Annotated in this window: 109 protein-coding genes, 4 tRNA genes and 1 pseudogene (2 of these 114 running past the window's edge); 58 read left to right on the forward strand and 56 right to left on the reverse strand. The window is 71.7% G+C overall.

Annotated elements, in window-relative coordinates:
* A protein-coding gene (locus ACFY1S_RS02995; RefSeq protein WP_387112226.1) for an NADPH-dependent FMN reductase crosses the window boundary here: on the reverse strand, nt 1–282 show its 5' portion. The gene continues 273 nt to the left of window position 1, outside the view; the window shows 282 of its 555 coding nt (coding positions 1–282); the start codon lies at nt 280–282; the stop codon falls past the left edge of the window.
* A gap of 129 nt (nt 283–411) precedes the next feature.
* Between ACFY1S_RS02995 and ACFY1S_RS03000 the strand changes: the two genes are divergently transcribed.
* Nucleotides 412–927, forward strand: coding sequence for a GNAT family N-acetyltransferase (locus tag ACFY1S_RS03000; protein ID WP_387112229.1), 516 nt, complete (start codon nt 412–414; stop codon nt 925–927).
* A 25-nt stretch (nt 928–952) separates the two neighbouring features.
* Here ACFY1S_RS03000 and ACFY1S_RS03005 read toward each other — a convergent pair whose 3' ends face one another.
* From ACFY1S_RS03005 to ACFY1S_RS03020, 4 genes are all read right to left on the reverse strand, one after another.
* Nucleotides 953–1,939, reverse strand: a complete 987-nt coding sequence (locus tag ACFY1S_RS03005; RefSeq protein ID WP_387112232.1) for an aldo/keto reductase — start codon at nt 1,937–1,939, stop codon at nt 953–955.
* Nucleotides 1,940–2,165: 226 nt separating this feature from the next.
* Nucleotides 2,166–2,318, reverse strand: a complete 153-nt coding sequence (locus ACFY1S_RS03010) for a hypothetical protein (protein ID WP_387112234.1) — start codon at nt 2,316–2,318, stop codon at nt 2,166–2,168.
* A 49-nt stretch (nt 2,319–2,367) separates the two neighbouring features.
* On the reverse strand, nt 2,368–3,219 hold the full coding sequence (locus ACFY1S_RS03015) for an aldo/keto reductase (protein ID WP_387112236.1): 852 nt from the start codon (nt 3,217–3,219) through the stop codon (nt 2,368–2,370).
* Nucleotides 3,220–3,317: 98 nt separating this feature from the next.
* The gene (locus tag ACFY1S_RS03020) at nt 3,318–4,277 is read right to left on the reverse strand and encodes a LysR family transcriptional regulator (protein ID WP_387112239.1); all 960 of its coding nucleotides are present in this window, start codon (nt 4,275–4,277) and stop codon (nt 3,318–3,320) included.
* A 51-nt stretch (nt 4,278–4,328) separates the two neighbouring features.
* On the opposite strand from ACFY1S_RS03020, the gene ACFY1S_RS03025 reads away from it, so the two are divergent.
* From ACFY1S_RS03025 to ACFY1S_RS03035, 3 genes are all read left to right on the forward strand, one after another.
* The gene (locus ACFY1S_RS03025; protein WP_387112242.1) at nt 4,329–5,213 is read left to right on the forward strand and encodes a serine hydrolase; all 885 of its coding nucleotides are present in this window, start codon (nt 4,329–4,331) and stop codon (nt 5,211–5,213) included.
* A 154-nt stretch (nt 5,214–5,367) separates the two neighbouring features.
* Entirely contained in the window at nt 5,368–5,949 is a 582-nt protein-coding gene (locus tag ACFY1S_RS03030; RefSeq protein ID WP_387112245.1) for an MBL fold metallo-hydrolase, read from the forward strand.
* On the forward strand, nt 5,946–6,344 hold the full coding sequence (locus tag ACFY1S_RS03035) for a hypothetical protein (protein WP_387112248.1): 399 nt from the start codon (nt 5,946–5,948) through the stop codon (nt 6,342–6,344). The genes ACFY1S_RS03030 and ACFY1S_RS03035 overlap by 4 nt, the downstream gene beginning before the upstream one ends.
* 36 nt (nt 6,345–6,380) lie before the next feature.
* On the opposite strand, the gene ACFY1S_RS03040 is transcribed toward ACFY1S_RS03035, so the two are convergent.
* The 5 genes from ACFY1S_RS03040 to ACFY1S_RS03060 are packed head-to-tail and all read right to left on the reverse strand — an operon-like array spanning nt 6,381 to nt 9,996.
* Entirely contained in the window at nt 6,381–6,920 is a 540-nt protein-coding gene (locus ACFY1S_RS03040) for a DUF1697 domain-containing protein (protein ID WP_387112251.1), read from the reverse strand.
* 52 nt (nt 6,921–6,972) lie between these two features.
* Entirely contained in the window at nt 6,973–7,536 is a 564-nt protein-coding gene (locus tag ACFY1S_RS03045) for an SOUL family heme-binding protein (RefSeq protein WP_387112253.1), read from the reverse strand.
* A 32-nt stretch (nt 7,537–7,568) separates the two neighbouring features.
* The gene (locus ACFY1S_RS03050) at nt 7,569–8,306 is read right to left on the reverse strand and encodes a hypothetical protein (RefSeq protein ID WP_387112256.1); all 738 of its coding nucleotides are present in this window, start codon (nt 8,304–8,306) and stop codon (nt 7,569–7,571) included.
* Nucleotides 8,307–8,308: 2 nt separating this feature from the next.
* Nucleotides 8,309–9,103 carry an ABC transporter permease gene (locus tag ACFY1S_RS03055; protein WP_387112259.1) on the reverse strand — a complete coding sequence of 265 codons (795 nt, stop codon included), beginning with the start codon at nt 9,101–9,103 and terminating at the stop codon, nt 8,309–8,311.
* Nucleotides 9,100–9,996: an ABC transporter ATP-binding protein gene (locus ACFY1S_RS03060; protein ID WP_387112261.1), complete on the reverse strand. Its 897-nt coding sequence runs from the start codon at nt 9,994–9,996 to the stop codon at nt 9,100–9,102. The genes ACFY1S_RS03055 and ACFY1S_RS03060 overlap by 4 nt, the downstream gene beginning before the upstream one ends.
* A 131-nt stretch (nt 9,997–10,127) precedes the next feature.
* Between ACFY1S_RS03060 and ACFY1S_RS03065 the strand changes: the two genes are divergently transcribed.
* The 4 genes from ACFY1S_RS03065 to ACFY1S_RS03080 all read left to right on the forward strand — a co-directional run bounded on the left by ACFY1S_RS03065 (nt 10,128) and on the right by ACFY1S_RS03080 (nt 14,061).
* On the forward strand, nt 10,128–11,375 hold the full coding sequence (locus tag ACFY1S_RS03065) for a sensor histidine kinase (protein ID WP_387112264.1): 1,248 nt from the start codon (nt 10,128–10,130) through the stop codon (nt 11,373–11,375).
* Nucleotides 11,363–12,061 (forward strand): response regulator, encoded by a 699-nt coding sequence (locus ACFY1S_RS03070; RefSeq protein ID WP_387112267.1) that lies wholly within the window; start codon nt 11,363–11,365, stop codon nt 12,059–12,061. The genes ACFY1S_RS03065 and ACFY1S_RS03070 overlap by 13 nt, the downstream gene beginning before the upstream one ends.
* Before the next feature lie 76 nt (nt 12,062–12,137).
* Nucleotides 12,138–13,562, forward strand: coding sequence for an ATP-binding protein (locus ACFY1S_RS03075; RefSeq protein WP_387112271.1), 1,425 nt, complete (start codon nt 12,138–12,140; stop codon nt 13,560–13,562).
* A gap of 88 nt (nt 13,563–13,650) precedes the next feature.
* Nucleotides 13,651–14,061, forward strand: coding sequence for a hypothetical protein (locus ACFY1S_RS03080; RefSeq protein ID WP_139586585.1), 411 nt, complete (start codon nt 13,651–13,653; stop codon nt 14,059–14,061).
* Nucleotides 14,062–14,160: 99 nt separating this feature from the next.
* Here the strand turns inward: ACFY1S_RS03080 and ACFY1S_RS03085 are convergent, their stop codons facing one another.
* The gene (locus ACFY1S_RS03085; protein ID WP_387112274.1) at nt 14,161–14,949 is read right to left on the reverse strand and encodes a D-Ala-D-Ala carboxypeptidase family metallohydrolase; all 789 of its coding nucleotides are present in this window, start codon (nt 14,947–14,949) and stop codon (nt 14,161–14,163) included.
* 303 nt (nt 14,950–15,252) lie between these two features.
* On the opposite strand from ACFY1S_RS03085, the gene ACFY1S_RS03090 reads away from it, so the two are divergent.
* The gene (locus ACFY1S_RS03090; protein ID WP_387112277.1) at nt 15,253–15,891 is read left to right on the forward strand and encodes a DUF6642 family protein; all 639 of its coding nucleotides are present in this window, start codon (nt 15,253–15,255) and stop codon (nt 15,889–15,891) included.
* A gap of 42 nt (nt 15,892–15,933) precedes the next feature.
* Entirely contained in the window at nt 15,934–16,398 is a 465-nt protein-coding gene (locus ACFY1S_RS03095) for a PPOX class F420-dependent oxidoreductase (RefSeq protein ID WP_139583222.1), read from the forward strand.
* Nucleotides 16,399–16,411: 13 nt separating this feature from the next.
* Here the strand turns inward: ACFY1S_RS03095 and ACFY1S_RS03100 are convergent, their stop codons facing one another.
* Together ACFY1S_RS03100 and ACFY1S_RS03105 are read right to left on the reverse strand one after the other, a co-directional pair.
* Entirely contained in the window at nt 16,412–17,053 is a 642-nt protein-coding gene (locus ACFY1S_RS03100) for an NAD(P)-dependent oxidoreductase (protein ID WP_387112281.1), read from the reverse strand.
* Nucleotides 17,054–17,106: 53 nt separating this feature from the next.
* Entirely contained in the window at nt 17,107–18,339 is a 1,233-nt protein-coding gene (locus ACFY1S_RS03105) for a serine hydrolase domain-containing protein (RefSeq protein ID WP_387112284.1), read from the reverse strand.
* Between the two features lie 80 nt (nt 18,340–18,419).
* Between ACFY1S_RS03105 and ACFY1S_RS03110 the strand changes: the two genes are divergently transcribed.
* From ACFY1S_RS03110 to ACFY1S_RS03120, 3 genes are all read left to right on the forward strand, one after another.
* Complete coding sequence (locus ACFY1S_RS03110) at nt 18,420–19,013, forward strand: pentapeptide repeat-containing protein (RefSeq protein ID WP_387112287.1); 594 nt, start codon at nt 18,420–18,422, stop codon at nt 19,011–19,013.
* A gap of 184 nt (nt 19,014–19,197) precedes the next feature.
* On the forward strand, nt 19,198–20,157 hold the full coding sequence (locus tag ACFY1S_RS03115; RefSeq protein WP_387112290.1) for a hypothetical protein: 960 nt from the start codon (nt 19,198–19,200) through the stop codon (nt 20,155–20,157).
* A 98-nt stretch (nt 20,158–20,255) separates the two neighbouring features.
* Nucleotides 20,256–20,585 carry a hypothetical protein gene (locus tag ACFY1S_RS03120; protein WP_387112293.1) on the forward strand — a complete coding sequence of 110 codons (330 nt, stop codon included), beginning with the start codon at nt 20,256–20,258 and terminating at the stop codon, nt 20,583–20,585.
* A 13-nt stretch (nt 20,586–20,598) separates the two neighbouring features.
* Here ACFY1S_RS03120 and dacB read toward each other — a convergent pair whose 3' ends face one another.
* Nucleotides 20,599–22,182: a D-alanyl-D-alanine carboxypeptidase/D-alanyl-D-alanine-endopeptidase gene (gene dacB / locus ACFY1S_RS03125; protein ID WP_387112295.1), complete on the reverse strand. Its 1,584-nt coding sequence runs from the start codon at nt 22,180–22,182 to the stop codon at nt 20,599–20,601.
* Nucleotides 22,183–22,248: 66 nt separating this feature from the next.
* Nucleotides 22,249–22,965, reverse strand: a complete 717-nt coding sequence (locus tag ACFY1S_RS03130) for an MIP/aquaporin family protein (RefSeq protein WP_387112298.1) — start codon at nt 22,963–22,965, stop codon at nt 22,249–22,251.
* A gap of 107 nt (nt 22,966–23,072) precedes the next feature.
* Between ACFY1S_RS03130 and ACFY1S_RS03135 the strand changes: the two genes are divergently transcribed.
* Both ACFY1S_RS03135 and ACFY1S_RS03140 read left to right on the forward strand, forming a co-directional pair.
* Nucleotides 23,073–24,146, forward strand: a complete 1,074-nt coding sequence (locus tag ACFY1S_RS03135; RefSeq protein WP_387112301.1) for an NAD(P)-binding domain-containing protein — start codon at nt 23,073–23,075, stop codon at nt 24,144–24,146.
* Nucleotides 24,147–24,340: 194 nt separating this feature from the next.
* Nucleotides 24,341–24,622 carry an adhesin gene (locus tag ACFY1S_RS03140; protein ID WP_364367425.1) on the forward strand — a complete coding sequence of 94 codons (282 nt, stop codon included), beginning with the start codon at nt 24,341–24,343 and terminating at the stop codon, nt 24,620–24,622.
* A gap of 5 nt (nt 24,623–24,627) precedes the next feature.
* Here the strand turns inward: ACFY1S_RS03140 and ACFY1S_RS03145 are convergent, their stop codons facing one another.
* Nucleotides 24,628–25,713 carry a hypothetical protein gene (locus tag ACFY1S_RS03145; RefSeq protein ID WP_387112305.1) on the reverse strand — a complete coding sequence of 362 codons (1,086 nt, stop codon included), beginning with the start codon at nt 25,711–25,713 and terminating at the stop codon, nt 24,628–24,630.
* A gap of 91 nt (nt 25,714–25,804) precedes the next feature.
* Here ACFY1S_RS03145 and ACFY1S_RS03150 point away from each other — a divergent pair, with 91 nt between their 5' ends.
* From ACFY1S_RS03150 to ACFY1S_RS03165, 4 genes are all read left to right on the forward strand, one after another.
* A complete protein-coding gene (locus tag ACFY1S_RS03150) occupies nt 25,805–26,692 on the forward strand; it encodes a sulfotransferase domain-containing protein (RefSeq protein WP_387112308.1) in 888 nt (295 codons plus the stop codon).
* A 248-nt stretch (nt 26,693–26,940) separates the two neighbouring features.
* A complete protein-coding gene (locus ACFY1S_RS03155; RefSeq protein ID WP_139583223.1) occupies nt 26,941–27,333 on the forward strand; it encodes a cupin domain-containing protein in 393 nt (130 codons plus the stop codon).
* A gap of 45 nt (nt 27,334–27,378) precedes the next feature.
* On the forward strand, nt 27,379–29,181 hold the full coding sequence (locus tag ACFY1S_RS03160) for a glycoside hydrolase family 15 protein (RefSeq protein WP_387112312.1): 1,803 nt from the start codon (nt 27,379–27,381) through the stop codon (nt 29,179–29,181).
* A 233-nt stretch (nt 29,182–29,414) separates the two neighbouring features.
* Nucleotides 29,415–30,788 carry a pectate lyase gene (locus ACFY1S_RS03165; protein WP_387112315.1) on the forward strand — a complete coding sequence of 458 codons (1,374 nt, stop codon included), beginning with the start codon at nt 29,415–29,417 and terminating at the stop codon, nt 30,786–30,788.
* Between the two features lie 42 nt (nt 30,789–30,830).
* Here the strand turns inward: ACFY1S_RS03165 and ACFY1S_RS03170 are convergent, their stop codons facing one another.
* Both ACFY1S_RS03170 and ACFY1S_RS03175 read right to left on the reverse strand, forming a co-directional pair.
* The gene (locus tag ACFY1S_RS03170) at nt 30,831–32,021 is read right to left on the reverse strand and encodes a threonine synthase (protein ID WP_387112318.1); all 1,191 of its coding nucleotides are present in this window, start codon (nt 32,019–32,021) and stop codon (nt 30,831–30,833) included.
* Nucleotides 32,022–32,035: 14 nt separating this feature from the next.
* Nucleotides 32,036–33,085, reverse strand: coding sequence for a DNA polymerase ligase N-terminal domain-containing protein (locus ACFY1S_RS03175; protein WP_387112321.1), 1,050 nt, complete (start codon nt 33,083–33,085; stop codon nt 32,036–32,038).
* Nucleotides 33,086–33,179: 94 nt separating this feature from the next.
* On the opposite strand from ACFY1S_RS03175, the gene ACFY1S_RS03180 reads away from it, so the two are divergent.
* The 3 genes from ACFY1S_RS03180 to ACFY1S_RS03190 all read left to right on the forward strand — a co-directional run bounded on the left by ACFY1S_RS03180 (nt 33,180) and on the right by ACFY1S_RS03190 (nt 35,215).
* Nucleotides 33,180–33,968: an aldo/keto reductase gene (locus ACFY1S_RS03180; RefSeq protein WP_387112325.1), complete on the forward strand. Its 789-nt coding sequence runs from the start codon at nt 33,180–33,182 to the stop codon at nt 33,966–33,968.
* Between the two features lie 126 nt (nt 33,969–34,094).
* The gene (locus ACFY1S_RS03185; RefSeq protein ID WP_387112328.1) at nt 34,095–34,247 is read left to right on the forward strand and encodes a hypothetical protein; all 153 of its coding nucleotides are present in this window, start codon (nt 34,095–34,097) and stop codon (nt 34,245–34,247) included.
* A complete protein-coding gene (locus ACFY1S_RS03190) occupies nt 34,247–35,215 on the forward strand; it encodes an N-acetylmuramoyl-L-alanine amidase (RefSeq protein WP_387112332.1) in 969 nt (322 codons plus the stop codon). Before ACFY1S_RS03185 ends, ACFY1S_RS03190 begins: the two co-directional genes overlap by 1 nt.
* A gap of 57 nt (nt 35,216–35,272) precedes the next feature.
* Here the strand turns inward: ACFY1S_RS03190 and ACFY1S_RS03195 are convergent, their stop codons facing one another.
* On the reverse strand, nt 35,273–36,397 hold the full coding sequence (locus ACFY1S_RS03195; RefSeq protein WP_387112335.1) for a cellulose binding domain-containing protein: 1,125 nt from the start codon (nt 36,395–36,397) through the stop codon (nt 35,273–35,275).
* Between the two features lie 304 nt (nt 36,398–36,701).
* Here ACFY1S_RS03195 and ACFY1S_RS03200 point away from each other — a divergent pair, with 304 nt between their 5' ends.
* Together ACFY1S_RS03200 and ctaD are read left to right on the forward strand one after the other, a co-directional pair.
* Nucleotides 36,702–37,808, forward strand: a complete 1,107-nt coding sequence (locus tag ACFY1S_RS03200; RefSeq protein WP_387112338.1) for an FAD-dependent monooxygenase — start codon at nt 36,702–36,704, stop codon at nt 37,806–37,808.
* A gap of 130 nt (nt 37,809–37,938) precedes the next feature.
* Nucleotides 37,939–39,696 carry a cytochrome c oxidase subunit I gene (gene ctaD / locus ACFY1S_RS03205; protein ID WP_357980462.1) on the forward strand — a complete coding sequence of 586 codons (1,758 nt, stop codon included), beginning with the start codon at nt 37,939–37,941 and terminating at the stop codon, nt 39,694–39,696.
* A gap of 147 nt (nt 39,697–39,843) precedes the next feature.
* Here ctaD and ACFY1S_RS03210 read toward each other — a convergent pair whose 3' ends face one another.
* The 4 genes from ACFY1S_RS03210 to ACFY1S_RS03225 are packed head-to-tail and all read right to left on the reverse strand — an operon-like array spanning nt 39,844 to nt 45,719.
* A complete protein-coding gene (locus tag ACFY1S_RS03210) occupies nt 39,844–41,094 on the reverse strand; it encodes an MFS transporter (protein WP_387112342.1) in 1,251 nt (416 codons plus the stop codon).
* A 40-nt stretch (nt 41,095–41,134) separates the two neighbouring features.
* Nucleotides 41,135–41,716 (reverse strand): isochorismatase family protein, encoded by a 582-nt coding sequence (locus ACFY1S_RS03215; protein WP_387112345.1) that lies wholly within the window; start codon nt 41,714–41,716, stop codon nt 41,135–41,137.
* Nucleotides 41,717–41,737: 21 nt separating this feature from the next.
* Nucleotides 41,738–43,024 carry a nicotinate phosphoribosyltransferase gene (locus ACFY1S_RS03220; RefSeq protein WP_387112348.1) on the reverse strand — a complete coding sequence of 429 codons (1,287 nt, stop codon included), beginning with the start codon at nt 43,022–43,024 and terminating at the stop codon, nt 41,738–41,740.
* Nucleotides 43,025–43,040: 16 nt separating this feature from the next.
* Complete coding sequence (locus tag ACFY1S_RS03225; RefSeq protein WP_387112351.1) at nt 43,041–45,719, reverse strand: LuxR C-terminal-related transcriptional regulator; 2,679 nt, start codon at nt 45,717–45,719, stop codon at nt 43,041–43,043.
* A 198-nt stretch (nt 45,720–45,917) separates the two neighbouring features.
* Between ACFY1S_RS03225 and ACFY1S_RS03230 the strand changes: the two genes are divergently transcribed.
* From ACFY1S_RS03230 to rdgB, 9 genes are all read left to right on the forward strand, one after another.
* A complete protein-coding gene (locus tag ACFY1S_RS03230) occupies nt 45,918–47,444 on the forward strand; it encodes a hypothetical protein (RefSeq protein WP_387112354.1) in 1,527 nt (508 codons plus the stop codon).
* 148 nt (nt 47,445–47,592) lie between these two features.
* Nucleotides 47,593–47,883: an ATP-dependent Clp protease adapter ClpS gene (clpS, locus tag ACFY1S_RS03235; protein WP_139583456.1), complete on the forward strand. Its 291-nt coding sequence runs from the start codon at nt 47,593–47,595 to the stop codon at nt 47,881–47,883.
* Between the two features lie 2 nt (nt 47,884–47,885).
* Entirely contained in the window at nt 47,886–48,380 is a 495-nt protein-coding gene (locus tag ACFY1S_RS03240) for a DUF2017 domain-containing protein (RefSeq protein ID WP_387114257.1), read from the forward strand.
* Nucleotides 48,381–48,432: 52 nt separating this feature from the next.
* Nucleotides 48,433–48,921: a Mov34/MPN/PAD-1 family protein gene (locus ACFY1S_RS03245; protein WP_387112358.1), complete on the forward strand. Its 489-nt coding sequence runs from the start codon at nt 48,433–48,435 to the stop codon at nt 48,919–48,921.
* Nucleotides 48,922–48,986: 65 nt separating this feature from the next.
* Nucleotides 48,987–49,316 (forward strand): MoaD/ThiS family protein, encoded by a 330-nt coding sequence (locus ACFY1S_RS03250; RefSeq protein ID WP_139583459.1) that lies wholly within the window; start codon nt 48,987–48,989, stop codon nt 49,314–49,316.
* Nucleotides 49,317–49,327: 11 nt separating this feature from the next.
* On the forward strand, nt 49,328–50,293 hold the full coding sequence (locus ACFY1S_RS03255; protein WP_364367363.1) for a pyridoxal-phosphate dependent enzyme: 966 nt from the start codon (nt 49,328–49,330) through the stop codon (nt 50,291–50,293).
* Nucleotides 50,294–50,517: 224 nt separating this feature from the next.
* Nucleotides 50,518–51,261, forward strand: a complete 744-nt coding sequence (locus ACFY1S_RS03260; RefSeq protein ID WP_387112363.1) for an MBL fold metallo-hydrolase — start codon at nt 50,518–50,520, stop codon at nt 51,259–51,261.
* Nucleotides 51,262–51,383: 122 nt separating this feature from the next.
* Entirely contained in the window at nt 51,384–52,109 is a 726-nt protein-coding gene (rph, locus tag ACFY1S_RS03265; protein WP_357980489.1) for a ribonuclease PH, read from the forward strand.
* A complete protein-coding gene (rdgB, locus tag ACFY1S_RS03270) occupies nt 52,106–52,723 on the forward strand; it encodes an RdgB/HAM1 family non-canonical purine NTP pyrophosphatase (RefSeq protein ID WP_364367356.1) in 618 nt (205 codons plus the stop codon). Before rph ends, rdgB begins: the two co-directional genes overlap by 4 nt.
* A gap of 92 nt (nt 52,724–52,815) precedes the next feature.
* Here the strand turns inward: rdgB and hutH are convergent, their stop codons facing one another.
* The 6 genes and pseudogenes from hutH to ACFY1S_RS03300 form a co-directional block, all read right to left on the reverse strand.
* Nucleotides 52,816–54,354, reverse strand: coding sequence for a histidine ammonia-lyase (hutH, locus tag ACFY1S_RS03275; RefSeq protein ID WP_387112368.1), 1,539 nt, complete (start codon nt 54,352–54,354; stop codon nt 52,816–52,818).
* Nucleotides 54,351–55,520, reverse strand: a complete 1,170-nt coding sequence (gene hutI, locus ACFY1S_RS03280) for an imidazolonepropionase (protein WP_387112371.1) — start codon at nt 55,518–55,520, stop codon at nt 54,351–54,353. Before hutI ends, hutH begins: the two co-directional genes overlap by 4 nt.
* Nucleotides 55,517–56,878 (reverse strand): annotated as a pseudogene (locus ACFY1S_RS03285) (formimidoylglutamate deiminase). Before ACFY1S_RS03285 ends, hutI begins: the two are co-directional and overlap by 4 nt.
* A 49-nt stretch (nt 56,879–56,927) precedes the next feature.
* On the reverse strand, nt 56,928–58,130 hold the full coding sequence (locus tag ACFY1S_RS03290) for an allantoate amidohydrolase (RefSeq protein WP_387112373.1): 1,203 nt from the start codon (nt 58,128–58,130) through the stop codon (nt 56,928–56,930).
* Nucleotides 58,127–59,785 (reverse strand): urocanate hydratase, encoded by a 1,659-nt coding sequence (gene hutU, locus ACFY1S_RS03295; RefSeq protein ID WP_387112375.1) that lies wholly within the window; start codon nt 59,783–59,785, stop codon nt 58,127–58,129. Before hutU ends, ACFY1S_RS03290 begins: the two co-directional genes overlap by 4 nt.
* 16 nt (nt 59,786–59,801) lie before the next feature.
* A complete protein-coding gene (locus tag ACFY1S_RS03300) occupies nt 59,802–60,641 on the reverse strand; it encodes a MurR/RpiR family transcriptional regulator (protein WP_364367337.1) in 840 nt (279 codons plus the stop codon).
* A 134-nt stretch (nt 60,642–60,775) separates the two neighbouring features.
* Here ACFY1S_RS03300 and ACFY1S_RS03305 point away from each other — a divergent pair, with 134 nt between their 5' ends.
* Entirely contained in the window at nt 60,776–62,098 is a 1,323-nt protein-coding gene (locus ACFY1S_RS03305; RefSeq protein WP_387112378.1) for a hypothetical protein, read from the forward strand.
* Between the two features lie 18 nt (nt 62,099–62,116).
* Here the strand turns inward: ACFY1S_RS03305 and ACFY1S_RS03310 are convergent, their stop codons facing one another.
* The 9 genes from ACFY1S_RS03310 to ACFY1S_RS03350 form a co-directional block, all read right to left on the reverse strand.
* Nucleotides 62,117–64,150: a hypothetical protein gene (locus tag ACFY1S_RS03310; protein WP_387112381.1), complete on the reverse strand. Its 2,034-nt coding sequence runs from the start codon at nt 64,148–64,150 to the stop codon at nt 62,117–62,119.
* Between the two features lie 38 nt (nt 64,151–64,188).
* Nucleotides 64,189–65,010 carry a glycosyltransferase family 2 protein gene (locus ACFY1S_RS03315; protein WP_387112384.1) on the reverse strand — a complete coding sequence of 274 codons (822 nt, stop codon included), beginning with the start codon at nt 65,008–65,010 and terminating at the stop codon, nt 64,189–64,191.
* The gene (locus tag ACFY1S_RS03320) at nt 65,010–65,921 is read right to left on the reverse strand and encodes a glycosyltransferase family 2 protein (protein ID WP_387112386.1); all 912 of its coding nucleotides are present in this window, start codon (nt 65,919–65,921) and stop codon (nt 65,010–65,012) included. The genes ACFY1S_RS03315 and ACFY1S_RS03320 overlap by 1 nt, the downstream gene beginning before the upstream one ends.
* Nucleotides 65,909–67,375, reverse strand: a complete 1,467-nt coding sequence (locus ACFY1S_RS03325) for a hypothetical protein (RefSeq protein ID WP_387112389.1) — start codon at nt 67,373–67,375, stop codon at nt 65,909–65,911. The genes ACFY1S_RS03320 and ACFY1S_RS03325 overlap by 13 nt, the downstream gene beginning before the upstream one ends.
* Complete coding sequence (locus ACFY1S_RS03330; RefSeq protein WP_387112392.1) at nt 67,375–68,460, reverse strand: glycosyltransferase family 4 protein; 1,086 nt, start codon at nt 68,458–68,460, stop codon at nt 67,375–67,377. Before ACFY1S_RS03330 ends, ACFY1S_RS03325 begins: the two co-directional genes overlap by 1 nt.
* Nucleotides 68,457–69,308: a glycosyltransferase gene (locus ACFY1S_RS03335; protein WP_387112394.1), complete on the reverse strand. Its 852-nt coding sequence runs from the start codon at nt 69,306–69,308 to the stop codon at nt 68,457–68,459. The genes ACFY1S_RS03330 and ACFY1S_RS03335 overlap by 4 nt, the downstream gene beginning before the upstream one ends.
* A 1-nt stretch (nt 69,309) precedes the next feature.
* Complete coding sequence (locus ACFY1S_RS03340; protein WP_387112397.1) at nt 69,310–70,581, reverse strand: hypothetical protein; 1,272 nt, start codon at nt 70,579–70,581, stop codon at nt 69,310–69,312.
* A gap of 138 nt (nt 70,582–70,719) precedes the next feature.
* Complete coding sequence (locus ACFY1S_RS03345; RefSeq protein ID WP_387114260.1) at nt 70,720–72,024, reverse strand: sugar transferase; 1,305 nt, start codon at nt 72,022–72,024, stop codon at nt 70,720–70,722.
* 245 nt (nt 72,025–72,269) lie between these two features.
* Nucleotides 72,270–73,337, reverse strand: a complete 1,068-nt coding sequence (locus ACFY1S_RS03350; protein ID WP_387112400.1) for an LCP family protein — start codon at nt 73,335–73,337, stop codon at nt 72,270–72,272.
* A 122-nt stretch (nt 73,338–73,459) separates the two neighbouring features.
* On the opposite strand from ACFY1S_RS03350, the gene ACFY1S_RS03355 reads away from it, so the two are divergent.
* From ACFY1S_RS03355 to ACFY1S_RS03365, 3 genes are all read left to right on the forward strand, one after another.
* Nucleotides 73,460–74,293 carry a class I SAM-dependent methyltransferase gene (locus ACFY1S_RS03355; protein ID WP_387112402.1) on the forward strand — a complete coding sequence of 278 codons (834 nt, stop codon included), beginning with the start codon at nt 73,460–73,462 and terminating at the stop codon, nt 74,291–74,293.
* Between the two features lie 4 nt (nt 74,294–74,297).
* Nucleotides 74,298–75,116 carry an MOSC domain-containing protein gene (locus tag ACFY1S_RS03360; RefSeq protein WP_387112404.1) on the forward strand — a complete coding sequence of 273 codons (819 nt, stop codon included), beginning with the start codon at nt 74,298–74,300 and terminating at the stop codon, nt 75,114–75,116.
* Nucleotides 75,117–75,225: 109 nt separating this feature from the next.
* The gene (locus ACFY1S_RS03365) at nt 75,226–76,215 is read left to right on the forward strand and encodes an expansin EXLX1 family cellulose-binding protein (protein WP_387112407.1); all 990 of its coding nucleotides are present in this window, start codon (nt 75,226–75,228) and stop codon (nt 76,213–76,215) included.
* 34 nt (nt 76,216–76,249) lie between these two features.
* Here ACFY1S_RS03365 and ACFY1S_RS03370 read toward each other — a convergent pair.
* Both ACFY1S_RS03370 and bcp read right to left on the reverse strand, forming a co-directional pair.
* Nucleotides 76,250–76,332 (reverse strand) — tRNA-Leu (locus tag ACFY1S_RS03370).
* A 66-nt stretch (nt 76,333–76,398) separates the two neighbouring features.
* Entirely contained in the window at nt 76,399–76,875 is a 477-nt protein-coding gene (bcp, locus tag ACFY1S_RS03375; protein WP_364367299.1) for a thioredoxin-dependent thiol peroxidase, read from the reverse strand.
* 190 nt (nt 76,876–77,065) lie between these two features.
* Between bcp and ACFY1S_RS03380 the strand changes: the two genes are divergently transcribed.
* The 4 genes from ACFY1S_RS03380 to ACFY1S_RS03395 are packed head-to-tail and all read left to right on the forward strand — an operon-like array spanning nt 77,066 to nt 79,730.
* On the forward strand, nt 77,066–77,782 hold the full coding sequence (locus ACFY1S_RS03380; protein ID WP_387112410.1) for an energy-coupling factor ABC transporter permease: 717 nt from the start codon (nt 77,066–77,068) through the stop codon (nt 77,780–77,782).
* Nucleotides 77,779–78,189: a PDGLE domain-containing protein gene (locus tag ACFY1S_RS03385; RefSeq protein ID WP_387112412.1), complete on the forward strand. Its 411-nt coding sequence runs from the start codon at nt 77,779–77,781 to the stop codon at nt 78,187–78,189. Before ACFY1S_RS03380 ends, ACFY1S_RS03385 begins: the two co-directional genes overlap by 4 nt.
* A 15-nt stretch (nt 78,190–78,204) precedes the next feature.
* Complete coding sequence (cbiQ, locus tag ACFY1S_RS03390) at nt 78,205–78,975, forward strand: cobalt ECF transporter T component CbiQ (protein WP_387112415.1); 771 nt, start codon at nt 78,205–78,207, stop codon at nt 78,973–78,975.
* Nucleotides 78,972–79,730, forward strand: a complete 759-nt coding sequence (locus ACFY1S_RS03395; RefSeq protein WP_387112417.1) for an energy-coupling factor ABC transporter ATP-binding protein — start codon at nt 78,972–78,974, stop codon at nt 79,728–79,730. The genes cbiQ and ACFY1S_RS03395 overlap by 4 nt, the downstream gene beginning before the upstream one ends.
* Here the strand turns inward: ACFY1S_RS03395 and ACFY1S_RS03400 are convergent.
* From ACFY1S_RS03400 to ACFY1S_RS03415, 4 genes are read right to left on the reverse strand one after another with little or no spacing between them, the layout of a single operon-like run.
* The gene (locus tag ACFY1S_RS03400; RefSeq protein ID WP_387112421.1) at nt 79,714–80,826 is read right to left on the reverse strand and encodes a hypothetical protein; all 1,113 of its coding nucleotides are present in this window, start codon (nt 80,824–80,826) and stop codon (nt 79,714–79,716) included. The two genes, ACFY1S_RS03395 and ACFY1S_RS03400, sit on opposite strands and share 17 nt — an antisense overlap.
* Nucleotides 80,823–81,539 (reverse strand): DsbA family protein, encoded by a 717-nt coding sequence (locus ACFY1S_RS03405; RefSeq protein WP_387112424.1) that lies wholly within the window; start codon nt 81,537–81,539, stop codon nt 80,823–80,825. Before ACFY1S_RS03405 ends, ACFY1S_RS03400 begins: the two co-directional genes overlap by 4 nt.
* A complete protein-coding gene (locus ACFY1S_RS03410; protein ID WP_387112427.1) occupies nt 81,532–82,056 on the reverse strand; it encodes a MauE/DoxX family redox-associated membrane protein in 525 nt (174 codons plus the stop codon). Before ACFY1S_RS03410 ends, ACFY1S_RS03405 begins: the two co-directional genes overlap by 8 nt.
* 32 nt (nt 82,057–82,088) lie before the next feature.
* Nucleotides 82,089–82,679: a sigma-70 family RNA polymerase sigma factor gene (locus tag ACFY1S_RS03415; RefSeq protein WP_387112430.1), complete on the reverse strand. Its 591-nt coding sequence runs from the start codon at nt 82,677–82,679 to the stop codon at nt 82,089–82,091.
* 202 nt (nt 82,680–82,881) lie between these two features.
* On the opposite strand from ACFY1S_RS03415, the gene ACFY1S_RS03420 reads away from it, so the two are divergent.
* From ACFY1S_RS03420 to ACFY1S_RS03430, 3 genes are all read left to right on the forward strand, one after another.
* The gene (locus ACFY1S_RS03420) at nt 82,882–84,552 is read left to right on the forward strand and encodes a copper resistance CopC/CopD family protein (protein ID WP_387112433.1); all 1,671 of its coding nucleotides are present in this window, start codon (nt 82,882–82,884) and stop codon (nt 84,550–84,552) included.
* A 17-nt stretch (nt 84,553–84,569) separates the two neighbouring features.
* Nucleotides 84,570–85,298, forward strand: coding sequence for a YcnI family protein (locus tag ACFY1S_RS03425; RefSeq protein ID WP_387112436.1), 729 nt, complete (start codon nt 84,570–84,572; stop codon nt 85,296–85,298).
* Nucleotides 85,299–85,462: 164 nt separating this feature from the next.
* Nucleotides 85,463–86,509 (forward strand): hypothetical protein, encoded by a 1,047-nt coding sequence (locus ACFY1S_RS03430; RefSeq protein WP_387114263.1) that lies wholly within the window; start codon nt 85,463–85,465, stop codon nt 86,507–86,509.
* Nucleotides 86,510–86,541: 32 nt separating this feature from the next.
* On the opposite strand, the gene ACFY1S_RS03435 is transcribed toward ACFY1S_RS03430, so the two are convergent.
* The gene (locus tag ACFY1S_RS03435) at nt 86,542–87,834 is read right to left on the reverse strand and encodes a glycosyltransferase 87 family protein (RefSeq protein WP_387112439.1); all 1,293 of its coding nucleotides are present in this window, start codon (nt 87,832–87,834) and stop codon (nt 86,542–86,544) included.
* A gap of 66 nt (nt 87,835–87,900) precedes the next feature.
* Between ACFY1S_RS03435 and orn the strand changes: the two genes are divergently transcribed.
* Together orn and ACFY1S_RS03445 are read left to right on the forward strand one after the other, a co-directional pair.
* Nucleotides 87,901–88,497 (forward strand): oligoribonuclease, encoded by a 597-nt coding sequence (gene orn, locus ACFY1S_RS03440; protein ID WP_364367263.1) that lies wholly within the window; start codon nt 87,901–87,903, stop codon nt 88,495–88,497.
* 105 nt (nt 88,498–88,602) lie between these two features.
* Nucleotides 88,603–88,678, forward strand: a tRNA-His gene (locus ACFY1S_RS03445).
* Between the two features lie 102 nt (nt 88,679–88,780).
* Here the strand turns inward: ACFY1S_RS03445 and ACFY1S_RS03450 are convergent.
* Together ACFY1S_RS03450 and ACFY1S_RS03455 are read right to left on the reverse strand one after the other, a co-directional pair.
* Nucleotides 88,781–90,067 (reverse strand): Ig-like domain-containing protein, encoded by a 1,287-nt coding sequence (locus ACFY1S_RS03450; protein ID WP_387114266.1) that lies wholly within the window; start codon nt 90,065–90,067, stop codon nt 88,781–88,783.
* A 253-nt stretch (nt 90,068–90,320) separates the two neighbouring features.
* On the reverse strand, nt 90,321–91,589 hold the full coding sequence (locus ACFY1S_RS03455) for an Ig-like domain-containing protein (protein ID WP_387112442.1): 1,269 nt from the start codon (nt 91,587–91,589) through the stop codon (nt 90,321–90,323).
* Nucleotides 91,590–91,777: 188 nt separating this feature from the next.
* Between ACFY1S_RS03455 and ACFY1S_RS03460 the strand changes: the two genes are divergently transcribed.
* Nucleotides 91,778–91,853, forward strand: a tRNA-Lys gene (locus ACFY1S_RS03460).
* A 109-nt stretch (nt 91,854–91,962) separates the two neighbouring features.
* Here ACFY1S_RS03460 and ACFY1S_RS03465 read toward each other — a convergent pair.
* Nucleotides 91,963–92,547, reverse strand: a complete 585-nt coding sequence (locus ACFY1S_RS03465; RefSeq protein WP_387112445.1) for an alpha/beta hydrolase — start codon at nt 92,545–92,547, stop codon at nt 91,963–91,965.
* 108 nt (nt 92,548–92,655) lie between these two features.
* Here ACFY1S_RS03465 and ACFY1S_RS03470 point away from each other — a divergent pair, with 108 nt between their 5' ends.
* The 8 genes from ACFY1S_RS03470 to ACFY1S_RS03505 all read left to right on the forward strand — a co-directional run bounded on the left by ACFY1S_RS03470 (nt 92,656) and on the right by ACFY1S_RS03505 (nt 100,612).
* On the forward strand, nt 92,656–93,138 hold the full coding sequence (locus tag ACFY1S_RS03470; RefSeq protein WP_387112448.1) for a CYTH domain-containing protein: 483 nt from the start codon (nt 92,656–92,658) through the stop codon (nt 93,136–93,138).
* 338 nt (nt 93,139–93,476) lie between these two features.
* Complete coding sequence (locus ACFY1S_RS03475) at nt 93,477–94,280, forward strand: hypothetical protein (protein WP_387112451.1); 804 nt, start codon at nt 93,477–93,479, stop codon at nt 94,278–94,280.
* Nucleotides 94,277–95,026: a hypothetical protein gene (locus ACFY1S_RS03480; RefSeq protein ID WP_387112453.1), complete on the forward strand. Its 750-nt coding sequence runs from the start codon at nt 94,277–94,279 to the stop codon at nt 95,024–95,026. Before ACFY1S_RS03475 ends, ACFY1S_RS03480 begins: the two co-directional genes overlap by 4 nt.
* Complete coding sequence (locus tag ACFY1S_RS03485) at nt 95,023–96,267, forward strand: MFS transporter (RefSeq protein ID WP_387112456.1); 1,245 nt, start codon at nt 95,023–95,025, stop codon at nt 96,265–96,267. Before ACFY1S_RS03480 ends, ACFY1S_RS03485 begins: the two co-directional genes overlap by 4 nt.
* Nucleotides 96,260–97,384 (forward strand): insulinase family protein, encoded by a 1,125-nt coding sequence (locus ACFY1S_RS03490; RefSeq protein ID WP_387112459.1) that lies wholly within the window; start codon nt 96,260–96,262, stop codon nt 97,382–97,384. The genes ACFY1S_RS03485 and ACFY1S_RS03490 overlap by 8 nt, the downstream gene beginning before the upstream one ends.
* Entirely contained in the window at nt 97,381–98,571 is a 1,191-nt protein-coding gene (locus ACFY1S_RS03495) for an insulinase family protein (RefSeq protein WP_387112462.1), read from the forward strand. The genes ACFY1S_RS03490 and ACFY1S_RS03495 overlap by 4 nt, the downstream gene beginning before the upstream one ends.
* Nucleotides 98,568–99,584, forward strand: a complete 1,017-nt coding sequence (locus tag ACFY1S_RS03500) for a hypothetical protein (protein ID WP_387112466.1) — start codon at nt 98,568–98,570, stop codon at nt 99,582–99,584. The genes ACFY1S_RS03495 and ACFY1S_RS03500 overlap by 4 nt, the downstream gene beginning before the upstream one ends.
* A 56-nt stretch (nt 99,585–99,640) precedes the next feature.
* On the forward strand, nt 99,641–100,612 hold the full coding sequence (locus ACFY1S_RS03505; RefSeq protein ID WP_387114269.1) for a hypothetical protein: 972 nt from the start codon (nt 99,641–99,643) through the stop codon (nt 100,610–100,612).
* Here ACFY1S_RS03505 and ACFY1S_RS03510 read toward each other — a convergent pair.
* The 4 genes from ACFY1S_RS03510 to ACFY1S_RS03525 all read right to left on the reverse strand — a co-directional run bounded on the left by ACFY1S_RS03510 (nt 100,494) and on the right by ACFY1S_RS03525 (nt 104,338).
* Nucleotides 100,494–101,291 carry a hypothetical protein gene (locus ACFY1S_RS03510; RefSeq protein WP_387112469.1) on the reverse strand — a complete coding sequence of 266 codons (798 nt, stop codon included), beginning with the start codon at nt 101,289–101,291 and terminating at the stop codon, nt 100,494–100,496. The two genes, ACFY1S_RS03505 and ACFY1S_RS03510, sit on opposite strands and share 119 nt — an antisense overlap.
* Nucleotides 101,288–102,601, reverse strand: coding sequence for a nucleotidyltransferase family protein (locus ACFY1S_RS03515; RefSeq protein ID WP_387112472.1), 1,314 nt, complete (start codon nt 102,599–102,601; stop codon nt 101,288–101,290). The genes ACFY1S_RS03510 and ACFY1S_RS03515 overlap by 4 nt, the downstream gene beginning before the upstream one ends.
* 344 nt (nt 102,602–102,945) lie before the next feature.
* A complete protein-coding gene (locus ACFY1S_RS03520; protein ID WP_387112475.1) occupies nt 102,946–103,887 on the reverse strand; it encodes a GlxA family transcriptional regulator in 942 nt (313 codons plus the stop codon).
* A 16-nt stretch (nt 103,888–103,903) separates the two neighbouring features.
* A complete protein-coding gene (locus tag ACFY1S_RS03525; protein ID WP_387112478.1) occupies nt 103,904–104,338 on the reverse strand; it encodes a DUF6010 family protein in 435 nt (144 codons plus the stop codon).
* Nucleotides 104,339–104,557: 219 nt separating this feature from the next.
* Here ACFY1S_RS03525 and ACFY1S_RS03530 point away from each other — a divergent pair.
* Nucleotides 104,558–104,633, forward strand: a tRNA-Lys gene (locus tag ACFY1S_RS03530).
* Nucleotides 104,634–104,831: 198 nt separating this feature from the next.
* On the opposite strand, the gene ACFY1S_RS03535 is transcribed toward ACFY1S_RS03530, so the two are convergent.
* Nucleotides 104,832–105,575 carry an SDR family NAD(P)-dependent oxidoreductase gene (locus ACFY1S_RS03535; RefSeq protein ID WP_387112481.1) on the reverse strand — a complete coding sequence of 248 codons (744 nt, stop codon included), beginning with the start codon at nt 105,573–105,575 and terminating at the stop codon, nt 104,832–104,834.
* A gap of 111 nt (nt 105,576–105,686) precedes the next feature.
* The gene (locus tag ACFY1S_RS03540; RefSeq protein WP_387112484.1) at nt 105,687–106,610 is read right to left on the reverse strand and encodes an AEC family transporter; all 924 of its coding nucleotides are present in this window, start codon (nt 106,608–106,610) and stop codon (nt 105,687–105,689) included.
* A 224-nt stretch (nt 106,611–106,834) separates the two neighbouring features.
* Between ACFY1S_RS03540 and ACFY1S_RS03545 the strand changes: the two genes are divergently transcribed.
* Nucleotides 106,835–107,392 carry a hypothetical protein gene (locus tag ACFY1S_RS03545; protein WP_387112487.1) on the forward strand — a complete coding sequence of 186 codons (558 nt, stop codon included), beginning with the start codon at nt 106,835–106,837 and terminating at the stop codon, nt 107,390–107,392.
* 41 nt (nt 107,393–107,433) lie between these two features.
* Here the strand turns inward: ACFY1S_RS03545 and ACFY1S_RS03550 are convergent, their stop codons facing one another.
* Nucleotides 107,434–108,978, reverse strand: a complete 1,545-nt coding sequence (locus tag ACFY1S_RS03550; protein ID WP_387112490.1) for a sigma-70 family RNA polymerase sigma factor — start codon at nt 108,976–108,978, stop codon at nt 107,434–107,436.
* Between the two features lie 76 nt (nt 108,979–109,054).
* Nucleotides 109,055–109,525 carry a TspO/MBR family protein gene (locus ACFY1S_RS03555; RefSeq protein ID WP_387112493.1) on the reverse strand — a complete coding sequence of 157 codons (471 nt, stop codon included), beginning with the start codon at nt 109,523–109,525 and terminating at the stop codon, nt 109,055–109,057.
* Nucleotides 109,526–109,798: 273 nt separating this feature from the next.
* Between ACFY1S_RS03555 and ACFY1S_RS03560 the strand changes: the two genes are divergently transcribed.
* Nucleotides 109,799–111,879 carry the 5' portion of a M14 family metallopeptidase gene (locus ACFY1S_RS03560; RefSeq protein ID WP_387112496.1) on the forward strand. The gene runs 403 nt beyond the window's last position, so 2,081 of the gene's 2,484 nt are visible here — the first part of the coding sequence; it begins with the start codon at nt 109,799–109,801; its stop codon lies beyond the right edge, outside the window.

Genomic DNA, 111,879 nt, shown 5'->3' on the forward strand with positions numbered 1-111,879 from the left:
ATAGTCGATCGCCTGTTTCAGGGGTGCCGGGAAGCTGTGGTTGTACTCGGGGGTGACCACGACGAACGCGTCCGCCCGGCCCACCTCACGAGCGAAGGCCTGGATGGACGCGGTAGACGCGGCCGGGTAGCTGGCCGGGAAGTCGTACTCGCTGAGGTCAACGACCGTCACCGTCAGGTCGTCGTGCCGCTTCGCCTGCTCGACGAACCACTCGGCGACCCGGTCGCCGGCCCGCCCCTCCCGGGTGCTGCCGACGATCACGGCGATCCGTAACTGTGTCATGGCCACCCCCTCCCATTCTCAGGGCGCGAGGTGACGACGGGCGCCCGCTAGATCGGATCTAGCGGGCGGTGTTCCGGGCAAAATGTCGGTGCGATCGGTTTGACTGGGGTCGACGAACGGGGGAGTCGGATGGCACGGGTACGCATCGAGCCGTGGAGCGAGGACGACCTCGACCTGCTGCGGCAGCTCAACTCACCTGACACGCGCAGGCACACAGGCGGTCCGGAGACCGACGAGCAGGTGCTGGCCCGGCACGACAGGTACGTGCACTTCGCCGACACCGGGCAGGGGTGCATGTTCACGGTGGCGCTGCCGGACGGCGCGCGGGTGGGCAGCGTCGGCTACTGGGGCCGCGAGTGGCGTGACCAGCCGGTGTACGAGCTGGGCTGGGCGGTGCTGCCCGCGTACCGGGGGCGGGGGCTGGCGAGCGCCGCGGTGCGCGCGGCGCTGGACGTGGTCCGCGCCCGACGGGACCGGCGCTATGCGCACGCGTATCCGTCGGTCGACAACCCCGCCTCGAACGCGGTCTGCCGCAAGGTGGGCTTCACGCTGCTGGGCGAGACAGGTTTCGAATATCCGCCGGGGCAGATGATGCGCGCCAACGACTGGCGGCTCGACCTGACCGCCCCGCCGACCGAGAGCTGAGGTCGGCGGGGCGGCCCGTGCCAGGTCACCAGGTGGTGTCGAGACGGTGCCGCTGCTCGGCGGTCAACTCCAGGTCCACCGCGGCGAGGCTCTCGTCCAGTTGGGCCACCGAGGAGGCGCCCACCAGCGGGATCGACGGCAGGTCACCGCCCAGCAACCAGGCGAGCACCACCTGGTTGACAGTCGCGCCGGTCTGCCCCGCGACCTCGCGCAGCGCGGCCAGCCGCCGTGGCGCGCTCGGCAGGTCGTACGCGGCGCTGAGCGGCTTGTCCGCCCGGGTGAACGCCCCCTTGAGCAGCGGCGAGTACGCCACCAGGGTCAGCGTGGGCTCGGCGCGCAGGTAGCTGAGCAGGTCGCCGCCGACACCGCCCGGCTCGCCGTCCGGGTCCAGCGAGCTGGCGAGGTCGGTGCGGTTGGGCAGGTAGCTGCGGTGGTACTGGAGCACCTCGTACCCCGGCAGGCCGGAGGCGGCGGCGAGCGCGCGGGCCCGCTCCACCCGCCACGCGCGGTGGTTGCTCGCCCCCAGCAGGCCCACCGTGCCCTCGGCGACCAGCTCCGCGAAGCCCTCCACGGTCTCCGCGAGCGGCACCGTGCGGTCCTCGATGTGCGCGTAGAGCAGGTCCAGCCGATCCACGCCGAGGCGGTCGCGGCTGCGCTGCGCCGACTCGCGGATCACCTTCGCCGACAGTCCCTCGGCGTTGTCCAGGTAGCTGGTGCCCGGGGCCAGCGGCCGGGCGCCCAGTTTCGTGGCGATGACGATCTCGGGACCGATGCCCCGGCTGCGCCGCCACCGCCCGAGCAGCTCCTCACTCTGCCCGCCCTGCGAGCCGTCGACCCAGAATGCGTAGTTGTTCGACGTGTCGATGAACGTGCCGCCCGCCTCGACGTACCTGTCCAGGATCGCGTACGAGGTGGCCTCGTCGGTGGCGCTGCCGAACAGCATGGCGCCGAGGCTGAGCACGCTCACCTCGCGCCGGGTCGCCGGGTCGGCGCCGATCGTGCGGTACCGCATGAGGGCTCTCCTTCCGTGCGCCCTACCGGTGGGCGCCCACCGGTCACCCTGCCGGTTGGAGCGCACTCCAGGTCAAGCGTCGTTCACCAGGGGAGTACGCCGTACCCTCCGCCGGCATCCATCTGGAAGCCCCAGAGCAGCCCGCTCGGCCCGTCGGCCGGCAGCGTCGCCAGGTGCACGCTCACCTCCGCGCCCTGCTCGGGCGTACGGAAGCCGTTGTTGCCGTTCAGTTCGTCTCGTACACCCGGCGCAACGTGGCCAGAGTGGTCTCGCTGGGCAACCCCGCCGCGCCGTCGGCGAGGACGATGCCGGCGTTGTTGACCAGAGGTTGATCGCCTACGTCCCCGAGCCCGACTCGGCGACCCGGGCGGTGTTCCACCGGATCGCCGAGCGGGTCGGTTCCTGAACCGGCACCGGGACGGGTTCGGTCAGCGGGGGACGTAGGCGAAGGTGTCCGGGTTCGGGCCCTGCCGCCCGGCCTCGCCCTTGTCCAGGGCGGTGATCCGCTCCATGGCCGTGTCGTCCAGCTCGAAGTCGAAGATCCGGGTGTTCTCCTCGATCCGCTTCGGGGTGGTCGACTTCGGGAAGATGATGTCGCCGCGCTGCACGTGCCAGCGCAGCACCACCTGGGCGGGGGTGCGGTTGAGCTGTTCGGCGATGTCCACCACAGTCGGGTCGTCGAGCACCTTGCCCTGCGCGATGGGCGACCACGCCTCGGTGAGGATGTTGTGCTCGCGGCCGTAGGCGCGCACCTCCTCGTTGCCGAAGTACGGGTGCGCCTCGATCTGGTTGACCGCCGGCACCACGCCCGCCTCGTCGGCCAGCCGGCGCAGGTGCGGCACCTGGAAGTTCGACACGCCGATCGAGCGGGCCCGACCGTCGCGCTGGAACTCCTCGAGCACCTTCCAGGTGGAGACGTAGTCGCCGTCGTAGAGGGTCGGCAGCGGCCAGTGGATCAGGAACAGGTCGATGTAGTCCATCTTCAGCGCCGCGAGCGTGGAGCCGAACGCCTTGCGGGCGTCGTCGGGGCGGTGGAAGCCGTTGTTCAGCTTGCTTGTCACGTAGACCGACTCCCGGTCGAGGCCGGACATGCGTACCGCCTCGCCGACCTCTGCCTCGTTGCCGTACATCTCGGCGGTGTCGATGTGCCGGTAGCCCACCTCGAGAGCGGTGCTCACCGCCGCGACGGTGTCCTTCGGCTCGATCTGGAACACCCCGAAGCCGAGCTGCGGAATGGTGGTGCCGTCGTTCAGGCTGATGTCGGGAATGGTGATTGCCACTGCGGCTCCTTCGCGTCTTCGTTTACCAGTCATCCATACCCGTGTGGGTGGCCGATTCACCGCTCAACACGTGGTGACGAGCGCAACCGCGGACCGGATCACCCTGTCGTGTCGAAGAGCACCGGCCACGGCCGTTCCGCCGGCGCCGGGGGCGGCGCGGCAGGGGTGGGTTCGGCGGCGGCGAGCACCTCGGCGGCGAGCTGCCCGACCATCGGCGCCGCCGGATGCGCCGACCGGTCCGGCCAGGCCGCCGACGTCCGCTTCACCAGCGGTGTGTCGACGATCGGCCGCCAGGCGATGCGGGGTTCCCGACGGGCGACGGTCGCCGGCTCCACGGCCGCCGCGCCGCCGGCCAGCACCAACCCGAACAGGAACTCCGGATTGCGGGCCGGCCGGACCCGCGCCGGCCGCCAACCCTGCCGGCGGCACACCGCGAGCAGGTGGTCGTGCCAGCCCGGTGTGGTGGCGCGGGGCGCTGCCACCAGGTCCAGGCCGGCCAGCGCGGCAAGCGGCACCTCCCGGTCGCGGGCCAGTGGCGAGGTGCGCGGCAGCAGCACCCCCAGCGGTACGTCGACAGGGGCACCGAAACGCAGCCCGTCCGCCGTCACCGGGTGGTGCACCAGCCCCACGTCCAGGGTCCGCTCAGTGAGCATCCGTACCTGCTCGGCGGTGGTCAGCTCGTGCAGCTCCACGTCGAGGCCGGGCGCCCGGGTGGTGAGCTGGTCCAGCAGCGCGCGCAGCGTCACGGCCGGCGTCTCCGGCGGCACACCGGCCCGCAGTACGCCCAGCTCACCCGCCCGCACCTGGCCCATGAGGTTGCGCAGCCGGCCCTCACCGGCGAGCAGGTCCTCCGCCTCGCCGAGCAGCAGTTCACCGGCGGTGGTGAGGCGTACCTGCCGGCGGGACCTGTCGAACAGCTCGACTGTCAGTTCCCGTTCCAGCCGCTGGATCGACTGGCTCAGCGGCGGCTGGGCCATGCCGAGCAGCTCGGCGGCCCGCCCGAAGTGAAGCTCGTGTGCGACCACCACGAAGTGCCGCAGGTGTCGGAGCAGGTCCACGGCCGGACCCTACGCCCACGCCGGCGGTGCCCCGCTGGATACCGTGCGGGGGTGGACGTGGGGGAACGCATCGAGGCCGTCTTCGCCGACGCCGGCGTGACGGCCAGCCTGCACGCCGTGGACCTGGACGTCGAGGGCCGGGAGGTCGGGGTACGGGCCGACGAGCAGGTGGTGATCGCGTCGATCTTCAAGATCCTGCTGGTGCTGGAGTTCGCCCGGCAGGTCGAGGCAGGTCAGCTCGACCCCACCGAACGCGTCCTGGTCACCGCCGCCGACCGGCTCGGCGGGTGGGGTCTGGCCGGCTGTGCGGACGACGCCGAGGTGTCGCTGCGTGACCTCGCGTACTTCGCCATGTCGGTGAGCGACAACACCGCCGCCGACCTGCTGCTGCGCCGCGTCGGCACGGACCTGCTGCCGATGCTCGCCACCGAGCTGGGGCTGACGCGTACCCGCGTTCTCGGTGGCCCCCGCGAGCTGGTGGAGCTGATGCTCGCCGACGTGGGGGCACGGACCGAGGCGGAGTTCGCCCGGATCTTTCCGACCCTTCCGGCGCACCGGGTCCGGGCCATGCGGGTCTTCGACCCCGAGCACACCACCTCCAGCACGCCCCGGGAGATCACCCGGTTGCTCGCGCTGATCTGGCGGGACGAGGCCGGCCCGGCGGCGGCGTGCGCGATGGTCCGCACCTGGATGGCGCGGCAGATCTTCTGGACGCGGCTGGCCGCCGGTTTCCCGCCGGGCGTCCGCGTCTCCGGCAAGACCGGCACGCTGCCCGGGCTGCACCTGGAGGCAGGCGTCGCCGAGTACCCCGACGGCGGCAGGTACGCCATCGCCGTCTTCGCCCGTGCCGACGAGTTGGCCCCGCGCCGGATCGACGTGGACCTGGCGATGGGTCAGGCCGCCCGTACGGCTGTCGAGGCGCTGCGCGGGAAGTGAATTTCCGCAGCTGGCGGTCGCCGTGCCGGCGGCGTTGAGCTGGCCCGATATGCGGTGAGGTATCGGCGACCGCCTTCACCGATCTTGGACCGGGGCGGGTCGGCGCTGGTTGGCTCCTGTCGACCGATCGTCCGACCACGGGGAGTGGAACCGCATGCCCAGTCTCGACCGCCGTCGCTTCCTACGCGACGCCGCCGCCACCACCGCACTCGTGTCCGCCGGAGGCCTTGCCACAGGCGCGGCCACCCCGGCCCAGGCCGCGCCACCCGCCGCCGCGCCCGCCCCGACCACCCGCCGCACCGGCGCGGTCAGCTTCCGCTGGTGGGGCACGGCCGGTTGGCGCGTCGACATCGGCGACCGGACCGTCCTGGTCGACCCGTACCTCAGCCGCATCGACACCGGCCTGTTCACGGGCGCGTTCAGGACGGACACCCCGTTGACCGTGCGCGCCGACGTGATCGACAGGCGCGTCGACCGGGCCATGACGGTGCTTGTCACGCACACCCACTGGGATCACTTCATGGACGTGCCGTACATCGCCGAGCGCACCGGCGCGCGGGTGTTCGGCACGCTCACCGCGTACCACCTGGGGTTGGCCTACGGGGTGCCGTCGACGCAGCTCAGCTCCGTGAAGGGTGGCGAGGTGCTGGACTTCGGCGACCACACGGTCGAGGTGGTCGGGTCGCTGCACAGCCGTAACCCGTCGTACTCCCTCGCCTTCCAGGGGTGCGGGTGAGCCAGCCGCCGCGGCCGGCGACCATCGCGGACCTGCCCGAGGGCGACACGCTCGGCTACCTGCTGCGGGTCGAGCGCGGCCCGTCTGTCTACTTCACAGGCGCCAGCGACGTGGCCGAGCGGAATCTCACGGGCCTGGCACCCGACGTGGCGATGGTCGCCATGCAGAACGCCACCACCACAGGCGACTACCTGCCCCGGCTGCTGGCCGGCCTGGACTACCCGAAGGTCGTGGTGCCTGTGCACTTCGACAACTTCGAGACGCCGCTGGAGAACCCGCCGCCGGTCGCCCCGACCGATCGCGCCCGGCTGGACGACATGATCGCGGCGGTACGCCGGATCTCGCCGCGCAGCCGGGTGCTGGTGCCCGAGTACGAGACCGCGTACCACTTCTGACCGGCCTCGGGTGGGGGCGGTGGGGCCCCCACCCGGTCAGCCGGCGGCCATCTCGGTTAGGGCGCGTACCGACTTCCAGTTGCGGGTGGTGGCCACCACTGCCAGCTTCTTCTCCAGGTACGCGTTCGTGAACTTCGTCCGGCCGTAGCCACCGTCGGGGAAGTGCAGGAAGATCTCCCGGCCGGTGACGGTGAACGACACGTTCTCGCCGCCCGGTACGACGAGGGCGTCCACACTGGACGTCGCCGGTGCGGAGCGCAGGAATGCCACGAGCAGCCTCGTGGGGTCGTCCTCGATCTCGGCGTACGGGTTGCCGCCGGCCACCGCCGCCATCTCGCGGCCGCTGCGCACCAGCACCGGCACTGTCAACGCCAGCTCGTCGGCGAGCGCCCGCTCGATCCCGGCGGCCAGCTTGTCCGCGTCGCGCACGGAGCTGTCGAAGGCCACGTTGCCGCTCTGCAGGTACGTCCTGACGTCCTCGTGCCCGAGGTCGGTGACGATCCGGCGCAGGTCGGCCATCGCGAGGCGGGTGCTGCCGACGTTGACCCCCCGCAGCAGGGCGACGTACCGGGCCATGGCTCCTCCTCGGGTGCGGGCCGACCGGCTCAGCCTAGGCCGCCCGGCCGGCTCACTCGACGACCGGAAGCACTACCTCGTTGCGGCGCAGGAACCACGGTTTCCACGGCGGGTCGAACCGGGCGTACCGGATCGCCCCGGTGGGTTGCAGGCCGGCCGCGGTGACCGACCGGCCGAGCATGGTGGCCCGCTGGCCGAACGCCCGCTCGCTCCACCGACCGGAGAAGCGCATCGCGGCCGCGAGCTGCGGCGGGATCTCCCTGATCCGCACCCGGGGGTCCACCGGCTCGGGCACCGTGGCGGCGGTGAAGGCGGCCGGCATGACGAACTGGATCAGGTACGCCCCCGGCCGCTCGCCCTCCTCCTGCACCACCGGGACGGTCATCGCGATCTTCGTCGTGCCGGATGCCTGCGGCGTCGTCGGGGCGGCCGTCCCGATCGGCTGCCGAACCCGGTTGGCGCCCCCGATGTAGCCGGCCAGCGGCCGGAACGCCTCGATCGGCGCCCTGGCGAACGACGACTGGATCCGCACCTCGGCGACCAGGTGGGCCGGGTACCGGCGCAGCTCGAAGCCGGGGTGTCGGGCCACCACCCGGTACGGCTGCTGTTCGGTCATCGCGCGGCTCCCAGGTTCTCCTGGGACCGACGCTACCGCCCGCCCGGCTCCCACTCGGGCGAAGTCGGACGGCCCGCACCCGGGACGACCACCCGCCAGTACTGCCGCTTGCCCTCGTCGCGCACCACCACCCCGATCCGGCCGAGTTCGCGGCGCAGCTCCCGCACGTCGTCGCGGCGATCCCTGTCGAGTGCCCGTTCGCGGGCCCGCAGCAGGGCGTCCGCGCCCCCGGGCAACCCGGGCAGGTCGGGCACCCACAGCCGGTACGCCGGCCGGTGCGGATCGGCGTCCGCCCAGCCCCAGCCGTGGGCCCGGAACGCCGCCGCGAGCCGGTCGGACGGCAGGTCGGTAGCCTCCCGGACCAGCTCCGCGCCATCGGCGTCGAGCAGCACGAGGTGACCGTCGTCGACGAACACCGCCCGGGTCTCCGCCCGAGCGACGGCCTGGTCGGCGCCGGCGCGGCGTAGCCGGACCTGCGCCGCGTCGACGGTGACGATCAGCCGTTCGGCGGTGCCGATCCCGGCGACGACCAGTCCCGCCAGGACGCCCACCGCGATCGTGCCGATGGTGGCCTGCGGCTCGGGCAGCCGGTCCAGCCACTCGACCAGGTCCCGGAACGGCACCCAGGGCAGCCGGACGAGCCAGCCCGTCGCCGCCGCGAGGAGCCATCCGGCGCCGGCGCCGAGCAGCGGGAAGCCTCCCCACATGACCGCCAGCTCCAGCGGGCCGCCGCTGACCACGGTACGGGGTCGGTACCCGGCGACGTCCATGGTCAGGACACCTCGCGGCGCAGCGTCCGGAACAGGCCGGCGGTCAGCGGCAGGACCAACCAGGCCAGCAGGGACACCGCCAGCCGCCCCCACTGCTCGCCGGTGACGTGGCTGGTGAAGAGCGGTTCCATCGTCTGGTTGGGGTCCAGCCAGCCGGCCGGCCCGCGCAGCGGCCGGACGACCTCGCCGAGCACCGTCCAGAGGGTGGGCAGCAGCAGGTAGCCGACGATGGCCAGCGGCGGGTTCAGCAGCATCAGGCCGAAGGCGGCACCCATCAGCACGCTGGCGACCTGGACGATCGTCGCGTTCAGGATCAACGCCCCGTCCACCTGCCAGGTGCCCGCCCCGCCCGTGGCGGACGCGACAAGCGTTCCGACGGCGGCGACGGCCAGGATGACGAGCACCGAGGCGAGCGCGGCCAGCACCACGGCGATCAGCTTCGCGGCCACCACCCGCTCCCGACGGGGCACCAGCGCGTACGTGGTGAGGGCGGTGCGCTGGGACCACTCGCTGGTGATCGACAGGATGCCCAGGACGGGCAGCAGCACGCTGACCGGCAGCAGCGACGGAACGAAGAACGTGAAGAAGGTCTGGTCGGCGTCCTCGGCGTAGATCAGCAGGAGGGTGACGATCGCGACGACGACCAGGCCGATGGTGATCAGCAGCCAGCGGCCGGCCCGGGTGTCGACGAGCTTGCGCAGTTCGACGGCGGTGAGCCGGAGCAGCGATGCGCGGCGTACCGGAGTGGGGCGCTGTGGTGTGACGGCGCCGACGGTGGGTGCGGTGGCGGTGGTCATCGGACGGCCTCCCTGGTGGATTCGCCGGCGGTCAGGGTGAGGAAGAGCTGTTCGAGGCCACCGCCGACGGCGGGGCGCAGCTCGGCGAGGGCGACACCGCCGTCGGCGGCGGCCTGGCCGACGGCCTCGGCGTCGGCCTGCACGAGCAGTCCTTCGGAGCTGTCGGCGGCGCTCAGGTCGGCCGCGTCCAGCGCCCGGCGCAGCGCCGCGACGTCGCGGGCCCGGACCACAGTGCCGCCGCCGGCCAGCAGTTCGTCCTTGTCGCCCTGGGCCACGATCCGGCCGCCCCCGATCACCACCAGCCGGTCCGCGACCGCCTCCACCTCGCGCAGCAGGTGGGAGGAGAGCAGCACGGTGCCGCCCCGGTCGGCGAAGTCGCGCAGCAGCCCGCGCATCCAGAAGATCCCCTCCGGGTCCAGGCCGTTGGCCGGCTCGTCGAGGATCAGCACCCGCGGGTCGCCGAGCAGCGCGTGGGCCAGCCCGAGCCGCTGGCGCATGCCCAACGAGTACGCCCGTACCCGACGCTTCGCCGCCACCGCGTTCAACCCCACCAGGTCGAGCTTCGCGGCGACCTCGCGCCTGTCCAACCCCATGGTGTACGCGGACAGCGTCAACGCCTCGCGGCCGGTGCGCCCGGCGTGCTGGGCGGAGGCGTCCAGCAGCACCCCTACCTCCCGCCCCGGGTTGGGCAGCTCCCGGTACTGGTGGCCGGCGACTGTGGCGCGACCGGCGGTCGGCGCGGTAAGCCCGCAGATCATCCGCATGGTGGTGGACTTTCCGGCGCCGTTGGGGCCGAGGAAGCCGGTGACGGTGCCCGGCTCGCAGTGGAACGACACGTCGTCCACCGCCGGATGTGGCCCGTATCGCTTGGTGAGGTTCTCCACGGTGATCATGTCGTCGAGCCGCCCGCGCCGCCCGGCCATCCGCTGCGGCCGGCGGTCGGTGCCGCGCCGACTTTGGTCGACCGCCGGGTCTCGACTTTGGTAGCTGGTTGCCGGCGCCTGTTGCTGCCTAGCATGGGCGCGTGACCAGCATCGCCGTCCCGGAGCACCAGTGGCTGCTGCCGGGGGAGCTGGTCGTGCGGGCGGAGCCCGAGCGTGCTCGTCCGCGCCGCACCACCCGCGACTGGGTGGTGGACAGCCTCGCGTTCCTTCTCGGGCTGGTCTGGGTGCTCTTCGCCACCGCGGACGCGCTGTCCCCCGACCCGCAGACGGCGGTCCCGCTGCCGCACGACTGGATGGTCGGCGTGGACGCGGTGATCGGGCTGGTCTGCTGCGGGCTGCTCTGGCTGCGCCGGCGGTGGCCGCTCGGGTTGGCAGTGGCGACGCTGCCGTTGAACCTGTTCTCGATGGCCGCGGCCATCCCGCTGTTGATCTTCTACTTCACGGTGGTGGTGCACAGGCGGACCGCCGTCGCGGTGGCCGTGACCGGGGTCGGTCTCCTCACCAACCTGGTCTTCAGCTGGACCCGTCCCGACCCGGCCATGCCGTACTGGGCCACCGTGGCCTGGGGCGTGGTGATCACCCTCAGCGTGCTGGCCTGGGGGATGTTCGTCCGCGCCCGGCGTCAGTTGATCGTGTCGCTGCGGGAGCGCGCCGAACGGGCCGAGGCCGAGCAGCAGCTCCGCGTCGCCCAGGCCCGCCACCTCGAACGCACCCGGATCGCCCGGGAGATGCACGACGTGCTGGCGCACCGGATCTCACTGCTCAGCCTGCACGCGGGGGCGCTGGAGTTCCGCCCGGACGCGCCGGCCGACGAGGTGGCCCGAGCCGCCGGGGTGATTCGGGGCAGCGCCCACGCCGCCCTCCAGGACCTGCGCGAGGTCATCGGAGTGCTCCGGGCCGAGGGCGACGGGGACGCTCCCGAACCACCGCAACCCACCCTCGCCGATCTGCCGGCCCTCATCGCCGAGTCGCGGGCGGCAGGCATGCGGGTGAACGTCAGCGACAGCGTCGTCACGCCGCAGGAGGTCCCGGCGGCACTGGGTCGGGCCGCGTACCGGATCGTGCAGGAGGGGTTGACCAACGCCCGCAAGCACGCGGCCGGTGCGACGGTCACCGTCGACCTGGCCGGTGGGCCGGGCGTCGGGCTGAGCGTGGCGATCTCCAACCGTTGGCCGGTCGGCACGCCGGCCGGTGGCACACTGCCGGGCGCCGGCACCGGCCTGGTCGGCATCACCGAGCGGGTCACTCTCGCCGGCGGCCGGGTGGCGTACGGCCGGGACGACGCGGGGGACTTCCGGCTGGCCGCCTCGCTTCCGTGGCCGGCGTGACCGGGGCCGGGTCGGCCGCGCCGCCGGTACGGGTGCTGATCGTCGATGACGACGCGCTGGTCCGGGCCGGGCTGTCGATGATCCTCGGCGGCCTGCCGGACCTGACCGTGGTGGGTGAGGCGGCCGACGGCGGCGAGGTGCCGGCGGCCGTGGCCGCGTACGCCCCGCACGTGGTGCTGATGGACATCCGGATGCCACGGGTGGACGGGTTGACCGCCACCGAGGCGCTGCGTGCCCAGCCGCACCCGCCGGAGGTGCTGGTGCTTACCACCTTCGACGCCGACGAGCAGGTGTTGCGGGCGCTGCGCGCCGGGGCGGCCGGGTTCCTGCTCAAGGACACCCCGCCGGCGGAGATCGTGCACGCGGTACGCCGGGTCGCGGCCGGCGAGGCGACGCTCTCCCCGACGGTGACCAGGAAACTGATCGCCCACGTCACCGCCGAGCTCGGCCCGCCCGGGCCCGACCCCCGGCAGGAGCGCGCGGTGCGGCTGCTCACCGGCCTCAGCGAGCGGGAGCGGCAGGTCGCTGTCGCGTTGGGCCGGGGGCGGACCAATGCGGAGATCGCGGGGGAGTTGTTCATGAGTGTGGCGACGGTGAAGGCGTACGTCTCGCGGCTGCTGACCCGGCTGGAGCTGAACAACCGGGTCCAGGTGGCCCTGCTCGTGCACGATGCCGGCCTGGTCTGAGCGACCTCATCCGCGTTGTTCCGTTGATACACTCATCTGTGAGTGTTCCAATTTTGGAAGTATCAGAGGTGGCGGCGTGGACGGCTTCGTGGGAAGAGATCGTGAGCTGGCCCTGCTCCACGGCATGCTGGCCCGGGTTGACCGAGGTGGACGGGCCGGACGACCAGGCCGTGCCCTGCTGATGCGCGGTCGCCGCCGGGTTGGCAAGTCGCGGCTCGTGGAGGAGTTCGTCGAACGCGCCGGGGTGCCGCATCTGTTCTTCACCGCGTCGGCGCAGCCGACCGCAGCCGCTGACCTCGCTCTCTTCGTGCAGGCGGCGGCTGCATCGACGCTGCCGCAGGCCCAACTCCTGGCCGAGCAGCAACCGCGGACGTGGGACGCGGCGCTCACCCTGCTCGCCGCCGCGCTGCCGACCGACCGACCGAGTGTCGTCGTCCTGGACGAGATGCCGTACCTCATCGCGGGCGATCCCGGTTTCGAGGGCACGCTCCAGAAGATCTTCGATCGCGAGCTGTCCAGGAAACCGGTCCTGCTGATCTGCGTCGGGTCGGACCTGGCGATGATGGAGGCCCTGAACGACTACGGCCGACCGTTCCACCAGCGCGCCACCGAGATGGTCATCCCACCGTTGAGCCCGGCCGACGTCCGCGACATGCTCGACCTGTCCGCGGCCGACGCGTTCGACGCCTACCTGGTGTCCGGCGGTCTGCCACTGATCCTCGACGAGTGGCCGGCCGGCGCGTCGGTGGGCGACTACCTGGCTGAGGCCGTGCCCGATCCCACCTCGGCCCTGCTGGTCAGCGGTGAGCGCGCGCTGGCGGCGGAGTTCCCGCCCCAGTCGCAGGCGGGGTTGGTGCTGCGCGCGATCGGCTCGGGTGAGCGCACCTTCTCGTTGGTCGCGCGTGCCGCGGGGGACCTGCCGCAGGCGTCGCTGAGCCGGGCGTTGCGCCTTCTGATCCAGAAGCGGGCGGTGGAGGACGAGGTTCCGCTGTCGACGAAACCGTCCCGCGAAACCCGGTACGCGGTGGCCGATCCGTACCTCCGCTTCTGGCTCTCCTTCCTGGGTCCGCATCTCTCCGAGATCGAGCGCGGCCGTGGCGACCTCACCCTGAACCGGATCCTCACCTCCTGGTCATCCTGGCGGGGGCGGGTCGTCGAACCTGTCATCCGGGAGGCGCTGCGTCGGCTGCCCGGAGACCAACTGCCGGCGCAAGGGGCGGTGATCGGCGGCTACTGGACGAGGACCAACGACCCGGAGATCGACATAGTCGGCGCCGATCGGGGGCCTGTCGCCCGTCGCATCTGCTTCGTCGGATCGATTAAGTGGCAGGAGAACCGGCCCTTCGACGCGCACGACCTGGGCCGGCTGCTCCTGCACCGGTCCCGGCTGCCCGGTGCCGACGAATCGGTGCCGACCCTCGCCGTGTCGCGCAGCGGCACCGCCGTCGACGGGATGCGGGTGCTGTCGGCGGAGGATCTGCTTACCGCGTACCAGAATTGAACTTTCGTCAGGTGCTGGCCGTACCCATGGCCGAGGATGTCGGTGCGGTGGGTCCGCCGTACCGCTGCCGAGCTGCGGGAGGCCTGCCGTGCGAGTTGGTGAGCAGTCGACGGATCCCATCGACCTGGTACTGGGTGAGGTGCCGGTGCCGGCGCCGCTGACCCCCGAGGATGTCCGGCTCGCGGTCCGGGCGGTGGTCGTGCACACAGCCGAGGAGTGGCCCACCGGGCCGCTGTGCCGCAACGACGGCGCGTCCTACCCGTGCCGCCTGCACCGCTGGGGACGGCGGGTGCTGGAGACACACGGGCTCAACGAACGGCAGATCGACGCGTTGATCCGGCACGGCAATCCGTTCGTGCACGTGCCGTTCCCGTTCACAGCGACCGGGCCGTCGCGGCAGCAGGCCGCGCGGGTCGTCCCGCCGGGGGTACGCCCCACCGCTGCTGGCCGGCCGGTGACTCCCCCCGTCACCGCGCCGCGCTGGCCCCGGGCGAGCTGAGCGCGGCACCCCTTTGCCGCCCGTCCCGGGGCACACACGACGTCGGCCCGCCGCGAAGTTCCCCCTCCGCGTCGGGCCGACGTCGTTCCGGCTGCCCGCTCAGTCGTTGCCGGCGCCGATCCCGCAGTCTGGCGCGGACCAGCTCGTCGTGTTCGAGCTGCCGTCGTTGTTGTTCTCCCGCCGCGAGTCGACGTGCACGTGGTCGTCGTGGTCGGGGTAGCCCGGCCCGTAGAGGCCGCTGAAGCCGTTGTTCCGGGCGTTGCGGGCCACCTGGCACAGCGACGACGTCCGCGAGGTGACGTCCGCCGCGTTGCCGTACAGGTGCTGGCTGTCCGACGCGCCGCCGACCTGGTTGTTGCAGGCGCGGCTGCGGTAGCCGCTCGACACCCGCAGCGGCTTGTCACCGAGGCTCCTGCGCAGCGCCTCCAACTTCCACATGGTGCGCAGCGCGTTCTGCTTGGTCTGGTTGGCCGAGAGCGGGCCGCCGCTCCACCCACTTCCACCACACCCGTTGTCCAGCTCGCTGTAACTGAAGTGCGCGGGCGTGCAGTCGTTGTCCTGTAGCTGGTACAGCTTGGCGAAGGTCTGCGGACCGGCGATCCCGTCGGCGCGCAGCCCGTACGCCTGCTGGAACCGCTTGACGGCGGCGGCGGTCTTGGGCCCGTACCGGCCGTCGTTCTCGACGATGTCCCGGTAGCCGGCCCAACCGGCGACCCGGATCTGCAACTGGCGGACGTCGTCGCCCGAGCGTCCTTGGGCCAGGGTGCGGTTCCACGTGTAGCAGCCGTCCGCATGGGCCGCGGGTGCGGCGACGACCGCGGCGATCGCTGCCCCGGGCAGCGCCAGGGCGAATGCGACGGCGGCTCGCTTCCAGGTGTTTACGCGCACAGAAGTCCTCCCGATAGAGCGAATGGGGTGGGCTTCGGGACATCGACCGACGCGTCCCGTGATTTCCACCCTGGCACTGATCGGTGCGGTTGGCGGCAATTAACGAGAATTGTCCTCACGATCTGTGGTGCCTGGGCCTTGGCTGTGAATTCGGCTGATTTGCGAAACAGCCATTCACTCCCGATCGCCCCCGGGACGGACCAAGCCCGACCGAACGTCGCAATCGACCCCACCGAGGGTGATGTTCCCCGGACCCCGTCGGGCGGTAACGTCAGCCCGGGCGGTGGACTGGCGGAGGTGCGCGTGGCACGAGGTGGCGTCTTCTGTGTCGAGGGTCAGTGGCACCGCGACCTCAACGAGCGGGGCTCCGTGCTTCCCACCCTCGAACTGCTGGAGCGGCTCGGCAAGATCCGTTTCATCCACAAGGACGCGGCGACCCGCGACGAGCTGTTCTACTTCCTGGACCGCTGGCTTCTCAAGCAGTACGCGGACCACCGGGTCGGCTTCTTCGCCATGCACGGCGAGCCGAGCCGACTCTGCCTCACCGACTGGCAGTCGGTGGAGCTGAACGAGGTGGCCGACCTGATGGCCGGCCGCGCCGAGGGGCGGCGACTCTATTTCGGCAGCTGTTCGGTCCTGCGCGCCTCCGACGCCGTGCTGCGGGAGTTCCTGGAAGTCACCGGAGCCGCCCTGATCTGCGGTTTCACCAGGGAAGTGGACTGGGTCGAATCGGCAGCCTTCGAAACCGTTCTCCTCGACGTACTGGCCAACGGGCAACGACACAATGCCGCCGAACTGCGGATGGGCTCGGCCCACTGGGCGCCGCTCGCGTCGTACCTCGGCTTCCGGGTGATCTACGCCAACGGCCGGGCCTGGCGCCCGACCGGCCGCCCCCGGGTGCCCACCCAGGCGGTGCACGGCACCGTGACCCGCCCCCGCTGACCCGCCGCCCCCGCGTCGCCGTCACCCTGGTAGGAACGGGGCATGGCGCGCAGCATCGCGAAGAACACCCGGGTCGACCGGGACACTCTGCTCGACTTCCTCCGCCCGCGACACCGCGTCGTGCTGATGACCACCAGACCCGACGGACGCCCGCAGTCGTCCCCGGTCTCCGCCGGCATCGACGGGCAGGGCCGGCTGGTCGTCTCCACCTACCCCGAGCGGGCCAAGGTGACGAACATCCGCCGCGATCCGCGGGTGTCGGCCTGCGTGCTCAGCGACGACTGGAACGGCCCCTGGGTGCAGATCGACGGCACCGCCGAGGTGCTGGACCTGCCCGACGCGTTGGAGCCGCTCGTCGAGTACTTCCGCAGCATCTCCGGCGAGCACCCGGACTGGGACGACTACCGGGCCGCCATGGTGCGCCAGGGCAAGTCGCTGATCCGGGTCACCATCGACGCCTGGGGGCCGATCGCCACCGGCGGCTTCCCCGCCCGCCTCGCCGACTGACCGTCCGCCCCGCTCAGTACGCGGCGGTGAAGCGCGCGTTGCGGTGCCGGGGCTGCTCGATCTCGTCGACGATCGCCACCGCCAGGTCCTCGTACGTCAGCACCGAGCGGCCCTGCTCGTCGGTGACCGGCTCGTCGCCACCGGTGCGGTAGTGCCCGGTGCGCTCGCCGGGGTGGAACTCCAGCGGCGGCGGCGACACGTACGTCCAGGTCACGCCGTCGGCCGAGGTGCGGTAGTAGTCAAGCGCGTCGGCCTGGCCCAGCGCCGAATCCCGGTACTCCGCCGGGAAGTCCGGCTCGTCGAGGTAGCGGGTGCCCTTCGGGGTGAGCAGCGTCGACCCGCCGCCGAGGTGGATGATGCGCGGCGCGGCAGACATCCCACGCAGCGTGGTCACAAGTGTCTCCGCCGCGGTGCGCCACAGGTCGCGTCCGCCCCCGCCGATCGCCACCACCAGCGCGTCCGCGTCCGGCGCCACCTCCCTGACGCTCCGCTCGCTCGTGGCATCGCCGGTGACCGTCCGCACCCCGTCCGGCAGGTACGAGGTCGCCTCCGGGCGACGCACGGCGGCGATCACCAGGTGCCCCCGGTCGACCGCCTCGGCGGTGATCCGCGACCCGGCGGTCCCGCCCGCGCCAAACACGACGATGGTGCTCACCACCCCAGGCTAGGGACCTGACGCGCCGCCCATCGGCGGAACGGCGATCCCGGTCAGTCGACCAGGGCGGCGTAGACGAGCTGGCGCAGCTGGGAGCGCAGCGGGTAGGTGCTCGACGGCATCAGCTGGGTGAACAGCAGCGCGGTGATCTCCTCGACCGGGTCCACCCAGAACGCGGTGCTCGCCACCCCACCCCAGTAGTACTCGCCGACGCTGCTCGGCACCCGGCTGGGGATCGGGTCGTCGACAACCGCGAAGCCGAGACCGAAGCCGATCCCGTCGAGGGTGCTCTCGGCGAAGCCGCCGGTGGACAGGGCGCCGAGGTCCCGACCCTCGGGCAGGTGGTTGCGGGTCATGAACCGCACGGTGCGGGGCCCGAGCAGGCGGGCCCCGTCCAGCTCGCCGCCGCGCAGCAGCATCTGCGTGAAGCGGTGGTAGTCGGCGGCGCTGGAGATCAGGCCGCCGCCACCGGAGAGCAGGTTGGGCCTGCGGTACGCGAGAGCGCCGAGCCTGTCGTACCGGACCGCCCGGCCGCTGCGCGGGTCCGGTGCGTAGAGCGCGGCCAGCCGCTCGGCCTCGGCGCCCTCCACCCACCACCTGGTGTCGGTCATGCCGAGCGGGCCGAAGATCCGGTCGGCGAAGAACGCGTCGAGGCTCTGCCCGGAGACCACCTCGACGAGCCGGCCGAGCACGTCGGTGGCGACCGAGTAGCCCCACGCGGTACCCGGCTGGAACAGCAGCGGCAGCTCGCCGAACGCCGCGCAGGCGCCGGCCAGGTCGATGTCCGCCGGTGGGTACAGGTCGTAGCCGGCGGCCCGGTACAACCCGTCGACCACCGAGGTCTGCATGAAGCCGTACGTCAGGCCGGCGGTGTGGGTGAGCAGGTGCCAGACCCGGATCGGCTCGGTCGCCGGCACCGTGTACGGCTTGAGCGTCGACCCCTTGGAGTAGACCCGCAGGTCGGCGAACTCCGGCAGCCAGCGGCTGATCTCGTCGGTCAGCTCGAAGCGGCCCTCCTCCCACAGGATCATCGCCGCGACCGAGGTGACAGGTTTGGTCATCGAGTAGATCCGCCAGAGCGTGTCGGTCTCGACAGGTGCGCCCGACTCGGTGTCCCGCAGCCCGTACGTCGACGAGTGCGCCACCTCACCGCGCCTGGTGACCACCACCTGCCAGCCGGCCAGCCGGCCGTCGTCGACGTACCTGCCGAAGTGCTCGTCGATCCGCGCCAACCGCGCCGGGTCGAAACCGATCTGGTCCGGGTCCTTGCTCCGAGCGACACTCACGTCGCCGAACCTACTAGCCGGTATGCCGGTGCCGGAAGGGCGGCCACCCCGACGTCCGCGGCTGGCACTAGCCTGACCAGATGCCGGAATTGACCGAGGATGTGACCTACCGCCACGAGGACTGGTACGGCGAGGAGCTGGCCGACCGGCACTTCGTGGGCTGTGAGTTCTTCCAGGTGGACCTGACCGAGGCGGTGAGCCGGGGCGCGGTGTTCACCGGCTGCACGTTCGGCAACGTGCAGTTCAACGCCTCCCGGCACATCGACTCGGCCTTCACCCGCTGCGTCTTCAAGCGGTGCAACTTCTTCGAGGCCGAGTTCACCGGCTGCAAGCTGGTCGGCAGCACCTTCGCGCAGTGCGACATGCGTCCGCTGCGGGTGGACGGCGGCGACTGGTCCTTCGTCGCGCTGCCCGGCGCGGATCTGCGCGGCGTCCACCTCACCGACGTACGGATGCGCGAGGCCGACCTGTCCGGGGCCAATCTCACCGGGGCGACGGTGACCGGCGTCGACCTCTCTGGCGCGCAGCTGCAGCATGTCCGGCTCGGAGGCGCCGACCTGCGCCGCAGCGATCTGACGGCACTCGACCCGACGACGGCGGAGCGGGCGGGCGCGATCGTCGACGCCGAACAGGCGCTGCTGATCACGCAGGCGCTCGGCTTCCGGATCGGCTGACGGCACGGGCGTTCGCGGCCGGCCCGGGACCGGCGGGTTGTCCGATACCGTCCGGTTCCGACTGGACAGGTCCACCGGTCCGGATCTAGCGTGTCGTCCACGCCGGTGCAAACGTGAAACGGCCCACAGTGGACGGTGTGATCCGCGAAGGTCGATGTGGCCGGGCGGTGGAGGTGGAGGGTCGGTGGCGGACGAAGACCGCATGCGGGCGGATTCCCGGGCCGGTGGCGGGTCGTCCGAAGCGCCGACGTCGCATCGACGGCCGGGTGTCACCGCCGGGCAGCCGCGCCTCGCGTTACGCCGACTCGGCGGCGGCTACCGGCGTCGGCGTTGGGCGGTGACGGGGCTGGCCGTGCTCGCCTGCGTCGTGGGGCTGGGCGCGTACCTCGTCATCCGGAACGGTCCGGAGTCCGGCGACGACCTGGCGGCTCGTCCGGGAGTGCCCGTCGGGGCGTCCCGGCCGACCGGCTTTCCCGGCGTCGAGGGGCGTACCGGCGACGTCGGACCGGCGACGCCGGGCCTGCGCCCCCGGCTGCGCCCCCCGTCGCCCGACCCGACCCCGTCGGTCAGCGCGCCCGCCGTGCCGCCGGTTCCGTCGGTCCCGCCCGCCCTGTCGGTGACCCGGTCGGAGGCGCCCGGCGAGATCGACCTCACCGCCGTGGGGCACCGGGACTGGATGCACTGGGGGCTGCACGGCACGTCGGTGGTGCGCAAACGCGGCGGGTCCGGGGAGATCGTCGACGCGGGAGGGCGCGGTTCCAGAGTCGGTTGGGACGGCAACCAGGAACTCGTGAGCTGGCGCGACGGCACACCCGAGCGGTCGGTGCGGGGCAGTTCGAACGGTGTCTACGCCTGCGGCGCCGGCAACGGTTTCAGCCTCGCGATCGCCGGCGGCGGTGAGCCGCGTACGGTCCAGATCTACGCCGGGACGTGGATGGCGCGGGGCCGGCTCGACGTGCGGCTCTCCACCGGTGGCCCGGCCAGCACGGTGCGGCTGGAGGACCCGTACACCAGCAAGAGCGCCCAGTTCACCATCCGTTTCCAACTGCCCAGGGGCGCCCGGCTGCTGGTGAACTGGACAGTCGAGAAGGTCTTCACCCCGCACTGCGGAAACGTCGGCCTCCAGGCCGTGGCCGTGCGTTGACCGTCTGTCGCTCGGGACAGTTTGTCCGTCGCGCACAGTCGATGGCATCGTAACTTTCTGCTGTCCCCGTCCGACCATCCAGTGTGGAGGCAGCGCAGATGAGCAGCAGTACCGCCCACCGCGTCCGTCCCGTCGGCCCGTCCGGCGCCAGTGAAGCGTCCGGGGAGGTGCTCCGCGACATCCCCCTGCCGCCGTACGTCACTGTGGAGGACGCCCAGTTCGCGGTGCGGGCGGTGGTGGTGCACGCGCCCCGGCGCTGGTCCGGCGGTGTGGTCTGCCGCAACGACGCCAGCCCGCACCCGTGTCGACTGCACCGCTGGGGCACCCGCGTGCTGGCGTTGCGCGGGCTGCACGCCGCCGAGATCGCCGCGCTCATCGAACGCGGCGACCCCACGGCGATCGTCCCCCGACCGGACCGTCCGGCCTGAGCCGCGCCCCCGGTCAGCAGGTGATCGGCTTCACCCAGGAGCACTCCAGCCCTTCCGGCGTACGGGGCGTCTCCGGTACCGCCGGCGGCGCCATCCGGGCCGTCGTCGTGGCACCCTCCCGATAGCCGGCCAACGCCACCGCGATCTGGTCCTCAAACCCCTTGACGGACGCGGTCAGGTAGTTGTTGAGCAGGATCGAGAACGCCAGCAGATGGCCGTCGGCGCTTGTCACGTACCCGGACAGACCGGAGACGCCGGTCAGGCTGCCGGTCTTGGCGTGCACGTTGCCCGCCGCCGGGGTGCCGGCCATCCGGCTGCGCAGGGTGCCACCCACGAACCGCTCGGGCTGCCCGGCGATCGGTAGCGCCTCGTACCAGGTGCCGAACCACGGTTCGGCGCGGACGGCGGCCAGCAGGTCGACGAACTCGGTCGCCGGGACGAGGTTGCGCCGGGACAGGCCGGAGCCGTCGCGTTGCCGCAGAGTCCCGGTGTCCATGCCGGTGTCCGCCACGTACTCGCTGATCGCGGTGAGCCCGGCGGACCAGGTGCCCGCGCCGGACAGCACCCGGCCGATCTCCTTGGTCAACACCTCGGCGTGGCCGTTGTTGGAGAGCTTGAGGAACGGCGTCATCAGCTCGCCCAGGCTCATCGAGTCGTGTCGGGCCACCGGGTGGGCCGCCTCCGGGGTGGGCTGGCCGAGCACGGTCCGGCCGAGCACCCGGACGCCGTGCCGGTGCAGCGCCGTGCGGAACACGTCGGCCGCGTAGCCGGTGGGTTCCCAGACGGTCACCCAGTCGCTCGCCGGCGCGTCGCCGACCGCGATCTGGCCGGTCACCACGACCGTGTTGCCGCCGTGCTCGCGCTCGATCGAGATCGACGTCTCGCCCTCGGCGACCGTCTGGGCCCGGTTGTCGATCCGGACGTACCCGGTGGGCGGGGTCGTGCTGACCACCGCCGGGGCACCGGCCCTGGTGGCCGGTGCGGCGTGCACGATCACGGTGCCCGCGTCGTAGTCGGTGTCCGGCGCGACGGTGAGCGCGGAGACCTGCGCGGCGTAGTAGTAGGGCTCGTCGTCCCACGTCCAGTCGGGGCCGAGCCGGGTGCGGTCGTAGCGGGTGTCGTCGGCGATCAGGTTGCCGGTCACGACCCGGACGCCGTCCGCGGCCACCCGCGCGGCGAGCGCGTCGTAGTCGGCCGCGAGCATGGTCGGGTCGCCGCCGCCGCGCAGGTAGAGATTGCCGGACAGCAGGCCGGCGCGACGTTTGCCTGTGGTGCGTACGTCGGTGGTGAAGCGGTGCCCGGGGCTGAGCAGCGCCAGGGCGGCGGTCGAGGTCAGCAGCTTGGTGTTGGAGGCCGGGATCAGTCGTCGGTCCCCGTTGCGGTCGTAGAGGGTCTGCTCGGTGCTGGTGTCGACCACGACGACGGAGGCCTGCGCGCCGTCCAGCCGGGCGTCGCCGAGGATCCGGTCGATTGTGGCGCGTAGCTGGGTCGTCGCGGGTGTGGGCGACTCGGCTGTGGCTCCGGGTGCGCCGGCGGTGGCCGCGGTGGCGACCAGGGCGAGCAGCGCGAGCGCCCGGGGAAAGAGACGACGATGCATGGGCTGATGCTGCCATGAAGATATTCGCCGGAGAAGAGGCTCCGGCGAAGGTTAATGCCGTTCGCGCTACGTCGGCCGCCCGACGGACCTGTCGTGTCCGCCCCAGTAGTGCCGCTGCGCTCCCATCACCAGGGGCGCCGCAAGTGCGGCGAGCGCCCCGCCGAGCAGCGGGAAGACGATGAACAGCCACAGTTGACGCAGGGCGACGCCACCCTCGAAGACGGCGGGCCCGAAGGCGCGGGCCGGGTTGACGGCGGCGCCCGTGAGCGTCACGCCTACCAGTTGGGTCGCGGCCAGGGCCAGCCCGATGGCCACCCCGGCGGTGCCCGGATTCTCGCTGCGGCTCGTCACCACGAGCACGACCAGGACGAAGAGGAAGGTCAACAAGAGTTCCAGCACGGCCGCGCCGCCCCGGTTGATGTGCGCGCCGTACCCGTTGGCACCCAGCGCACCGGTCTGGTCCGCCATGTCGCCCCAGCGGGTCAGCGCCCAGAGCACGAAGCTGGCCACCGTCGCGCCGGCGAACTGGGCGATCCAGTACGCCACCGCGCCGACGACCGTGATCTTCCCGGAGAGCAGTACGCCGAGCGTCACCGCGGGGTTGACGTGACTGCCGGAGAGCGGGCCGGTCGTGTAGACCAGAGCGAGCATGACGAAGCCGAAGGCGAGCGCGACGACCACCACGCCGCCCTGCACGCGTGCCGCGACGGCGGACCCGACGCCGAAGAACACCAGCAGCAGGGTGCCGAGGAATTCGGCGGCGGCGCGACGGGCATCTTCCATCCACCCAGCCTAGGCACAATTCGGGTGATCGGGTGCGAAACGGCGTCTGTGATCGACGCGACGGCCGGCGCGGGCAGAGCCCGTGAGCATCAGGGGTTGCACCTCGTGTGGACACCCGCTCCGCCGACGTCGTGGTGATCGGAGCCGGTCAGGCCGGCCTGAGCGCCGCCTACCACCTGCGCCGCACCGGCTTCGCCCCGGGCAGCGGCTTCGTCGTGCTCGACGGCGACGACGGCCCGGGTGGGGCCTGGCAGCACCGCTGGCCGACGCTCGTCTTCGACCGGGTGCACGGCTTCTACGACCTTCCCGGCATGGCGTTCCCCACCCCCGACCCGCGGCGTCCGGCGGCCGAACAGGTGAGCGCCTACTTCGCCGCGTACGAGAGAGCGTTCGACCTGCCGGTACGGCGGCCGGTGCGGGTCCGCGCGGTGCGTTCCCGCCCGGACGGGCGGCTCGACGTGCACACCGACCACGGCCTGTGGACGACGCGGGCGCTGATCAACGCGACAGGCACGTGGACGAGGCCGTTCTGGCCGCACTACCAGGGCCGGTCGTCGTTTCGCGGTCGACAGTTGCACACGGCCGACTACCGGGGACCTGACGAGTTCGCCGGGTTGCGGGTGGTGGTGGTCGGTGGCGGCACGTCCGCCGTGCAGCTGCTCGGCGAGGTCTCCACGGTCGCGGCGGCCACCACCTGGGTGACCCGCCGGCCGCCGCTGTTCCGGGAGGAGGAGTTCGGCCCCGACCTCGGTCGGGCCGCTGTGGCCCGGGTGGATGAGGCGGTCCGCGCCGGTCGCCCACCGGGCAGTGTGGTGGGCGTGACCGGGCTGCCGGTCACCCCGGAGCTGCGCCGGCTGCGCGAGCGTGGCGTCCTGCACCGGCTACCCATGTTCGACCGGATCACACCCGACGGGGTCGCCTGGTCCGACGGCCGGTCCGTTCCGGCGGACGTGATCCTCTGGTGCACCGGTTTCCGCGCGGCCCTGGACCACCTCGCGCCGCTGGGACTGCGCGCGCCGGGCGGCGGGATCACCATGGACGGCACCCGCGTGGTCGCCGACCAGCGCATCCACCTCGTCGGGTACGGCCCCTCGGCCAGCACCATCGGCGCCAACCGGGCCGGCCGCGCGGCGGTCGGCGAGATCCGCGCGTTGCTCGCTCCCGTCGCCGCACTCGACTGAACCCGCTCTATTTGACGGATCGCCCGGCAGCGGGCACCGTTGGCCAGGACGGGGCCTCTCAGCTGCCCCGACGCGATGCGACGGCGACGACGTTCGCCCTGCATGTCGCCTCCCACGTGTGCTCGTACGCGGGCCGCTGTACCGGTCTGCGCGGTAACCGACCGCGAGCCGAGAATCCACGAGGAGTTCCGCAAATGCTCACCATGACCGACAACGCCGTGCTCGTCATCAGGGACCTCGCCAACCAACAGGACGTCGCCCAGGACGGTGGCGTGCGGATCGCCGCCGACGCCGAGGCCGGCTCTCTCACAGTGGAACTGGTGCCCGAGCCGGAGCAGGGCGACCGGGTGGTCGACAACCAGGGTGCCCGGATCTTCCTCGACGAGGACGCCGCCGAACTGCTCGGCGACGCCTCCGTGGACGCCACAGTCGACGACGAGGGAATCATCCAGTTCGGCTTCACCGAGCGGCAGTAGCCCGCTCAGCCCGCCCGCCGGGCCGTGCCGCCCCGCGGACGACCCCGCTGCGGCGGTCCCGGCCGGGTATGCCATCCGGTGTCACCGGCCGGGCGTCGCCTGGCGGTCAGCACGTGCGCCAGGTGGTGCGACGTGCTCCACGCCGCCCAGTTGGCGGCCGACCCCGCGCCGGCTCCCCGTCGAGCCCGGCGCAGCAACTCGTGGTCGCCCCAGGAGAAGGCCGCCCCGGTGTCCGGCCAGTGCGGGGCCGACACCAACGTGCGGCACAGGTCGGCGAACCGCTCGTCACCCCGCCCGCCCCGCCGCGACCAGCGGTAGACCCACCAGTCGCCGTCGGCGGTGTACCGCACCGTGGGCAGCCGGTCGTCGGAGCCGCCGTCGGTGCCCGGCACCGCCGGCCCGACGCCGTAGTCGCCGTAACCCACCCCGGCGTCGCCCAGCCGCTGCCAGAGTTGCCAGTCCCAGCGGTCGAGTCGGACCGGCTCGTCGGTGGGCAGCCGGGCCAGCGTCGGCGGCATCGCGCCCGCCGCCACGGTCACCGACCGCCAGGCGTGCCGGCGTGCCCACCCCAGCAGCCGTCGTACCCGGGGCTCGGCGAGGCGCACGTCCGCCCGGCAGCACACGTCCGCCGCGTCCACAAGCAGGTCGCACTCTTCCGGCGCCAGCGCGGTGCACCGCCAGATCCGCTCCACGGCGGTGGTGCTCGCGTCCGGCCCGGCCCGGTCCCGTCCGGCCCGGAGCCGGACCAGCGCCCGCCGGCCGTACGCCCGCGCCGCCGCGCCGTGCGCGGCCAGCCGCCTGTCGCTCTCCGCGAGCCCCACCACTGGAACCAGGGGTACGTCCCACCGCAGCACGTCGCTGCCGGGGTCCTCGGGCAGGGCGGTGGTGTCGACGGCCGTCAGGAGTCCGGCGGGCAACCGGCGCAGCACGTCGATCGTGGATCGGTCCGCCGAGCCGACCTCCAGGATCGGGGCGAGCAGCGGGACCGCCGCGGGTTCGAGGTGGTTCAGCGCCTCCAGTTCGCCGCGTCGACAGGCGAGGATGGGGCGGTAGACCGGTTCCGCCGCGCGGCCCCCGTGGGCGGGCCTCATACTTCAGCCTAGCCAGGCATGCGCATATGTCCCAGGTCGTCGAGGCGGAAACCGGCTGCCGGGCTGTCGGGTCGGCGACTACGCTCGCGCGATGCCCATGCCACCCCATCGCTACCGATCCGACGACGAGGACAGCGGCCGGTGGACCGGCTTCCCGTTCCGGGCCGGCGACATCGTGATCAGCACCCGGTCCAAGAGCGGTACGACGTGGATGCAGATGATCTGCGCCCTGCTGGTGCTGGGCACCCCGGAGTTGCCGGCGCCGCTGAATCACCTGTCGCCGTGGCTGGACTGGCTGGCCGAGCCCCGGGACGTGGTGTACCGCCGGTTGGCGGCGCAACAGCACAGACGCTTCATCAAGACGCACACCCCGCTGGACGGCGTACCGCTGGACCCGCGGGTGCACTACGTCGTGGTGGCACGGCACCCGCTGGACATGGCGGTCTCCCTCTACCACCAGGCGGGCAACCTGGACCGGGCGCGACTGGCCGAGCTGACCGGTCAGGCGGCGCCCGCCGGGCCGGCGAGGGAGCGCCTGCCTGTCGAGCGGTGGCTGGCGAGCTGGATCGACCGGGAGACGGACCCGCGCGCCGAGCTGGATTCGCTCCCCGGCGTGCTCCTGCATCTGAGCGACGCCTGGACCCGGCGGCACGAGCCGAACGTCGAACTGGTGCACTACGACGACCTGCTGGCCGACCTGGAGGGCGAGATGCGGCGGCTCGCGGGTCGGTGGGGTCTTGAGGTGCCCGTCGAACGGTGGCCCGAGCTGGTGGAGGCGGCCACGTTCGGCCGGATGCGCGAGCGCGCCGACCACCTCGCCCCGGACACGCTCGGTGTGCTGCGCGACCGCCGGGCGTTCTTCCGGCAGGGCCGCTCGGGGCAGGGGCGGCATCTGCTCGACGCGTCCGGGCTGGCCCGCTACCACCGGCGCACGGCCGCCCTGGCTCCACCCGACCTGCTCGCCTGGTTGCACCGCTGAGCCGCCGCGCCGCACACGAGCGCGCGGCGCCGCTTCGACAGGTGTCGGAACGTCGCCGCGCTCTGGCCGTCTCCCACCACCGCAGCCGTTCGGCGGTACGCCGGCGGGGACCTGGCTCGACCGGCCGCTCGTGCCGGTCAGCGTTGTCGATCCCCGGTCGGCTCGGATCCAAACCCGCAGACCGTGGGGAATTCCACCATCTGCGAGTCCCGGCGTGGCGGGCCACCGATCGGGGTATGAGCGGAGGCATGGAGCATTTCACGATCGCAACCGTGGCCGAGAAGAGTCCCGACTTCCGGCGGGTGCTGTGGACAGGTGAGCACACCCAGCTGGTCATCATGACCATTCCGCCGGGCGGGGAGATCGGCGAGGAGGTGCACGAGGGCATCGACCAGATCCTGACCTTCGTCAGCGGCACCGGGGAGGCCCGGGTGGCGGGCGAGAAGCGGGAGGTCGTCTCCGGCGACCTGGTCGTCGTACCGGCCGGCACGAAGCACAACTTCGTCAACACGGGCCCCAACCCGCTGGTGCTGTACACCGTCTACGGGCCGCCGGAGCACGCCGACCAGGCCGTCCACCACACCAAGGAGGAGGCCGACGCGGCCGAGGCCGCCGGCGAGGACGAGCCGCCGACCGAGTGACGCTCCGGGCGGCCTGATCGGGGCCGATCCGGGTACCCGCGGCGGGTGGAGCAGCAGCAGCCGCCGATCTCCGACTACGGATTCCTCTCGGACTCCCGCTCCGGCGCGCTGGTCGGCAGGAACGGCTCGATCGACTGGTGGTGCCCGTCGCGGTTCGACGGCCCCTCCGTGTTCGGGCGGCTGCTCGACCCGCGCTCCGGGCACTTCCAGGTGGCGCCGGTCGGTGTGGGTGGCCCGGGGTACCGGGTCGAGCGCGCGTACCGGCCGGACACGCTCGTGCTGCGGACGGTGCACCACACGCCGCAGGGCAGTGTGGCGGTGACCGACGCGCTCGCTGCCGAGATCGGCGCCCGCGCCCACGAGCTGGGCGTGAACTCGCCCGCCGTGCTGATCCGGGTGGTCGAGGGGCTTTCCGGGCGGGTCCGGATGGGCTTGGACTTCGCGCCCCGCCCGGAGAACGGCCTGCTCACGCCGTACCTGCACGAGCGGGCGGACGGTGGGATCCTGGCCAGCGGTGGCTCGGTGAACCTGATGCTGCGGGCCAACGGTCTGCGGCTGCGGGCCGGCCGGGACCGGGTAACCCACGAGTTCGAGGTCTCCGCCGGCCAGGTGCTCGGCATGGACGTGGCGTTCGGCCAGGCGTACGGCGATCCGCCCGCCCGCCTGGACCCGCTGGCCACCCTCGCCGCGACGACGCGGGCGTGGGAGGGGTACCGGGAGACGCACGGCTACTCCGGCCGGTACGCGAAGCTGGTCCGGCACAGCGCGACGGTCCTGGCCGGCCTGACGTACGCCCGCAGCGGCGCGGTGGTGGCGGCGTTGACGTCCTCGTTGCCGGAGCAGGTCGGCGGCGACCGGAACTACGACTACCGCTACTCGTGGCTGCGGGACTTCTCGCTGACCATGCGCGCCCTCTGGGTGGCGGCGTGTCCCGACGAGGCGTCGCGGCTGTTCGCCTGGGCCACCCGGTCGATCGGCCGGTTCGGCGAGGAGCCGGTACCTGTGCTCTTCGGTGTGGAGGGCGAGCGGGACCTGTCCGAGCATCACTGCTACCACCTGCGTGGATACCGCGACAGTCGACCGGTCCGGGTCGGCAACGACGCCTGGCGGCAGCGGCAGCTCGACGTGCCGGGTGAGGTGATCGGTGCGGTGTGGCGGCTGCGGGACTACCTCGGTGAGACGTTCGACGACGAGTTGCGGGAGATGGTGCTCGGGTTGACCGAGCAGGTGGCCGCTACGTGGCACCTGCCGGACCGGGGGATCTGGGAGACCCGGGACGAGGAGCGGCACTACGTCTCGTCGAAGGTGTCCTGCTGGCTGACGATGGACCGGGCGGTGGGGCTCGCCGACCGGCTGGGCGAGCGGGCCGACAAGCGCCGCTGGGCAGTCGTGCGGGACGAGATCCGCGAGGCGGTGCTGCGCGAGGGGTGGAACGACCGGATCGGCGCGTTCACCGGCGCGTTCGGGTCGGCGGAGCTGGACGCCTCGGTGCTCGCCCTTCCGGTGGCGCACTTCCTGCCGGCGACCGATCCACGGATGCGCTCGACGATCGCCGTGGTGGAGCGGGAGCTGGGCACCGACGACGGGCTGCTGCGGCGGTGGACGACGGATCCGGCCGGGTTCCTGCTGTGTTCGTTCTGGCTTGTGGAGTGCCTCGCGATGGCGGGTGAGCTGCGGCGGGCCGAGGAGCTGTTCGAGCGCGTGGCGGGATACTCCAACGACGTGGGCCTGTTCAGTGAGCAGATCGACCTGGCCACGGGCGCGCAGCTCGGCAACACCCCGCAGGCGCTGTCGCACATCGGGTTGATCAACGCGGCCTGGCGGTTGACCGAGCCGGGCAGCTACTGAGCGGCCGGCCGGAATCCTGCAACAGACCTGCAAACCCCAGGCATTGACGCTGGTAGTTGGACAGTCCTAGCCTCGAAGGGGCGGGAAAGCCCTTTCCCACGGCTTTGATCCCGCTCCACCCCGCTTCGGGCCCGGGCATCCGACGGGGGCACACCGATCCCAGGTCACGACAGCACGCCGTGCCGGCACACGTGCCCGGGGGATCGCCACCACACGCGTCAAGGAGGACACCTGTGCAGGAGAGACGACTCCCCGGCCGACGACCACTGCTGCTGGCGGTGGGCGCCGGCGTGACAGTGGCGGCCCTGGCGGCCGGCATGACCTCGGCCTTCGCGGCCACCGTGTTCAGCGACGACTTCAGCGACGGCGACACCTCGGGCTGGTCCAAGTCCGGCGGCACCTGGACGGTCGGCTCGGGGGTGCTCAGCCAGTCCAACGCCGGCAGCGAACTGGCCAGGCAGTTCGCCGGCCAGACCAGCTGGACCTACTACTCGGTGCAGGCCCGGGTCCGGCCGGCGAGCTTCGGCTCGTCAAGCGCCCTGGTCGGGCTCGCCGCCCGATCCACCAGCAGCACGAAGATGTACCGGCTGGCCCTGCTCGGCTCCGGCCGGGCCGAACTCCAGGCCGTCAACGGCAGCAGCATCACCGCGATCGGCTCCGCGTCGACAGGCGTCAGCACCGGCACCTGGTACACGCTTCGCATCGAGACCAGCGGCAACACCATCCGCGGCTTCGTCAACGGCACACAGATCGCCTCCGGCAGCAACAGCCTGGCCGGCGCCGGCCGGATCGGCCTGGTCACCGCGTACGCGAGCGGCGGCTTCGACGACGTGGTCGTCGACTCCTCAGGCGGAGGCACCCCGACCACGCCGCCACCGACCACGCCGCCACCGACCACGCCGCCACCCACCACGCCGGGCCCGACCACACCTCCGCCGGCCGGCTGGCCCACGCCCACCAGCAGTCAGAAGGTGGACGCCACGATCGCCGTCTCCGGCACGTTCGACGGTGGACTCAAGCGCTACTACGGCATCGGTGACGGCGGGCAGAGCGAGAGCCAGGACCCGATGTTCGAGCTGGCCGCCGGCGCCACCCTGCGCAACGTGATCATCGGCGCCCCGGCCGGCGACGGTGTGCACTGCGAGGGCAACTGCACCCTGATCAACGTCTGGTGGGAGGACGTCGGCGAGGACGCGGCCACCTTCCGGGGCGGCACCACGTACACCGTCGACGGCGGTGGCGCCCGCTCGGCGAGCGACAAGGTCTTCCAGCACAACGGCTCGGGCACCGTCTACATCAGGAACTTCCGAGTGGAGAACGCCGGGAAGCTCTACCGGGCCTGCGGCAACTGCTCCACGTCGTACCAGCGGCACGTGGTGATCGACAACGTGGTCGTCCGGGACACCGACGCGATCGCCGGCATCAACACCAACTGGGGTGACACGGCCCGGTTCAGCCGCATCACCATCGTCGACGACCCGGACCGGGAGACCTCGATCTGCGTGAAGTACAAGGGAGTCCCCAAGGGCAGCGAGCCCACCGAGATCGGCGAGGGCGCCGACGGCGTCAACTGCCTCTACTCACCCTCCGACATCACCTACCAGTAGACCGCCCGAGCAGGCGGGCGCCCCGCGGGGCGCCCGCCCCGCTCAGGTCAGCACCGGTACGTCCGACACGTCGACCGTGTCCGGATACTTCAGGCCCGCGCCCGTGTTGAGCACCACCACCCGTTCGCCGGCCCGGATCCAGCCTCCGGCGCGCAGGTGCCGGGCCGCGGTCAGGCAGGCCGCCCCCTCCGGACAGAGCAGCAGCCCTTCGCGTCCGGCGAAGTCCCGCAGGTCCGCCAGGATCTCCGCGTCGTCGACGGCGACAGCGGTGCCGGAGGACTCCCGCAGCGCGGCCAGGATCAGCTCGTCGCCGAGCGGCGCCGGCACGGTGATGCCGAACGCCACGGTGTGCGCGTCGGCCCACGGCTCGGCCCGATCCTCGCCGGCGGCGAACGCCCGCACGATCGGCGCGCAGCCGGTCGACTGCACCGCCACCAGCCGGGGCAGCTTGTCGCCGATCCAGCCCAGCTCCCGCAGCTCGTGAAGCGCCTTGTGGATGCCGATCAGACCGACACCGCCACCCGTCGGGTAGATGATCACGTCGGGGACCTGCCAGCCGAGCTGCTCGACGATCTCGTACCCCATCGTCTTCTTGCCCTCCAGCCGGTAGGGCTCGCGCAGCGTGCCGGCGTCGAAGATCGCCCCGTTCGACTCCGCGACCAGCTCGGCCACCCGCCGGGCGGCGTCGCCGATCAGCCCGTCGATCAGGCGCAGATCGGCGCCTGCGGCCACGCACTCGCGCCGGCAGATGCTCGGTGCCTCCAACGGCATGACGATCGTCGCGCCCATCCCGGCCCGCGCCGCGTACGTCGCCCAGGCCGACCCGGCGTTGCCGTTGGTGGGCATCGCGATCCGCTCGACGCCCAGCTCGCGGGCCCGGCTCACACCGACCGCCGCGCCGCGCGCCTTGAACGAACCCGTCGGGATCAGCCCCTCGTCCTTGACCATCAGGTCCGCGATGCCGATCTCGGCGCCGTACGCCGGCGCGCGCAGCAGCGGCGTCCAACCCTCGCCGAGCGTCGTGACGTACCGCAGGTCGTCGACCGGCAGCAGCTCCCGGTAGCGCCACAGGTCGGCCGGACGCAGCGGAAAGCGTTCCGGGGCGACCGCCTTCGCCACCGCCGGCAGGTCGTAACGGGCCAGTAGCGGAGACCCGCACTCGCAGAGGTTCTGTAACCGGTCGGCGGCGTACTCCCTGCCGCAGCGCGGGCAGTCCAGGTGGGTCAGGTACACGTCGCTCCTCGCCGTCAGACCGCGTCGACGCTCAGCCAGCGTCCACTGCGCCGCCCCGGCTCGTAGACCGAGTCCAGCCGCTTGGCGACCACACCGGGCAGGCCCTGTTCCCGCCCGGCACGCAGGGCTTCGTCGCCCGCGCCGGGGAACCACGGCGGAGTCTGCCAGTGCGGTCCGGCCAAGGCCAGCCCATCGAGCAGTTCCCGGCGTTGCGCGTACGGCACGTCGACGCTGCCCACCCCCTCCAGCCAGAGAAGGTCGACGAGCAGGAACTGGGCACCGGCCGGGACCCGGCTGCCGGTGGCCGGGCGGACCGGGCGGACCCGACCCGCGCCGTCGATGCGGACCAGCACACCGTCGAGCACCGCCTCGGTGGGAGCGAGAGCCTCGGCCATGGCGCGCAGCCACGGATACCCGCCGGTGATCTCCTCGTCGGTCTCGGAGAGCAGCCGCAACCGGCCGCCGGAGACGTACGCCATCGCCCGCACCCCGTCCCAGCGCAGTTCGTACCCCCACTCGTCGCGGTCGCGGGGGAGCCTGGCGGCGGAAGTGGCGTGCATCGGCCGGACCAGCTCGGGCATCGGGGTCCAGCCCGGCGGCGCGGGATCGGTGCGCCGGACCATCCAGTCCCGACCGCCGGTGGCGAACAGGACGTACCGGCCGGTCGTGCGGTCACCCGTGAGCGTCACGATGACCTCGTCGTCGCGCCACTTCTCGCACCGGTAGGTGCCCCGGTCGTGGATCAACATCCGGCCGCCGCCGTACTCGCCGGCGGGGATCTCACCGGCGAAGTCCAGGTACTCCATCGGGTGGTCCTCGGTGTGGACGGCGAGATGGTTGCGACCCGGATCGCGGGGGAGGCCGCGCGGCACCGCCCAGGACGCGAGCACTCCCTCGTGCTCCAGCCGCAGGTCCCAGTGCAGGCTGCGCGCGTGGTGCTGCTGGATGACGAAGCGGGCGCTGTCGCCGTCACCGTCGACCGCCGTGGGGCTCCCGGACGGCACGGGCTCGGGTGTACGGGCCGCGTCCCGCCGTCGCCGGTACTCCTGGAGCCGGTCGGTCACATCCGCATTCTCCGGCAATCCGGACCGTCGCGCTGGATGCCGGACTGTCCGGTTCACTCGGCGGCCGGGGGTGTGGCGGGGTAGAACGGACCTCATGGACCTCACCGACCAGCCCACCGCCCTGCTCCCGGGTGACGTGCGGATGCCCCTGCTGGGCTTCGGCACCTGGCAGGCCACCGGCCAGGCCGGGTACGACGCCGTGCTGGCCGCGCTCGACACCGGCTACCGGCACCTCGACACCGCCACCGTCTACGGCAACGAGCGGGAGGTCGGGCGGGCGGTACGCGAGAGTGGGCTGCGCCGCGAGGAAGTCTTCATCACCACCAAGCTCCCACCTGACCGGGTGGGCCGGGAACGGCAGACGCTGGAGGCCAGCCTGGAGGCGCTCGGTGTCGATCACGTGGACCTGTGGTTGATCCACTGGCCGCCGTCGTCGCCGGGGGACAGCATCCCGCTGTGGCGGGAGTTGCTGGCCGCCCGGGACGAGAATCTCGCCCGGGCGGTAGGGGTGAGCAACTACAGCACCGCGGAGATCGACGAGCTGATCCAGTCGACCGAGGAGAACCCGGCGGTCAACCAGATCCGGTGGAGCCCGTCGCTGTACGACAGGCAGCGGCACGCCGAGCACCGGGACCGGGGTGTGGTGCTGGAGGGGTACAGCCCGTTCAAGACGAGCGACCTGAGTGACCCGGTGCTGACCCGGATCGCCGCCGCGCATGACGTATCCCCGGCGCAGGTCGTGCTGCGGTGGCACATCGACCACGAGATCGTGGTGATCCCGAAGTCGGTGACCCCGGAGCGGATCACCGCGAACTTCGACGTCTTCCACTTCTCGTTGACGGCGGAGGAGATGCGCGACATCGACGCGCTCGGCGAGGTCTGATCCGGCGGTTTCCTTCAGCCGGTGACTCAGGAATGAAGGGTATCGACATCGACGTACGTGACGGTATAGCGTGCCCGTCATCACGATCGTCGATCCGTTCGTGTCCCCTGTCGCTGGAGGATCGCCATGGCCCGCTCACCGTCCGTCCGTCTGCGCCGCCGAGGGGTGCTCGGCATCCCCGCCCTGGTGGTCGCCGCGCTGACAGTCGTCGCCCGACCCGCCTCGGCCAGCGCCGCGCCGAAGGCCGAGTGCCTCGCCGACCTGCTCCAGGACGCCTGATGGCGACGATTCCCTGGCTGGTGGACGTGCTGCGCGCCGCCGGAGTCCAGGTCGTCGTCGAGGGTGACTGGCTCAACCGGATGCGGCCCGGGTCCTTCGACCCCATCGGGGTGCTCTGGCACCACACCGCCGCGACCTCCAGCGCCAGCAACCCGCACCCGGCGCTCAACATCTGCATCAACGGCCGCTCGGATCTGGCCGGCCCGCTCTGCCAGGCGCTCGTCGACTACAACGGCGTCTTCCACGTCATCTCCGCCGGCCGGTGCAACCACGCGGGGGCCAGCGGCGGCAGTGGGCCGATCCCGGCCGGGGACGGCAACACCCTGATGATCGGGTGGGAGATCGACTACAACGGCGTCAACCAGGAAATGACCGCCGCGCAGTACAACGCCTCGATCGCCGCCACCGCCGCCGTGCTCACCCGGCTGGGCCGGGACAGCAGCTACGCCCGGGGGCACCGGGAGACGAGCACCTCTGGCAAGATCGACCCGTCGTTCATCGACCTGAACGTCATGCGCGCCGACGTCGCGGCGAAGATGGCCGGCGGGAACCCTCCGGCGTGGTCCTCCATCGTGGACAACACCACCTCCGGCCGGTTCACCGCCAGCGCCAACTGGGGTGTGTCGACGTACTCGGCGCAGCGGTACGGCGCCGACTACAGGTACGCGGAGCCGGTCGCGGCCAGTGACGCCGCCTGGTACAAGTTCAACGTCCCGGCCACCGCCAACTACCGGGTCGACGCCTGGTGGCCGGCAACCTCCGGATACAACGGTGCCACCCCGTACATCGTCGCCACGACCACCGGCAACCGGACGATCGTCGTCGACCAGCGGGCCACCGGCGGGCAGTGGCGGTCCCTCGGCACGTTCACGCTGCCCGCCGGGGACGCCAACCGGGTGGCGGTGAGCCGGTGGAGCAGCGCCACAGGTCTGATCGTCGCCGACGCCGTCCGCCTCACCCGCGTCTGAGCCGACCGTACGACAGTGGGGGCGTGACCAGGTGGTCACGCCCCCACTGCCGGTGGCTCAGGTACGCGAGCAGGTCGCCCCGTTGAGCGAGAAGCTCGTCGGCGACGAGTACGACCCGCTCAGGGTGCCCTGGTAGCCGAAACTGGCCGAACCGCCGGGCGCGATCGACCCGTTGTGGCTCACGTTCCGGGCGGTCACCGTGGACCCGCTCTGGCTCACCGTGGCGTTCCAGGCGCTGGTGACCTGCTGCCCGCCGGGCAGGCTGTAGGTGAGCGTCCAGCCGTTGATCGCGCTGGAGCCGGTGTTCGTCACCTGCACGTCGGCCGTGAAGCCGTTGTTCCACGAGTTCGCCGTGTACTTCACCGCGCAGCTCGCGCCGCCGCTCGGCGGCGGGGTGGTCGGCGGCGGGGTGGTCGGGTTGCCGCCACCGTTGACGTTCGCCGAGAACGAGGTCACCGCGAGACCGACGCCACCCTGCCACGGCTCGAAGCCGGCCTGGATGCTGGTCAGGTACCAGGAGTTGGTGATCGCGCCCCGGTTGCGGACGTCGTTGATGAAGTCCAGCACGCTGAAGTTCAGGCTGGAAATCGCCGACGGCGCCACGTAGGAGATGACGTTGTTGGAGCCGTTGCTGCCCTGCCACACCTCCCAGGTGCGGCCGGCCAGGCTGGCGGTGCCGACGACCGAGCCGATGGGCTGGATCGGGCCCTGCCTGTTGAGCCAGATCATGATCTCCATCTGGTTCACCCCGTCCCGCTTGGGCGACGGGTCCAGCCAGATGTCGTACGACGCGTTGTAGGTCGCGCCGCTCACGTACCGGTAGGAGATGCTGCTGGTGGCGCTGCTGATCTGCGACACCTGGATCGGCAGGTTCGTGCCCGGCGAGCAATTGGTGTAGTGACAACCGAAGAACACCGAGGGGTACGCCGTGGGCGCCCCGTTGGTGGGGCTGCTGCCGTTCTGGGTGGTGATCTCGAAGCCGCTGCTGGTGACGTTGATGCACTGCTGGGCGGTGGTGCCCCAGCGGTTGTTCTGCACCACGTAGCGGCCCTGGATGGTGGTCGAGCCGTACTGCTCGCAGATCTGGGTGTCGGCGGAGGCGTTGCCGCCGAGAGCCACGGCGACAAGCGAGCCTGCGAGCAGCAGACCGGTGGCGACCAGGGCCCGAAGTGGACGTTTCATGACGCTCCTTGACTGCGGCGCGTGCCCGGGCGCCGGGATGGGGACGGACGGATGCGGGAGCGCTCCCACGCTCAACGACACATTCACATGTCTGAAACTCTCGCGCAACCGTACGGGTCAAACTGGTGAATTGTGAGGATTGCCACGTCCACGCCGGACGGGTGTCTACGGACCGCCAGCTAAGCGACGCGCGCCGCCGACGAGCGTCGTCGGGCGGTCCGATCGGCCCTGGTGTGCGGCAATAGCTCCGAGTAGCGTGTTGCCTCCAACGCGTGCCGTTCCCCCTCCGGAGGCGTACACCACAATGGGTGGCACCCCCCTGCGCATCCTCGTCGTCGGCGCGGGCATCGCCGGTCTGGCCGTCGTCCGGGCGCTGCGCATGGCGGGCTTCCGACCCGACGTCACCGAGAAGCTGCCGCCGGGGGAGTCCACCGAGACGGGCCTCTACCTGCCGGGCAACGCCGCCCGTGCGCTGCGCCAGCTCGACCTGCACGACCCGGTCCGTCCGCTCGGGCAGGTGATCCGCCGGCAGCGCTTCTTCGACGCCGCCGGCGCCCCGCTCTGCGAGGTCGACCTAGACACCCTGTGGGCGGGCGTCGGGGAGTGCCGGGCGCTGCCCCGGGCCGACCTGCACCGCGTGCTGCTCAGCGGCGCCGGCGGCGCGGTCCGCCACGGCGCGGAGGTCCGCACCCTGGACCTGCTCCCGGGCGCGGTCGGCGTCACCTTCACCGACGGCACCACAGGCGAGTACGACCTGGTCATCGGCGCCGACGGCCCCCGCTCCTCGGTCCGCGCACTGGCCGCGCTCGGCGGGCCACCCCGCCCGGTCGGGCAGGTGGTCTACCGGGCCGTCCTGCGCGACGGCCCACCGGTCACCGAGTGGACGGCCCTGCTCGGCCAGCGCTCGGGGTTCCTCATGGTGCCGATCGGCGCCGGAAGACTGCACCTGTACGCCGACGAGGCCGGCACCGAGGCGCCCACCGACCCCCTCGCGCGACTGCGGGACCTCTTCGCCGACTACCGGGGGCCGGTGCCCGAGGTGCTTGCCGCGCTCGACTCCGTGCACGTAGGGATCACCGACGAGGTGGAACTGGGCCGCTGGTACCGGGGTCGGGTGCTGCTCGTCGGCGACGCCGCGCACGCCACCGCGCCGACCCTGTCCCAGGGGGCGGCCATGGCCCTGGAGGACGCCGTGGTGCTGGCCGAGTCACTGCGCGCCGCCGGCAGCGTGGACGCGGCGCTCGTGGCGTACGAGAGTCGTCGCCGTCCGCGTACCCGATGGGTGCGGGACCGGACCCGCGACCGCAACCGGACCCGGGACGTGCCGCCGGCGCTGCGCGACCCGTTGTTGCGCGGACGCGGCGGTCGCATCTTCGGGGAGCACTACCGGCTCCTGCTCGGCCCGCTGTAGACCCGTTGCAGATCGTGTCACGCCACCCCACGCGGCGCTGCGACCTGCCGGGGACTATCCTCCTTGCGGATGACGGCCCGCCGATAACCAGCGTGTGCCGAGCGGGACAACCGAGAACCGGAGGCCACTCGTGACCACCGTCGCACCCAAGCCGGTCGTGACCCGGCCCTGGCCGGTCCGGGAGCCGGTCAAGGGGTCGGCCATCGCGCGGCTGCTGCGAACCACGGACGCGAAGCAAATCGGGATCATGTACATGGTCACCGCGTTCGTGTTCTTCATGATCGGTGGCCTGATGGCCCTGGTCATGCGTGCTGAGCTGGCCCGACCGGGGCTTCAGTTCCTGTCGCCGGAGCAGTACAACCAGCTCTTCACGATGCACGGCACGATCATGTTGCTGTTCTTCGCGACGCCTATCGTGTTCGCCTTCGCGAACTACATCGTGCCGATCCAGATCGGCGCGCCCGACGTCTCCTTCCCCCGACTGAACAGCTTCGCCTACTGGCTGTACCTGTTCGGCGGCACGATGGCGACCGCCGGGTTCATCACCCCGGGTGGCGCCGCCGACTTCGGCTGGTTCGCGTACGCGCCGCTGAGCAGCGTCGAGCACTCGCCAGGCGTCGGCGCCAACATGTGGATCATGGGTCTGGCCATCTCCGGCCTGGGCACCATCCTCGGCGCGGTGAACATGATCACCACCGTGCTGACGCTGCGCGCGCCCGGCATGACCATGTTCCGGATGCCGATCTTCACGTGGAACATCCTGGTCACCAGCCTTCTGGTGATCCTGGTCTTCCCGCTGCTGGCCGCCGCGCTGTTCGCGCTCGCCGCGGACCGCATCCTCGGCGCGCACGTGTACGACCCCGCCACCGGCGGGCCGATGCTCTGGCAGCACCTGTTCTGGTTCTTCGGCCACCCCGAGGTGTACATCGTCGCGCTGCCGTTCTTCGGCATCATCAGCGAGGTCATCCCGGTCTTCTCCCGCAAGCCGATCTTCGGCTACAAGGGCCTGGTCGCCGCGACCGTGGCGATCGCCGCGCTCTCCATGAGCGTCTGGGCGCACCACATGTTCGCCACCGGTCAGGTGCTGCTGCCGTTCTTCAGCTTCCTGAGCTACCTGATCGCCGTACCGACCGGTATGAAGTTCTTCAACTGGATCGGCACCATGTGGCGGGGCCAGATCAGCTTCGAGACGCCCATGCTCTGGGCGGTCGGCTTCCTGGTCACCTTCCTCTTCGGTGGTCTCACCGGTGTGCTGCTGGCCAGCCCGCCTATCGACTTCCACGTGTCCGACTCGTACTTCGTGGTGGCGCACTTCCACTACGTGCTCTTCGGCACGATCGTGTTCGCCGTCTTCGCCGGCATCTACTTCTGGTTCCCGAAGATGTTCGGCCGGATGCTCGACGAGCGCCTGGGCAAGATTCACTTCTGGCTCACCATGATCGGTTTCCACACCACGTTCCTGGTGCAGCACTGGCTCGGCAACGAGGGCATGCCCCGTCGGTACGCCGACTACCTGCCCAGCGACGGCTTCACCACGCTGAACACGATCTCCACGATCGGCGCGTTCATCACAGGTATCTCGACGCTGCCGTTCATCTGGAACTGCTGGAAGTCGTACAAGACCGGCCCGGTGGTCGAGGTCAACGACCCGTGGGGTCACGGCAACTCGCTGGAGTGGGCGACCAGCAGCCCGCCGCCGCTGCGCAACTTCGACCGGATGCCCCGCATCCGCTCCGAGCGGCCGGCGTTCGACGCGAAGTTCCCCGAGCTGGCCGCCGGCCAGAGCGTGGCCGGCCCGCCGGAGGGTGGCGCCAAGCCGCTCACCAGCGAGTCGGACGGTGGGGCCAGCTACAACGAGGACACCGCCAGCGACGTCGACAGGCACTGACGCTCGACTGCGCCGTACGACGGGCGCCGCCCCGGGACACCGGGAGCGGCGCCCGTCGCCATGTTCGGCCGGCCCTGCCCGCCCTGCTCTGCTCGGCCTGTCCTGCTTTGCTCGGCGCAGCCCGGCGGCCCGTGTGTGGGCCCAACCTCAGCGGGCGGCGGTGGCGAGGTCCGTCTCGGTGGGCGCCGGCAGGGTCGGCCCGGCGTCGTTGCGGCGGCGGCGCAGCTCGATCGGGAGCACCACGAGGGTGACCAGCGCGCCGAGCGCACCTGTCACCACGAAGCCCCACAGCGGCGCGCTGGCGTCGATCACGGCGCCGGCGAGTGGCGCGCCGACCGCGATGCCGACGGTGACGGCGGAGCCGTGCAGGCCCATCGCCTCGCCACGTACCTCGGCCGGAACGAGCCGGCTTACCGCGTCGGACGAGGCCGCGATGGTGGGCGCGCAGAGCGCGCCGGCCGGGATCAGCGCCAGGCAGAGCAGCCACCAGTGTGCGCCGCCCAGCCCGACCGGGATGGTGCACACGGCAAGCGCCGCGGTCAGGACCAGCGGCGAGAACGAGCGGTGCACGGCCCCGTAGGCGAAGCCGCCGGCCAGCGACGCGACCGCCCAGATGGCAAGCACCGCGCCGGTCCAGCCGACCTCTCCGCTGGCCCGCAGTACGGCGACCACGGCCACGTCGGTGCCGCCGAGCACCAGGGTCGCGGCGGTGCTGAGCGCCAACACGGCGAGCAGCCGGGGGGTCAGCCACTCCCGGCGCGGCACCCGGCGCGGCGGGCCGCTGGGCTCGGTGGCACCACGGATCGGCGGGTTGACCACCCACAGGGCGATGCCGGCCGCGACGATGCCACCGCCGACGAGGTACATGGTGGTCTGGGCGGAGATCGCGGTGACCAGCGCCACCGCCAACGCCGGGCCGATCATGAAGGACAGCTCCACCGACATCGAGTCCAGCGCGTACGCCGGGCGGCGTTGGTCCTCCGGGACCAGCGCGGCGATCGACTGGCGGACCACCGAGAAGATGGGCAGGGCCAGCGAGCCGGCCACGAACGCGGTCGGCAGCAGCACGGGGTACGGCAGCGTGGGCGCGGTGGACCAGAAGATCGCCTCGGCGATGGCGGTGAGCACCAGCACCGGGCGCAGGCCACGCCGGTCCACCAGACGGCCGAGCAGCGGCCCGCCGATCGCCGCACCCACGGTGACCGCCGCGCCCACCAGGCCGGCGGCCCCGTAACCACGGTCGAGGTCGAGCACCACATGGAAGGTGAGCGTCACACCTGTCGCGGTGAGCGGGATGCGGGCGAGGACGGCTACCAGCAGCAACGGCCGCAGGCCGGGCAGGGCGAGCGCTGTCCGGTAAGGCTTCATGTTCACGTCGGTCCGTACCTCCGGCGACATCCTCGACCGGCGGCGGTCCGAAGGCCAACCATTTACCGCCTCATGCGGCAGTGATCACAGGCTCTCCGTGCAGGGTCACCCCGGCGCCGTCCATCGCGCGCAGGGCCACGTCGGTGGTGTCCGGGGCGACGGCCGCGGTCAGCTCCAGCAGCACGGTGGTCGCGAAACCCTCGCGGGCGGCGTCCAGTGCGGTCGCCCGGACGCAGTGGTCGGTGGCGATCCCGACCAGGTCGACCCGGTCCACGTCGTGCCGGCGCAGCCAGTCGGCCAGGCACTCGCCGTCGTCGGCGTGCCCCTCGAACCCGGAGTACGCGGCGGCGTGCTCGCCCTTGTGGAAGATCGCCTCGACCCGGCCCGTGTCCAGCTCGGGGTGGAACTCCGAGCCGGTGGTGCCCACCACGCAGTGCCGGGGCCAGGAGTCCACGAAATCCGGCGGATCACCGAAGTGCGCACCCGGGTCGACGTGGTAGTCCTTGGTGGCGACCACGTGCGACCACCGGTCCGGCTCGGCCGCGAGCAGGCGGGAGATGCCAGCGGCCACGCCCGCCCCGCCCGCGACGGCCAGCGAACCGCCCTCGCAGAAGTCGTTCTGCACGTCCACGATGATCAGCGCGTTTACCATGGGGTCTCCCTCTCGGTCAGGTCAGCTGGCGGGTACGACGGTGACCGGCACGGCCGGGTCGCCGGCGGAGAGCTTCAGCCCCTCCCACGGGATGGAGATCAGGCATTCGCGCAGGTGCTCGCGGGACTGGTCGAGGGTGGGCAGCGCCACCGGTTCGCCGTCGACCACGTACGAGCGCTGGAGCATCCGGTCGTTGGGCTGCCGGTCCGGCACGCCCTGCGGGACGATGATCTCCTCGGTGGCGGTGCCGGTCGGCTTGTGCCGGCGCACGGCCACCTTCCGGCCGCCGATGGTCGCCTTGTGCTCGGAACGCTTCACCACCGGCCGGCCCTCGACCTCGACGAGCTTGTAGACCAACCCTGCGGTCGGTGCCCCGGAGCCGGTGACGACTGCCGTCCCCGCGCCGTACATGTCGACCGGTTCGGCGGCCAGCGCGGCGATCGAGTACTCGTCGAGGTCACCCGAAACGATGATCTTGGTTTCGGTGGCGCCCAGCGAGTCCAGCAACTCCCGCGACTGCTGCGCGATGACCGCCAGGTCACCCGAGTCGATCCGGACCGCCCGCAGCTCCGGCCCGGCCACCGCGATCGCGTTGCGGATGCCCTGGCTGATGTCGTACGTGTCGACGAGCAGCGTGGTGTCCTTGCCCAGCGTGGCCACCTGCGACGCGAACGCGGCCCGCTCGTCGTCGTGCAGCAGCGTGAACGCGTGCGCCGCCGTACCCGCCGTGGGGATGCCGTAGCGCGCGCCCGCCGCCAGGTTGGAGGTGAACCGGAACCCGGCCAGGTACGCGGCCCGAGCCGCGGCCACCGCTGACTCCTCGTGCGCCCGACGCGACCCCATCTCGATCAGCGTCCGGCCCCGCGCCGCGGTCACCATCCGCGCTGCCGCGGCGGCCACCGCGCTGTCGTGGTTGAGCACCGAGAGCGCCAGCGTCTCCAGCACCACGCACTCGGCGAAACCGCCGGAGACCGTCAGGATCGGCGAGCCGGGGAAGAACAGCTCACCCTCGGCGTACCCGTCGATGTCACCTGTGAAGCGGTAGTCCGCCAGCCAGGCCGCCGCCGCCTCGTCGACCACCCCGGTCCGGCGCAGGAAGTCGATCTCCGCCTCGTCGAAGCGGAAGTCGCGGATCATCTCGATCAGCCGGGCCGTGCCGGCGACCACGCCGTAGCGGCGGCCGGACGGCAGTCGACGGGTGAAGACCTCGAAGACGCAGCGGCGGTCGGCGGTGCCGTCCTTCAGTGCCGCGCTGACCATGGTCAGCTCGTAGTGGTCGGTCAGCAGCGCGGGGCGAAGGGTGCTCACCGCCCCAGCCTAAGGTTCAGCCGACGTCGCCGCCCTCGTGGCCCGGGATCGACCGCAGCGCCGCCCACAGCTCCGTCCGCCCGGTCACGCCGAGCTTGGTGTAGATCCGCTGGAGGTGGTTCTCCACGGTGCGCGCGGAGAGGTAGAGCCGTTCGGCGATGGCCCGGCTGGGCGCACCGTGCGCGGCGAGGCGGGCCACCTGCCACTCGCGCTCGGTGAGCACCGGCACACCGGCGTTCAGCGCCGGCGTACGGATGAGGTCGCAGCGGCCGAGCAGGCCCGCCAGCCGCTCCCGGGCGTCGTTGGCCGCGGCCGACTGCTGCCGGCGCAGCCGCTGCGCGGCCTGGGCGGTGGCCTCGGCGGCGAACACGGTCAGCTCCAGCGCCGCGTAGTCGTCGGCGACCGCGAGCAGGTCGGTGGTGGAGTCGGTCGCGGCGGCCCGGGCGTGCCGGGCCAACAGCGGCGGCAACACCCCGTCGACCCGTTCGGAGAGTTCGGCGAGGCGCTGCGCGACGGTACGCCGGCCGCCGTCCGAGCAGGTGGGCCCGACAGGCATCGAGGCCTGGTCCAGCCGTACCAGGTCGTGCAGGACGTGCACCTCGTGCCCGGCGAAGTTGTCCGCGCGCAGCCGGTCCACCAGGTCGCCGAGGTGTTTGACGGCGCCCGGCAGGTCGCCCGACGCGGCGAGCGTCGCGCCTCGGGCCTGCTCCAGCCACGGGTAGAGCACCGCCATGCCCGGTGCGTGGGTACGGTCCGCCTCGGCCATCGCGGCGGCGGCCTGCGTCGCGTCGCCGCGCAGCGCCGCCGACTGGGCCCGTTCGGCCTGGGCCAGCCCGGCGTAGACGCGGCTGGTGGCCAGCACCGCGCAGGCGCCCAGCGACGTCCGCATCGCCGCGTCACTCTGGCCGCGAAGACGTGCCGCGTACGCCTGGAGGATGGCCAGGTAGCCGGTGCCGAGCCGGAAGTCACCGGCGCCCGCGAGGTCGGCGAACTCGTCGGCCACGATCGCGTCGATCCCGGCCAGGTCGCCGGTGAGCATGAGCCGGGTGCCCCGGGCCAGCTCCAACGCCAGTTGCAGGTACGGCATGTCGGTGCGCCAACTGCCCGCCGCGGAGTGCACCTGGGCGATCGCCGCGCCGCTGCGGGTCAGCTCACCCTGGGCCGCCTGGACGTACGCGATGGTGGAGCGGGCGAGTTCCCGGGCGGCGACGCCTGCCGCCGGCCGGTCCAGTACCCGTTGACTGAGCCGTACCGCCACTGTGGTGTCCAACCGGTGCAGGCGCATGATCGCCTCGAAGGCGTGCACCCGGGCGCGGTCCGCGGAGTCGCTGATCCGTTCCGCCCGGCGTGCGATCTCCTCCACGGTGGACTCCTGGCTCAACCCCCAGTAGCTGACCATTCCCCGTACCGTCAGCCAGCGGCAGAGCCGCCGCTCGTCGCCGGGCTCGGGAGTCACCGCGTCGAGGACGTCGATGGCCTCGTCCGGACGGTCGGCGAACATCAGGATGGTGGCCAGCAGCTCGGCGGCGTCCGAACCGCCGTCGGCGTCCAGCGCGGCGCGGGCCAGGCGGGTCGCCAGCGGTACGTCGTAGCGGGTGAACGCCTGCACCGCGGCGTCCACCAGCAGGGCCGGGTCCTGTGCGGTGCCGGAGTCCAGGCGCCAGACCGCCACCCGCAGGAGATCGTCGCGGCGGCGCTTGCCGACGTGCTCCAGCAGCTCCGCGAGGCGGGCCTGGAGGCGCCGGGTGCGGCTGACCGGGCAGCGGCGGCGCAGCACCTCGCCGTAGAGCGGATGGGCCAGCCGGACGTTTGTGCGCCGGTCGTGCTGCACGACTGTGATCAGGCCGCGCTCCTCGGCCATCTCCACGTCCGCCTGGTCGGCGGCCTGGTTGAGCAGGTGTAGGCCGAAGGGCTCGCCGAAGGCGACCAGCTCACCCACCGTGCGGACGCCGTCGGTGAGCTGCCCGACCCGGGTGTCGATCAGGTCGGTCAGGTTGGGTGCCAGCTCCAGCCGCCCGGTCCACTTCCAGATCCCGTAGGTGCGCTTGAGCTCCTCGCTGCCGGTGGCGGCGTGCACCAGCTCGCGCAGCAGCAGCGGGTTGCCGGACGAGAGTCGACCCAGCCGGTCGGCGGAGCCGGCGTCGACCGGGCCGCCCAGCATCTCCGCCAGCAGGCCGGCGGTCTCCGCCGGTGGCATCGGTGTCAGCTCGACGTGCTCGACCAGGTCGTCGGTCCACAGCGCACGGATCGGCAGGGGGATCTGCTCACCGTCGCGCAGCGTGCCGACCACAGTGGCGTTCTCGGTGCGTGCGACCAGGTGCACGAGGGCGGCGGACGGGGGGTCGAGCAGGTGCGCGTCGTCGATGGCCAGCACGATCCGCCGGCCGGCGGCCTGCTGTTGCAGAACGTCGAGCGCCCAGCGGAGAATGCCGGCGGGGGAGAGGCCCTGCGGCTGCTCGGCGGGAAGGACCTGCACCAGCCCGCCGAACGGCAGCGCCGCGGTGGTGGCGCTCGCCGCGATGGACCAGATGGCGAACCTGTCGCTGGGCAGGGTGGCGACACCCTCGCGCAGCAGACGGCTCTTGCCGATGCCGGCGCTGCCGCTGAAGAAGAGCCCCTGCCCGGCCTCACCGGTCACCGCCGCCAGCAGGCGGTTGAGTTCATCGGTGCGGCCGACGAACTTCCACGGACTCATCCGAGCAGCATATCCATCGAGACCTGTCCGCGCCCGTACCGTCACGCACCGAAGTTGAGTAGTCCCGCGATTACCGGTAAGTACCTGACGTGTTCCGCCGGGTCGCCGGTCCGCCCGTACGCTTCCGGCATCCGGGTAGCGTCGCCCGGAGTTGCCACGTGACTGGTTCCCCGGTCACCTGCCCTGGGAGGCCACCCGATGAAGCAGGGCCCTCTCCACTCGGTCGACTCGTCCGACGACGTGTCCGGCCATACCGACCTGCCCAGCTGCGGCCCGCTGCCCACCCGCACGGGCGTGACCGGTCCGGCCCCCGAGGAGCCGCTCGGCGTGGTCGCCGTCGGCCCGGCCGGCGCCGAGCGGCGTACCGTGCTCGCCACCCTGCTGGGCCTGGACCCGGTCATGCTCACCGTGCCGGCGGGCAGTTGGCTGGTGGTGCGGCACGCCAAGGTGCCGACCCGGGCCGCGTTCGTCCCCGGCTACCGCCAGCCCTACTCGTACGGAGCGGACCGCGACGCCGCCGGGCCGGCGCTGGCCCGCCCGCCGCGACGGGTCGAGTTGAGCGTGGCCGAGCCGCTGCTGCGGCACTTCACGCTCATCGACACGCCGGACACCGGCATGCTCGGCGCGGCCGGTGTCCGGGTGCTGTTGGACGCGGTGGGCAGGGCCGGCGCGCTGCTCTTCGTGATCGCGGCCGACCAGGCGTTCACAGGTACGGAGCTGAACCTGCTCGCCGAGGTCGCCCCGACCGGCGTGGAGGTGACCTTCGCGGTCACCCCTGGCGCGGCGGGCTGGGGTCCGTCGGGCGAGTGCGCGGCGTCGGCGGGGACGTTCGCCTCGCCGGACGAGGTGGATCCGGTGGCGGTGACAGTGGAGGCGCACCGTGCGGCGCTGCTGGCCGCGGTGCCGGCGTTGGCCGGCGCGCGCTGGTTCCCGGTCGACGGCGCCGCCTCCGCGGCCGACCTGCGGCGGGCTCTGGTGGGCTGGTCGGCGGGGGAGGGGCTGCAACGTGCCAGCGTCGATCCTCCCGTGCTGCCGGGCCAGCACGACCGGGTGGCCGTCGTGGCCGATCCGGGGGACTGGGCCGAGCAGCTCGACCGGCAGGCCCGTTCCTGCTCGCAGCGCATCCGCCAGCATCTCGCCCTGGAGTTGGCAAACATCCACCTGCGGGCCGTTCAGGAGATCGTCTTCGGGGTCGGCTGCCCCGGCCTGCCGGATCTGCTGGATCGGGAGATGGCGGCTCTGTCGTTGCTGGCGACCGTCCAGTGCGATCACGCCGTGCGGGGCATCCTGGCCGACGCGGCGGCCCGGGTGCTCGGCGCCGCCCCGGCCGAGGGCGTGCGCCGCCGGATCGCCACCGCCGTGCAGTACGGCCTCGCCGACCACCGCAACGGCGGCGACCTGGACCGGGTGTTGTTGATCACCAGCACGGCCGGGGTGGCCAACCTGACCGGCACGGACGCGATCGACGCGCTCGCCGGCTATCCGACCCGGTCCCGCGACGAGGTCCTGCCGCCGGTGGCGGTGGCGCTCTCCGGCGGGTGTTGGCAGCAGTGGCGTACGCCCGGCAATGCCGACCACAACGCGGCGCGGGCCTGGTCCCAGCGGGCGTTGCGGGAGGTGGAGCTGGGGTTGTCCCGGGAGATCTCCCGGCGATTCGAGGTGATCCGTCTCTCGCTCGGCGCGGTGCTCTCCGATGCGGTCGACCACGGCATCCTGCTCGCCTGACGGCGTGGTCGACCCACCGTCAGGGCTCGCCCCACCCTTCGCGGCCGACGACGTCCCCGCTGGGTCCGGCGCGGCCGGAGTGGGTGATCCTCGCCGGGCCGGCGTTCCGGTTCCTCGGTTCCGGGAAACCGGTGGCACGATGGGGGGCATGGCGGCTCCACAGGTTGCACCGGTCGAGACGCCGGACACTGACGAGGTGCCGGCGGCTGACCGGCAATGGGTGACGATCGTGTGGGACGACCCGGTCAACCTGATGACGTACGTGACCTGGGTCTTCCAGAAGCTCTTCGGCTACAGCCGGGAGAGGGCCGAGCAGCTCATGCTTGACGTGCACCACAAGGGCCGGGCCGTGGTCTCCACCGGCGCGCGGGAGCGGATGGAGCACGACGCGTCGCAGCTGCACGCGTACGGGCTGTGGGCGACGGTGGACAAGTCGTGAGCATGTTCCGTCGCCAGGCCGGCTGCTATGTCGCCACCTTCGCCGTCGACGAGGTGCGGGTGCTGCGCAAGGTCGCCTCCGAGGTGGTCGGCCTGCTCACCGATGGCTTCGACCACACCGACCCGGTCGTCGGCCGGCTCTTCCCGGCGGTCTACCCGGAGGACGTGGCGGGCTCCGCCGAGTTCCGCCGCTACACCGAGGGCGACCTGAAGACCGCCAAGATCGATCAGGCGGCCGCGATCCTGGCCGCCTTGCCGGACGAGGCCGGCGGTGAGGTGCGGCTGGACGCCGAGGCGGCCGAGGCGTGGCTGCGGGCGTTGAACGACGCGCGGCTGGCGATGGGTGTCCGCCTGGAGATCAAGGACGGCACCGACCTGGGAGAGGAGCTGGACGACGCGGTCACCGAGGACCCGGGCTCCAGCCGGGTGTTCCAGCTGTCGGTCTACGCGTATCTCGGGTATCTACAGGAGTCGCTGCTCAACGCCTTGATCGACTAGGCGTGACCGGCACCACTTCAGCCCCCGTCCGACAGGCGTTAGGCTGGTGCACGTGCTGAGCATCGACCGGTCGATCATCGACGCGATCGTCGCCCACGCGCGCCGGGACCACCCCGACGAGGCGTGCGGCGTCGTCGCCGGTCCCGTCGGCAGCGACACCCCGACCCGGCACATCCCGATGGACAACGCGGCGCGTTCGATGACCTTCTACGAGTTCGACTCGATGGAGCATCTGCGCGTGTGGCGGGAGATGGACGACCGCGACGAGGAGCCGGTGGTCATCTACCACTCGCACACCGCCACCGAGGCGTACCCGTCCCGGACCGACGTCTCCTTCGCCGGCGAGCCGGGTGCGCACTACCTGCTCGTCTCGACCCGCGAGCCCGACTCGGAGGAGATCCGGTCGTTCCGGATCGTCGACGGCGTGGTGACCGAGGAGCCGGTCCAGATCGTGGAGCCCGCCGTCGACCCGCACGCCGTCCAGTCGTACATGTTCGGGCAGAGCCCGGCGACGGTCGACTACGAGTGTTCCGGCCGCTGATCCGTCAGCGTCCGCACCCGTTTCGTCCCGTCACCCAGGCACACCTGAACGAGGAGCACGACATCATGGCTATCGAGGTTCGCATCCCCACCATCCTGCGCAGCTACACCGGCGGCGCCAAGGTCGTCGACGGCGCCGGCGACACCCTCGGCGACCTGCTCACCGACCTGGACTCCCGGCACGCCGGGCTGCGGGGCCGGCTGGTCACCGAGGCCGGCGCCCTGCACCGCTTCGTCAACGTCTACGTCAACGACGAGGATGTCCGGTTCCTCGGCGCGTTGGACGCCAAGCTCTCCGACGGTGACAGCGTCACCATCCTGCCGGCGGTGGCCGGCGGCGCGTTCGGCTTCGCGGCCGCTGCCGCGATCAGCCAGCACGCCGTCGCTGCTCGCTGAGGACGGCCGCCATGGCGCGGTACGACAGCCTGCTCGACGCGTGCGGGGGCACACCGCTCGTCGGTCTGCCCCGGCTCTCGCCGACGGTGCCCGAGGGTGCTCCGCCGGTGCGGCTCTGGGCCAAACTGGAGGACCGGAACCCGACAGGCAGCATCAAGGACCGGGCCGCGCTGTTCATGGTCCGTGCCGCTGAGGAGGCTGGCCGGCTCCGCGCGGGTGACACCATCCTCGAACCGACGAGCGGCAACACGGGCATCTCGCTGGCGATGGTGGCGAAGCTGCGCGGCTACCGGCTGGTCTGTGTGATGCCGGAGAACGTCTCGACCGAGCGGGTGCAGCTGCTGCGCATGTATGGCGCCGAGATCATCTTCTCGCCGGCGGCGGGCGGGTCGAACCAGGCCGTGGCCACCGCGAAGCAGATCTCCGCCGAGCATCCCGACTGGGTGATGCTCTACCAGTACGGCAACGAGGCGAACGCCCGGGCCCACTACGAGACGACCGGGCCGGAGTTGCTGCACGACCTGCCCACCATCACGCACTTCGTGGCCGGGCTGGGCACGACGGGCACTCTCATGGGCACCGGTCGCTATCTGCGGGAGAAGGTCGACGGCATCCAGGTCGTGGCCGCCGAGCCGCGCTACGGCGAGCTGGTCTACGGGCTGCGCAACATCGACGAGGGGTACGTGCCGGAGTTGTACGACGCCTCGGTGCTGTCCCGGCGGTTCTCGGTGGGCACCCGGGACGCGGTGCTGCGCACCCGGCAGCTCGTCGAGGTGGAGGGCATCTTCGCCGGGTTCTCCACGGGCGCGATCCTGCACGCCGCTCTCGCGGTGGCGCACGAGGCGGTCCGCGACGGTCGCCGGGCCGACGTGGCGTTCGTGGTCTGCGACGGCGGTTGGAAGTACCTGTCCACAGGCGCGTACGGCGGGACGCTGGCCGACGCCGAGGACGCCCTGGAGGGCCAGCTCTGGGCCTGACCGGAGTGGTCGTCGGGTACGGGCCGTCGACGTCTGCGTCGGCGGCCCGAACCCTGCCGGCACCACTGTGAGCAGGTGTCACGTTCGTGACAAGTTCCAGCGGATGATTCTTGCCTTCGGGTCCCTCAGCGTAGGCTGCCCACCGTGGCGTACGCGTCGGTAGAGATCATGTCTGGAGCGACGGCCGGCACCAATACTACTGACAGTGACAGTGGGCCGACCAGATGCGACTGACCGTCCTGGGTTGCGCCGGCAGCTTTCCCGGCCCCGAGTCCCCGTGCTCGGCGTACCTCGTCGAGGCCGAGGGCTTCCGACTCCTTGTCGACTTCGGTTCCGGGTCGCTGTCCAGCCTCCAGCGGTACGCGGGGCTGCACGCCCCCGACGCGATCCTGTTGACCCACCTGCACTGCGACCACATCCTCGACGCCGTCACGTACGTGGTCGTCCGCCGGTACGCCCCGGAGGGCCCCTATCCGGCCCTGCCGGTGTACGCGCCCGCCGGCGCTCCCGACCGGCTCAGCGCCGCGTACCACGACGACGGCACGGTGGAGGACGTCTACCAGTTCTACGCGCTGGAGCCGGGCACTTTCCCGATCGGCCCGTTCACGGTCACCGTCGACCGGGTCAACCATCCGGTCGAGACGTACGGGGTGCGGCTGGAGCACGACGGCAGGTCGCTGTGCTACTCGTCGGACACCGCGCCGTGCGACGCGCTGCTGCGGCTGGCCCAGAACGTCGACGCCTTCCTCTGCGAGGCGAGCTTCCTCGACGGGGTGGACAATCCTCCGGATCTGCACCTGACCGGCCGGGAGGCCGGCGAGACGGCGACCAAGGCGGTGGTGGGTCGGCTGCTGCTCACCCACCTGGTGGCGGCCTGGGGCAGCGAGGCGCACACGTTGGGGTCGGCCGCCTCCGCGTACACCGGGCCGATCGACGTGGTCCGGCCCGGCGCCAGCTACGACATCTGACCTCGCACACGCCCGAGATGGTAGGCGCCGGCCGCGGTCGCCGGGATTACCGGATGCGCGACGCGGACACCGGTCGGGACACCGCGGCGGAGGTGGATCACCGCACCGCATAGGGTGCAGGCATGGCGCGACCTGACGGGCGAGGGCCCTCTCAACTTCGACCGGTGACCCTGACGCGGGGCTGGAGCACCCACCCGGAGGGCTCGGTGCTCGTCGAGTTCGGCGGCACCCGGGTGCTCTGCACGGCGAGTGTCACCGAGGGGGTGCCCCGCTGGCGCAAGGGCTCCGGGCTCGGCTGGGTGACCGCCGAGTACGCGATGCTGCCCCGGGCCACCAACACCCGCTCCGACCGGGAGAGCGTCAAGGGTCGGGTCGGTGGCCGGACCCACGAGATCTCCCGCCTGATCGGCCGCAGCCTGCGCGCGTGCATCGACCTCAAGGCGCTCGGCGAGAACTCGGTGGTCCTCGACTGCGACGTGCTCCAGGCCGACGGCGGCACCCGCACGGCCGCGATCACCGGCGCGTACGTCGCGCTGCACGACGCGGTCAGCTGGCTGGCCGCCCGCAAGTCGCTCGCCGGGAAGCCGGAGAAGGTCATGCACCGTTCGGTGGCCGCGGTCAGCGTGGGGATCATCGCCGGCGAGCCGCGCCTCGACCTCTGCTACGAGGAGGACGTCGCCGCCGAGGTGGACATGAACGTGGTGTGCACGGGCGCGGGCGACTTCGTCGAGGTGCAGGGCACCGGTGAGGCTGGCGTGTTCGCCCGGGACCAGCTCGACAGCCTGCTCGACCTGGCCGTGGCCGGGTGCGCCGAATTGGCCGAAGCCCAGCGAAAGGCACTGCTGTGAACAAGGTCCTGCTGGCCACGCGCAACCAGAAGAAGCTTGTGGAACTCCAGCGCATCCTGGACGCCGCGCTCGGCGCGCACCGGGTCGCCCTGCTCGGCCTGGACGACGTCGAGGACTATCCGGAGCTGCCCGAGTCCGGTCTCACCTTCGGCGAGAACGCGCTGATCAAGGCCCGGGAGGGCTGCCGGCGCACGGGGCTGCCGACGATCGCCGACGACTCCGGTCTCGCCGTTGACGCGCTTAACGGGATGCCGGGGGTGCTCAGCGCCCGCTGGGCGGGCAGGCACGGGGACGACCGGGCCAACCTCGAACTGGTGCTGGACCAGATCGCCGACCTGCCCGACGACCAGCGGTCCGCCTCCTTCGTCTGCACCGTGGCTCTGGTGCTGCCCGGCGGCAAGGAGCACCTGGTCGACGGCCGGCAGTCAGGTCGCCTGCTGCGTACCCCGCGCGGCGACGGCGGGTTCGGCTACGACCCGATCTTCCTGGGCGACGGGCAGGACCGGACCAACGCCGAGTTGACCCCGGCGGAGAAGGACGCGATCAGTCACCGGGGCAAGGCGCTGCGGGAGCTGGCCAAGCTGGTCGCCAAGGTGCTGCCGCCCGCCGCCTGACGTGCGCGAGGTGCTGCCGCCCGCCGCCTGACGTGCGCGAGGTGCTGCCGCCCGCCGCCTGACCCGCGGCGGACGACAGCGACCGGGCGGAGTCAGCCCAGCGGGCCGATCTCCCGTTCGATGGCGGCGCGCAGCTGCGGGCCGGCCACCACCGCGCGGGCCGCCTCCATGACGGGGGCGAGGAACACGTCCGGGCCGGGTTCGCCCGCCGCCCCGCCGAGAGCGGCGACGGCGGCCCGACCGGCCGGCGACGGCACCAGCGGCGCACGCAGTTGGAGCCCGCGTACGCCGGCCAGCAGCTCCACCGCGAGCAGGCTGGTCAGGTTGTCCAGGACTGTGCGCAGCTTCTTGGCCGCCGCCCAGCCCATCGAGACGTGGTCCTCCTGCATGCCGCTTGTGGGAAGCGAGTCCACCGACGCGGGGGAGGCCAGGCGCCGGTTCTCCGCGACGATCCCGGCCGCCGTGTACTGGGCGATCATCAGCCCGGAGTTCACCCCGGCGTCGGGGGAGAGGAACGCGGGCAGTTCCCGGGACCGGGTGACGTCCAGCAGTCGGTCGACCCGCCGCTCGGCGATCGCCCCCACCTCGGCGGCGGCGATGGCGAGGAAGTCCGCGGCGAAGCCGAGCGGCGCGCCGTGGAAGTTACCTGTCGACTCGACCCGGCCGTCGGGCAGCACCACCGGGTTGTCCACTACCGACACCAGCTCCCGGCCGGCGACGGTGCGGACGAAGTCCAGGGTGTCCCGGGCCGCGCCGGCGACCTGCGGGGCACACCGCATCGAGTACGCGTCCTGCACGGCGTGCGCCAGGTCGTCGCGGTGCGAGTCCATCACCCGGGAGTCCTGCAACAGGCGGTGGATGTTCTCCGCCGACGTCGCCTGACCGGGGTGCGGGCGGATCGCGTGCAGCTCGGGCAGGAACGGCCGCTCCGAACCGAGCATCGCCTCGATGGCCAGCGCGGCTGTCACGTCGGCCATGGCGAACAGGTGCGCCGCGTCGTGGATGGCCAGCAGCAGCATGCCGAGCATGCCGTCGGTGCCGTTGATCAGCGCCAGCCCCTCCTTGGCGGCCAGCTCGATCGGCTTGAGCCCGGCGGCGGCCAGCACGTCTGCCGCGTCCCGCCGCTCGCCGGCCGGCCCGAGCACCCAGCCCTCGCCGAGCAGCACCAGCGCGCAGTGCGCCAGCGGCGCCAGGTCACCTGACGCGCCGAGCGAGCCGTGCTCCGGCACCCACGGGGTGATGTCGTGGTTGAGCAGGTCGACGAGCGCCTCGGCGACAAGCGGGCGGACGCCGGAGCGGCCCAGCGCGAGCGACCGGACGCGCAGCAGCATCATGGCTCGGACCACCTCGCGGGGCATGGGCGCGCCCACCCCTGCGGCGTGCGAGCGGATCAGCGCGTGTTGCAGCTCGGCCCGCCGCTCCGGCGCGACGAAGGTGTTCGCCAGCGCCCCGAACCCGGTCGACACGCCGTACACGGGCCGTCCGGCGGCCTCGATGCCGTCCACGATGGCGCGGCTGGTCGCCATGGCCTCCCGGGTGGCCGGGTCGAGGACCACCGTGGCGGTGCCGCGGGCCACCGCGAGGACGTCGTCGGCGGAGATCCCGGTGGGCTGGATTGTCACGTTCGTCATTGCGGAACTCCGTTGAGCAGAACCTTGCGGATGAGGGGGACACCGGGCCGGTAGGCCAGGTGCAGGTAGGACGGCGCGTCCAGGACGACGAGGTCGGCCCGCGCGCCGGGGGTGAGCACGCCGACGTCGTCACGGCGCAGGGCCCGCGCGCCGCCCGCCGTCGCGGCCCGGACCGCCTCCGCCGGGGTCATCCGCATCTCGCGGACCGCGAGGGCGATGCAGAAAGGCATCGACGAGGTGTACGACGAGCCGGGGTTGCAGTCCGTCGCCAGCGCGACTGTGACACCGGCGTCGAGCAGCCGGCGGGCGTCGGGGTAGGGCGAGCGGGTGGAGAACTCGGCACCGGGCAGCAGGGTGGCGACGGTGGTGGTGTGCGCGCCCGCGAGCGCATCGACGTCGGCGTCGGACAGGTGGGTGCAGTGGTCCACGCTCGCCGCGCCCAGCTCCACCCCTAGTTGCACGCCCGGGCCGGGACCGAGCTGGTTGGCGTGCAGTCGTACGCCCAGCCCCACGGCCTGCCCGCAGGCGAGGATGGCCCGGGCGTGGTCGACGTCGAAGGCGCCCCGCTCGCAGAACACGTCGATCCACTTCGCGTGCGGCGCGGCGGCGGCAAGCATCGGCCCACAGACGAGGCCGACGTAGTCGTCGGGACGGTCGGCGTACTCGGCGGGCACCACGTGCGCCCCGAGGAAGGTGGTCTCGGTGCTGGTCTCGGCGGCGATCCGCAGCGAGCGGGCCTCGTCGGCGACTGTCAGCCCGTACCCACTCTTGATCTCCATGGTCGTGGTGCCCTGGCGCAGGGCCTCCCCGCGCAGTCGGCGCACGGTGGCCCGCAGGTCGTCGTCGCTCGCGGCGCGGGTCGCGCCGACAGTGGTGCGGATCCCGCCGCCGGTGTACGGCTGGCCGGCCATCCGGGCGGCGAACTCGGCGGCCCGGTCCCCGGCGAAGACCAGGTGGGCGTGGCTGTCCACGAAGCCGGGCAGCACGGCCGCCCCGCCGGCGTCGACCCGTCGGTCGGCGGCCGGCGCGTACGCGGCCGCGCCGACCCAGGCCACCCGGCCGTCCTCGACCAGCACTGCCGCGTCGCGGCGGATGCCCAGCGGGCCCTCGCCGAGACCGTTGGTGACCAGCTCGCCGATGTTGTCGACGAGCAGGCTGCCGCTCATGACGGCGTCACCGCCTCGATCGACGCCGCCAGTTCGGCTGGCACGTCGACGCTCAGGTGCCGGCCCTCGGCCACCACCACCCGACCGTCCACCACCACCTGGTCGACGTCCGCCGCCCCGGCCGCGAAGAACACGCCCACCGGCGGGACCCCGGCGGTGCGGGCGCTGTCCAGCCGTACCGTCACCAGGTCGGCACGGGCGCCGACGGCGATCCGCCCGGCGTCGGCCCAGCCCAGCGCCGCGTGCCCGGTGGCGCTGGCGGCGGTCAGCAGGTCGACGGGGCTGAAGTGGCCGCGCCGGCGGGTACGCAGCCGCTCGTCCAGCTCCACAGCCCGGGCCTCCTCGAACAGGTCGATCACGGCGTGGCTGTCGCTGCCGAGGCTCAACCGAATGCCCGCCTCGGCCATGAGCCGGGCCGGGCCGATGCCGTCGGCGAGGTCGCGTTCGGTGGTCGGGCAGAGGCACACCCCGGTCCGACTGTCGGCGAGTATCGAGAGGTCGGCGCTCGTCGGGTGGGTGGCGTGCACGGCTGTCGTGTCCGGCCCGAGGACGCCGTGTTCGGCGAGCAGAGCGGTGGGGGTACGCCCGTGCACGGCCCGGCACTCGTCGTTCTCGGCGGGCTGCTCGGAAAGGTGCACGTGCAGGGGCGCCTGTCGGTCCCGGGCCCAGTCGGCGACCGTGCGGAGCTGCTCGGCGGGGACCGCCCGCACCGAGTGCACGGCCGCGCCGACCCGGGTGTGGCCGTCGGTGGGCCGGAACGCCGTCGCCCGCTCGGCTCACCGCGTCGCGTCCCCGTCACCGAAGCGCCGCTGCGGCCCGGCGAGGGGACGGCCGTCCACGCCCGCGCTCAGGTAGCAGGTGTCCAGCAGGGTGAGCCGGATCCCGGCGTGCGCGGCGGCCTCGACAAGCGCCACGCCCATCGCGTTCGGGTCGTCGTACGCGCCGCCGTCGGGCCTGTGGTGCAGGTAGTGGAACTCGCCGACGCACGTGATGCCCGCGAGGGCCATCTCGGCGTAGACGGCGCGCGCCAGGGCGAGGTAGGTGTCCGGGTCCAGCCGGTCCGCGACGGCGTACATCCGCTCGCGCCAGCTGAAGAAGTCACCCCGGCCGCCGTGGGTACGCCCCCGCAGCGCCCTGTGGAACGCGTGCGAGTGCGCGTTGGCCAGCCCGGGCAGGGTCAGGCCGGGAAGCGGCACGGCGTCGGCGTACACCTCCACCCCGGCCGGTGGCCGGCTCCCGGGGGTCAGCGGCGTCACGGCGCTGATCCGGCCGTCCTCGACCTCGATCACCACGTCGGGCGTGGGTTCGGCGTGCTCGGGCAGCCAGGCGTACTCGGCGAGCCAGCGGGTGGAGGTCATGCTCCCAGCCTCCCTTCGGTGCGACCCTCCGGCGGGCACACCACGTCGATCAGCCGCATGTCAGCTCCTCCAGCACGCGGGCCAGCGCGCGGACCCCTGCGGCGCAGTCCTCGTCGGTGGCCGCCTCGAAGGGGGAGTGCGACACCCCTGTCGGATTGCGCACGAAGAGCATCGCGGTGGGCAGGTGAGCGGCGAGCACCCCCGCGTCGTGTCCCGCGCCGGTGGGCAGCACCGGGGCCTCGAGCAGCGTGGCCAGCCGCTTGGCAAGCCCACCGTCGAACGCGACGAGCGGGGTCACCGACTCCTCGGTGACCGTCACCTCCGTACCGTCGCGGCGGGCCCGCTCGGCGAGCTTGCCGCGCACCGCGTCGACCAGCCCGGTAAGCGTCTCCGGGTCGGCGGCGCGCGCGTCCAGCCAGCCGGTCACCTTCGACGGGATGGCGTTCGTGGCGTTGGGTTCCACGGCGACCCGGCCGACTGTGGCGTGCGCGCCGCGCAGCCGGGCTTCCTTGTTCGCCGCCAGCACGGTGAACGCGTAGGTGAGCATCGGGTCGCGGCGGTCGGCCATCCGGGTGGTACCCGCGTGGTTTCCCTCGCCGACCACGTCGAAGCGCCAGCGGCCGTGCGGCCAGATCGCGCTCGCCACCCCGACCGGCGCGTCCGCGTCGACAAGCGCGCGGCCCTGCTCGACGTGCAGCTCCACGAAGGCGCCGAACCGGGCCAGCAGGTCCGGCCGGGCGCCCGCCGGCCGGTCGCCGAGCGCCTCGGCGAAACCCACCCCGGCCGCGTCGCGCAGGCCGGCCGCGCGGTCGGCCGCAAGCGCGCCGGTGAGCAGCCGCGACCCCAGACACGGTACGCCGAAGCGCGCCCCCTCCTCCTCCACGAACGCGGCGAGCACCAGCGGTCGGGTCGGGGTGACCCCCGCGGCGCGCAGCTCGTCCACGGCCAGGAACGCGCTGACGATGCCGAGCGGCCCGTCGTACGCCCCGCCGTGCGGCACCGAGTCGAAGTGGCTGCCGGTCAGCACCGCGTCGGAGCCCTCCGGGTCACCCCAGTGCGCGAAGAGGTTGCCGTTGCCGTCCCCGGTGACCGGCAGGTCCCGCCGCTGCGCCTGGGAGCGGAACCAGGCACGCAACTCCAGCTCGGTCTCCGTCAGGGCGTAGCGCAGGTAGCCGCCGCTGCCGGCGTCCCGCCCGACCGGCGCGATCTCGTCCCACAGAGCCCGGAACCGGCTCGACAGGTCGTCGCTCACGCGCCGCCACCCTCCGCCATCGGCACCCGGACGCCGGTCCGCGCGGCGACGTCGCGGGCGATGTCGTAGCCGGCGTCGACGTGCCTGATGACGCCCATCGCCGGGTCGTTGGTGAGGACCCGCTCGATCTTCTGGCCGGCGAGGGCGGTGCCGTCGGCCACGCAGACCTGACCGGCGTGGATCGACCGTCCGATGCCGACACCGCCGCCGTGGTGGATGGACACCCAGGAGGCGCCGCTCGCCGTGTTGACAAGCGCGTTGAGCAGCGGCCAGTCGGCGATCGCGTCCGAGCCGTCGGCCATCCCCTCGGTCTCCCGGTACGGGCTGGCGACGCTGCCGGTGTCCAGGTGGTCCCGGCCGATGACGACAGGGGCGGAGAGTTCACCGGAGGCGACCATGTCGTTGAACCGCACACCCGCCCGGTCCCGCTCGCCCTGACCGAGCCAGCAGATCCGGGCCGGCAGGCCCTGGAAGGCGACCCGCTCACCGGCCAGCTTGATCCACCGCGCGAGGGACTCGTTCTCCGGGAACAGCTCCAGGATGGCCCGGTCGGTGGCGGCGATGTCGGCCGGGTCGCCGGAGAGCGCCGCCCACCGGAACGGGCCCCTGCCCTCGCAGAACAACGGCCGGATGTACGCGGGCACGAAGCCGGGGAAGTCGAAGGCGCGCTCGTACCCACCGAGCTGCGCCTCACCCCGGATCGAGTTGCCGTAGTCGAACACCTCGGCGCCGGCGTCGAGGAAGCCGACCATCGCCTCGACGTGCCTCGCCATCGACGCCCGCGCCCGATCGGTGAACTCGGCGGGTTTCGCCGCCGCGTAGTCGCGGGCGTCGGCCAGCTTTACGCCCACCGGCAGGTACGCCAGTGGGTCGTGCGCGCTTGTCTGGTCGGTCACGATGTCGATCTCCACGCCCCGGCTGAGCAGCTCGGGGAAGACCTCGGCGGCGTTGCCCACCACGCCGACGCTCAGCGCCCGCCGGTCCCGCTTCGCGGTGAGGGCCCGCTCGACCGCGTCGTCGAGGGAGTCCGCGACCTCGTCCAGGTAACGGTCGTGCACCCGGCGGTCGAGGCGGGTCCGGTCCGCGTCCACGATCAGGCAGACGCCGTCGTTCATGGTGACGGCGAGGGGCTGCGCGCCGCCCATCCCGCCGCAGCCGGCGGTGAGCGTCAGCGTGCCCGCCAGGCTGCCCCCGAACCGTTTGGTGGCCACCGCCGCGAACGTCTCGTAGGTGCCCTGGAGGATGCCCTGGGTGCCGATGTAGATCCACGAACCGGCTGTCATCTGCCCGTACATGGTCAGGCCGAGCTGTTCGAGGCGGCGGAACTCCGGCCAGGTCGCCCAGTCGCCGACCAGGTTCGAGTTGGCCAGCAGCACGCGGGGCGCCCACTCGTGGGTGCGCATGACACCCACCGGGCGGCCCGACTGCACAAGCATCGTCTCGTCCTCGCGCAGGTCGGTGAGCGTACGGACCAACGCGTGGTACGACGGCCAGTCCCGCGCGGCCCTGCCGGTGCCTCCGTAGACGACCAGGTCGTCGGGGCGCTCGGCCACCTCGGGGTCGAGGTTGTTCATCAGCATCCGCAGGGCGGCCTCCTGCGGCCAGCCCCGGGCGGTGAGCTGGCTGCCCCGTGCGGCACGGACAGGCTGGGTCATCTCTGGTCTCCTCCGGTCATCCGAGGAACAACTGTCGGCGGGCCGCGGAGGCTTCGAACGCCTCCAGTCGGCGTTGGGTGTCGGCCGGCGCGGCGTCGCAGATCGCCTGCAACAGCACCATGGCCAGGGTCATCGGGGCGGTGTGCAGGTCGAAGACGAGCTGCGCGCCGACAGCCGCGGGCAGCACCACGTCGGCGTGCTCGGTGGCCGGGCTCACCGGGGAGTCGGTGATCGCCACCACTGTCAGCCCGGCGGCGCGCGCCTCGCGCAGCGCGTCGAGCGTTTCCCGGGGATAGCGGGGCAGCACGAAGGCGAGCACAGCCGACGCGCCTGCCTCAGCGGCCTGCTCCAGGCGGTCGGTGAGCAGGCTGCCGCCGTCGTCGAGGACCCGTACGTCCGGGTGGACCTTGGCGGCGAAGTAGGCGAAGTACGCGGCCAGCGGCGCGGCGGCACGCAGGCCGAGCACCGGAAGCGGACGGCTGGCGGCGAGCAGCCGACCGGTCTCGGCGATCCGGTCCCGGTCGGCGAGCTGTCCGGCCAGCCGGTCCAGGTTGCCCATCTCGGCGCGTACCGCCTGCTGGAGCTCGTTGCCGGCGTCCGCCGGCGGGCCGGCGGCGGCGGTCAGGTCGCGCAGCCGACGGCGCAGCGCCGGGTAGCCGTCGTGCCCGAGCGCGACGGCGAACCGGGTGACCGACGGCTGGCTGACCCCTGCCAGTTCGGCGACCTCGGCCGCCGACAGGTACGCCACGGCCGGCGCGTGCTGCACGAGGCAGTGGGCGATCCGCCGCTGGGTGGGGGTGAGCCGCACTCCGTCGAACAGGTCCAGCACCTGCTCGACCGACGCTCCTTCATTCACGCCGTGACTCTATGCATGAAAACTTTCAGGGGGCAAGGGTTCGCCCGTCCCACCACCCGCCACTCCGCCGATCGGCGGGGCGCTGGAATGGCACCGCCTCTGTAGGATCCACGGCGGTTGAGCTAAGGAGTGGCATGCAGCCGGAGAGCCCATACAGGTACACCCACATGTTGGGCGCGTGTCAGGTCGGTAAGGCCTGGGCCGCGGTGGACGGGCAGGGGCAGTTCGCCACCGTTGCCGTGCTGGACGGGGTCGCGGCGTCCGACGAGCGCTGGCGGGTGGCCTTCGGCAACGCGGCGAACGCGCTGGCCCAGGCGGCCGGCGGTCACCGCTACGCCGACGCCGACCTGACCGCCGCCCACCCGTGGGTCGCCTACCGGGCCGAGGAGGGACACGCGCCGCAGCGGCTCTTCCAGAGCCTCGGCATGGACTACCAGCCGGTGTCCGACCTGCCGGTCTCCGCGCCGCCCACCTCCGCACCGCCCACGTCCGCGCCGCCCACCCCGCCCGTGTCGGGCGTGCCGCAGCAGGCCAGCGGGCCGCCGCAGTCCCAGACCCCCGAGCTGGTGTCGGAGAAGCCGCAGCTCCCGTGGGCGGTGCACATGTCGCCGGCCTCCGGGCAGCCGGTGTCGGCGTCCGCGCCGCCCGCGTCCGCCGCCCCGACCCCGGTCTCGGCCGCGCCGGCCTCGCCCGCGCCGACCACGCCCACACCGCCGCCGGTCTCGGCCGCGCCGCAGTCCCCGGCGTACGCCGACAGTGGCCCGTCGGTCCCGCCGTTCGACCCGTTCTCCACCTCCGGAGGGCGGCGGATCGCCCCGGTGGCCCGTCCCCCGCGCAGTAGGACGGGCCTGTGGATCGGCGGCATCGTCCTGACCGCCGTCCTCGCCGCCGGCGCCGGCTTCTTCGGTGGCGGCGCCCGCGGTGGCGACACGCCCTCGGCGGACAAGTCGCCGGCCAGTCCGTCCACGCCACTGTTCGAGAAGACCCAGTACGCCTTGAACAAGGCGAAGTTCGACCCGGACCTGGTGCCGCTCGCCGAGCCCTGGCTCAGCCGGATGGGAGACTGCGCGTCCGACCGGGAGGCCGGTGGCCCGAAGCTGCCGAAGGACGAGAAGCGGCACGTCTTCTGCCGGTACGGCAACGTGTTCGTCCACTTCGCGCTCTTCGAGTCCGCGACGACGAAGGACGCGGCGCGCGCCTACCGGGAGCAGCTCGCCTTCCTCGCCGGCACCCTCTCACCGGGCATCCGACAGGGCGCGCGGACCACAGGTGGCGCCAGCGGGGCGACCGGCAGCTACGTCGAGTACGCGGGCAACCCCGGTGACGGGCGTGTCATGTGCGGCATCTGGTGGGACCGGGACGACAAGCTCGGTGCGGTGTACTTCGAGACGCCGTGCGAGTCCGGCATCGGCGGAAACTGGGACGCGCTGCGCGACCTGTGGCACCGGAACAGTTGAGCGCCGGTCGGGTGGTCCCTACCAGAACTCGTAGATGAGGAACGTGGCAGCCGGATAGCGGATCGTGGCCCGCAGCTTGAGGCACGACTCGTTGATCTCGGTGCCGGTCACCAGGTAGGTGACGCGGTTCTGCCGGAGGAAGGGGCCACACGGTTCGGTGTTGACCAGGAAATGGTCCGCCGCGGTGAGGGTGAAGGTGGTGCCCACCATCACCGCGGGATTCCTGTCGAACGTGAACCAGACGTGCGCGTAGCGGTTGACGACGTACTCCTGCTGGGCCTGCGCGGCGGCGTCGCGCCACAGCCCCGCCTGCGGGTACGCGAAGACGCCGGACAGCGACGGTGCGCCGTTCATCGCGGCGAAGTTCTGGACGATGCCCACTTCCGACGCCCACCTGGCACCCGGGTCGTCGGCGCTTATCGCCCGGATGGCCCGGGACAGCGGGGTCTGGGTCAGGATGGCGGTACCCCGGTAGAGCGGGTGGATGAGGACCGTGCTGGCGACCGAGAAGGCCAGCAGCACCGACGTGGCCCAGCTGAAGCGGCGTCGCAGCGTCAGGTACGCCGCAAGCGGAACGGGCACCAGCGACAGGACGAAGCCGCCGGGGCCCAGGAAGCCGGGGAAGGCCCGCACCACGTGCAGGCTGAGCAACGCCTGGACGAGCAGCAGCGCGAGCGTGTAGCCGACCACGACGGTACGCCCCGGCAGGACCGAGCGCCTGTCGCGCAGCAGCCGGACGACAAGCACCAGCCCGATGAAGTTGAGCAGGCCGACGCCGATGAGCAGCCGCGTGTGCGGCACCCGGTCCAGGAAGAGCAGCCTGCCCCAGGCATCCAGATGGGACACGAAGAGCCAGGCGAGCGCCCCCACGAACCCGCCGGTGACCAGCAGCAGCGGCCAGTCGACAACGCGTCTGCCGCGGTACGACAGGTACAGCAGGTAGAGGTACGGCACGGCCAGGTACGGCAGGAGGAGCAGAAAGTTGGAGTTCTCGCTCTGGTTGGTCAGGCCCTTCTCCGGGATGGTGTACTGGGCCGCCGAGCGGCTGGACTCCAGGCCCAGGCTCGTGTGCCCGGAGAACAGGTGGGCCAAGTCGAAGCCGCCGCTGTAGGTGAGCCGCTGACCCGGGTAGGCGCTGTGCAGGACCGCGTTGACGGCGTCCAGCCGGGTGGCGACGAACAGGCCGGCCAGGACGCCCGCGACCACGAGCGACGCCGCGACGAGGCCCAGGTGGCGCGGCAGCGGGGCGGGCCGCACGCCGTACCGTTCGACGAGGTGCCCCGCGCAGAAGGCCGCCAGCGCCAGGGCGCAGGGGATCTGGAACGGCGGGTAGAGGACGAGCGCGAAACAGGTGAGCAGGTACGCCAGCAGCGCCGCCCACGCGACGGTCACCAGCGGCCGGGTCGACCGCAGCAGGAGGACGAAGACCGTCGCGATGAACAGCGCGTAGTGCAACGGGCCGACGGTGATGTACTGGTACCACCACTGCACGAACGGGCTGAAGAGGAGGGTCAACGACAGCCCGGCCGCCAGCCAGCGCTGACCCGGCACCAGCACCAGCACGAAGAAGTAGCCACTCAGGACGAGCAGCACCGCCATGACCCACCACTTGAACGCCAGGGCGTTGTCGAGGGGGAGCACCAGGAAGGCCAGGTTGTGCGGCCGGAAGGCGGCCGACCAGTCCTTGTAGGGCACGTCCAGGACCACTGAGACGTCCGCGCCCTGCCCGAGGTTCGGGTTGATCCGGGGGTAGCCGGCGGCGTCCTGCGCGATTGTCAACTGCGTGTTGACCATCCACTCGTCCGACCGGATCGGCTGTGGCTCGTTGACCAGCAGGTGCGTGTCGGGCTGCGAGCCGTGGAACATCGACCGGTAGACGCCTATCGACGAGCCGCTGATCTCGAGGACGGTCAGCAGCGTCAGCAGGACGGTGAGCAGCGCGGGAAAGAGCCAGATGCCGCGAACGAGGGCATGACCGAGCCGCGCGACCCGGTCCCCGGCGTCGGGCGGCGTCGCGAAGGGGAGCGGACCGTCGGCGGTGGTCACTGCCATCGGAGCCCTCTCGTCGTCGGTCAGAGTCCTGGCCGTGCTCAGCGGCCGTTCGGGACCGCGGAGCCGACCAGCCGCGCCGCCTGCCGGTGCCGGCGCGGCGCGGGCGGCAGCCCGGTCAGGAACTCCGGGAACATGCCGAAGAACGTCCGGGCGCTGCGCAGCTCCAGGGTGTGCGCCCGGGACCAGCGGAACGAGTTGGTCGCCCGGCCCCAGTGGTGTGTCCACCTGACGTCGCCGAGCAGCGCCACCGGGAGGCCGTTGCGCCAGGCCCGCAGGCCGAGTTCGTGGTCCTCGTAGTAGAGGAAGAACCGCTCGTTCCAGCCGCCCAGGTCGACGAATTCCCTGGTGCGGGCGGCTACCGCGGCGCCCATGACCCACGCCACCCAGATCGCACCGCCCGGCTCGGCTGTCAACCGGTAGGAGGCGTGCAGGCGGGACAGCGGCCAGACCTTCCGGTTGCCCAGCTTCGCCGTGGCGTACGGGAAGCCGCGGCCGTTGGGCTGCGGGACGCCGTCGGAGGAGAGCAGTTGCGGCGCGGCGAGCCCACCGTGCGCGTCGAGGTGCCTGGCGAGGACGCCGAACCCCTCAGTCGGGTTGATCTCCAGGTCCGGGTTGGCGAACAGGACGTACTCGCCCGCCACCTGGCGCAGCCCGATGTTGTTGGCCCGGGAGAAGCCGACGTTCCCCGGCAACCGGATGACCTCAGCGCCCAGCTTCCGTGCCACCGCCACCGAGTCGTCCGAGGAACAGTTGTCGACCACGATCCACTCGTACGGTCTGGCCCCGCCCCGCCAGCACTCGCGCAGCGTCCGCGCCGAGTTGTAGGTGACAGTCACGACACTCCAGCGTCGATGCGTCATCACGCTCTCCGAACTGTCAGGTAGTCGAGCAGGGTGGCGAAGCCAAACCGGTCGCCCGGCCACGCACGGCGGGCGCGCGGCCCACCGCGCAGTCCCTCGCCCACCCCGCGCAGGAACGGCCGCAGCAGACCCTGACGCACCCGGCGGACGGCGAGCGCGAGGTGCGCCAGGGCCAGCACCGGGACGGCGACAAGCATCAGCGGCCAGGTGAGGGTGCGGGCCGCGACCAGGAGCCGGTTGCGGGCCAGCAGGTAGGCGCGGAACGCCTGCAACGTCTGCTCCCCCTGCACGCTGTGGCCGCCCGCGTGCGGCAGCACCACCTCCGACCGGCGGGTGCGCACCCCTGACGCGTACAGGCGCAGGGCCAGGTCGGCGTCCTCACCCCAGGCGAACAGGTGCTCGTGGAAACCGCCGAACCGCCGGAACAGCTCGACCGGGAAGACCGCCGCACCGCCCGACGGGCCCAGCGGGCCTCGGGAAGCGGTGGCCGACCTGTCGATGAACAGCGAGATCGGGTTGAGGTCGATGCCCACGTACTCGCCGCCGTGCATCGACAGGCCGACCGCGATCGGCGCCCCGGGCGTCTCGGCCACGGCGGCGCAGATCGTCGCCAGGGCGCCCTCGGGCAGCCAGACATCCGGATTCAGCAGCAGGACGTGGCTGGTCGTCGTCCGCGCCACGGCCTGGTTGCAGCCGGCCGCGAAGCCCGGGTTCGTCGGGTCGGGCAGGTACTCGTAGCGGTCGTCGTCCAGGTGGTCGGCGACGACCTTCCGGCAGCCGTCCTCCGGCGAGTTGTCGGCGAAGAGGAAGCGCACCGGCAGGCCCTCGGCGCTGCGCACCCAGGTCGGCAGCGTCTCGGCGAGCATGCCGGCGGACCGGTAGAGCACCGTGACGACGGTCAGCGTTTCCACGTCGGCGCCACCAGCTTGGGCCAGGCCGGCAGCGCCAGCCGGGACGGGTTGCTCACCAGGTAGAACGCGACGATCCCGGGCACCAGGGACAGCCAGAACGGTTGGATGACCGGGTAGAACTCGTAGACGCCGAAGGTGGCGTAGTAGATGAGGAACGCGCGCCCGATGTGGTGTGCCGGGCTGGGGACCTCGCTGAGCCGCCGCTCGGCGAAGCCGACGACCAGCCCGGTGAGGGCCAGGGCCACGCCCGCGCCGACCGGCCCGAAGTCCATCAGAGGCACCGCCACGAAGGTCGCGGTGTTCATGTAGAACGGCTGACTGAGCCCACCGGTGATCTTGTAGAGATCGACAGGCCCGAGAAGTCGCTCGCCCACCGAACCGGTGAAGGTCAGCGAGTAGCGTCCCCACGCCGGGTCGTACTCCTCCCGGTGTTCCCACAGCCGACCGAACGTCTCCACCGACGAACTGAGCGACAGGTCGAGGGATCCCACGCTCGTGGAGATCGGGTTGCCGCCGTACTGGGCCCGGAACTGGTCCTCGAAGGTGCCGGTGCCGGCCAGGGTGCGCTGCCCTCCCAGGTAGACGGCGCCGCCCACCACGCCGAGGCCGACCAGGACAACGATCAGGGCCGCGATCTGCCGGTGCCGGACACTCATGCCGCCCGACTCGCGTCGCGTGGAGAGCGCCGCGACAAGCGCCGGGACGATCCCGACCAGCACCGAGTTCTTGCTGGCCCCGAGTGCCGCCCCGAACGTGAAGACCAGGACCAGGAGCAGATACCGCCAGCGGCCCTCGGACCCGCCGTTGAGCACCCGCAGGAGAGAGATCGCCATGCCGAGCGTCCAGGCCTCGGCGAGCAGACCCACGACGATGTTCGACCGTGCGCCCAGCTCGGCCCGGGCGACGTCCGGGTTGTCGGCGAAGAGCGGCGGCACCGCACCGTGGAACTTGAGCGCGCCCCCGATGATCGCGACGGCCAGCACGGCGAGCAGGAAGCCGGTGAGGCGGCGGTCCGACGGCCACCGCAGGGTGGGGCGCGGCGACCGGGCCGCGTCGGCGGGCGCGGGGGTGGCGTCCCCGCCCTGTCCCGCCGACCGGATCCACCACAGGGGCGGCGCCTTCGGCGGCTCGGCGACGACGGGACGGCCACGGGCGGCCAGCCATCGACCGGCGTACCAGGCGGCGAGGAAACAGCCGACGAAGACCCCGAGGACGGGGATGACGGCCCGGCCGGCAGGCGAGTCGTACGGACCCGGAACCGTGATCACCGCGAGGAAGACCAGCGCCCACGCGGCGGAGCACACCGCGAGCCACAGGGCGGACCGTACGGCGATGACCGCGACGGCCGCGAACGCCGCCACCACTCCGGCTGCCCGGTTGACCACGAGGATCGGTACGACGACGGCGACCGCGGCCAGCCAGAGGCCGACGGTCAGATGTTTCTGGAAGATCATTATGCGTTCCTCGTGAGGAGTGACCGGTACAGGCTCTGCCACCGCTTGACGCACCTGTCGAAGGCGTACTCCGTCGCGTACCACTGCGCGACGGCGCGCCGCTGCTCGACGGTGGACGCGGCGACGGCCTGGCGGATCGCGGGGGCGATCGACGACGGGGTGAGGTCGCTGCGGAACGCGAGCGTTCCGGCCGCGTGCCTGGTGACCTCTGCCAGTCCACCGGTGCCGGAGTGGACCACGGGTACGCCCAGGGACAGTGCCTCGAGGGCGCTCAGACCGAAGGCCTCGACGCGGGACGGGACGACGAGGCAGTCGATCTGCCGCAGGAAGTCGGCGGCGTCGACCCGGCCGACGATCTCCACGTTCGGTCGGGCGGCCAGGGTCAGTGCCCCGCTGCCGGCGACCCGGAAGTCGGTGTCCGTCATGAGCGACGCGACCTCGGGTATCAGGTCGACACCCTTCTCCGGCTCCAACCGACCCAGGTATCCCACCACGGGTCGCCGGGCGGCACGCGGCGTCGGTGCCGGCGCGGGCCAGGCCGCCGGGAGGGGATTGGGGATCAGGTGGACGTCACGGACCCGGCCCCGGTTGCGCAGCTCGTCGGCCTCGAACTGCGACACGGCCACACTCGCGTGCGGACGCAACCGACGCATGACGAGGTCGAGCGTGATGTTGGACTGGATGCCGGCCCTGCGCTTCACCGACGGTGCCGTGTCGAGGAACTGCCACAGGCTGGTGTGCATGGTGACCACCAGGGCGGTGCCCTGCCGCTCGGTGGCCAGGGCGGCCCGCGAGTGCATCGCCGCGGACAGCAGGTGGGCGCACACCACATCCGGTCTGATCTCGGCCACGAGACGCCGAAGCGAACGGGCGTACCCGAGGTCGATCCGCCGGGTCGCGCTGAGGTTGACCCACGGGACGCCTGCGTCCCGCAGGGAGGCACCCACCTCGTCGTCGGAGGTGGCGGCGACGACGTCGACGCCCGTCCGGGCGTGCGCGGGAATGATCTCCGTGAGGATCCGCTCTGCGCCGCCGAACTGGCGTCGGCCGGACCCGCCTGTGGTGCAGACGAACAGCACCTTCATCGGGTACGCAGCCCCTCGACGGCCCCCCGCGCGATCGCCCGCCGCACCGGGTTCGGGCCGACGGCCGCCCGCAGCAGCACCCCGACCACGAAGGCGGCGCTGGCGACGTCCCCCCGTCGGCCGGCCAGTTGCCGGGTGGCCCGGACGAGTTCGCGTGTGCGCCGCTGGGAGATCTCCTCCTCGGTCCAGCGCCGTCGGGCGGTGGCGTCGTCCTCGTGCATGATTACCGCGTCGGGCACGTACGCCAGGCGCAGGCCCCGCTGGCGCACCGCCCAGCACAGGCGCATGTCCTCGCCGTAGAAGAACGACGTCTCGTCGACACCGCCGATGGCGTCGAGGGTGCTCCGTCGCAGTGCCACGAACGGCCCGGTCAACCAGTCGGCCTTCGCCGGCTCGGCGATGAGCCGCAGGTTCGGCAGGACCATGCTCAGGCCGGTGGCGTGGGCGAGCCCCACGGGCACGCTCAGGAAACGACCGCCCTCGGTCTGCGCGACGCCGGACGGGGTGACGACACCCGGGAAGGCGGCGCCCACCGTGGGGTCGTCGAGGGCCCGCAGCAGCAGCTGCACCGTCCCCTCGCGCACGATGATGTCGTTGTTCGACAGGATGACGTTCGTCCTGGTGGTGTGCCGGACACCCAGGTTCATCCCGCGCGCGTAACCCAGGTTCGAGTCGGACTGGACGTAGCGGACGCCCTGCTGGGCGCAGAACCCGCCGAGGGCCCGCCGGATGTCCTCCGAGCTGCCGTTGTCGACGACGACGATCTCCGCCCCTCGGGGCAACGACAGGACGCAGGCGCGCGTGCGGTGGTAGTCCTCCCAGGCGAGGACCACGATCGAGACATCCACGTCAGACCGTCCCAGGGGTTGGCGGCCGCGACTGTCGCAGGCTCGCACGAGAGATCAGGGCGTGCACGGCGTAGGCGAGCGACGAGGCGAGCGCCGCCCCGATCACCCCGGCCAGCGGGATGACCCCGAGGTAGGCGGTGACGGCGACCACAAGCGTGACGACCGCCGCGATCGTCGTCGCCCGTTCACCCCGCTTCTTCAACAGCAGCGAACTCCAGGTCTTGCCGGCGGCGGCGGCGAGCGTCCCCGGCAGCAGGCAGAGCCCCAGGACCCAGGCGAGCCGGTACTCCGGTCGCAGGAGGCCCAGCACCGCCAACGCGGCCACGGCGGCCAGGGCCACCGGAACGGCGGACCGGACGACCGGCGCGGCCCGGTGCTCCGCCGCGTCGACGTTCCGTTCGGCGAGGATCCGTTGGGCGCGTACCACGGCGCCGGCCTGCGCGAACTCCAACGCCGCGACAGCCAGTGCGTACACGCCGAGCGGCCCGGCGCCGACGAACCTGGCCACCAGGATCTGGTTGAACCGCAGCGTCATCATCTGCGCGAAGATCCCGGTGTGCAGGTTGCCGACCGCGCGCAGGTCGGAGCGGTAGTCCAGGGCGTCGGCCGTGGGCGCCGGCGCGGGTCCGACCCGCCGGACCATCCCCAGCACCAGGGCGCACACGGCGAGCGCGCTGACCCACTGGACGCCGAGCCAGACGACGCTCCACAGGCCGCCGTCGACCTGCCCGGTGGCCAGCAGCGCCAGGTAGCCGCCGACCAGGACCGCGCCGCTCGCGGCCCGCATCGCGTAGACGGCGAAGAAACTCCGTTGCCGCAGCGCGATCGACGAGACGGTGTTGAAGACTGTCAAGCCGGCTGCGGAACCCACACCGATCAGGTAACTGCCGATGCCGCCCAGCGCGGTCAGCAGCGCGGCGGCGACCCCGGACAGGAGCACCGAGACCACGAACATCGTCAGGATCCACGCCCGGCCACGGGAGAACACCCAGCCCGCCGGACGCGACAGCAGGAACGTGTCGAGCGACAGCCCGCCGACGGCCGCGCCGAGCGTCGCGCTGACCATGTTCGCGGAGAGTTCACCGCGTTCGGCGGCGGGTAGGGCCACCGACACGACAGCCGCCAGGCCGGTCAGGCCGAGGGCCGCGAGGTAGAGACGCTCCGGTGCGACGAGCCGGCGGAGCAGACCGGACGGGGGAGGGTCGGTGGGGTGCCGCGGGTCGGCGTCGTCAGGCGACGATCGACCGGCGTTCGGCACCGAAACGCTCTTCACTCGTCTCCCCCGGCTGGTGCGGCACACCGGCGGGGACGACGAGGTCCACACCGCTGGCACTGTCTACCCGAACCCTCCGGCACCCGCAACCACATCAACCGCCGCACCGGTGCGGCCCGGTGCGGCGGGTACCCCTGGTCACCGGCCGCCGCCACGGAACACCTCCGCGACGGTCCGCAGCACCACCTTGACGTCCAACCACAGTGACCAGTTCTCGATGTAGTAGTTGTCGAACCGCGCCCGGTCCGAGATCGGGGTGTCGCCGCGTAGGCCGCTGACCTGGGCGAGCCCGGTGAGCCCGACGGGTACGCGGTGCCGCGCCGCGTACGTCGGGTACTCGGCGGAGAACTTCTCGACGAAGTACGGCCGTTCCGGACGCGGCCCGACCACGCTCATGTCGCCGCGCAGGATGTTCCACAGTTGGGGCAGCTCGTCCAGCGAGGTCCGACGCATGAAACGCCCGATCAGCCCGACCCGGCGGTCGTGCGCGATGGACCAGTTGGTCTGCGACTCGTGGTCGTTGACCGGGCGCATCGTCCGGAACTTGATGACCTTGAACGGCTTGCCGAACCTGCCGATCCGCTCCTGGTGGAAGAAGATTCCCGGGCCGCCGTCGACGAACGTGGCGATGGTGCAGAGCAGTAGCAGCGGACTCAACAGGATGAGGGCGAACGCCGCGAACACGATGTCGGAAGCCCTCTTGATCGCCCAGCGGGGGCCGGTCAGCGCGATGTCCCGGATCTTGACGATCGGGAATGCTCCGATGTGGTCCGGGTAGCCGCTGTGCGAGCGGGACCCCCACAGGCGGGGCACCGCCCAGAGGTCGCAACGGGAGCTGTGGGGACGCAGCAGGGTCGCCATCAGCGTGGACTCGTGGCAGTCCGGATCGGCGATGACGAGCACCTCGCACTCCAGCAACCGGACGAGGTGTTCGAGGTCGGTAAGCGTGCCGCTCAACGGCAGCACCACTGTGTCCTGACGGGACGGGGCGTCGACGCAGCCGACGAACCGCAGGCCGTACTGCGGGTAGCGGCGCAGCAGGCGGGCGAGTTCGACGCCGATCGGCCCACCACCGACGATTATCGCGTTGTGCTCCGCCCAGCGACGCTTGCGGGACAGGACTGTGAACGCCCGGCTGGCCGCTCGCCCGAGGATCACGAGGCCTGCCGACAGCGCGACACCCCGCATGAACCCACCCACGTAGGTCACCGACGAGTGGCGCTCCGCCGCGATGATCGCCACGATCGCGGCGGAGGCCAGCAGGCGCCCGCAGAGGACGGGCAGCTCGTCCAGGATGCTCACGTGCCGGCGCGGCCGGTAGAGGCCCCCGGCCGCGAAGAGGGCCACCGTCAGCGCGGCGTTCGCCAGCGTGCCCTTCCAGTAGTCGTGGCTCAGCGCCAGCGGGGCGACGAGCGCGACGACGTCAACGGGGGCGGTCACCATCCATGCCCGCAGCCACCGGGTACGCGACGACGTGCGGGAACGGGCGTACGGCAGGACGGCCGTGGTGCTCAGGCCGGCCGGCTCCGCCCCGGTCTCCGGCTGCCGGGTCTGGGGCACGGGGGATGGGCTGGTGGTCGGCTGGCTTGACACTGTGAACCTCCCCGTGATCGCCCGTGTGGAGACCGCGACCAGAACGGCTACCGAACGTCAGCTCGGCCGGGACACGCCACCGTGGTCGGCGGGCACTACTTCGCGGCGGACAGAATCTCCGGCACGTTGTCGCTCCGGACCGCCTCGAAGACCCGTGCGGCCTTCTCCTTGTCGGCCAGGACCACGCTCTCGCCGCCGATCGTCCCGGTGCCCTTGGTGGGGCAGGTCAGGAACGTCAGGTTGCCGCTGCGCAGCCCTCGGAGATCGGAGGCGAGGTCCAGCATGTTGAGCGACTTGTCCACCGCCACCGCGTCCGCCGTCGCCTGCACGAAGGAGTTGAGCTTGGCCGGGTTGGCGAGCGTGCCGCCGGACGCCGCCTTGTCGAGAATCGCCTTGATCACCTGCTGCTGGTGCTGGATCCGGGCGAAGTCGCCTTCGGGGAAGGCATGGCGCTCCCGGGCGTAGTCGAGCGCCGCGGCGCCGTCCATCCGCTGCCGGCCGGCGGCGAACGTCCGGCTGCCGTTGAGCGCGTACAGCGTGGTGAAGCCCTTCTCCACGTCCACCTCGATGCCGCCGAGGGCGTCCACGATCTCCTTGAAACCGCCGAAGTCGACCATCGTCACGTGGTCGACCCGCACGCCTGTGAACTTCTCGACCGTCTGCACCATCAGCGGAACCCCACCCCAGGCGAACGACGCGTTGATCTTCGCGTCCCGGCCGCCGCGCCCCTGCGGCGACTTCGGCACGTTCACCCAGGTGTCCCGGGGGATCGAGATGAGCTGGGCGCTGGAGTGGTCCTTCGGAATGTGGGCCAGGATGATCGTGTCGGTCCGGGAGCCCGCGTCGCTCTCCGGGTCCCGCGAGTCGCTGCCCAGGATCATGATGTTCAGGGCGCCCTTGGCCTTCTCGACCACCGGCGGGCGCTCGGCCTCCGGTACGCCGTCGAAGGCGTCCACACGCTCGATCCCGTTGTTCACCGAACGGTAGTAGAGCCCTCCGGCGAGGACGCCGCCACCGGCGAGCAGCACCAGAACCGCAAGGGTGATCAGCAGGGCCTTCTTCCACCGGCGACGCTTCGGTGGCGCCTCAGGCGTCGGCTCCGATGGTGGCTGTGCCTCGATGAACTGGGTCTCGGGCTCCGCGTGCCCCTGGCGATACCGCATGAACTCCGATGCTACTGATCGCGGGTTCCGCTCACGTGCCCCTGAGGCGGTCCACATGGGTCCGTTTGACGACTGAAATCTTTTTCCGACAAGTGGTGCCCCGGAACTGGTATGAAACAGCCGTGGATCCATCGAAGCTGCGCCGGGCCATCGCCCGTACGCCTCTCGCGCCCGTCGCCGCCTTCCCCAAGCGGTTCGCCCGGGTCGCCCGCCACGACGCGCGGGTGCTCCGCGTCTCCGCCCGCTGGCTGGTGACGTCCCGCGAGCACCACAACTACACGTACGAGCTGACCAAGCTCAGCCGCCAGCACCTGGCCTGGTTCGTCAGCGTGGTCTGCGACCAGCCGGTCAAGCAGGTCCGCGCGTGGATCGACGAGATCGAGTCCGACCAGGCGCTGCGCGAGCACATCGAGCGGGCCACCGCAGGCGCCGCCCGCCGCGGGCTCGCCGACAGGCGCGTGCGCTACGCCCGCCGGGTCGGCTGGTACGCGATCGTCCGCGCCACCCGACCCGCGCACGTGGTCGAGACAGGCGTCGACAAGGGGCTGGGCACCTGCGTCCTGGCCGCCGCCCTGCTGCGCAACGCGCAGGAGGGCCACCCCGGTCGGGTCACCTCGCTGGACATCAACCCGGAGGCCGGCTACCTCGCCGCCGGCGCGCCCTGGTCCGAGGTCGTCGACCTGGTGATCGGCGACTCGATCACCTCGATCGGGGCCCTCGACCGACAGGTCGACCTGTTCCTGCACGACAGCGACCACAGCCGCGCCCACGAGAAGCGTGAGTTCGACGCGGTGGAGCCGAAGCTCGCCCCCGGCGCGATCCTGCTCACCGACAACGTCACAAGCACCAACGTGCTCGCCGAGCACGCCGAGCGCACCGGCCGACGGTTCCTCGCCTATCGGGAGAGCCCGGCCGACCACTGGTATCCGGGCGACGGAATCGGCGTGGCATGGTAGCCGGGTGCGGCTGAGTTCGATCCACACGTACCCGGTCAAGGGTTGTCACCGGGTCGACCACGACGGCGCGTTGGTGCAGGCGTGGGGCCTGGCCGGCGACCGGCGCTGGATGGTGGTGGACGCCGACGGCGTCGGCGTCACCCAGCGGGAGACGACCCGGCTGGTCGACCTGCGCGCAGGCGTGCGCCCGGGTGGTCTGACGCTGCGCGCCGACGGGCGGCCCGACCTCGACGTGCCCGAGCCGGCCGGTGGCGAGCAGGTGCTGGTGCGGACCTTCCGCGGACGCGAGCTTTCCGTCGCCGCCGTGGCGGCTGGTCCGGTGGCCGACGCCTGGCTCGGCGCGCTGCTCGGCCGGCAGGTCCGGCTGGTCTGGCTGGCCCGACCGACCCGCCACCTGGCCGCCGGGAGCCGTGAGTACGACACCGGCGACCAGGTCAGCTTCGCCGACGCCTACCCGCTGCTGCTGACGAACACCGCCTCGCTCGACGCGCTCAACGGCTGGCTGGCCGAGGCGGGGGAGGAGCCGGTGCCGATGACCCGGTTCCGGCCCAACCTGGTGGTCGACGGAGCGCCGGCCTGGGCCGAGGACGGCTGGGCCGGCCGGTCGCTGCGCGTCGGCGGCCTGCTGATGCGCGCCGCCGGGCCGTGCGACCGCTGCGTGGTGACCACCACCGACCAGGAGACCGGGGTACGCGCGAAGGAGCCTCTGCGCACCCTCGCGCGCCACCGCAGAATCGACAGGAAGCTCCTGTTCGGACTGCACCTCGTGCCTGTCGACAGTGGACCGCTGGCGGTGGGCGACCGGGTCGTCGTCGAGCCGTGACCGGCGGGCCTGTCCCGCCGGCACGTCCCGGTCACCGTCCGTCGACGCTGTCTTAGCTTTGGCTTAGCCCGCTTGTCCGGGTGCTCACACCTCCGGCACCATCGCCGTCGTGACGGACGGAAGCGCTCCCGCGGTCGTCGACATCGACATCGACCTGGACCGGGTTCCCGACGACCGGCCCGCGACCTCGTCCGGCCCGCTGTCCTGGCTGGTCGCCGCCGGCGTCACGGTCCTCGCGGCGACGCTCGGGATCAGCCTGGCGCTGCGCTCCGGCTCGGCCCCGGCCTGCGCGGCCAGCCGCACACTCGGCGCCGCGCCACCCACCGGCACCGCCACGCACAGCGGCAAGGCCACCTTCTACGACTCCAACGGCACCGGCGGCAACTGCTCGAACCCGGCCGCGCCCGCCAACCGGCTCTACGTCGCGCTCGGCCCGAGCGAGTACGCGGCGGGCGCCGCCTGCGGCGGATTCCTCGACGTCACCGGCCCGAAGGGCACCGTCCGGGTGCTCATCATGGACCAGTGCCCGGAGTGCGAACCCGGGCATCTCGACCTGTCTCGGGAGGCCTTCACCCGGATCGCCGACCCGGTCCAGGGCCTCGTCCCGGTCACCTACCGCGCGGTGGTCAACCCGCCGCTGCCCGGCCCTCTCACCTTCCGGATCAAGGAGGGCGCGTCGCAGTTCTGGTTCGCCGTCCGGGTCGGCAACCACGGCAACCCGTTGCGCGCCGTCGAGGTCCGCCAGGGCGACAGCGGCCCGTGGCGGACGACAGCCCGGCAGGACTACAACTACTGGCTGATCCCCTCCGGCGCCGGTGCCGGGCCGTTCAGCGTCCGGGTCAGCGACGTGTACGGCAACCGGGTCACCGCGTCGGGGATCCGGATGGCGCCCGGCCAGGTCCAGACCAGCGTGATCCGCATGTACGGGCCCGGCGCGCCGATCAGTTCGCGGAAGCCCGCCACGGCCCGGCCGTCCGTCACCCGGGCCGGCGGCACGCCGACACCGGCCCGCCCGGTCGAGGTCGCGAGGGCGAGCGCACCGCCCGCCGAAACACCGTCGACCCGTCCGGCCGGTGCCACCGCCCGCTGGTGCGGCTGACCGGCCAGTCATCTGCAGTGCAGCGGTGACCCTGTGCGGGAGAGGGGATTCGAACCCCTACGCCCTTTCGGACAATAGGACCTAAACCTATCGCGGCTGCCGTTACGCCACTCCCGCCAACCCGCTGAGTCTAAAGCGTCCGACGGGCGCGGTGTCGAGCCCGGTCCCGCTCCTTCCCGCCGGTCAGTCCAGGCCGAGGTCGCGGCGGAGCTTGGCGACGTGGCCGGTGGCCTTGACGTTGTAGAGCGCCCGTTCGATCTTTCCGTCGCCGTCGATGACGAAGGTGGAGCGGATCACCCCGGTCACGGTCTTGCCGTAGAGCTGCTTTTCGCCGTATGCGCCGTACGCGGTGAGCACCGCCTTGTCGACGTCCGACACCAGCGGGAAGGTGATCGCGTCCCGGTCGCGGAACTTCGCGAGCTTCTCCGGCTTGTCCGGGGAGATGCCGACGACCTCGTAGCCGGCCGCCTGGAGCGAGGCAAGGGAGTCGCGGAAGTCGCAGGCCTGCTTGGTGCAGCCGGGCGTCATGGCCGCCGGGTAGGCGTACAGGACGACCTTGCGGCCGCGCAGGTCGGCGAGGGAGAGCTGGTCGCCGGTGTCGGTGGGCAGGGTCCACTCGGGGGCGGGGTCACCGGGGGAGAGGCGGTCGGGCGTGGTCATGGCCCGACCCTACCGCCGGGTCGGGCGGTGCCGTCGCCGCCGACGCGCCACCGGCGCGAGCGGCCGCGGCCCCGGGCAACCCGAGGTGATCAACACCATGCCTTGTTGCCAGAGTCTGGCAACAACGAGGTTGGGGAAATAGGCTGACCCAGTCGGCCCCGCATGGGTCCGCTGACGCGTGGGAGGTCGCGTGGAAACACTGGCGATGCACATCTCGAACGGGATCATCGACGGTCCCGTCGCGGGGGTCTTCGCGGCACTCGCACTTGCCGTGCTCACCTTCTGCGTCCTGCGCGCCCGGCGCGACCTGGACGACCGGCTGGCACCGATGGCGGGCCTGGTGGCCGCGTTCATCTTCGCCGTCCAGATGCTCAACTTCCCGATCTTCACGGCCGGGGTCAGCGGTCACCTGCTCGGTGGCGCGCTCGCCGCCATGCTCGTCGGCCCGTGGGTCGGCGCGCTCTGCGTGGCGGTCGTCCTCGTCGTCCAGGCGCTGATCTTCGGCGACGGCGGCGTGGCGATGCTCGGCCTCAACATCACCAACATGGCGCTGCTCGGCACCGCGGCGGCGTACCTGCTCATCGCCCTGCTGCTGCGAGTGCTTCCCCGTACGCCCGCCGGCCTGGCGGTGACCGCCTTCGTCGCCGCCATGCTCAGCGTGGTCGTCGCGTCCCAGGGCTTCGTCGTGCAGTACTGGCTCGGCGGCACCACCGACCTCGGCGGCAACCTGGCCGGGCTGGCCGGCACGATGGCCGGCGTCCACCTGCTCATCGGCATCGGCGAGGGCCTGATCACCGCGACCACCGTGCTCACCGTCGCGAAGGTGCGCCCCGACCTGGTGTACGCGCTGCGCTCCCTGCGTACGCCCGCCGCTCCCGTCGTTCCGGTCGCCGGAGGTGTCCGATGAAGAACCGTTCCTGGGCCTTCCTGGCCGGCGGCCTGCTGGTCGCCCTGCTGCTCGCCGGAGTGGTGAGCAACTACGCCTCGTCCCACCCGGACGGGCTCGATTCGTCCCTGCTCAAGGGCTGCACGGTCGACGCCGACGACAACATCGTCGCCGGCAGCTGCCCGGCCCAGCAGGCGAAGGACCACGAGTTGGGGGACAGCCCGCTCGCCGACTACGGCGTGCGCGGCGTGGAGAACGGCTTCCTCTCCACGGGCCTGTCCGGGGTCCTCGGTGTGCTGGTGACGTTCGCGATCGGCGGTGGCCTCTTCTGGCTGCTGCGTCGCCGGGGCGGCACGCCTACCGACGGGGACGCGACGCCTACCGACGGCGACGCCGTGACGGCGACCCGCGCCGAAGCGACGAACTGAGCAAGGGGTACGCGGATGGGTGCCGGTCACGGGCACGTGCTGTACCGCGAGTCGGACTCGCCTGTGCACCGGCTTCCGCCCGAGGTCAAGATCGTGGCGATGGTGGTCTTCACCATCGCCGTGGTGGCCACCCCGCGCGAGGCGTTCTGGGCGTTCGGCGCGTACGCCCTGCTGGTGGCCCTGGTGGCGGCGCTGGCCCGGGTGGGGCCGCGGTGGCTGCTCAGCCGGGCGCTGATCGAGCTGCCGTTCGTGCTGTTCGCCGTGGCGCTGCCGTTCCTGGGCGCCGGTGAGCGGGTCGAGGTGCTGGGCCTGCGGCTGTCCGAGGACGGGCTGCACGGCGCGTGGAACATCCTGGCCAAGGGCACTCTCGGCGTCCTCGCCTCGCTGCTGCTCGCCGCGACCACCACCACCCGCGACCTGATCGTGGGGCTGGACCGGCTGCACTGCCCGCAGGTGCTCACCCAGATCGCCACGTTCATGCTGCGCTACCTCGACGTGCTCGTCGGCGAGGCGCGGCGGATGCGGGTGGCCCGGATCTCCCGGGGCGACGACCCGCGTTTTCTGTGGCAGTTGCGCGGCTTCGCCGCCGGGATCGGCGCGTTGTTCCTGCGCGCCTTCGAGCGTGGGGAGCGGGTCTACCTGGCGATGCTGTCCCGGGGCTACACCGGACGGATGCCGGCCGTGTGGCAGGGCGACGGCGCGGCGACCGCCGGTCAGTGGCTGGTCGCGGCAACAGTGCCTGTGGTGGCGGCCTCCATCGCCGCCACCGCCGTCGTGCTGACATGATCGGAGTCGTGCCTACCGCTGTCTCGCTGGACGTTCGTGGTGTCCGGTACGCGTACCCGGACGGGCACGTCGCCCTGCACGGCGTCGACCTGACGGTGCCGCGCGGCGACCGGGTGGCGTTGCTCGGGCCCAACGGCGCCGGCAAGACCACACTGGTGCTGCACCTCAACGGCATCCTCACGCCTACCGAGGGCAGCGTGAGCGTCGGCGGGCTGACCGTCACACCGGACCGGGCCACCCTGTCCGAGGTGCGCCGTCGGGTCGGCATCGTCTTTCAGGACCCGGACGACCAGCTGTTCCTGCCCACCGTCGCCGAGGATGTGGCGTTCGGGCCGGCCAACCTGGGCCTGCGCGGGGCGGAGCTGTCCGCCCGGGTCGACGAGGCACTGGCCGCGGTGGGGATGGGTGAGCACCGGGACCGGTCGCCGCAGCACCTCTCGTTCGGGCAGCGCCGCCGGGTGGCGGTGGCCACCGTCCTCGCCATGCACCCCGAGATCCTGGTGCTGGACGAGCCGTCGTCGAACCTGGATCCGGCGGCCCGCCGCGAGCTGGCCGAGATCCTGCGCGGCCTGCCGGTGACACTGCTGATGGTGACCCACGACCTGCCGTACGCGGTGGAGCTGTGCGAACGCTCGGTGATCCTGGACGGTGGCCGGATCGTCGCCGACGCCCCTACCCGCGACCTGCTGGGCGATGAGACCCTGCTGGCGAAGCACCGCCTGGAACTCCCCTACGGCTTCACTCCGCCGGCGTAGCCCCGCGCCCGGTGGCCTCGACCCGCCGGGCCGGTGCGGCGGCGCGGGAGGTGGCGTGCAGGCGCAGGACGCCGGCGGCCGTCGCGCCGGCGCCGGTGATGAGCACCGCCGCGACCATCACGCGTGCTGCTTCGGGCGCCCACGGCACCGGGGCGATGGACCTGGCGAACACGGCGGCGTTCGCCGTGCCGGCGAGGAGCGCCAGGCAGGCCCCGCCCAGCGCGACCACGAAGTCGGCTCCCGGCCGGCGGGCCAGCGCGTACCAGCCGGCGGCGATCGCGCCGAGGCCGGTGAGCAGCGACCAGACCTGCCCGGACAGCAGCCCGACCAGCACGCCCCCGACACCGTGGGCGCCGGCGTCCAACTCCCGGCCGACCGGGTACACCACGGCTACCGCCCCGCCGACGATCAGCAGCACACCGAGCGCGGACAGCGCCCGGGCGCCGGCGGGGGAGGCGGCCGCGAGCAGCCCGAGCGCCCCCACGGCGAGCAGCCCCACGATGGTCACCGCCCACCAGGTGTACGCGTCGGGCGGCGGCACCCAGTCCAACGTGCCGTCGATCCGCAGCGGGTCGGTGCCGTCGCGCAGCGGCACCGTCCAGTCCCGGACCCGGTGTTCGCGCTCCGGCGCGGCGCGTACCACCTCCGGCGGAGCCGACTCCTGCCACAGGGCGCGCTGGTCGTGCCAGCGCGCCGTGTCCCCGTCGGCGATCCGCCGCCAGGACGCGGGCGCCGCCGGGTCGGCGTCGGCGGGGAGCGCCGTGTCCCCGGCCAGGGTGCGGTTCAGGTAGGTGGCCGGGGAGCGGCTGTTCTCGTACACCCCGTCCGGGCCGATCCGCAGGTACGGCTCACCTGAGTAGCCGAGCACCTCGATCGGGCGGCCGGTGCGGTTGGTCAGCTCCAGGCGGGCGCCCGCCTCGACGACGCGTACCTCCAGGCCGGGCCGGGCCGGGGTGACGCCGGCGGCCCGGGTGCGGTAGTCGGTGCCGTTCGGGGCGTCCGCGCCGTGCGCGGAGGCGGGCGCCGCGGTGATCAGGGTGGCCACGCAGGCGGCGGCGGCGACCAGGCCGGCGCGGGCCAGCAGGGTACGGATCACTTGCCGGCCGCCGCCACGGCCGCGGTGAGGCCCTGCGGGCTGCGGTCGGCGAGTGGCTGACCGTTGACCAGGATGGTCGGTGTGCCTGTGACGTCGCTGCGGCTCGCCTCGTCGGTGACGTGCGCGGTCCACGTCCGGTAGGTGCCGTCCTTGACGCAGCCGCCGAACGAGCCGCGGTCGAGCCCCACCCCGGCGCCGATGTCGATCAGCTCGTCGTTGCTGAGCCCGACGCTGCCCTCCGGTGGCTGCTTCGCGAAGAGCGCCTTGGCGTACTCCCGGAACTTGCCTCCGGCCGCGGCGCAGCCGGAGGCGGCCGAGGAGCGGGTCGAGTACTCGGTGGTGGAGAAGCGGTTGAGGTACGCCACCGGGTGGTAGACCACCTTCGCCTTGTTCTCTGCGACCAGCTGCTCCAGGGTGGGCCCGCTGGTCTGCTCGAACTGGTTGCAGGCCGGGCAGAGGAAGTCCTCGTAGACGTCGACGGTGACCGGGCCGCCGCCGGTGACGATGCCGGTGCCGTCGGCGTTCGCTCCGGGCGGGGTGGTGAAGGTGTCCGACTTCTGGCTGGACCAGACGCCCCAGCCGATCACGCCGGCGATGATCAGCACGGCGACGGCGGCGACGGAGACCCAGATCGTGCGGCGGCGGCGCCGTTCGCGGGCGAGCTGCTCGCGGACCACCCGGGCGGCGTCCCGCTGCCCCTTGCGACTACTCATCCTCGTCCTCCACAGCGGGTTCGCCGGACAGCCATCCATCCACCGATACGGGCGTACGTGGCCAGATCAGCAGAAATCCGGCCAGTGCCAAGAATCCCAGGTCGCGCAGGATCTCCGGGAGGTAACTGGGCGCCTGTCCCTCGGCGAGCTGCCCGCCGCTGCCGAAGCAGCCGCAGTCGATGGAGAGGCCGCGCGCCCACGCCGAGGCGATCCCGGCGATGAAGACCACCAGCAGCGCGACCGACACCCCCGCGCCGAGCCGGGTGGCCAACCCGAGCAGCAGGAGCACGCCGAGCGCCAGCTCGACGAAGGGCAGCGCCGCGCCGATCACCGTCGCCACGTCGTACGGCAGCACCTGGTACGCGTTGACGGCCCGCCCGGACGCGGCCAGGTCGCCGACCTTCGACGCGCCGGCGATCAGCCAGACGGCGGCGAGGCCGAGCCGGGCCGCGACGCCGAGCCAGGGGCGGACGACGGGCCAGCGGCCGGCCCGTGCGGGGGGTGCTGTCACGCTCATTTGTCGTCCTGTCTCCGCCGGAAGTTCCGCGTTCAGCCGGCCAGGGCGTCGCCGACCGCCTCGACCAGCTCGTCACGGGCGCGCGCGACCCGGGAACGGATGGTGCCCACCGGCACCCCCTCGATCGCGGCGGCCTCCGCGTACGACAGGCCGAGCAGCTGCGTGAGCACGAACGCGGCACGCCGCTCGGCGCTCAACCGACGGACCAGGTCGCTGGCGCCGAACTGCCCGGCCGGGTCGGGATGCGGCCTGTCGGTGTACGCGTTCGCCGTCAACCGCTCGTCGAGCCGGCGACGGCGCACCACTGTCCGCAGGTGGTCGGCGCAGGCCCGCCGGGCGATGCCGAGCAGCCAGGTGCGGACGGTGGAGCGACCCTCGAACGCCGGCAGTGCCCGGAACGCCCGCAGGTAGGTCTCCTGGGTCAGGTCGTCGGCGCTGTCGGTGTCGACCAGGGCCGCGGCGAAGCGCCAGACCTCGGCCTGGGTCAGCCGGACGAAGGCGGCCTGAGCGGCCGGATCACCGTCACGGGCGGTCAACGCCCACTCGGTCGCCGGATCCCGGACGGCGTCACCTGGCGGCTCGGTCGGACCGGAGGCGCCGGTGTCACGCGGGACAGGGATCACGACAACCCAGGTTACGCGGCGCCCGGCGGAGCGTCAGGGTCCTTCGGCCCTTGGATGGTCTGCGCCACGTCGGGAACTTTTCCCCGCGCCGCGCCGACTACCTGCTCATGACACGCGACCAGGTACGCGCGGCGCTGGTGGCTGGGCGCAGGTGAGCCGTTCACCCGCCTCGGGTCGCCGAGAGCCACGTCGGTCGGCGACCATGGCCGGCATGACTGTCGCCCCCCGCCGTTGGATCGCCCGGCTGGCCGCAGCCGCCGGTCTCCTGGTCACCGTCGTCGCCCTGTTGATCGCACCGGCCACCCCCGCCAGCGCCCACGCGGTGCTGTCGAGCAGCAGCCCGGCGGCCTCCGCGGTGGTGCCGAGCGGGCCGTCCGAGGTGGTCCTCACGTTCACCGAGTCGGTCCGCAAGGTCCCCGACAAGGTGAGGGTGATCGCGCCGGACGGCTCCCGGGCCGACCGGGGTGAGCCGTCGTTCGACGGCGCCGTGGTGACCATCCCGGTGGATCCGTCCGGCGGGCGCGGCACCTACCTGGTCACCTTCCGGGTGATCTCCGCCGACAGCCACCCGGTCTCCGGTGCCTTCACCTACTCGGTGGGCGCGCCCACGACCCCGCCTGTCGACGCCGGCAACGACAGCCGCGCCAACCCGGTGGTGGTCAACGCGGTGAAGGTCGCCCGTTTCCTCGGCTACGCCGGCCTGGTGCTGCTGGTCGGGCCGGTGCTGGTGCTGGCCGCGCTGTGGCCGCGGCGGCTCTCCCGGCGGGGGCCGAGCCGGCTGGCCTGGACCGGCCTCGGGTTGGTGGCCCTGGCCACCATCGCCGACCTGTGGTTGCAGGTGCCCTACACCGCAGGTGGTGGCATCTTCGCGGTGACCGGCGAGGGGTTCGGCAGCGTGTTCGGCAGTGCCTTCGGCGCCGCCCATCTGGTCCGGCTCGGCCTGCTGGCGGCCTCGGCGTTCCTGCTCCGCCCGATGCTGGCCCGCCCGGCCGGCCGCGCGGACGCCATCATCCTGGCCGTTCTGGGCGCGGCCGCGCTGCTGACCTGGCCGCTGGCCGGGCACCCGGCGGCGTCCCCGGCGCCGGCGGTGTCGGTGGTCGTCGACGCGGTCCACCTCGGCAGCATGGCGGTCTGGCTGGGCGGTCTGCTGATGCTCGCCGGTTTCCTGCTCCGCCAGGCCGACGAGCGGGAGTTGGGCGCGATCCTGCCGATCTGGTCCCGGTGGGCGGCGCTCGCCGTCTCGGCGCTGCTGCTGGCCGGCACCGTCCAGGCGTTGATCGAGGTGGCCACCTTCGACGCCCTGGTCAGCACCACCTACGGGCGCCTGCTGCTGGCCAAGATCGGACTGTTCGCGATCGTCATCGCCGTGGCCGCGTACTCCCGGCAGATGGTGCGCCGACGCGTCGCCGCGCAGCGCCCGGTGCCGGTGCGCCGGGCGGTCTGGGTGGAGTTGGCCGTCACCGCCGTGGTGCTGGGCCTGTCCGCGACGTTGGTGCAGACCACACCCGCCCGGACCGCCGTCGCGGAGCCCTCCGGCACCCAGGCCGGCCTGTTCACCACCACCCTGTCCAGCCCGCTCTACTCCCTGCGTGTCGAGCTGGACCCGGCGCAGCGCGGCAACAACTCGATCCACCTGTACGCGTACGCCCCGGACAATCAGTCGCAGCCGCTGCCCGTGGCGGAGTGGAAGGCCACCGCGGCGCTGCCCTCGGCCGGGATCGAGCCGATCGACGTCCCGCTGCTGCCGCTCGTCGACAACCACGCGTACGGCGACGTCAGCCTGCCGGCAGCCGGCGACTGGCAGCTGAAGATCACTGTCCGGACGACGGACATCGACCAGGCCACGGTGACCGCCACCGTGCCCATCCGTTAGAGAGGTTCGCGAAACTCATGACCCGACTCCGGCGTACCGCAACCGCCGCTGCCGCCCTGGCGTTCACCGCCGTCGCTGTCCTCGGCTTCGCCGGGGCCGCGTCCGCCCACGTCACGGTGAACCCGAAGGAGGCCACCCAGGGCGGTTACGCCCGGGTGGCGTTCCGGGTGCCCAACGAGAGCGACACCGCGTCGACCACCAAGCTGGAGGTGGTGCTGCCGGAGAACGCCCCGGTCGGCTCGGTGTCGACGCAGCCGGTGCCCGGATGGACCGTGGCGGTGGAGAAGCGCAAGGTGGAGCCGCCGATCGACGTGCACGGCAGCCAGATCACCGAGGCGGTCTCCAAGATCACCTGGACGGCCACCGGGGACGCCGCGGTCAAGCCGGGCCAGTTCCAGGAGTTCGGGGTCTCGATGGGTCCGCTGCCGAAGGTCGAGTCGATGGTCTTCAAGACCCTCCAGACGTACTCCGACGGCAACGTTTCTCGGTGGATCGACGAGCCGCAGCCGGGCGGCGAGGAGCCGGAGAAGCCGGCGCCGGTGCTCACCCTGACGGCCGCCGCGCCGTCGGCGTCGGCCGCGCCGTCCGCCGCCGTGGCGTCGCGCGACGACGATGACGACGACGACGAGAGCGACGGCCTCGCGGTCGGCCTCGCGATCGCCGGTCTCGTCGCCGGGCTGGCCGGTCTGGCGCTGGGCGGGCTGGCGTTCGCCCGGACCCGCCGGGAGCCGGTGGCCAGGTCCTGACCCACAGCAGGTCCTGACCCACAGCGCAGCCGCTGGGCCGCCGGACATCCGGCGGGCCAGTGCTTTCCGCTGCCGGGACCGGCCGTGCCGTGGATATCCCCTGATCAGACGGTCGACGTCGGTAAGGTCGGCCGGGTATCTGGCTACGGAGGGGGACGGTGCGAATGCGTTTCGTGCGGGTGATCGCCGGAGTGCTGCTGTTGGTCGTCGGGATTCCGGTGCTGTTCGCCGGTGGAGCGCTCTGGCTGGTGACCCGGCACGCCGACCCCGGCGGGTCCTTCGCCGCCCGCTTCGAGACGGTCCGGGCGCCCGGGCACGCCGTCGTCGTCGGCGATCTCGACAGGCTGCTGCGGCAGGAGGCGCCCTTCGCGCGTACCGCACAGACCCGGCTGCGGGTGGACGCCCGCACGCCGGACGGCCCGGCGTTCGTCGGCCTGGCGCCCACCGCCGAGGTGCGCCGCTGGCTGGAGTCGGTGCCGCACGCCACGGTCCGCCGCGTCGCGTTGGCCCGGGGTCCGCTGCCGGTCCGGCTGGACCCGGCCGGCCCGACCGTCGCGCCGGGCGCCCACGAAGCGGCCAGCCCGCTGGGCCGACCCTTCTGGGTACGCGAGGGGATCGGCTCGCTGGAGTGGACTGCCGACGACCTGGCCGGCGAGCCGATGAGCCTTGTGGTGATGCGCCCGGACGGCGGCGCCGACCTCGCGCTGGACCTGCGGGCGGAGTTGCGGGCAACGTGGACCGGCCCGGCGACCTGGGGCCTGCTCGCCCTCGGGGTGCTGCTGGTGGTGGGCGCGGTGCTGCTCCTGCTGCGACCACAGCGCCCCCGCGAAGTGGTGTTCGTGGTCGAACCGGACCAGGTGCCGGTGCTCGCCGGCCGCCTCGGGGTCACCTCGCTGAGTGGCCTCGGCGTCCGGGAGCCCGCGACCCCGCCGCTTCCGGCGGTGCGGCAGCTCGCTCCGGTCGGCTCGGGTGAGCGACCCCGCTCGGCGATCGGCGCGGAGCCGGCCCGCCCGGCGACCCTGGCCGACCTGGACGCGCCGACGGAGCGGCCCTACCCGCCCGAGGTGACCTTGAGTCTGGCCTGGCCGCCGGCCGGGGCCGAGCCGACGGCGCAACCGGTGGCGGTGGACGAGACGGCGAGCGGCCCTCCGCGCTGCCGACGCGGAGGGCCGCCCTCACCGGGGGATCGGTGCTACCCGAGCGACGCTTGAGGTAGATGAGGCCAGATTAGCGCCGATAGCGGCTACTGGGGATGTCTGTCCATTTGGTGCGATTTTTCCTCGGACTGCGGCTGGTCGGCCTGTCGGCGGCGCACCGACCGCACCGGCAGGGCCGCCAGCAGCACCAGACTGAGCAGCACGTAGCTGTTCTGCGTGACGAAGTCGACCGGGTCATGGGTACGGACCGGTTCCGTGCCCCACTTCTGGAACGTCACCACGCCGTAGACGATCACGGCGGTCGTCCCGAGGGCGAGCCCGGCCACCCATCGGCGTCGGCGTGCCTCGTCCGGACGCTCGGCACTCAACGCCGAGTCCGCGAGCAGCACCACCGCCGGCACGAACCAGTAGATGTGGTGGGTCCACGTGATCGGGCTGACCAGGGCACCGACGAGGCCGGTCAACGTCAGGCCGGTCAGCAAATCACCGGCCCGGGCCGCGCGGGCGGCCCGCCACAGTCCGTAGGCGACGACGGCGGCGACCACCAGCAGCCAGAGCAGCCGGTCCGGCTTCTCCGGGGCGGTGAACCTGCTGAGCAGACCGAAGAGCGACTGGTTGCCGACGTAGTCGGTGCGGCCCACCCGGTCGTTGTCCCACAGCTCCCGGGTCCAGAAACGCCACGAGTCCTCCGGCGCGATCGCCGCCGCGAGCAGCGTCGCCGCCGCCGCTGTCGCGCTCGCCACCACCGCGGCCCGCCACCGGCGGGTGGCCAGCAGGTACACGATGAAGATGCCGGGGAACAGCTTGAGCGCCGTGGCCAGCCCCACGCCGACCCCTGCCCAGCGCCGCGCCCGTGGTACGGCGAACAGCAGGTCGGCCAGGATCAGCACCACCAGCAGCATGTTGATCTGCCCGAAGGTGATCGTCTCGCGGGTGCTCTCCACGGCCAGCACCAGCAGCACGGCCACGGTGAGCGTGAACGCCCGGGGCAGGCCGTGCCTCTCGATCACCGGCGTCACCAGCCACCTGGTGGTCAGTACCACGGCCAGGATGGTGAGCACCGTGAAGATCGTCACTGTGGCACCGAGCCGCAGCAGCCCGAACGGCCACAGCAGAAGGGCGCTGAACGGCGGGTAGGTGAAGTACAGCTCGCCCTGCACCCGGTCCGGCTGGACGTAGTCGTAGAGCGGGTTGCCGGCCGTCCACCACCGCATGGCCGACATGTAGATCTTCAGGTCGAAGAAGTCGTGCATCAGCCCCGGCAGGTACAGCGCCGGCAGCACGGCGGCCAGGGCCACCACCGTGACCAACCGGCGGACCGTACGGCCGCCGGGGTCGTCCTCGGTGACGGCGGGCGGAGCGACGGGTTCTGCTGGCACTCCGAAACCCTAGCGGTCTGCCGCACCCGGAGCGCGCAGCCGCGGGGCGTGGGCTGCGCGTAGGCTGTGCCGGTGGCTGAACTCCTCGTCTGGATCGACTGTGAGATGACCGGTTTGGACCTCGGCAGCGACAAGCTGATCGAGGTCGCGGCACTCGTCACCGATCCCAATCTCAACGTGCTGGGTGACGGGGTCGACGTGGTGATCCACGCCGACGAGGCCGCGCTGGAGGCGATGCCGGAGATCGTCCAGACGATGCACGCCAAGTCCGGCCTCACCGAGGAGGTCCGCCGCTCGGCGGTCACCCTGGCCGAGGCCGAGGACCTGGTGCTGGAGTACGTCCGCACCTTCGTCAAGGATCCGCGTACGGCGCCGCTGTGCGGCAACTCAATCGCCACCGACCGGGGCTTCATCGCCCGGGACATGCCCCGCCTCGACGCACACCTGCACTACCGCATGATCGACGTCTCCTCGATCAAGGAGCTGTGCCGCCGCTGGTACCCCCGCGTGTACTTCGGGCAGCCGCAAAAGGGCCTCGCGCACCGGGCGCTCGCCGACATCCGGGAGAGCATCCGGGAGCTGGAGTACTACCGGCGCACCATCTTCGTCCCGCTGCCCGGCCCCGACGTCGAGACCGCCAAGGGCATCGCCGCCGAACTCTGACCCCTCGGACACCGAGCCGGGAACCCGCTGGACGTGCCCGGCGGCGGTGTGGCTATTATTGGTCCGCACCCCGCCCGGGGCGAACGACCGGGCGACGGCGGCATGGTGGCTGTAGCTCAGTTGGCAGAGCACCGGGTTGTGGTCCCGGTTGTCGTGGGTTCAATTCCCATCAGTCACCCCATTTGTTTCACTGCTCGGGCCCCCTCCTCGGAGGGGGCCTGAGTCGTTGTGAGGGCAATGCGAAAGCCCCCTCCGAGGAGGGGGCTTTCGTCGTTCCGGTGGCTCAGGCGGTCGGGGTGGCGGTCGGCGTTACCGCGTCGTCCGGCGTCGGCGAGGTGTCCGGGTCGGCCGGCGGCTCGTACGGCAGGGCGCTGCCCTTGACGTACTCGTCCCAGCTCATGTTCCAGTCGGTCCAGCCGTTGCCGTTCTGGAGCTTGCGCTCGGTGCCCTTTACCGTGATCGGGTCGCCGATCTGGGTGTTCCTGAACAGCCAATCACCGTTGGCCATCGACACGTTGACGCAGCCGTGTGAGACGTTCACGCTGCCCTGCTGACCCTCGGACCAGGGTGCCGCGTGGATGAACTCGCCGCCCCAGGTGAGGCGCTGCGCGAAGTCAATCTTGGTGCGGTAGCCCTCCTCCGGGCCCAGCTCCTCGAACGTGTCGAAGACCGTCTTGCGCAGCTTCTCGATCACGACCATCGTCCCGCTGGACGACGGGGTGCTCTTCTTGCCCAGGCTGACCGGGATGGTCTTGATCACGGCGCCGTTGCGGGTGACAGTCATCCGCTTGGTCTTGTTGTCCACCGTCATGACCACCGCTGCGCCGATCTTGATGTCCACGGAGAGGTCCGCGCGGCCGTACCAGCCCGACCCCATCGGCAGGCCGCCGGCCTGCACGCGGTACGAGACCTTGCTGCCGGTCTTCCAGAACTCCTTCGGCCGGTACCGGACCTCGGTGGGGCTGACCCAGTGCCAGATGCCCTCCTGGGCCGGTGTGGACGTCACGGTCATCCGGCGCTGCACATCGTCGCGGTAGTCCTCCGGGATGGCCCGGTCGAACTTCACGATCAGCGGCATTCCGACGCCGACGACCTGGTTGTCGCCGAGGAAGCTGCTCACCCGGATCTGCTTGCCGGGCTTGGCCATCGTGGTGAAGGTGCTGGTCGCGGTGGCCGGGCGGCCGTCGTCCCCGGTGGCGGTCACGGTGGCCGTGTAGCTGGTGCCGTACTCCAGGGCGCCTGCCGGAAGCCAGCTCTTGCCGTCCGCGGCGAGCTTGCCCTCGACCGCCTTGCCGGCCGCGTCCTTCAGCTCGACGGCCGTCTCCTCGGCGTCCTTCGTGGTGAAGGTGATGCCCGTGGACGCCGGCACGTCCTTGGCGTCGGCCGCCGGTTCGCTGATGGTCGCCGCGGCCTTGGGGGCCGGGCTCTCGCCGCCGCCCTGCCACGAGGACGGCTTGCCGCCGTCGTCGGTGCAGGCGGAGGTGAAGGCCAGCGCCACGGCGAGCAGCCCCGCCGCGAGCACGCGGCGTCGCCCTCGGGGCCGGATCAGCTGGTCCTGGCTAGCTCGCATGATGTCCTCACAGTCGTGGTCCCTGCCCCATCGTCTCCTAAAGACGCGCCGGAACCGGTCCCGGTTGCCGAGGGTGAACCGGAACACGCCGAGCACGATGCCGGAAATTTGCTACTATCCGGCGTTTCGTGATTCGGGCTCGTCTTCATGCCGGGCCGGAGGGGCCGCCGCCGCGTCGTCGCGTCGCGGGCAGTGCCAGGGTACGCGCCGGCCCCTGCCATCGGCAGGGGCCGGCGCGAGGCGACCTGACAACTCAGAGCGCCGGGCCGGAACCGCCCTTGGGCACCGGCAGCGCGCTGCCCTTGATGAACTCCGACCAGCTCAGACTCCACGCCGTCCAGCCGTTGCCGGCGGCGATCCTGCGCTCGGTGCCCTTGATCGTGATCGGGTCACCGATCCGGGTCTTGTCGAACAGCCACTTGGCGTTCGCCATCGACACGTTCACGCAGCCGTGCGAGACGTTCTGCCGCCCCTGCACGTGCTCGGACCAGGGCGCGGCGTGGATGTACTCGCCGCCCCAGGTGAGCCGCTGGGCGAACTGGATGTCGGTGACGTAGCGGTTGGCCGGGTCCGGATCGTCACGGGTGTCGAAGACGGTGGCTTCCTTCTTCTCCATCACGACCATCGTGCCGCTCGACGACGGGGTGCTCTTCTTGCCCAGGCTCACCGGGATGGTGCGGAGCAACGCGCCGTTCTCGTAGACCAACATCTTCTTGTTGGCGTTGTCGACCTTCATCTCGAACGACCGGCCGATCTTGGCGGTGGCCTTGCGGTCGATGTCGCCGTACTTGCCGTTGCTCAGCGGCATCCCGCCAAGCGCGATCCGCACCGTGATCGTGGTGCCGGGCTTCCAGTACTGCGGTGCCCGGTAGTACGCCTGGGTGCCGTTGCTGACCCAGTGCCAGGCGCCCGGCTGCGGCGGGTCGGTCTTGACGAACATCCGCTTCTGCACCGCCGCGCGATCCTTCTTCGGGATGCCCGGGTGGAACTCGGTGACCACAGGCATGGCCACCCCGTAACTCTTGTCGTCGAACAGGTACAGCCCGGACCCGATCGTCGACTTCGGCTTGGCCATCGTGGTGAAGCTGCTGGTGCCCTGGCTGCTCGTGCCGTCGGGCGTGCTCGCCGTCACCGTGGCCGTGTACCGCGTCCCGTACTTCAGGGGCGCGGACGGCACCCAGGACGAGCCGTCGGCGCGCAGCTTGCCCTCCACCGCGCCACCACCGTCGGCCGTCAGTGTGACCGCCGATACCTTCGCGCCGTCCGGGAGCTTGGCGCTGATCTCCGTACTCGCGGGCCTGTTCTTCGCGCCGTCCGCCGGGCTCAGCGTGAGCGCCGGCCCGCTCGGCGTCGCCGGAGCCGAGGGCGCCACCGAGCCGGCATCGGCGCCCACGCTCGCCTCGGACGACGTCCCGCCCACGAATTCCGGCTTCTTCTGCTCGTCGCCGCACCCGGTCAGTGCCAGCGACGCCGCCAGGGTCAGAGCGCCCACCACCGCCCCGGCTCGCGTGAACCGTGCCATCCCCACCTCTGTTCTCGCGTACCTGGCGGACATCGTGCCGTATCAACGCCGCCACCCACGCCCCGGAGTTCCGTACGCTGGTGCCTTTGTAACCAAATGCCCGGTAAGCTCGACCGAAGGGGGGAGCCGGGTAACCGGATTGGAGCCCGGCTCGACCGGGTGCTAATCTTCTCTCCGTTGCCGATCGAGCGCCGCTAGCTCAACTGGCAGAGCAGCGGACTCTTAATCCGCGGGTTCGGGGTTCGAGTCCCTGGCGGCGCACCAACGAGCAAGGCCCTGACCTGGTGGTTCACACCGGGTCGGGGCCTTTTTCGGGTCCGGCGGTGGTAGGTGGCGTTCGGCGGTCCAGCCGGTCGGCCAGACCGGCGGCAGCTCACGATCGGGATTCCGCCGGCACCTTCCAGATCACCTCGTCGAGGAAGCTCTCCACCGCCCGCCCGATCGTGCCCAGCACCAGTGCCGAGTCGGTGAGAGGACCCGGGACCCACATCCCGTGGTCCGCGTTCTCGACCTCGACCACGTGCGGCGTCAGTCGACGGGCGACCGTACCGTCCCACGCCGGATCGCCCGTGCCCCCGACAAGCATGAACGGTGCGTTGCTCCTGCCGAGCGCCGTCACCACCGGCTCGTGCTGCAGCAGGGGGGTGAGCCAGATCGCCGGAAGCCCGCGCTCCACGGCCACCGGAGCCGCGTGCGACCCCAACGACTTGCCGATGAGCAATGGCACTGCCCCGGGCCGGGCCGCGGCCAGCTTGTCGAGGACCACGTTCACCTGATCGACGACCCATGGCGCCAGGTCGAGACTGGACCGGCCCTTCGGTGGCTGCCATGACAGGGGAAGGACCTGCGCTGCCCGAACGGCGGCGGCGCGACTCGCGTAGGCGAGCACCGGGACGTGTGGACCGAACTGCATGCCGGGAACGACAACGACGAGACGCTGCGATGATGATCGATGCATTGAACGGAGTGTACCGACGTATACGTCGTCAGTGGAGCCCATTTTCGACGAGCGGTACGGGTGACGTCAGGGCTGTGTCCAATGCCGTACCACTGGCAGACTGCGTCGATGGCCGGATCCACGAACATCGAGATCGAACGCAAGTTCCTGTTGGCCTCCGACGCGTGGCGGAGGGAGGTGACCGCAAGCAGGCCGATAACGCAGGTGTACCTCGCCTCGACCGCCGTCTCCCAGGTGCGGTTACGCCGTTACGGTGCAGCGGCGTTCATCACTGTGAAGGGGCGGCGAAAGGGTCTGGCGCGCCCGGAGATCGAAGCCGAAATCCCGCCGGAATTCGTCGACGCGGTGCTCGCCGCGGGTCTCTCCCCGGTTCCACCGCTGGTCAAGGTCCGGCACCTCGTCCCGGTCGGCGCCTTCTGTTTCGAGATCGACGAGTACGGCGGGGACAACGAGGGGTTGGTCACCGCCGAGGTCGAACTGCCGACGGAGGACGCCGATTTCCCCCGCCCTGGCTGGCTCGGCGCGGACGTTTCCGGTGACGTTCGATACGGCAATGTCTATCTGACTCAACGCCCGTACAAGTCCTGGTAGCCGGTGTTTCGTCGCCCCCATCCTACTGCTCAATAGATTGACGGTCGCGGCTCGCTGCATGAGGCTCGGAGTAGGCGCGCGCCACAGGGACGTTCCGACACACCGACGGAGGGGAGGTGCAGGATATGGAGCTTGAGCAGCTTGACGAGGTCATCGAGAACCTCCAGGAGTTGGACGCTACCGAGGACGGCCGGGAGGCACTGGCCGCGGTCCTCATGGAGTTCACTGACGGCTGATCCGTAGCCACGCACCATGACCATGGTCAGGTCGGGGCCGGGCCGACGCGGCATCACGATGCCGGGTCGGCCCGGTCCCCCGCGAAGTGTGGAGAGTCGCCGATGCGGGAGAGCCGTCTCAACTCCCACCACGAGGTGTTCCAGCGGTACGAGGATCTCGCCCAGATGCTCGCGTTTCGCTACGGGTCGGGATCGCAGGGCATCATCTTCGTCCTGTACGACCAACTCATCGCCCTGCGCCGCCTTCTGGCGCAGCAGCCTGGCTCGATCGTGCTGCGGGCCTGGGTCGCGCACCTCGCAGATCGCCTCCGGCAGCGCTACGAGGACGAGTTCCCCGCTGCCGCGATGGGTCATCCGACGGCGGTGGTCCGCACCGATCCGGTAGTGGTGCAGTACTCGCGGGCGGCGTTCGAGGACAAGTACCGGTTGGTGATGGACATCGTCCAGCCGGAGACGATCGAACTGACCGGTCCGGTGCTGCCCGCTCCCGTCCGCGAGGGCCGACCGTACATGTATGTGATCGATGAAGATGGCCGGTTCCTGTTGTGGACCCGGTCCTTCAGCTTCGAGGAACTGGTGTTCGGGCGCAATAAGGCGACGGTCAATGATGTGCCGGTCGGGCATCCGATGCTGGTTCCCGATCGGTTGAGAGCCAGCGCGGCGGGGGAGGTCGTCTTCATCGGCGTTCCCCAGGTGCGCGCCGTGGTGATCAACAACAAATCAGGGCACTTCCGCTTTCCGCCCTCGTCTCGGGAGGTCATCGTGGATTGCTGCCGACGGATCTTCCGCCTTCCGGGCGATGCCGTCGACGTCTTCGTCGTCGGTGGATTCGAATCGCGTCTGGTCGAGCGGACCCTGGTTCTGGCTGACGAGCCGGAGACCGTAACTGGAAAGGTCGAAGTATGACGAGCCCGACGGCGCTGGTGGACTTCGACCCGGGGACCGACGACGTTCCACCCGGGATCGTCATCGGCGTGGAGCAGGAGTACAAGTGGCGTCTCGGCGACGACGGGCTGTTCGGCAACCTGCAGCCGACGCTGGACGACCTGGCCGCCGCGGTGCCGCCGCCGGACGACGCGGTGGAGGAGTCGCGGTTCCAGCACACCCAGTCCACCCTCTACTTCGACGACCGGTGGCAGTTGACCGACCGGCAGATCGCCCTGCGTGCCACGATCAACCCGGGGACGATCAAGCGGGTCTCCTGGCTGGGCGTCAAACAGACCCTCCGGTGGGAGAACGGATGCCGTGACTCGCTCGAGCTGGGCGGGCGCCTGGCGGCGAAGGACATCGGCCGTGAGGTCCGCAACCCGCAGAGCCCGGCGCTGGCGTACGCGCACCGCCTGCTCGGTGTCGCCCTCGAACCAGACGTCTTCGCATCGGTCGTCCAGCACCGCCGCAAGGTCTTCTACCGCACAAGCGTCAACTCGCTGCTCCAGGTGACCTTCGACCGCGCCGAGTTCAAGGCACTACCGGACGGGCAGCCGCAGATCACCTACTGGCTGGAGATCGAGAACAACGGCCGCGAGATGCACGCACGGGCAGCCCTCGAACGATGGGCGACGTCGGTGTCCGAACGCGTCGGCGCCCCACCGGCGACCAGAGCCAAGGCCGAAGTCGCCGCAGAGTTGGCTGGTTGGACCCGCCGCGGATGACGAATCTCGCCAAGAAGCCCGGCCAGAGGCGGCTGCCCACCGACTTCTACCTGGTGCTCAGCAGTCAGGGCGTCTCGCTGATCGGCAGCGAGATGCAACAGATCGCGCTGCCCCTGTGGGTCTACCAGGCCACCGGGGGATCGACCCTGTCGGCCGGTGTGGCCTTTGCCTTCCAGTTCGTGCCGATCGTGTTGCTCGCGCCGTGGGCGGGATACATCGCGGACCGCTTCGACCGGCGGAAGCTCATGATCGTCTGCGAGTTGTCCGCCACCGTGATGGTCGCGATCACGCTGCTCGGGCTCCACTACGGCATCGTGCCCCTGGTCATCCTCACGGCCTCGGTCACCCGGGTCTTCAACGCCGTCACTATGCCGGCCATGCAGGCGATCATCGTCAACACCGTGCCCGAGGAGGACCGCGCCCGCAGTGCCTCACGCAGCACAGCACTGTTCGCGATAGTCCAGATCGCCGCCCCGCTCGCCGGAACCGCGATCGGCGGTACGCTCGGCTTCCAGGTCGTGCTGATCATCGACATCCTGTCGTTCCTGCTCTCGGCTCTCCTCCTGCTGCCGCTGGCGCCCTGCCCGGGTGCACCCGCCCTGCGCAACGCCGTCCGGTCCACCTGGCACGCATTCCGCGACAACGCCAGCACCCTGTTCCGCTGGACACTCGGCACGGAGGCGGTCTTCTTCCTGCTCTGGGGCGCCGACGCGGCACTCGCGCTGCTGATCCTCGGCGACCGTTTCAGCACGGCGACCGCGGGCCTCTTCTCCGCGGCCATGGGTGTCGGCTGGGTGCTCGCCTCGGCGCTGATCCCGGCCCGCTTCAAACAGCAGCCGATCCGCATGATCGCCGCTGGCGCGGCGTGTGGCCCGATCGCGGCCATCGCCTTCGTGGCCCTGGTCCCGTACGGCCTCGCGGCGGCCTTCCTGCCGGGCGTGCTGGTCGGGGTGGGCAATCTCGCGGTGGTCATCGGCGCCACCACGATCTTCCAGAAGGAAGCCGGCGCGGAGGTGGCCGGCCGGCTCTTCGCCGTCCGGCGGGCCGTGCTCAACTCCATGCTCACGGTCTCCTACCTGCTCCTTCCCGGAGTGGCGGCCGCCGGTTTCGGCAAGGGGCCGACCCTGATCCTGTTCTCGATCCTCATGTTCGTCGCCGTGCAGGCGATGGCGTGGTTGACGGTCCGCCGTACCGCCGACGCGACAAGCAGGAAGGAACCGGAGGTGCTGGTTCGTGGTTAACGTCCGTACGACGCGCCGTCGCGAACTGGAACTGCCACACGCGCCGGCCCTCGGCTGGGATCTCCCCGAAGGCCACGCCGACGACCCGCCGGAGGCTGTGGGTCGGGCCGCGCTCGCGGCCCGCTACCTCGCCCACGCCCTGGCTCGGGACCCGGCGACGGCGGGCTGGATGCGCCGCCACCGGCTGACCGAGCACGCCTCCCAGTTCTCCTTCTGGTCTCCGGACGCGCGCGGGGAGCGCCTGGCGGAGGCGGTGTCCCGGATCGACCCGGACCCCGCGTCGGCGTTGCTCCAGTCCCTGGCCGCGGCGCAGCTCACCCAGGCCCGTAACCAGCGCGCCAACCCGGTCGTCACCATGTTCCGGGCGGTGGAGACCGCCGCCTGGGGCGGCTCGCCGCAGGAGGCCCTCGGCGATCAGGACACGCTGGCCAACGCCCGGGGCGCCGAGCTGGGCGACTGCCTGCGGCGCTGCCTGGCCCGAGCCCGACAGGTGGACCCGTCTTCCGGTACGGCGTCGCCCGCTCCGGCGCCCGCCCCAAGCTCCTGGCGGGGTGAGATGGTCCTGGTCGACCGGCCGGGGGAGCAGTGCCGGGTGGTTCTGCAGTTCCGGCTCGCCGAGGTCATCGAGGACTCGGCCTCCGCAGCGGTGCTGGCACAGCTTCTCGACGGTTCCGACGGCCTGCTGTACCGGCGACTGCGGACCGAGGCGGGCCTGGTCTACGGCACCGTCGCCGTCGCGCGGGACGACGGGCGACCGCAGACGCTGACCATCGGCGCCTCTCTCCTGCGGGAACGGCTTCCGGCGACGATCGACGCCATCCGGCGTTGCGTCGCCGAGATCGACGAGGGCGAGTTGCCCGCCGAGGCGCTCGGTGTCGCGGTCGGCCGCGTCGTGGACCGGGTGCTCACGAAGCTGGATGAACCGTTCGGCGCGCTTGACGACCACCGGCGCCAGCTCAACGGGCAGCACTCCGTGGCTGTCGTCGCCGAGAAGGCCTCGGCGGCTCCGGACCGGTTGGCCCACGTGCCGCGCCTGTCGTCCAGGCATCGGCCGGCGGTCGCCTACATCGGTCCGGTGGACGAGACCGTTCCCGAACTGATCGGAAGAATGCGATGAGCCGAAGCACCGTGCTGGAGACCGTGGTCGGTGGCCTGACGGTTGTCGCGGTGCAGGTGCCGTACTTCCGCTCCTGTGTCGGCGTTCTCAGCGTGCCGGTCGGCTACGGTGCTGATCCGGCCGGTCAGGAGGGCACGGCCCACCTGACGGAGCACATTTGCGTGGCGACCGCGGCCAGTCGCGGGCGGGTGCAGATGGCTGCCCGTACGGAAGTCTCCGCCACCCGCTACTCGGCGCGAGCGACACCGGGCTCGTCGGCGGCGCTGATCGCCGCGCTGACCTCGGCCTTCGGCGCCCGGCCGTACCCTGCCGAGCTGCACGAGACCGAACGGCGCGCGGTGCTGACCGAGAACGCGCGAGTGCGCGACCAGCCCCAGTTGCAGATCGCGCCGGCCGTCGCGGCCAGGGTGGCTCCGACGCTCGACCTGGGTCTTCGGGACACCACCACCGAGACCTCGATCGGCGCGGTGACCCCGTCGGACATCGTGGCCTTCCGACAGCGTTGGTACCGGCCGGAGGGGTCGGTGCTCTGTCTGGTGAGCCCGAACGATCCGGACAAGCTGGTCGCCGAGGCCGACGCCGAACTGGCTGCGGTGCCGCCGCCGGCCGACCCGGGGCGGGCACCCGGGCAGCGGGCTCCGGCACAGCCGTTCGACGTCCCCGGCTGGTCCGACTGCTTCATCTGGGCGACCACGACCCCCGCGGTCACCGCCCCGGCCGACCTGCTCGCCCGGCAACTCGCCACCGAGTTGCTGACCGGTCGCGCCGGGCTGCTGGACGAGGAGAGTTCCGCCGTGGGCACCAGGTCGACCGGGTTCGCCACACTTCCCGGCCGGCACGCGGACCTGCTCGTCACCGCGTGGCCGTCGGGGTCGCACCGCGAGGGCCTGGCCGCCGGGCTGCGCGACAAACTTCCGGACGTGTTGTCGAACGGAGGCGGTGCCGCCGCTGTCGGCAGGGCCCGGGCCAGACTGCGAACCAGTGTCGCGTTCGAACAGCAGTCGCCCGGCGGTCTCGCGTCGATGCTGGTGCGGTACGCCCTCGGACAGGGGGCATGGCCGGACGTCCGCGAGATCGATGCGGCGGCGGACGATCGAGTGGTCGAGCTGGCGGTGCGGATGCTCCGTGAGGCCACGTTCTGGCAGATAGCGGATGGCCGACTCGGAGAGGTGGCGGTACAACGATGACCCTGCTCAGTGTCGTGCACGACGAGTGTTCGGCAGCGCTGACCGACCGACTCGTCACGCGTGGTCTCGTCGACGTGGTCACCGTCGGCAACACTGCGGCGCAGAAGGCCTGGGCCGGTTACCCGAGCGCCAAGACGGTCCGGCTGGTCACCGAGGCCAGCGTCACCAGCGGGGAGCGAAAGCTCGCCGACGTGGGCGAGGTGCTGGTGTGGGGCCTGCTCTCCGTACCACGATGGCTTTCCCGCGCCGCGCCCACCGCGGCGTGGTACCAGGTGACCGCCACCTGTCAGGGCGGGATCGTGGTCGCCGACCCCCTGCAGTGGTGCGTGCGGCACGGTCAGACGGACTTTCGGCTGACCCTGCGCCGCCCGGGCACGGACCTGGCGGCGCCACCGGTTACTGTCGAGGTGGTGGTCCGGCTCGGCGGATTGGACTACCTGGACGGCCTCGACGTGGTCGCCGACGACGTGGTGCGGGCCTTGACGGCCGCCCGGTCGACCGAGCCGCAGGCGGCGGACCTGGCGGCGGCACCGGACGGTGCCGAGCCGGCGGAGTCGCTGCCGTTGGACCGGCTCGCGCTGCGCGTCGACTGGTCGGAGCCCGCTGATCGGGTGACCCGGCTGATCCGTTCCGGAATCGGTCGGACGACGCCCGCATGGACGTACCTGAAGCGTTTTCCCGTGTCGGTGGGGGCGGCCGAAGTGGTCGAGGCGCCCCCCTGCGAGCTGGCCGCCGGGACGATCGTCCGCCGCGACGCGACGGGCGTGGTGGTGCAGACCGGTGACGGGATGGTGCGCGTCTCCCAGGTACGCGATGCCGTCGGCGTGCTGCCCACCAAGTCGCTTCGGCCGGGAACACGGTTCGGCATCGACCCCGAGGAGGAGCTCCGGTCGCTGTGGCGCCGGGTCGCCGATCTTGAGCGTACGGTGCAGTGGATCAGCGAGCAGGTGCTGCCGCCGCCCCAGGAGACCAGTCCCGCACAGGTCGCGCATCTGCCGCCAGACCTGACGTGAGCATCCTGTGTGATCTCACCGGACCGGGCCACCTCTGGGAGCGGCCGGAGCTGACGGTGTGGCGCCGCGCCACAGTCAAGGCGCTCGGGCAGGTCGATCCGTCCCTCGGCGCGCCCCTGGAGGGTGACCCGCTGCTCCGGGAGTGCCTCGCGGACCTCCTGCGGGTGCGCTACGAGCGGATCGTCGTCACCGCCGGAGTCCGGGCTGCCGTGGGACCGCTGCTGCGGGATGTGGACGAGGTGCTGGTGGAGCGTCCGACGTTCCGCGGGGTGCTCACGGCGATGCGGCGCGAACGGCTGCGCGTGCGCACCGACACCTGGGAATGGATGATCGATGCGGGCGCCGACAACACCGGCGCCGCCCTGTGGTTCACGGCTCCGTGCCGCAACCCTGATGGCCGTGGGGTCGACGCGCGATTCGTGGCCGCTGTCGGTGCGGCGGCCGAGCGGGGCCGTCGGGTGGTGTGCAACACCGCTTATCGGTGGTTCGCTCCGGTGCCGGACCTGTCGGAGGCCGTGCTCACGGTCGGCACGCTGCACAAGCTCGCGGGACGCGGGGCCCGTCTCGGCTGGGTGATCGCGGCTTCGGGCGACGGTGAGATGGTTCCCGCCCTGGCGGCGTCCGCCCCGTCTCTGCACTGGCAGCGCGCATGGGCGCACTTCCTGATCGATGGCGGCGCGGCCCTGCTCCTGCGACGCCACCAACAGCTGGACGCGGCCCGGGCTGCCTTCTTCGCCGCCCTCGACATGCCGACGGTGGCCAGCGGCCAGGAAGGACCGAACATCCTGATCCCGGTGGCGCTGCCCGAACCCGAGGCTGTGGCGAGGCTCGCCGCAGCCGGAGTTCGGGTATCGCCGGGAAGCGCGTTCCACGCCTGGCAGCCGTCCGTCCGGGTGTGCCTGACGCAGATCAGCCCTGCGGTCGCGGGGCAGGCCGGCGAGCGAGTCGCCGAGGTGCTTGCGGAGGCGCGATCGGCTGACGTGCCCCGCCCTCCAGCATGCGCAGGTGCTGACGCCGGACCAGGTTGAACCGCAGCGCCAGCTGCACCAGGGCGTTCCGTCGACTGTGCGCGACGACGGGTGCCGGCGCTCCCACGATCGAGGAGTAGGCGTCAACGAAGCCCCGGAGCTTCTGCGTGCACAGGTAGTTGAGGTGAAAGTCCACGGCCGCGCTGGTGATCGACCGGTACGCCGGCAACCGGCGTAGCCGCTGTGCGATCTCGGCCGAGGTGGGCAACGTGCTCATGGGACCGTAGCGAAGAGCCGGCTCGCAGAGGGCCACCAGCACTCCGAAGTACTTCGCCCTGTGGTTGAGTGGCGACGCGCCACCGTCCGTCGTTGGCCCGGCCGGTACGCGCGGGGAGTACTCCGCCGTCTGCACGGAGAACGCGACGATGCCGGTGCTGCCGAAGACGAGTACCCGTGCCGACGTGAACGGCACCGGCATCTCCATGCCGGCCGGCACGGACACGAAGTCGTTGCCCGAGGCGTTCTCGACGAGCATCGGGGTTTCGGCTGTCGCGTTCTGGATGGTCCAGTGACCGTCGCCGGCGATCACCCGGCCGAGCAACCCGGCGGCATGCTCGTCCGGGATCACCAGGTCGGCGACCTTCTCGTCGCTGCCGAACACGATGTTCCCGTTCGGGGGCAGCGCTGACCAGCGCTTGTCGGTACCGGTCCAACCAGCGCTCACGCTCACGGCCGTCATTCGCTGGCCTCATGCGTGCCAGCCTTCGGCTCGGCCACGACCAGTTTGCTGCAGAAGAGGTAGTCGACCGTGGGCAGGAAGACGTCGTCGCGGAAGCGCAGCAGGTCGCCATCCTCAACCTCGATCAGTTCGAGGTTCTCGGCGAGCTTCGTGTGTCGTCCCTGCACCGGCACCCGTTCGTGTCGGTTGGCGATCCGCCGGATGAGGGGCTGGGGAGCGAGCCGCACGCAGGTCCAGGGATTCATGTCCGGCAGGCGGTGCGGCTGGCCACCGGAGGTGCGCAGGCGGAACGATCGCGGGCTTCCGTACGCGTGCTCGGCGTTGCGGGCGATGCGTTCGGCCGCCGCGGCGTCGCCCGTCATGCTCTCTGCCACACGCCGGGTGTGTGCGGTGACCAGGCCGGTCCGGCGGATGTCGTCATCCGCGGCGGCCAGCGGCACGTCCTCCGGGGCATCGTCCGTACGGAGCCGGCGCAGCGTCGCCCGCTGGTCGTCGCGCAGGTCACAGACCTCCTGAATGCGGTCGACGACGGTGTTGAGGAAACCCGTCAGACCCGCCTGGCGGAGCGTCTCGACGACGTACCCGAAATCGAGTTGACGGCTGGCGGCCAGGACGACATCGTTGATGGCCTTAGCCTCGATGAAGCAGTCACCGGCGGCATTTCCGATCACGGCGCAGAAATTGTCCTCGTCGGCGAGTGGCGTCCAGACTTCATTTTCGCGGGAACGGGAAAATTCGATGAGGCCGCAGTAGCGGACCGAATAGGGGCCGATGTGAATATCGACATCCACCTGATCCGGCGCAGGGTGCTGCATCCGGAACTGCCCGAGTAGCGTGCCATTCATGTCTCGTTTCAACCACGGCATCTCGCCGGGTTCGTACGTGAAGCCGAGATCCCGCAGCATCGAGGCTATCCGCAGGCCGCTGTCCATGTCCGGCACCCACAGGTCGGCGTCACCGATGTCCCGGCGCTGCCCCGCCGGGTACCACGAGCGCACACCGAGGCCCTTCATGAGGCGTACGGGGAGATTCGAGGTGCGGGACCGAAACGCGGCGACCTGCGCGTCCAGGTCAGTTCCCCGGGTTTCCCTCGGCGCGCCGAGGCGGGCTACCTCCGCGTCGAAGCGCTGCAGCAGAGCGACGTCGCTCTCGGACGCGGTCGCGAGAGCCGCCCCGACGCGTTGACGCGCGATGCGCCGGACCTTGTGCCGAGTGATCATTTCGGCGGCTGCGGTCGGACCGAGTTCTCGTACCGCTTCGAGGCTTTCGCGGAAAGTTGCGCTCGGCTGGAGAATGCCTAGTCCGAGCACGCCACGTAGCACTTTTTCGGATGTCAATGTAGTCCCCCGTAGGCAGTTCGCTTGCCTGGACCTTGACAGAGGTGAATCGGCGCGCGCCTGTGGACCGTTGCTCTGGCGTCGCTGGCGGTTCCCTCTTCGACGTCGAAACCCAACATAACCGCGCTGACGAAATCTATCAACCCATACATCGCGGTAGATTCATCTTTCGTCGTTGCATTGTGGAAGTGAGGTCGGTCACGACGGGGCGATCGCTGGGGACCCGTCCGGCTGCACGCCGCTGACGACCGTCTCCAGGCCACCTTCGGTTGGTCGCCCATCATCCAGACGACCTTGCGGGCGCCCGCGCGTCGTGGTCAGCCGCCGCGGAAGCTCCGCCGATATGCCTGCGGGCTGGTGCCGGTGATCCGCTTGAAGCAGTCCCGGAAGGCGGTGGTGGAGCCGAACCCGACCTGCGTCGCCACCCGGTCGACGGGATGGGCGGTGGTCTCCAGGAGGTGTTGCGCCTGGTGGACGCGGACCCGGTGCAGCCACCGCAGCGGTGTGGTGCCGGTCTGGTCGCGGAAGTGCCGGTTCAGCGTCCGGGTGCTCATGCCGGCGTGGCGCGCGATGTCGGTGAGGGTCAGCTCACGGCTGGCGTTGGCGCGCATCCAGGCCAGCAGCGGCTCCAGGGTCGCACCCTCGGGGGCCGGCGGTTCGTGGGTGATGAACTGCGCCTGCCCGCCCGCGCGTTCCAGCGGCATGACCGACAACCGCGCCGCGTCGGCGGCGACGGCGGCGCCGTGGTCGCGGCGGACCAGGTGCAGGCACAGGTCGAGGCCGGCAGCGGCACCGGCGGAGGTGAGGAACTGGCCGTTGTCCACGTAGAGCACGTTCGGGTCCACCTGGATCCGCGGATGCTGGGCGGCGAGCTGGCCGGTGGCGAGCCAGTGCGTGGTGGCGCGGTGTCCGTCGAGCAGGCCGGTGGCGGCCAGGGTGAACGCGCCGCCGCAGATCGAGGCGATCCGGGCGCCGTTCGCGGCCGCGGCGCGCAGCGCGTCGAGGACCGCCGGAGGTGTCGCGGCGGCGGGGTCGGAGACACCCGGGACGATGACGGTGTCGGCGTCGGCGAGGACGTCCAGGCCCCACGGCACCGCCATGCTGAACGCGCCAGCGGTGACCGTCGGCGTGGCGGCACAGACGAGGACGCGGTAACCGGCGCGGCCGTCGGGCAGGCGGGTGCGCTGGAAGACCTCCATCGGCGTGGCCAGGTCGAACGGGACGACGCTGTCGAGGGCGAGCACGGCCACCGTGTGCATGGCGGAATTCAACCAGTCAGGACCGCGCGGTGACCGGCGGGCGCACATCGGCCGCCCGGCGGGCGACCCGGTCGTACAGGTCTCGGACCGACAGGCCACCCGCGAAGCACCAGAGCGCGATGACCGGATCGCAGAGGGCGCAGCCGAACGACGAGTCGTGCAGCGACGGGATGATCGGGGTGCCGCGCCTGTGGTGCAGGACGTCCCAGAGCGTGTGCAGGAGCCATCCGACGCCGATGAAGGTGTACGAGGTGAGCCCGGCGTAGCCCACCACCAGCAGCAGCGCGCAGAAGGCCAACTCCCACAGCCCGAATCCGCCACCGCTTATGTAGGCGGCCCCGGCGCCTGTGACGACGAGCGCGTTCAGGCGCCGCCGGTGCGGCTCCGGCACGAAAGAGTTGAGCCCGACGTAGACCAGCCCGATCACCACGGGCATGACGTAGCGAAGCACGATCCAGCCCCGTTTCCGTTCTTGTTGAAGCGTGTCGGGAAGGAGCCTAGGAAGGCCTGCAGTCAGCGACGAGAGGCGAAAATGCCAGGATCCGCCGGATTCTCGCCACCGGTGTCCCGGCGGTCCTGCCGGGCAGCCCGCGCGGACGCTGCGGCGAGGGTGTCCCTGTTTCTGGAGCGGCACCCTGGCGTGCTAGCGTCTCGTCCCGTTGCCGATCGAGCGCCGCTAGCTCAACTGGCAGAGCAGCGGACTCTTAATCCGCGGGTTCGGGGTTCGAGTCCCTGGCGGCGCACCAACGATCAAGGCCCGATCCGGTGGTACACACAGGGTCGGGTCTCTTCGTCTCAGCTCGGTTCTCTTCTGCCGCCTTCTCGGCCCCGTACACAGCCTGCGAAAGCATGATCGGGTGGAGGCGTTACGCCTCTGCCGTCTCGCGTACACCTGCGGGCGAGGCGGGCCGCAGGTGTACGCAGGACGGCGGTGGGCCGATCGATCAGATGGTGAAGCCGCCGTCGACGTTGATCGTCGCGCCGGTGATGTAGCGCCCGTCCGGGCTGGCGAGGAACGCCACCGCTGCGGCCACGTCGGCTGGCACCGCGTAGTGGCCGAGGGCGGTTAACCCGTTGATCGTGTCGGCGTTGGGGCCGTCGGCCGGATTCAGTTCGGTGTCCGTGGCCCCCGGGTTCACGAGGTTCACGGTGATTGCTCTGCCACCGAGTTCGCGTCCGAGCGCCTTCGTCAGACCGATCAGGGCGGTCTTACTCATCGCGTACAGCGAGAAGCCCGGGAAGACCGCCCGCTCCGCGACGTTGCTGCCGATGTTGATGATCCGCCCACCGGCGGACATGTGGCGCGCCGCGGCCTGCGACGCGACGAACGGTGCCCGGACATTGACCGCGACGGTCTGGTCGAACTCGTCGAGGCTCAAGTGCTCCAGCGGGCCGAGGAGGAACGCGCCGGCGTTGTTGACCAGGATGTCCAATCGACCCAGTTCACCTGCGGCCCGGTCCACCGCGTCGACCACTGCCGCCGGGTCGGCACTGTCGGCCTGCACGGCTATCGCCCGCCGGCCCGCGGCCTTGATCTGGTCCACGACGTCGTTGGCGCGTTGCTGGTTCTGCTGGAACGACAGGGCCACGTCGGCGCCCTCCTCGGCCAGGCGCAGGGCGACTGCGGCGCCGATGCCACGACCACCACCGGTAACGAGGGCCACCTTGCCATCAAGTGCGTTGTTCATGACACAGAGCCTGGTCGACCAGGGCCGGACAGTCTGGCGGTGATCGGACGCCGCGTTCGCGTGACTGGTACGTGCGGCCTGAGGTGTCCGGTGGCGACCGGGCCCAGAGGCCTACCCGAGCAGCGCCGCCGCCCCCGCCACTGTGGCCAGCGACAGCGTCGTGGTGACCACCACCGCCCGGTTGGCCACCTCCTCGCCGACGCCGTACTCCTGGCCGTAGATGAACGTGTTCTGCGCTGTCGGCAGGCCCGCGCACACCACCACGGCGAGTAACTGGGGAGCGGACAGGTGCAGGGCCAGTCCGGCCGCGTACGCGATGACCGGTTGCGCGACGAGCTTCAGCGCGGTGATCACGGCCAGCTCGGTGGGGTCTGTCGGTTGTGCCCGCGACGGCGCGGTGCGGTGCAGCGACGCGCCGAGCGCGACCAGGGCGGCCGGGACCGCGGCGCCCGACAGCAGGGTGAGTGACGCGCCCACCGCCGACGGCGGGTGCACGCCGGCAGCGGAGCACGCGACACCGAGCAGCGACGCCAGGATCACCGGGTTGCGTACCGGTAGGGAGGCGATACGGCGGACCCGTACCCGCCCGGTCGGGTCGCTGTGCCGGTCCAGGGCGACCAGGATCACGGGCGTCACCACAAGCACCTGGAGCAGCACCACCTCCGCCAGGAACGACACGTCGCCGAGGATCTGAGTGGCGATCGGGATGCCGAGGTTCGCCGAGTTCACGTACCCGGCTGCCATGCCCCAGATCGGTCGTTCGCCGGGCGTGCGGCTGAACAGCCGGCTCGCGCCGGCCCACCCGACCGCGACGACCGCGGCGGTGCTCACCGCGAAGGCGAGCAGCGGGCGGCCGGCGAACCCGGAGAGCGGCATCCGGGACAGGGCCAGGAACAGGGCGGCGGGCATCGCGAGGTGGAACACGAACCGGCCGAGCACCGACGCCGCCGTCTCGCCCAGCAGGCCCCAACGACAGGCCGCGTAGCCGAGGGCGGTGAGGATCCAGATCGGAACGAACGCCGACACCAGGCTCATCCGGTGGTCACCGCCGGACCGCCGGAGGTCGTCCAGATGTACGTCGGTTCGGCACCCACGCGGTGAGCCTGGCATCCCGGCGTGCACAGCGGGACGTCAGGGCCGGGACGGCGACGTGCGGCGGATCGGGGGGTACGCCCCGACCGCAGGTGACGGGTCTGGTCCGTACGGGCGGCGGGGTCTAGGTTCTTCGCGGTTGGCATCGACGACGACGGGGGTACGGGGTGGGCGACGAGAGGCTCGACGATGGAGGTTTTCGGGGCGGGTTCGACCTGCTCGTCACACCTGACGTCAGGTACACGCGGTTGCTGCGACGGGATCTGCGGCGGATGAGTTGGCTGTTCGTCATCTCGGGCCTGCTGCTGTCGGTCACGAGCCTCGGTACGTTCACTGCCGATGGTGGCTGGCTCTTCGCCGGGCTGTTCGGCCTCCCGTTCGGGGTGGTGTGGATCGTCGCCGGGCTGATCAACGGTTCGGCGTACCTGCGACGCCACGCCGAGTTGCGCGCGCCGGTGCGATACGTGTTCACCGCGGAGGCCATCGAGTGGCACACCGCCCACGCGGCGCTGCGGCTGCCGTGGACGGCGATCAGGCACGCCGTTCGGTTGCGCGAGGCGTACCGCCTGGACTGCGCGGACCAGCAGCCGCGGTACCTGTGCCGGACGACGCTGACCCCGGCTGAGGACGCGCGGGTGGCCGCGTACCTCGATGAGCGGGTGGCCGCGCGGCTGGCCGCCGAGGCGTCCGTGCGGCCGATGCCACCGGTCGGGGGCGGGGCGTAGGCGGGCCGGCCCGGCGACGACAGTCGCCGGGCCGGAGAGCCTCAGTAGTCGATGTTGATGGCGGCGATCTGGCGGGTGCCGTTGAAGACGATGGCGGGGCCGGCGAAGCGGGAGCTGGCGTAGGTCAGTGCCGTCTTGTGGCCGGGACTGTTGAACCAGGCCTCGATCATCTGCTCGGGCGAGGAGTTGCCCGAGGACGCCCACAGGACCTCGTGCCCGCAGTGTTCGAAGGTGCCGGCGTCCAGGTTCTGCTTCACGCAGGTCTCCGCGGCGTTCTGCTCGTTGGTGCGCATCTTGACTTCGGGCAGCCCGAGCGCGCTGCGTCGCTCGTTGAGCAGCACCAGCAGGCGTTGTTCGGCGGCGGACACGCCGGCCGGCAGGGCGGCCGACTTGTTGGCCGACCTGGTCGGTGTCGGGGTGGGCTTCGGTGCTGTGGTTCGTGTCGCCGACCGGCTGGGGGTGGGGCTCGGCTGCGCGGTGGTCGGGGAGGGTTCGGGTGCCGTGGGGGAGGGCGACTCGGTCGCGGGGCCGTCGGTCTCGGCGGCGAGGTCGGTGCTCGCGGTCGAGGGCTGGGCCTCGGCGACGCTCGCGGGCTGCTTCGTCGGCTCGTCGCCATAGGTGGTGAGGATGAGCCCGCCCCCTCCGAGCACGGCGACGGCGGCGACGGCGCCCACCAGGGTCTTGGGCAGGGACAGGGCCGTGAGGTGGGCCTTGTGCACCAGCCCGGCCTTCGCGTGCGCGCCCACCGACGCGGCGGCCTCCGACGAGGAGACGAGGTGCACCTGGTGGGAGACGTCCGAGGCGAGGTGGGTCGGGACCGGCGTGAGCGCGAGGCCGGCGAGCAGCCGCTCGGCGGGAACCAGGTCCGATGTGGTGTTCGGGCAGTACGTGCAGTCGCGGATGTGTCGTGCGAGGCGCTTGCGCCACACCGGCGCGGGTTGGCCGTCCCAGTCGGAGGCCGTGTCGATGAGGCCGGCGCAGCCGGGCCGGGCGATGAGGGCCCGTACGACCAGCCGTGCGATGTCCAACTGTGCCTTCATCCGGGCCACCCGGACGGTCACGTGGTGGGGGTCGATCTGCAGCGCGTCGACGAGGTCGGCGCGGGTGAGGTGACCGGCCTCGACCAGCCACCACAGCGAGAGCAGGTGCCTGTGGTCGTCGTCCAGCCAGCGGGTGGCCAGGACCACCTCCCGGCGCTGGTCGGACAGGCGTAGCTGGGTCAGGGTCAGGTCCTCGAAGTCGGAACCCGGGGCGACCATGTTGTCGATGTCCTCCGGCGGCGTCGGTGTGGTGTGCCGGTGCTGCCGGTAGGCACGGACCTCGTTCATGGTGACGGCCACCAGCCAGGACCGGAAGAGCCGCGGATCGCGTACGCCCGCCAGGCCTCGTACGACGCTCAACATCGTGTTCTGCACCACGTCGTCGACGTCCGCGGAACGGCTCATCGCCCGGCCCACGATGTTGTAGACCAGGGGCAGGTAGTGCGAGACCAGTTCGTCGGTCGCGGCGTGGTCGCCGCGGCGGGCCGCGTCCACCACCGCCGTCAGGTCGGTTCTGTTCGGGTACGCGTGATAGGTCACGCTCACAACCTCACCTTCACGGGACATCCTCGTACACCGTGGAGATGGGTTGACACCCGCACAGGTCACACAAACTGAGCTGTCACCTGTCGCTGTTGAGGCGGACGATGGCGCTGTTGAGCACGGTGGCGAAGAGCGTCCACGCGGCGTACGGGGCCAGTGCGGCACCGGCGACGTGGTCGGCACGGGAGGCGCGGCGGACGAGCGCGAAGTTCGAGGCGTTGAGGGCGACGATCTCGGCCAGCGCGACGGTGGGCCTGCGGGCCTTGAAGAACAGCGCGCTCCACCCGAAGTTGAGAGCCAGGTTGAGCGCGTAGGCGCGGGTGAACGCCGCGCGATCGGCGCCGCTGGTGCGGTCCAGCACGCGGGCGCCGGCCACCGCGATCAACGCGTACAGCGGCGTCCACGCCAACGGGAACGCCACGGGCGGTGGCTGCCAGCTCGGCTTGCGCAGCCGCCGGTACCAGCCGTTGGAGGTGTCGTTCACCGCCGTACCGGCGGCGGCCGTGACGGTGACCGCCGCCGCGGTCTTGACCAGGGTTGGTAGTCGCATGGTGTTCAGCTACCCGGCCGGCGGCGGATCAAGCGCGGGCGGTCACCGGGACTCGGCGAAGGCGGGCGACCGCTACCCCCGCGATGCCTCAAGTAATGCTCAAATTACGTTGATCCGAGCTGATGCCGTCGAAGATCCGCATACGCTCACCGGACTCGCGCACGGCCCCCGGACCTTCCCGCCACGCCAACCATCGCCCGTGCCCAGACCCAGGATGCGCGAGCGTCAACCGTCCGTCCTTTATGGATCATTACGAACACGAAGGAGGGGATAATGCGACGCAGACAACGGCGCATCGCGTTCGTGGCGCTGCCCGCCCTGTTGGCCGGCGTCCTCGTGTCGACCGGTCCGGCGGGCGCGGATCCCGCGCTGTCGACCGCCACCGCCGGCTCCGCACGAGCTGAGCTCGAGACCCGCGACCAGGTACGCCGCGTACACGTCAAGCTGGCCGGCGCCGACATGCTGGACCGGGTTGTCGCCGCCGGCTTCGACCTCGAACACGGCCTCAAGCGGGTGCCGACCGGCATCGAGGGCGAGGCGGTGGTCACCGCCGAACAGATCGCCGAACTGACGGCGATGGGCGTCGAGGTCCTCGGCGACGACGAGGGCTTCGCCTGGAGCGACCAAGCCGACGGCGGCATCCAGGGCAACGCCGCCGCCCGCGCCGCGCAGCCGGCCAGCCACGAGGCGACCGTGCGGATCGCCCGTGCCGACTGGTTCACCACCAAGGGCCAGGGCTTCCTGTACGTCGAGGCACGCACCACCGAGGGGCAGCAGGCCGAACCGGTAGTCGAGATGCAGCTCGAGAACGACTCGGGCAGGGGCACGTCCTTCGGCTTCCCCCGGACGATGAGCCGGTTCGTCGACTCCGGGCAGTACATGTTCCACAGGAACCTGTTCAAGCTCGATGCCCGGCCGAACCAGATCCGGGTCACCAGCTCGACCGGCGGCGTCACCACCGGCAAGGTCTCCGACTGGCTGGAGGACGCCCCGCCGCCGCTGACGGCGAACCCGTCCTACAAGTCGGACTTCGTGGACGGCTACAAGCACCCGCAGCAGCTCTACAGCCGCGCGAAGGAGATAGCCCGCCAGTACCCGGACATCGCCGAGATCGTCTACCTGCCGAACCAGACAAACGGCTACCAGCGCAAGGCGCAGGCCACGATCGGCGGTACGGGCCAGTCGGCGGTGGTGGTCAGCTCGGCGGCGTGGGGCCATGAGGGTGGCAACGACATCACAGTCGAGTTCGTGGGCCGGCCGGGGGCGGACCTCCCGCTCACCGTGGAGGTCGCCGGCAAGGCGGTCCGCGTCCTGCTCGCGACGGACGCCTCAGGTGCGCCGGCGAGTACCGCCACCCAGGTGGCGGACGCGCTGAAGGCCCGGTCCCAGGGCCTCATCGACCGGGCGCACCCGTACCGCACCAACGCGGGCACCGGAGTCGTCGCGCCGACGGCCGGCCCGGTCGCGTTGACCGACTTCCTCGACCAGAAGCGCGTCGGAGCGCCGGAGGGTGAGGTGCCGCGGGGCCCGGTCACCATTCCCGTCCTGCGGATCGGCAAGCACCGTGACGGCAAGAAGCCAGGCGTCCTGATCCAGGCCCAGGACCACGCCCGCGAGTGGGTGCCGGCGACGACCAGCCTGGAGTCGGCCGAGCGCCTGGTGCACAACTACCGGTCCGACCGGGAGACGAAGAAGATCGTCGACAACACCGACGTCTTCTTCATCCTCTCCAACAACCCCGACGGGGCGAACTACAGCTTCTACAACTTCGCCTCCCAGCGGAAGAACATGACGAACCACTGCCCGGACGCGACAGCCGATCCGGGGCAGCGAAACTCCTGGGGCGTCGACCTGAACCGGAACTACCGGGTCGGGTCGGGCCACGACGGCTACGCGGGCGGGTCGACCAACTGTGTCAGCGGCACGTACCAGGGGCCGGAGGAGCTGTCCGAGCCCGAGTCGAAGAACATCATCTGGCTGGTCGAGAAGTACTCGAACATCAAGTTCATGATGTCCGTGCACTCGAACGGCGGTCAGCTGTTCTGGCAGCCCGGCGCGTACATCGCGGACGGGCGGATCACCACGCCGCGCCCGCCGCTCGGTGACGAGGCGTTCTACTGGCAGTCGGCGTCCCGGATCCTGTCGCAGGTAAAGGCCCACCGGGAGACGGTCGTGACGCCGGAGAACGTCGGCGGCTCGTCCGACGTCCTCTACTCCTCGGCCGGCAACGTGCGCGAGGACCTGTACTACACGTACGGGATCTACGCCTTCGGCTGGGAGGTCGGCGGCTCGGTCTACAACCCGGCCACCGGCGACTGGCAGGGCGGCTCGTTCCAGCCGGAGTGGGCGGGCGA

The organism is Micromonospora sp. NPDC000663 (genome assembly GCF_042898105.1).
In the GTDB taxonomy this organism is placed as follows: domain Bacteria; phylum Actinomycetota; class Actinomycetes; order Mycobacteriales; family Micromonosporaceae; genus Micromonospora.

Excerpts from the sequence above, each read along its gene's own strand:
- ACFY1S_RS03200 (WP_387112338.1), top strand. The coding sequence starts at position 36,702 with ATGGGTGGCACCCCCCTGCGCATCCTCGTCGTCGGCGCGGGCATCGCC.
- ACFY1S_RS03345 (WP_387114260.1), bottom strand. The coding sequence starts at position 72,024 with ATGGTGACCGCCCCCGTTGACGTCGTCGCGCTCGTCGCCCCGCTGGCG.
- dacB (WP_387112295.1), bottom strand. The coding sequence starts at position 22,182 with ATGCATCGTCGTCTCTTTCCCCGGGCGCTCGCGCTGCTCGCCCTGGTC.
- ACFY1S_RS03305 (WP_387112378.1), top strand. The coding sequence starts at position 60,776 with ATGCAGCCGGAGAGCCCATACAGGTACACCCACATGTTGGGCGCGTGT.
- hutH (WP_387112368.1), bottom strand. The coding sequence starts at position 54,354 with ATGACGAACGTGACAATCCAGCCCACCGGGATCTCCGCCGACGACGTC.
- ACFY1S_RS03195 (WP_387112335.1), bottom strand. The coding sequence starts at position 36,397 with ATGAAACGTCCACTTCGGGCCCTGGTCGCCACCGGTCTGCTGCTCGCA.
- ACFY1S_RS03405 (WP_387112424.1), bottom strand. The coding sequence starts at position 81,539 with ATGAGTAGTCGCAAGGGGCAGCGGGACGCCGCCCGGGTGGTCCGCGAG.
- ACFY1S_RS03480 (WP_387112453.1), top strand. The coding sequence starts at position 94,277 with ATGACGAGCCCGACGGCGCTGGTGGACTTCGACCCGGGGACCGACGAC.
- ACFY1S_RS03510 (WP_387112469.1), bottom strand. The coding sequence starts at position 101,291 with ATGACGGCCGTGAGCGTGAGCGCTGGTTGGACCGGTACCGACAAGCGC.
- ACFY1S_RS03050 (WP_387112256.1), bottom strand. The coding sequence starts at position 8,306 with ATGGACGTCGCCGGGTACCGACCCCGTACCGTGGTCAGCGGCGGCCCG.
- ACFY1S_RS03215 (WP_387112345.1), bottom strand. The coding sequence starts at position 41,716 with ATGGTAAACGCGCTGATCATCGTGGACGTGCAGAACGACTTCTGCGAG.
- ACFY1S_RS03095 (WP_139583222.1), top strand. The coding sequence starts at position 15,934 with ATGGCGCGCAGCATCGCGAAGAACACCCGGGTCGACCGGGACACTCTG.
- ACFY1S_RS03520 (WP_387112475.1), bottom strand. The coding sequence starts at position 103,887 with ATGCACACGGTGGCCGTGCTCGCCCTCGACAGCGTCGTCCCGTTCGAC.
- ACFY1S_RS03420 (WP_387112433.1), top strand. The coding sequence starts at position 82,882 with ATGGCCGGCATGACTGTCGCCCCCCGCCGTTGGATCGCCCGGCTGGCC.
- ACFY1S_RS03255 (WP_364367363.1), top strand. The coding sequence starts at position 49,328 with ATGGCGCGGTACGACAGCCTGCTCGACGCGTGCGGGGGCACACCGCTC.
- ACFY1S_RS03325 (WP_387112389.1), bottom strand. The coding sequence starts at position 67,375 with ATGATCTTCCAGAAACATCTGACCGTCGGCCTCTGGCTGGCCGCGGTC.
- ACFY1S_RS03030 (WP_387112245.1), top strand. The coding sequence starts at position 5,368 with ATGCCCAGTCTCGACCGCCGTCGCTTCCTACGCGACGCCGCCGCCACC.
- ACFY1S_RS03310 (WP_387112381.1), bottom strand. The coding sequence starts at position 64,150 with ATGGCAGTGACCACCGCCGACGGTCCGCTCCCCTTCGCGACGCCGCCC.
- rph (WP_357980489.1), top strand. The coding sequence starts at position 51,384 with ATGGCGCGACCTGACGGGCGAGGGCCCTCTCAACTTCGACCGGTGACC.
- ACFY1S_RS03155 (WP_139583223.1), top strand. The coding sequence starts at position 26,941 with ATGGAGCATTTCACGATCGCAACCGTGGCCGAGAAGAGTCCCGACTTC.
- ACFY1S_RS03535 (WP_387112481.1), bottom strand. The coding sequence starts at position 105,575 with ATGAACAACGCACTTGATGGCAAGGTGGCCCTCGTTACCGGTGGTGGT.
- ACFY1S_RS03190 (WP_387112332.1), top strand. The coding sequence starts at position 34,247 with ATGGCGACGATTCCCTGGCTGGTGGACGTGCTGCGCGCCGCCGGAGTC.
- ACFY1S_RS03000 (WP_387112229.1), top strand. The coding sequence starts at position 412 with ATGGCACGGGTACGCATCGAGCCGTGGAGCGAGGACGACCTCGACCTG.
- ACFY1S_RS03425 (WP_387112436.1), top strand. The coding sequence starts at position 84,570 with ATGACCCGACTCCGGCGTACCGCAACCGCCGCTGCCGCCCTGGCGTTC.
- ACFY1S_RS03555 (WP_387112493.1), bottom strand. The coding sequence starts at position 109,525 with ATGCGACTACCAACCCTGGTCAAGACCGCGGCGGCGGTCACCGTCACG.
- ACFY1S_RS03180 (WP_387112325.1), top strand. The coding sequence starts at position 33,180 with ATGGACCTCACCGACCAGCCCACCGCCCTGCTCCCGGGTGACGTGCGG.
- ACFY1S_RS03145 (WP_387112305.1), bottom strand. The coding sequence starts at position 25,713 with ATGAGGCCCGCCCACGGGGGCCGCGCGGCGGAACCGGTCTACCGCCCC.
- ACFY1S_RS03250 (WP_139583459.1), top strand. The coding sequence starts at position 48,987 with ATGGCTATCGAGGTTCGCATCCCCACCATCCTGCGCAGCTACACCGGC.
- ACFY1S_RS03485 (WP_387112456.1), top strand. The coding sequence starts at position 95,023 with ATGACGAATCTCGCCAAGAAGCCCGGCCAGAGGCGGCTGCCCACCGAC.
- ACFY1S_RS03465 (WP_387112445.1), bottom strand. The coding sequence starts at position 92,547 with ATGCATCGATCATCATCGCAGCGTCTCGTCGTTGTCGTTCCCGGCATG.
- ACFY1S_RS03410 (WP_387112427.1), bottom strand. The coding sequence starts at position 82,056 with ATGAGCGTGACAGCACCCCCCGCACGGGCCGGCCGCTGGCCCGTCGTC.
- ACFY1S_RS03500 (WP_387112466.1), top strand. The coding sequence starts at position 98,568 with ATGACCCTGCTCAGTGTCGTGCACGACGAGTGTTCGGCAGCGCTGACC.
- ACFY1S_RS03240 (WP_387114257.1), top strand. The coding sequence starts at position 47,886 with ATGTTCCGTCGCCAGGCCGGCTGCTATGTCGCCACCTTCGCCGTCGAC.
- ACFY1S_RS03045 (WP_387112253.1), bottom strand. The coding sequence starts at position 7,536 with ATGACCGAACAGCAGCCGTACCGGGTGGTGGCCCGACACCCCGGCTTC.
- bcp (WP_364367299.1), bottom strand. The coding sequence starts at position 76,875 with ATGACCACGCCCGACCGCCTCTCCCCCGGTGACCCCGCCCCCGAGTGG.
- ACFY1S_RS03495 (WP_387112462.1), top strand. The coding sequence starts at position 97,381 with ATGAGCCGAAGCACCGTGCTGGAGACCGTGGTCGGTGGCCTGACGGTT.
- ACFY1S_RS03230 (WP_387112354.1), top strand. The coding sequence starts at position 45,918 with ATGAAGCAGGGCCCTCTCCACTCGGTCGACTCGTCCGACGACGTGTCC.
- cbiQ (WP_387112415.1), top strand. The coding sequence starts at position 78,205 with ATGGGTGCCGGTCACGGGCACGTGCTGTACCGCGAGTCGGACTCGCCT.
- ACFY1S_RS03315 (WP_387112384.1), bottom strand. The coding sequence starts at position 65,010 with ATGACGCATCGACGCTGGAGTGTCGTGACTGTCACCTACAACTCGGCG.
- ACFY1S_RS03540 (WP_387112484.1), bottom strand. The coding sequence starts at position 106,610 with ATGAGCCTGGTGTCGGCGTTCGTTCCGATCTGGATCCTCACCGCCCTC.
- ACFY1S_RS03060 (WP_387112261.1), bottom strand. The coding sequence starts at position 9,996 with ATGATCACCGTGGAGAACCTCACCAAGCGATACGGGCCACATCCGGCG.
- ACFY1S_RS03150 (WP_387112308.1), top strand. The coding sequence starts at position 25,805 with ATGCCCATGCCACCCCATCGCTACCGATCCGACGACGAGGACAGCGGC.
- ACFY1S_RS03040 (WP_387112251.1), bottom strand. The coding sequence starts at position 6,920 with ATGGCCCGGTACGTCGCCCTGCTGCGGGGGGTCAACGTCGGCAGCACC.
- hutI (WP_387112371.1), bottom strand. The coding sequence starts at position 55,520 with ATGAGCGGCAGCCTGCTCGTCGACAACATCGGCGAGCTGGTCACCAAC.
- ACFY1S_RS03455 (WP_387112442.1), bottom strand. The coding sequence starts at position 91,589 with ATGGCACGGTTCACGCGAGCCGGGGCGGTGGTGGGCGCTCTGACCCTG.
- ACFY1S_RS03005 (WP_387112232.1), bottom strand. The coding sequence starts at position 1,939 with ATGCGGTACCGCACGATCGGCGCCGACCCGGCGACCCGGCGCGAGGTG.
- ACFY1S_RS03470 (WP_387112448.1), top strand. The coding sequence starts at position 92,656 with ATGGCCGGATCCACGAACATCGAGATCGAACGCAAGTTCCTGTTGGCC.
- ACFY1S_RS03260 (WP_387112363.1), top strand. The coding sequence starts at position 50,518 with ATGCGACTGACCGTCCTGGGTTGCGCCGGCAGCTTTCCCGGCCCCGAG.
- clpS (WP_139583456.1), top strand. The coding sequence starts at position 47,593 with ATGGCGGCTCCACAGGTTGCACCGGTCGAGACGCCGGACACTGACGAG.
- ACFY1S_RS03475 (WP_387112451.1), top strand. The coding sequence starts at position 93,477 with ATGCGGGAGAGCCGTCTCAACTCCCACCACGAGGTGTTCCAGCGGTAC.
- ACFY1S_RS03330 (WP_387112392.1), bottom strand. The coding sequence starts at position 68,460 with ATGAAGGTGCTGTTCGTCTGCACCACAGGCGGGTCCGGCCGACGCCAG.
- ACFY1S_RS03395 (WP_387112417.1), top strand. The coding sequence starts at position 78,972 with ATGATCGGAGTCGTGCCTACCGCTGTCTCGCTGGACGTTCGTGGTGTC.
- ACFY1S_RS03450 (WP_387114266.1), bottom strand. The coding sequence starts at position 90,067 with ATGCGAGCTAGCCAGGACCAGCTGATCCGGCCCCGAGGGCGACGCCGC.
- hutU (WP_387112375.1), bottom strand. The coding sequence starts at position 59,785 with ATGACCCAGCCTGTCCGTGCCGCACGGGGCAGCCAGCTCACCGCCCGG.
- ACFY1S_RS03350 (WP_387112400.1), bottom strand. The coding sequence starts at position 73,337 with ATGCGGTATCGCCAGGGGCACGCGGAGCCCGAGACCCAGTTCATCGAG.
- ACFY1S_RS03385 (WP_387112412.1), top strand. The coding sequence starts at position 77,779 with ATGAAGAACCGTTCCTGGGCCTTCCTGGCCGGCGGCCTGCTGGTCGCC.
- ACFY1S_RS03210 (WP_387112342.1), bottom strand. The coding sequence starts at position 41,094 with ATGTCGCCGGAGGTACGGACCGACGTGAACATGAAGCCTTACCGGACA.
- ACFY1S_RS03120 (WP_387112293.1), top strand. The coding sequence starts at position 20,256 with ATGAGCAGCAGTACCGCCCACCGCGTCCGTCCCGTCGGCCCGTCCGGC.
- ACFY1S_RS03430 (WP_387114263.1), top strand. The coding sequence starts at position 85,463 with ATGCGTTTCGTGCGGGTGATCGCCGGAGTGCTGCTGTTGGTCGTCGGG.
- ACFY1S_RS03140 (WP_364367425.1), top strand. The coding sequence starts at position 24,341 with ATGCTCACCATGACCGACAACGCCGTGCTCGTCATCAGGGACCTCGCC.
- ACFY1S_RS03225 (WP_387112351.1), bottom strand. The coding sequence starts at position 45,719 with ATGAGTCCGTGGAAGTTCGTCGGCCGCACCGATGAACTCAACCGCCTG.
- ACFY1S_RS03055 (WP_387112259.1), bottom strand. The coding sequence starts at position 9,103 with ATGACCACCGCCACCGCACCCACCGTCGGCGCCGTCACACCACAGCGC.
- ACFY1S_RS03185 (WP_387112328.1), top strand. The coding sequence starts at position 34,095 with ATGGCCCGCTCACCGTCCGTCCGTCTGCGCCGCCGAGGGGTGCTCGGC.
- ACFY1S_RS03110 (WP_387112287.1), top strand. The coding sequence starts at position 18,420 with ATGCCGGAATTGACCGAGGATGTGACCTACCGCCACGAGGACTGGTAC.
- ACFY1S_RS03130 (WP_387112298.1), bottom strand. The coding sequence starts at position 22,965 with ATGGAAGATGCCCGTCGCGCCGCCGCCGAATTCCTCGGCACCCTGCTG.